This window comes from Streptomyces sp. NPDC014764 (genome assembly GCF_043082785.1).
Lineage (GTDB): Bacteria > Actinomycetota > Actinomycetes > Streptomycetales > Streptomycetaceae > Streptomyces > Streptomyces althioticus.
The window spans coordinates 1-110614 of record NZ_JBIBXY010000005.1; the positions used below are offsets into that span (position 1 = coordinate 1).

The following is a 110614-nucleotide window of genomic DNA, read 5'->3' on the forward strand; positions in this document are numbered from 1 at the left end:
TGCCCTTGGCGTGCTGCGCCCGGGTCGCCTTCTCGCCCGGGCCGGCCAGTGCCCGCGCACGGATCCCGTGCAGTTCGGCCACGCGTCCGCGCGCGCCCGAGGAATCGGTGGACACCAGGGGAACGTCATTGAGGACTGTCACGATGCCTCCCTCCTCATGGACGCGGTCCGGAGACGCACACCCACAATAACAAACCGCCTGTGCGGTTTATAAGGGGGATGTGTGGCCGCGCACATGAATCAGCCATGGAAAAGGTGCCGCCGGCCTGCGGCCGGCGCTCGAGCGGCGGCCCTACCGCCAGCTGTGCGCGGGGCGGTACGTGGCGGCGGCCCGCCGCTGCGGCCGCCACGAGGAGGCGCCGGCCCCCGGGCCGTCCCCCGCGCTCGCGCCCCGTCCGGCCAGCACGGAGCACAGCACGACCGTCACGGCGGCCAGTTCGTCCTCGTCCGCCTGCCCGCGCTCGATGCGCAGCGCGGGCCGCGAGGCGTCCGGTTCGCCCATGTCCGCTCCTCTCGACCCGGCCACCGTGGGGGATCGCGCTACAGGAAGGCCTCAGTTCCGCTCGAGCGGAACCGGGGCAAGCACCGAGCTCCACGGCCGGCGGCGGCCGTGGAGCTCGGAGGGATCGTCGGCGGGAGGCGGGCTGCCGGTCAGAGGGCGGCCGGACGCAGCCACACCGGCAGAGACCGGAATCCGTTCATCAGGAACGAGGGCATGGGCGCCAGTTCGCCGGGGCTGCAGGCGAGCCGCACGTCCGGGAAGCGCCCGAAGAAGGCCGACAGCGCCTCCGCCGCCTCCACCCGGGCCAGCGGAACGCCCATGCACCGGTGCACCCCGTGCCCGAACCCGAGGGTGTCGCGGTCGCTGCGCAGCACGTCGAACTCGGCGGCGTTCTCCCCGTACCGCTGCGGGTCCAGGCCCGGCGCCGCGAAGTTGACCAGGATCGCGTCGCCCTGCCGGATCAGCACCCCGTCCAGGTCGATGTCCTCCACCGCGAACCGCATCGGCGAATAGGCCCCGGGGGTGTGCACCCGCATGGTCTCGGCGGCGGCGTCGGCCCAGTCGGCGCGCCCGGCGCGGATGTGCTCCAGCTGCCCGGGGTGGCTCAGGAGGGCGCCTATCGCGTTGGCGATCAGGGTGGCGGTGGTGTCCTGGCCGCCGGCGATCATCAGGTACAGGGTGCCCAGCAGTTCGTGCTCGCTGAGCCGGTCGCCCCGGTCGCGGGCCTCGATGAGGGAGCTGGTGAGGTCGTCACCGGGGTGCGCCCGCTTCTCGGCCACGATGGCGGCCAGCAGCCCGAAGGCCTTCACCCGCGCCGCCTCCATCTCCCGGGCCCCCACCGACGGGCTGAAGACGGTGTGCAGCGCGGCGCACAGCTCCTGCGTGGCGGCGCCCTGCGGGACACCGAACAGTTCGCAGATGACGCGCATCGGCAGCAGCTCGGCGAACAGGCGCCGCACGTCCACCGGTTCACCGCCCGCCGCCGCGGCGTCCAGGCCGTCCAGCAGTTCCGCGACGATCTCACGCACACGTGGACGCAGCCCCTCCGAACGCCGGGCCGTGAAGGCGCCCGCGACGAGCCGGCGCAGCCGGGTGTGCTCCGCACCGTAGGCGAAGAGCATGTTCTCGTTGGCCACCCACGGATACAGCGGCCAGGCCTCGGTGATCCGGCCCTCGATGAAGTCGGGCCAGTGCTGTCGCGCGTTCTTGGACACCCGAGGGTCGGTCAGCAGCCGTTCCACGTACTCCTGCCGCACCACCGCCCAGGCCCGGACACCGCCGGGCAGTTCGACCTCCACCGCCGGCCCCTGCGGCCGCAGCAGGGCCGCCTCGCCGGCGAGATCACTGCCCGTGACGTCCAGGGCATAGGGACAGGCCGTCAGTTCCATCGTCGTACCCCCTGTGTGATGGTTGCATGTCGCACCACGTACGCGTGCGCGTGAAGAAGGCCGGCAGACCCGGCGCGCACCCGGGAGGGCCCGGCCCCCTCGGCCGGGGGCCGGCGACGGACCGTCCCTGCGGCTCAGTCCACCCCGAGGGGCTCGGCCTGCCGGCCCGCCCCCACGGCCTCCTCGTACACGCGCGCGCTGCGCTGCGGTGAGAAGTCCAGCTGTACCAGCACGGCGGGAACCGCGACGCCCGCCATGAGATGACGCTGCAGATCCGCCACGCGCTCGACGAGATCGGCGCGGCCCGTCATGAGCTTGGACAGGATCTGCACTCCGGTGAAGGCCCCGACGAACATCCGGGCCGCCGCGGCCACGTCCACCCCCGGCAGGAGCTCGCCGTTGTCGCGTGCCGCACCGAGGATCTCGGTGTTGTGCTCGATCCACCCCGCCATCGGCACCTGCCGGTCCAGACCGTCGTGCGGCGAGCCCTGCTCCACGGTCAGCCGCACACTGCCCCTGACCAGCGGGTCACCACAGGCGAGCAGGTGGGCCAGCAGCAACGCCTCGTCCAGCCCCTGCTGCAGCGCCAGCTTCCGCCGCGGCACCTGCGGCAGCCCCGACAGCTGCTGCGCCAGCACCGCCTGGGCCAGCTCCTCCTTGGACGAGAAGTGGAAGTAGAGCGCACCCTTGGTGACCTTCGCTCTCTGCAGAATCGTGGAGATGGTCGCCGCTTCGTATCCGACCTCGTCGAACACTTCGCCCGCCGCCGCCAGGATGGCCTTCCGAGTCCTGACCGCCCGCTCCTGCTGCACCATCGAACACCTCCACCGCTCTGCCGCACCCCGGAAAAAAACCGGCAGGTATGTATCTTACCAGTACGCCTGGCGGAAGATCATGCCGGTCCGCACCCCGACACGCGCCATACGACACCCCCCTGTGCGTGGTTGCAGGCGACCCGAACCGGACGCCCACGAGAATAAAACCTGCCACCCGGTTTTTCAATGCCCCGCCCGCTCCTGGCATATGAAGCGGAACGCCCCTTATCAGCTCCTGTTTCACCCGCAACTATCCCCGCCGAAGTGACCTAGGTCACTCGACGGACTTCCGGAGTGTCTTGAAAAGAAAACCGGTGGGTTCGTATCTTTACGGCCGTGTGCTTCCCACTGTCGTCGAACGACCACGCGGAGAGAGCATGACCCTGCTGACCATCACCCAGGCATCCCCGGCCGACGCCGCCCCGGCAACCCGCCCCCGGCCGGACGGCCCGAACGGCCCCGCCGGCCCCGCCGGCCCCCTCCCGGCACCGGCCGAGCACTCACCCACCGTCACCGACCTGGTCCGGCTGCTCTTCGAGGGCGACGACCAGGACCGCGTGCACACCCCCTGGCGCGAACTGATCACCGACGAATCGTTCCGCCACAAGGAAGGACTCTCACCCGCCGAACAGGCCGCGCTCTCCTACGAACGCCTGCGCGCGGTCAACCGCAGACTCGAGCGCGCCGAGGACCTGGCGCGCGACCCGCGGCTCCTTGCAGCACTCCACGAATGGGCGGCGGTCGTGCACGGCGGCGGGGGCCTGTGCACGCTCGCAAGCATCCACTACAACCTCTTCCTCGGCAGCCTCCTGGACCACCAGGACGGCCCGCCGCGCGACCTGACGGAATTCACCACACTCGCCCGCACCGGCACCTTCCTGTGCACCGAACTCGCCCACGGCAACGACGCCGCCGCCCTGCAGACCACCGCCGAGTTCGACCCCGACACAGGCGGATTCATCCTGCACACCCCCCACACCGGCGCCCAGAAATTCATGCCCAACACCAGCCCCACCGGCGGCCCGAAAAGCGCCGTCGTCGCCGCCCGCCTCCTCGTCAACGGCGAGGACCAGGGAGTCTTCCTCTTCCTCACCCCCCTCAGCGACGCCCACGGCACCCTCCCCGGCATCCGCGTCCGCCGCCTCCCCTACCGCGCAGGCGCCCCCGTCGACCACTGCCTCACCGCCTTCGACCACGTCCCCCTCCCCCGCAGCGCCCTCCTCGAAGCCGCCCACGGACGCCTCACCCACGACAACACCTTCACCAGCAGCCTCGGCAACCGCCGCAAACGGTTCCTGCAGTCCATCGCACGCGTCACCACCGGCAAACTCTGCATGAGCGGCGCCGCCGTCGGCGCCACACGCGCCGCCCTGACCATCGCCGTCCGCTACGCCCACCACCGCCACATCAGCGGCCCCCGCGCAGGACAACAAGTACCCCTGCACGCCCACCGCACCCACCACAGCCGCCTCCTGCACGCACTGGCCACCGCCTACGCCATGACCTTCCTCCACCGCACAGTCACCGCCCGCTGGGCCGACCACACCCCCGACGAACGCCCCGAAATCGAACGCCTCGTCGCCATCACCAAAGGCTGGATCACCTGGCAGGCCCGCACCCTCACCACCGAAGCCCGCGAACGCTGCGGCGCCCACGCCCTCTTCCCCGTCAACGGCCTCGCCGACTTCCCCCAATACACCGAAGGAACCATCACCGCCGAAGGCGACAACCTCGTCATCTGGGCCAAAGCCGCCGCCGAAATGCTCTTCGGCCACAACACCACCCCACCCCCCCACACCACCCCACCCGCACAACAAGACCTCACCGACACAGCCTTCCTGCGCGAACTCCTCCACCACGCCCAGACCCTCTGGCAGACCCGCGCCCGCACCGCACTACGCAACGGCCCCCCCGGCGACCCCCTCGCCCGATGGAACAACGCCTCAACCCCCGCCCTACGCATGATCGAAGCACACGCCCGCCTCCAAGCCGCCGACGCCTTCATCCACGCAACCCAACACACAACAGACCCCACCGCACACACCCTCCTCACCCAACTCTGCCGCCTCTTCCTCCTCAACCAACTCAACGACTACACCGGCGACCTCCTCGCCACCAACCACCTCACCACCCACCACGTACTCAACCTCCCCCACACCACCAACGAAACCCTCCACACCCTCACCCCCCACACCACCACCCTCACCAACGCCTTCCACCTCCCCACCCAATACCTCACAGCCATACCCCTCACCACACCCAACCACCTCCACCAATTCGACCAACTCATCCCCCACACCAACAAAAACAACGAACACACACCCACCCACTAAGACGTCGTTTCTGATGGCGTGATCGCTCGTTGAGCCGTGCATGACGGATCTGGTGGAACGGTTGGTGCCGGACGAGTTGTGGACGCTGTTCCGGCGGGTGGTCCCGCCGACGGAGGTCATACGCCCGCAGGGCGGCGGCAAACGGAGGGCCGGTGACCGCGAGTGCCTGGCGGCGATCATCTTCGTGGCCACCTCGGGCTGCACCTGGCGGCAGTTGCCGCCGGTGTTCGGGCCCGCCTGGCCCACCGTCTACCGGCGCTTCGCCCAGTGGAGCCGAGGGCGGGTGTGGGCACGACTGCACCGGGTCATCCTCGATGAACTCGGCGCTCGGGGTGAGCTGGACTGGTCGCGATGCGCCATCGACTCCGTCAGCGTCCGGGCGGCAAAAGGGGGCCACTGACCGGACCGAATCCGACCGACCGCGGCAAGCCGGGATCGAAAATCCACCTCATCACCGACCGAAACGGCGTGCCGCTGTCGCTGGGCATCTCTGGCGCCAACACGCACGACAGCCTCGGCCTGCAGCCGCTCGTGCGCGGGATCCCGCCCATCCGCTCCCGCCGCGGCCCGCGCCGCCGGCGCCCGGCCAAGCTCCACGCCGACAAGGGATACGGCTACGGCCACCTGCGGAAATGGCTTCGCGAGCGCCGCATCCACCACCGCATCGCCCGCAAAGGCATCGAGTCCTCCAACCGGCTGGGCCGACACCGCTGGGTCGTCGAGAGAACGGTCTCCTGGCTGGCCGGCTGCCGCCGTCTGCACCGCCGCTATGAGCGCAAGGCCGAGCACTTCCTGGCCTTCGTCGGCATAGCCGCAGCCCTCATCAGCTACCGCCGACTCACCAACTGAAACGACGTCTAACCCACCCCACACCCCACCCCGAAACCACCCCGAACCCACGCCGCCCCACCGCCACCCACGACAACACCCCACCAAACCCCCGCCGCAGACACCCCGGGTGCTGACCGGGCATGCCGGGAGGCCTTCGAGCAGGAGCGTCACGGATCGTGCCGCCGGCCGGAGAGCTGAACTCGTCGCCGATCAGCCGGGCCGCGGACCGCTACGGCCTCCCGGTCGCCGGTGTGCTGCGGCTGCGGACGTACCGCAACTCCCCCACCCGCACCGCCAGCACCGCCCGCACCGGGCAGACGGTGCGGGCGGTGCGGTAGGTCCGTGCTGGGAGCGGGGGTGTGCCCGGCACGGGCGGGCGGCTGGCTGGACGCGGACGCCGACCAGCCGCTGGGGCACCCCGCCCTGCGCGGTGTCCCACAAGTGGCGGCCGCGCAGCGGCGGTGGACGGGGTGACGCGCGGTGCAGGGCAGGCCGGAGCCGAGCCCGGCCAGGTTCTCGCCCTGGCGCACGCGGTCGCGGCCCGCAGGTGGGAAGAGGCCCTGCACCGGGCGCGTAAGGAGATCTGGCCGCACAGGCTTGCACCAGGTGGCGGGCGGCGACGCCGGGGCGGTCCGAGCGGTGGCGGATTGCGGGCCGGGATCCGGTCATCCTCCCGGAAGTGGCGGCCGTGGCCAACGCGCTGGTGGATCCGGTCATGGTCGAGCCGCTGTGGAGGGACAGCGGCGCCGGGCGGCCTCGGCCGCTGCCCGCCTACGGGGCGTTCTTCCGCAGGTCGGGCGAGCGGGTAGGACGCGACTGGCTGGTCCCGCTGTCGGCGGCGGACTACGGCGGGCCGCTGTCCGCCCGGATAGGCACGGTCATCCGGGCTGGGGCGACACTTCGGCAACAGGGCCCCTTGCTCCTCACTGGACTCGACATCCGCGAGCTACCAAAAGGGCCAAAAGGGCTCTTACCACCGCGGCCGGGCCGGTCGGTCGTCAGGTGGCGCCGAGGCCGGTGAGGAAAGTGCCGGCGACGAGGTCGGCGGCTTGCGGGGGTTCCATGGCGGGGAACTTGTGGGCGGCCGTGTCGACGAGTCCGTCGAGGACCGCCCGCGCCCAGGCCGCGTCGGTGCCGGCGCGCAAGTAGCCCTCGTCGATGGTGCGGCGGACGAAGGTGTCGAGCCGGGCGCTCTGCTCCTGGCGGCGGATGTCGGCCTCGGGGTCCTTCTGCATCATGCGGCGCGTGTCGACAGGCCATTGACGGCTGACGGGGATGATCCCTTCCAGGTAACGGTGGAGGGCGACCGGAACAGGGGCCTCGGTGAGGCGTGCCTCGTCCAGGACATGTTCGGCGGAGTCGAGCTTGGCCTGGAAGACGGCGCTGAGCAGCGCCTCGCGGCTGGCGAAGCGGCGGTGGACGGTGGTGCGGTCCACTCCCGCGGCGGCGGCGATGGCCGCCATCGAGGCGCCCGGGTCCTCGGCCAGCAACCGGGCCCCGGCCCGGAGCACAGCGGTGAGGTTGCGTGCAGCGTCAGCTCTCATGATGCGGAGAGTGTACGTCCAGTGGTCACTTTTGGCACGATTTCCAACACGTGAATAGCAACACGAACAAGAACTACGACTCTGATGTTGCAGCAATGGGAAATGTCTCTACACTGGAGTGGCAAGCCCCCGCTGGAGCGGGAGAACGACAAAACGATGAGACGACGCACGAGAAGAGGGATGCGCTATGTCACGGACGTGGCTGATCACCGGCGGCTCGCAAGGGCTGGGCAAGGCTCTGACGCTCGCGGCGCTGAGCGCCGGCGACAGGGTCGTGGTGACTTCTCGGAAGCCGGACACGCTGGCCTCCTTGCAGGCCGAGCACCCTGAGCGACTGATGGCGGTGGCCCTGGACGTCACCTCCCCGTCCGACGCCCGGGCCGTGGTGGAAAGGGCGGTGGAGAAGTTCGGCTCGATCGACGTGCTGGTGAACAACGCGGGTTACGCCACCAGCGGCTCGATCGAGGACTTCCCAGAAGACGAGTTCCGCGCGCAGGTCGAGGCTAATCTGTACGGCGTGGTCAACCTGACCCGGGCGGTGCTGCCGGTGATGCGGAGCCGGCGCTCCGGGCACATCGTGCAGATCTCGTCCGTCGGCGGACGCGTGGGCGGCACGCCCGGCCTCAGCGCCTATCAGACCGCGAAATTCGCCGTCGAAGGGTTCTCAGAGGTGCTGGCGAACGAGGTGGCCCCGTTCGGCATCAAGGTCACCATCGTCGAGCCCGGCGGCATCCGCACCGGCTGGGCCGCAGGCGCGGCGGAGCCGTCCGGTCCCGTCACCTCCGACTACGAGGAGACGGTCGGCGCGTGGCTCGCGAGGTTCGCCGAGTACGCCGGCAACGAGCCGGGTGACCCCGACCGTATGGCCCGCGCGGTCGTCACCGCGGTGGAGGCGGCGAAGCCCCCGCGCCGGCTGCTCCTCGGCAGCGATGCCCTGGAGATCGCCATCAGCGCCGAGGAGGCACGCCTCGCCGAGGCCCGCGAGTGGGCCGAGGTCAGCCGCTCCACGGACTACCCCACCGCCTGACCACTTCGTTCCGGTGGTGCCCCCGCACGCTCGGGCACCACCGGAGCACGGCACCCACCGGAGCACGGCACACCCACCGGAACGCCGCTGCCCGACCACCGGAAGGCCGACGCCACCACCGAAGGCCGGCCCAGCCGCCCGGTCGGAGCACCTACCTGCCCTTCCGGCATGACCGCAGAACGGCTTCGCCCAGACCCCCGCACGCAAGGCGGCACCGCACCGCCCGCACCCGTCAGCCTGCCGACGCGCCCCCGCCCTCTCCTCTCCATCGCTCTCTCGTCCCTTTCGCACCCAGGAACCGTGAAGACATGACTGTTCGCGACAAGCTCTACATCGGCGGCGCATGGGTCGCCCCCAGCGACCCGAATCTGCGGATCGACATCCTTTCCCCGCACGACCAGTCCCTGCTGGGCAGCGCCGCGCAGGCCGCGCCCGCCGACGTCGACGCCGCCGTCGCCGCGGCCCGCGCGGCCTTCGACGACGGGCTCTGGCCGCGCACCAGCCCCGAGGAGCGACAGGAGATCGTCCGGCGTTACGACGCCCTGCGCGCTGCCCACGCCGATGAGGTCGCTCGGGCCATCTCCGTCGAGAACGGCTCGGCCGGCTGGTTCACCAAGGCCGGCCAGCCCTTCCTGACCCGTCAGGTGAAGGCGTACCTGAAGGCGGCCGAGGAGTTCGGCTGGGAGGAGATCATCGAGCCGTCCGACCCGTCGGTGTCCTTCGACACCATCGTCCGTCGGGAGGCGATCGGCGTGGTCGCCGCCGTCATCCCGTGGAACTCGCCGTTCTCCGCAGCCACCGCCAAGCTGGTCCCGGCCCTACTGGCCGGAAACACTGTCGTCCTGAAGGTCTCCCCGGAGAACTCTCTCAGCATGATGCTGCTGGCGGATCTGTGGCACGAGGCCGGGCTTCCCGCGGGTGTGCTCAGCGTCCTACCCGCCGACCGCGAGACCAGCGAGTACCTCGTCTCCCACCCCGACGTCGACAAGATCGCCTTCACCGGCTCCACCCGCGCCGGCCGGCGCATCGCCTCCATCGCGGGCGAGCACCTCAAGCGGGTCAGCCTGGAGCTGGGCGGCAAGTCCGCCGCCCTCATCCTCGACGACGCCGACCTGGACGCCGTCGTCCAGGGCCTGCGATTCGGCTCCTTGGCGAACAACGGTGAGGCCTGCATCCTCCAGACCCGCATCCTGGCCCCGCGCGGCCGCTACGCGGAGGTCGTCGCCGCGATCAAGGTCATGGTCGAATCGCTGAAGGTCGGCGACCCGTCCGCTCCGGACACCTTCATCGGCCCGATGATCCGCCCCGACCAGCAGCAGCGCGTCATCGACTACATCCACGTCGGCATAGCGGAGGGCGCCCGGCTGGTAACCGGCGGACCGCAGATCCCCGAAGGCCTGGAGCAGGGCAACTACGTCACCCCGACCGTCTTCGCCGACGTCGACAACTCCATGCGCATCGCGCAGGAGGAGATCTTCGGCCCGGTCCTGTCCGTCATCGCCTACGACGACGAGGACGACGCCGTCCGCATCGCCAACGACTCCGCCTACGGCCTGTCCGGCGGCATCTGGACCATCGACCCTGAGCGTGCCCTCTCCGTCGCCCGCCGACTGCGCACCGGCACGGTCACCCTGAACGGCTCCCCGATGAGCTTCGACGGTCCGTTCGGCGGCTACAAGGCGAGCGGCATCGGCCGTGAATACGGCAAGGTCGGCCTGACCGGCTACGTCGAGCACAAGACGATCACCCGCAACCGCTAGCCGCACACCCCGCGACACATACACAGCGCAGCCACAGCCCCCGCGCGCCGGACGGGCCCACCCGCGGAACGGCCCACCAACGACACAGGCCCACCGGCGGCACGACCACCGCCCGCCCGGCCCTCATCCGGTCGGCTGCGTCGCCCACGGCGGCAGACCTCCGCTCCCGCCCATGAGAATGCCGTCCCGCACGAATACCGGCCGAACCCCTCGGGCCGTGGCCCTCCGCATCACGGCGTGCGCCTGCTCCCGGCGCCCTTCGCCATCCTTCCGTTCCCCGGAGAGTCATTCCATGCCCACCAAGTCACCCCGCCTCACCTTCGCGGTACTCGCCAGTGGTGCGGGCGTCTTCTCGATGCTGCAGTCGCTCATCGCGCCGGCGTTGCCGACGATCCAGCACGCCCTGCACACCTCTCAGTCCACCACCACGTGGGTGATGACGGCCTATCTGCTGTCCGCCTCGGTGTTCACCCCGATTCTCGGCCGCGTCGGCGATCTGCTCGGCAAGACGCGCACACTCGTCGCCGTCCTGGCGGCGGTGCTCGCAGGATGCCTGCTCGCGGCGCTGGCACCCACCATCGGCGTCCTGATCATCGCCCGTGTCGTCCAGGGCATCGGCGGAGCAGTGTTCCCGCTCTCGTTCGGCATCATCCGCGACCAGTTCGAGGCCGGCCAGGTCAGTGGCAGCATCAGCAACCTGTCCGCCGTCATCGCCGCAGGCGGCGGCGTCGGCATCGTCGCCGCCGGGCCCATCGTGGCCGCGCTCGACTACCGCTGGCTGTTCTGGATCCCCGTCGCCATCCTTGCCGTCACCGCCCTCATAGCCGCGCGCCACATCCCCGAATCGCCTCACCGTGCGCAGGGACACATCAACTGGCTCGGCGCGCTGCTACTGTCCGGCTGGCTGGTGGCACTGCTCCTGCCGGTCAGCCGGGGCAGCCGGTGGGGCTGGAACTCCGCCCCCGTGATCTCGCTGTTCGCCGCGGCCGTCGTCCTCTTCGGCCTGTGGCTGCGCGCCGAGTCACGCAGCCCGAGCCCGCTGATCGACCTGCGCGTTCTGCGCACGCGGCCGGTGTGGACCACGAACACGGCCGCTCTGCTGTTCGGCGCCGGCCTCTCCTCTGTCTGGGCCTTCCTGCCGGGCTTCGTGCAGACGCCGAGTTCGGCCGGATACGGCTTCGGTGCGAGCGTCACCGCATCCGGGCTGCTCATGCTGCCCATGCTGATCACCATGTTCGTCGCCGGCATCCTCAGCGGCCGCCTGGAGCCACGGCTCAGCGCCAAGCACCAGCTGACCACCGGTTCAGGCCTCGCCGCGCTCGCATGCGCCATCCTCGCCCTGGCGCACGACCAGCAGTGGCAGATCGCCGTCGCAGCGGGAGTCTTCGGCCTCGGCGTCGGCCTGGCTTTCGCATCCATGGCCAACCTCATCGTCAACAGCGTGCCCGCCGAGCAGGCCGGCGCCGCGACCGGCATGAACGCCAACCTCCGCTCCATCGGCGGTGCCGTCGGAACCGCCATCATGAGCCTGCTCGTCACCGGCAACCTCACGCAAACCGGCCTGCCCTCCGTCACCGGCTACACCCACGGCTTCTCGGTACTGACCCTGTTCCTCGTCGGCGCCGCACTCGCCGCAGCCCTCGTGCCCACCCGACACGCCGCCCACACGCCGGGCCGAACGACCCACAGCCCCGACCCGCAGCCGGACGCGGTCAGCCGGGCCTGAACAACGGAACAACGGGGATCACGGCTGTATCAAAACGCCTGCGGTACGAAGTGCCGCCCCGCGACACCTACACGCACCGGTACTGCAGGGCTGAGGCTCCATGAACCTGACCATTCGAGGTGGTGCGCTCTCTGCCTAGCGGTTGCATCTGCTGGGAGGCGTGCTCGGCCGGCACGCGCTCCTTCCGGGGACATGCCAGGGCCCGATGGCTTCGTCGGCGCAGCCCGGCCCGTCACTCTCCGGGGTACGGCGCCGTGAGGTAGCGCTGCACGGTCGGCGCCAGCCACGCCGTGATCTCCTCCGGGTGCAGGTGTACGGAAGGCGGGAAGCGCAGGACGTAGCGGGTGAGGGCCAGGCCGAGCAACTGCGAGGACACCAGTGCGGCGCGCGCGGGTGCCTGCTCGGGGTCGGGGCAGAGACAGCGGGCCAGCGGGAGCAGTTGGTCGTTGAAGATGCCGCGCATGCGTTCGGCGCCGGCGTCGTTGGTCACGCCCACTCGCAGGAGTGCGGTGAGTACCTCGTTGTCCTCCCACTGATGCAGGAAGTGCATGACCAGTGCACGGCCGGCCTCGTCACGGGGCAGGGAGGACAGGTCCGGCAGTTTCAGGTCGATGGCGACGGCCGCCGCGAACAGGCCCTCCTTGTTGCCGTAGTAGCGCATGACCATGGAGGGGTCGATTCGTGCCTGCTGTGCGATGGCGCGGATGGTGGCGCGGTCGTAGCCGTCGGCGGCGAAGCGCTCGCGGGCTGCCTCGAGGATGGCCCGGCGGGTGGTGTCGGAGCGGCGGGTGGGAGCAGAGGTGCGGGCGGCGGGCGTGCTCTCGTTCATGCCAACGATCGTAGGCCAACAGGCATTGGCCAACAAACGTTGACTCGCACTGCGGCGTTCGCCTACTGTTGCCAACAGACGTTGACCAACAAGTGTTGGCCTACAACCGTTGTCGACCGGGAGGTCACCATGCACGGCACCGGCGCCAGCAAGGACACGCACCCCTCCGCCGCATCCACGCACCCCGTGATCGTCGTCGGCGCCGGCCCCACCGGGCTCCTCGTGGCCGGCGATCTCGCCGAGGCCGGTGTCCCCGTCACCCTGCTCGAGAAGCGGGCCCACCAGGTCAGCAATCTGTCCCGGGCATTCGGCGTCCACGCCCGCACACTGGAGCAGCTCGACGCCCGCGGCCTCGCCGACGACCTGCTCGCCACCGGCAGCACCATCACCCGGCTGCGGCTCTTCGGACGCCTCTCCCTCGACCTGAGCACCCTGCCTTCCCGCTTCCCCTTCCTGCTGATCACTCCCCAGTACGAGGTCGAACGCCTCCTGGAGCAGCGCGCCCGGCGGCTCGGCGTCCGATTCGAGTACGAGACCGAACTCCTCACCCTGCGCCAGGACACGGGCGGCGTCGACCTTGACGTCCGCAACGGCGACGGCACCGCGGCCACCCTCCGTGCCGGCTACGTCGTCGGCGCCGACGGCCACCGCAGCGCCGTGCGCCGCGCCGTCGGCCAGCCCTTCCCGGGCGTCTCCGTCATCACCTCCCTCTTCCTCGCCGACGTCCGCCTCGCCGAGAGGCCCGACAGCGTCCTCACCGTCGACGGCGCCGGCGACGTCTTCGCGATGATCGCCTCCTTCGGCGACGGCTGGTACCGCGTCATGGGCTGGAACCGCCGCAACGAGGTCCCCGACGACCACCCCCTCGACCTCGACGAGGTCAGGGACGTCACCCGCCGCGCCCTGGGCACCGACTTCGGCATGCACGACGCCCGCTGGCTCTCCCGCTTCCACAGCGACGAACGCCAGGCACCCCGGTACCGGGTCGGCCGCGTCTTCCTCGCCGGCGACGCCGCCCACATCCACTCCCCCGCCGGCGGACAGGGCATGAACACCGGCCTCCAGGACGCCGCCAACCTCAGCTGGAAACTCGCCGCCGTCATCAAGGGGCAGGCCCCCGACAGGCTGCTCGACACCTACCAGAGCGAACGGCATCCCGTCGGCAAGGCGGTCCTGCGCAGCAGCGGCGGTCTCGTCCGCCTCGCCCGCGCGCACAATCCCGCCCTGCGTGCCCTCCGCGCCGCGGTCACCACCCTCGTCAACACCGCCGCGCCCGCCCGGACCAAGGCCCTCGCCCAGATCACCGGCATCGGCCACCGCTACCCCGCCCCACGCGGCGCCCACCGGCTCACCGGCACCCGCATCCCCGACGGCACCCTCGCCGGCGGCGGCCGCCTGTACGAAGCCCTCCGCGGGGGACGCTTCGTCCTCATCACCCCGCCCACCGTCCAGTTCCCCCACCCCACCACTCCGGACGACGAGTCCGGCACGCAACCGGCCGTCGAACACTGGGCAGGCGAGCGGCGCACCACGATCCTCGTCCGCCCCGACGGATACGCGGCCTGGGCACAGGACGACGCCGACGCCGCAACCGTCGAGGCCGCGGTCGCCGCACGTTTCACCAGCATCGACCGGCACTGACAGCGGCACACGCCATGGCCCTGCCCGGCCGGCCTCACACAAAGGCCGCCTGTGCAGGGCCTCGCGCACGCGCCTCGGAAGTCGTCGGCGACGAACCTCGTGCCCGGCGGCACCAACGGCACGTCGGACGTCTCAGTCCGTCGCTTCTTCTGACGTACTCCGTTCCGGCGCCGTTCCCCTGATCCGCCGCGGGGCGCCAGGGGCGGGCGCCAGGAGGCTCGTGGGACCGTCGTGGCCGCACGAGCCTCACGCGTGTCACTCCCGCTTCCCTCACAGAGGTGTGCCGTGACGGGTGGTCAGATCGGCGGATTGTAGCGGGCCACGAAGTCGACGCTGCCGCCGGAGGGGTCGCGCCAGTAGTCCGGCCAGCGCATCGCCGCGCGGGTGTCCGGCCCGTAGACGCCGTCGGCGCTGACGTCTGGGCGGTTGGCCTGGAGCCAGCGGACGGCCCACACCGTGCCGTCGCCGTAGACGCCGTCCGCTCCCCCGCTGGAGCGGATGCGGGAGGCAGCCGGTGTGCTGCTTTGACATCCTCGCCGCCCTGAAGGACGGCGGTTCCCGCCTAGCGCGCCGTTGAAGGCTGCGGTGTCGGGTGGGTTCCTGCTTCGCTGCGCGGTGCCGGGACGACTCCCGGTCTTACCTGCGCTCCACAGGCTGATACCGCCAGTCCGGCGGCCTTGGCGACGTTGACCGCCGCGTTGATGTCCCGGTCAAGGACTGCCCCGCACGCCTGACACGTCCACACGCGGACGTTCAGCGGCTTGGGGCCGTCCTTGACGCCGCACTGCGAGCACACCTGACTGGTGGGCTCGAAGCGGCCGATCCGGTGGAAGGCGCGCCCGTACCGGGCGGCCTTGTACTCCAGCATGCTCACGAACGCCGACCATCCGGCGTCGTGGACGGACTTGGCCAGGCGCGTGCGGGCGAGTCCCTTCACCGCCAGGTCCTCCACGGCGACGGCTTGGTTCTCGCGGATCAGCTTCGTGGAGAGATGGTGGTGGAACTCGCGGCGCGCGTCGGTCACCTTCGCGTGTGCGCGGGCGACTTTCAGCCGGGCCTTGTTCCGGTTGCTGGAGCCCTGGCGTCTGCTTGGCCTCGGTGATCAGCTTCTTGGACAGGTCGCCGGTCCTCGGGAACGGCAGCCCCTCGCTGCGGGCGGTCTCCCGAGCGCGAAGCGCGTCGTTGTAGACCACCCGCGCGCACCCGAAGGCCCTCGCCAGCGCCGTGCGCTGACCGGCGCTCGGGTATACCCGGAACGAGTACCTGAGCTGCATACGGATCACGGTACACAATTGGTTTATGGGTATCGATGAGAACGTTCGTACTGGTCGTCACTGTGTCTTCCGGCTGCACGTCCACTTGGTTTTTGTGACGAAGTACCGGCACAAGGTCTTCGCCGACCGACACCTGACGCGGTGCGAGGAGATCATGCGGGCCGTGTGCGAGGACTTCGAGGCCGAGCTGGTCGAGTTCAACGGCGAGAACAACCACGTCCACCTGCTCGTGAACTTCCCGCCGAAGGTCGCCGTGTCCAAGCTGGTCAACAGCCTCAAGGGCGTCTCTTCCCGGCGGCTGCGCCAGGAGTTCCCCGACCTCGTCCGCCACTACTGGCGGGCACAACGCCTGTGGTCCGGCTCGTACTTCGCCGGGTCCGTCGGCGGCGCACCACTCAGCATCGTGAAGCAGTACATCGAGCAGCAGAACCGGCCGCTCCGACCCGAACCGAGGTGAACATTGCAGATCCGTGCCCACAGCTGAGGTCAGAGCAAACCACAGATTCGCTTCGCCACCGGGCTGAAGCCCGGTGCCCTGCGAATACATCCGTAGCAGCTCAGGCCGTTACCGGTGCGGGCAGGCACCCGGTGGTAGTTGTCGACGGCCGGGCCGTCGGTGCGCTTGACGGTCGTGTTGCAGGGGCCGTAGGCGGCGTGGGCCGGTGTGGTCATCACCGGGCTGGCCGTCAGGCCAGGGGCGAAGAGGAGTGCCGCGGCTCCCAGCATGGCGAACCGGGCGCGGCGTGTCGTCAGTGCTCCTTGTACGGTGCAACCCTCTGGTCGGTGACGTCGTGTCAGTGACTGGTCCAGCCATGGACCTTAGGATCGCCTCGGTCGACGAACTGTGTTGTCCGTGCAGGAAGCTTTGTCAGTCGGCACGGATCGGCGCCGCCTGTGCGCCCGTGCGGGCGGGCCGGTGCTGCGAGACGTACGTGTCGGGGGGCGGACGGATGAAATTACGGCCGGGGCCGGAGCCGAGACGGCCGGGAAGTCGCGGCGGGCGGGGGGCGGCGCGGTGAGCCCTGTGCTGGACACGGCCTTCGTGCCGCCCGGGGACCGGGAGGAAGTGGTCCGCAGCGCGGTGTGGGAGTCCGTGGTCGCGGTCGACATCGACCACGGTCCGCCGGCCGAGGAGATGTCCGTACGCATCGGGCTGGGCGCGGTCGGGCCGATGCGTATCTGTTCGGCGCGGGCGACCGCCGTCACCATCCACCGCACGGCCCCACTCGCCCGCAGGGACGACGAGGAACCGGCCGTCTTCCTCGGACTCCAGGTCTCCGGCAGCAGTCTCGTGGCTCAGCGAGGCCGAGAATGCGTGCTGCGGGCGGGCGAGTTCGCCGTCTACGAGTCGATCGCCCCGTACACGCTGCTCTTCGACGAGGGGGTGGATCACCACTTCCTGCGCTTCCCCCGCTCAACGCTCGCGCTTCCCGACCGGCTGCTGCGGGACACCGGCGCGCTCGCCCTCGGGCCGGGCAACCCCGTCGCGCGGATCGCCTTCGACTACTTCTCCCGGCTCGCCACCGACGACACCCTGCACCAAGGCGCACACGCCGAAGCCGTCGTGACGCCCAGCATCGAACTCCTGCGTGCCGCCCTCACCTCCCAGCAAGGGGCGGCAGACCTGGCCAGGGGGCCGATGGAGGCGACACTGAGCCTGCGGATCACGCGGTACATCCGTCAGCATCTCGCGGACCGTGATCTGTCGGCCGCCCGCATCGCCGCCGCGCACGGCATCTCCGTACGACACCTCTACGCCGTGCTCGCCCGCTCCGGCATCAGCCTCGGCGACCACATCCGCGTCCAGCGCCTCGCCGAGTGCCGGCGCGAACTCGCCGGGCCGCACGGCGGATCGCTGACCATCGCCGCGATCGGCCGGCGGTGGGGATTCGTCGACGCGGCCCACTTCAGCAAGGTGTTCAAGCGGGCCTACGGGATGACGCCCCGGGACTGGCGCGGCCTGCACCATCCGCGCTGAGCGCCCGCGCGGTTCCAGTGCACGAGTAGAGCGCGGGTACGGTCGGCGCGGTGACGCAGGAGGCAGCATCCGCGGGTGGTGGAGCCGCAGTGGGTTGCGGACAGGCGGCCCTCGGGGGGAACTGATACGGCCCGTCGTCCTCACCGCGGAATATGACGCAAAACCTGCATGACAGGTACATGACTGATCAAGGTGCTTCGGCGTACCATCACATGGCCCCGGAGGGGTGGTCGACGATGCGTCCGGCCCCACCGGACAGCTCAGCTCAGCCGCTCCTCCGTACACCCGGCCCCGCCGGGGCCGGACTCCCCACGGAACAGGAGCAGCAATGCCCCTCGCCACATGGATCAAGGCAGGCACGTCCGCGACGGCGCTCGTCCTCGCCGCGGCGGGCACCGCGTCCGCCGCCCCCGCCGTCCAACAGCCCGATGCCCGCGCGGCGGTGGTGACCCTCCGCTACGACGACAGCCGTGCAGCGGGCTGGGAAGCCGCCATCGCGGCCGGAGTCGCGTCGTGGAACGCCAGCGTCACCAACGTGAAACTGGTGGAAGCAACTCCTGGCAGCGCCGCCGAAATCGTGATCGTCGCGACATCGGGCTGGCCCCAGGCCACCCTCGGCCCCGTCCGTCCCGGCCGTCAGGTCCGCGTCGAACTGGGCAGCCAGGCCGTGAACGACGGATACAACAAGACCCGGATCGCCGCCCACGAACTGGGACACAGCCTCGGCCTGCCGGACACCAAACCCGGCCCCTGCTCCCAGCTGATGTCCGGCTCCAGCGCCGGGACCTCCTGCACCAGCGCCGTCCCCAACGCGACCGAACGGTCCCGCGTGCAGTCCAATTACGCGGACGTCTTCGCCGCCTCCGTCGTCACCGACGGCAGGACCCTGGTCGACGCACCCTGAACCACCTGCACCAATGGCCGGAGCACGGTCCGGCGGTGAACTCGTGCCAGGTGCTGCCGAAGCCGCAGAGGTTCGGCAGCACCTCTCTGCCGTTCGGCGATGCGGCTGAACGCTCCGTCGGCGAAGGACCGGTACGACCGCAGTGGCGGTGAGCCCGGTGGCGATGGACGCGCCGCCTGGACCGGTGGGCGCAGAACGCTGGGCAGTCCTCAACCGCCCTGTCCGACGGTCCGCATCAGCCACAACGCTCCGCATGAGGACACAGGACACGCGTCTGCCGGATCCGGCGGTGCCACCCGATACGGGCTGCGCCGTGGCGCTTCGGGCACGCACAGCCGCCGATGTCCGCCGCTGCCACCGCTGCCACCGCTGCCACCGCTGCCACGCTACGCGACCGCGCGCCCCGGCCTCGCGGGCGGGGACGCTCCGAAGCCAAGCCACGCCACATCATGGAAGAGATCGCAGCACGTGAACACGTACAGCTGGACCGATCCTGTTGCCCTAGTTGCCCCGGGCAGGGGAAGCACAATGGGGAACAGCTGATGCCGTCGGCTCTCACGCCTGCCCGCCCGGGCCGGCAGCTCCCCGCAGGCCCGGGAGCCGGGCGAGTGCCGGCAGCGTGACACGGAGATGTGATGGCGAACCGCGTGTACACCATCGGGCATTCGACCCGTACCTTCGACGAGGTGCTGTCGATGCTGCAACAACATGAGATCACCCACCTGGTGGATGTCCGTTCCTTTCCCGCGTCGCGCACCAATCCGCAGTGGAATCAGGACGCGATCACCGACGCACTCCCCCCGGCCATCCAGTACCGGTGGATCCGGGAGCTGGGCGGCAGGCGGCACACCCCCAAAGGCGTCGAGAGCGTCAACACGGCCTGGCGGGTGAAAGCGTTCCGCGACTACGCCGATCACATGATGAGCAGCGAGTTCGCGCAGGGGCTCGGCGAACTGCTCGGCCTCGCCACGCACGGGCGGCCGGTGATCATGTGCAGTGAGGCGGTGCCGTGGCGCTGCCACCGCAGACTGATCACCGACGCGCTGATCGTCGCCGGTACGGACGTCGTACACATCATGTCCGCCACCGCGACGAAACCGGCGTCCCTGAACGAGAACGCGGTCGTCCGCGACGGCCGCATCACCTACCCCGCCGCCTGATGTGCGCGGGACAAGTACGGGCGGCGGGCGCGGAGGTCCGTGAAGCAGTGGCGGCCACCCCGTCGGGGAGGCGTCGCTCCTCACGGCGAGATCGCGGAACCGAGTGGACCGGTCCCCTGGGCAGGCGGGGCGTGCCGGAGGCCTGCTCGGCGAAGACAAAGCGCCGGGGCCGGTCGCCCGGCGTAGTGGGGCCGTCGTCAACGTGGCCGTGTTCGCCGGGGGGACGGGAGCGTCGCGTCACCTGCGTCCGGGTGGTCCGCAACGGCCACCGGTCAGGTCCGACGCGAGCCGGCCAACCAGGCCGTGGCCGAGCGGCCGGTCCGGGGGGGTGAGCGGCCGGGTGGCGAGACGCCTCCCGCGCGCCTGCCCGTGGCAGAGGCTTGTGCGGCACGGGGTCAGGCCGTGCCGCACAAGCGGTCAGTGGCCGACGCCCGCCGGTTCGCCGCGCGGCGCGGGGTCGGGCTCCGCCCGCAGGACCCCGGCGCCCACAGCGGTGGTCACACACAGCAGCGTCAGCAGGAGGAAGGTGTGGTTGAGGTCGACGACGTGGGTCAGCCAGCCGATGACGGCGGGGCCGGCGAGCATGCCGACGTAGCCGAGCCCCGCGACTCGGGACACGTTCGCACCCGCGGCCGCCGGGTCGGCGTGCCCGGCCGCGCTGAACAACTGCGGGACAGTACCGGACAGGCCCAGCCCGAACAGCGCCCACCCGGCGAACGCAGCCCACATCCACGGCCCCAGAGCCACCAGCGTGATACCGGCCGCGGCCGCGGCGGCGCCGTGACGCAGCACCGCCATCGACCCGAACCGGGCGACAAGACGGTCCGCCAGCAGTCGGCCGACGGTCATCGCCGCCGCGAACGTGCCGTAGGCGAAAGCGGCGGTACTGGTGGACGCGCCGAGCACGTCCCGCAGGTGCAGAGCGCTCCAGTCGTTGGCCGCGCCCTCGCAGAGCATCACCATCAGCGCCAGAACGGCGAGCAGCCAGACGCGCCTTTGGGTGCCGCGCCGCACGGCCGAGGCGCGTGAAGCGCCCTTGACGTCGCCCGACACGTCGAACTCCCGATCGTCGCCGCTCCCTTCGGCGGCCGGGCCGACGGTGGCAGCGAGGCCGGACGCCTCGATCCCGCCGCCCTCGCCGCCCTCTTCGGCGGCCGGGCTGACAGGAGCTGCCGGCATCAGCGCCCGGACCGAGGCCAGGGCGACCACGATGCTCACGCCTCCGATCGCGGCCATCGTGGCGACCGGGTCCACCCCCGCACGCGTCGCTCCCGCCGCCACCAGCGCCGCAATGACCCCGCCCACGGAGAACGTGGCGTGGAAGCCCGACATGACGGGCCGTCCGTACGCCTTCTCCACGTACACGGCGTGGGCGTTCATGCTCACGTCCAATGCACCGTTGCAGGCTCCGAAGACCAGCAAGGCACCCGCCAGCGACCATGGGCCATCGGCTAGACCCGGCAGTACCAGTGAGGCGCCGCACAGCACAGCGGTCGCCGGAACCACCACCCGCGCGCCCAGACGGTCGGTCAGCGGACCGGCCAACTGCATCCCTGCGAACGCGCCGAGCCCCAGCAGCACCAACAGGCCGCCCAGCGTCGCATGACTGATCCCCACCCGTTCCTCGGCGACCGGGATGTGCACCACCCACGCGCCCATCAACGTGCCGCACAGGACGAAATAGACATACGTCGCCACGCGGGCGCCGAGAAGCGAACGATCCATGCCGCACACCGTAACGAACAGATCGAATGTTCGGAAGCCCATTAAGCGAACAGGTTGAGTGTTCATTGCCGAGTGGTGTTCAATTCCCGCATGAGCAACGCAGACCGGCACGCCCTCATCACGAAGGCCGTCACAGACGCCGGCGAGGCCACGGTCCAGCAGCTCGCCGAGCTGACCGGGGCTTCGGACATGACCATCCGGCGTGACCTCGACACCCTGGCCGCCCAAGGTGTCCTCGAACGCGTCCGGGGCGGAGCACGCAGCCTGCTCCTCAGAGGCGACGAACCTCCCTTCGCCCTGCGCGCCCACGAAGCGGCCGACACCAAACGCCGGATCGCCGCCCAGGTCTGCGCCCTCATCGCCGACGGCGAGAGCGTCGTCCTCGACAGCGGAACCACCTGCCTGGAAGTCGCCCGCCTCCTGCGCGACAGGCCCGTCACCCTGATGCCCCTGTCCCTCCAGGCCATCCAACTGTTCGACGCCACACCCCGCCCCGCCGCCCTCGTCCTGCCCGGCGGCCGGCCCCGCGCCGCCGAAGGAGCCCTCACCGGCCCCCTCACTCTCGCCTCCCTCGCCGCCCTGCGCTTCGACACCGCCGTCATCGGCTGCTGCGGCCTCACCGCCGCCGACGGCCTGACCGCCTACGACCTCGACGACGCCGCGGTCAAGAAGGCGAGCATCGCCTCCGCCCGTCGCACCCTCGTCGCCACCGACGGCAGCAAACTCGGCCGTACCGCCTTCGCCCACGTCGCCCCCGCAGACCGCCTGGACACCCTCGTCACCGACAGCACCGCACCCACCGGCGAGATCACCGCGCTGCAGAGCGCCGGCACCACCGTCACCACCGTCTGACCGCGCCCGGCCACCGGCGGAGGAGCAGCGAACCGTCACTCGCCGCGGCCCGCCGTCTCACCATCGGCGAACCACGCGCCCTCGAAGCAGCCGTCGTCTGACCGACTCGGGCTCGAGGACGGATGTGGAAGCCCACCACCCGGTCACTACCTCTGCCGTAATCGACCACGCTCCCCTGCTACGGCAGCGTGAGACACGTCAAGAAACCGACGAGGGATCCGGCACCCGAAGCGCGAGGAGCAATCATGCCCACCAAGACCCCTGACCTCACCGCGAGTTCCGTCACCGACACCACCCGACACGTCGTCCAGGAGTTCCTCGCCGCCCGGATGGCCGGGGACGTCGAACGGCTTGTCGCGATCTTCGCGGACGACGTCGACTGGCTACTCGCCGAGAACCCCGCCGTCCCGTGGATCCGGCCGCGCTCCACCGGAGCCGAATGCGCCGCCCAGTTCACGGAGCTGGCCGAGCACACGGTGGCCGAGGATGCACGGGCCTCCGTCGACACGTTCCTCGTTGACGGCACCGACGCCGTCCTGACGGGGTACCTCTCGGGGACCGTGCGCGCGACGGGGAAGTCCTTCGAGGGCCCCTTCGCACTGCGCCTCACCGTCGAGGAAGGCCGGATCACCCGTCATCACCTGTACGAGAACAGCGTATCGATCGCCGAGGCGTGCACCCCTTCCTGAGTCCCGCCCCCGAGTTGCAACCTGACCGGAGCCGGGGCAGGCCCTCGCGGAGATGGTCCGCGCGCCGAGCGGGTGGCGTAGCACGCTCTTCGGCGAGACCCACACCCGAGCCCCCTTCGCCTGGGCCGCCCCGCCCCCGTGTGCTGTCGTGATGCTCCGCGACAGCACCTCTGCGAACCCGAAACGCCGCACGCCGCTTGGCGAACGGCACGGAGGCGCCCCCGGCCGTTCGAGGCGCCCCCGGCCCGGCCCCGCGTCGAAGGTGCCGGTCAGCTACTCACGACGACCACGGCTTGAGCATGTCCTTCATGGTGTCCGTCAGGGCGAACTGCAGCAGCGGACCATAGGTGATCCGGCCCACGCCGAGGCGGCGGAAGCGGTCGAGGTCGTGCTTGACGGGGTGGGCCGTGGAGTTGACGGGGACGGTGACCGCGCCGGTCACGGCGGTGAGCAGGTCGTCGTCGTCCTGGATGCCCACCGGGTAGACGCTGTCGGCGCCGGCCTCCACCAAGGCGCGCAGCCGCTCGATCGCCTCGTCCCGGACGGCGGAAGCGTCCTGCGCGCGCATGAAGAGGTCGGTGCGGCCGTTCACCCAGACCGGGACGCCGGCGTCGTCAGCCGCTGTGCGCAGGCCGGCGATGTAGTTCGCGTGTTCCTGCGTGTCGCGAAGGCGGCCGCCCTCCGAGTGGACGGTGTCCTCGACGTTGAGGCCGACGCCCCCGACCTCGATGAGTCCGGCGATGAGGTCGGCGGGCTTCTGCCCGTATCCGGCCTCCAGGTCGACGGACACGGGGACGTCGACCGCCGCGATGATCGGCCTGACGGCGGCCAGCACCTCCTCGAAGGTCTGCCCCTCGTTGTCGCCGGCCCCTCGGGAGTCGGCGAGGGGGTGGCTGCCGATCGTGAGCGCCGGGAACCCCGCGGCGACGGCTGTCCGCGCGGACCATACGTCCCAGACGGTCGGCAGCACGAGCGGCTTGTGCTGGGCGTGCAACTGCTTGAGGCGTCGAGCGTTCTCAACGGTGGTGTCATTGGCCATGCCTGGGACGCTACCCCCGGCTTCGCCGTGGACAACGCCACGACAGGCATTGTTCGGCGGCATCATGCCCTCCGAGGCACACGGGTTGATCAGTTCACCGATGGGCGCGGTCGACGGCACCTTGGTCGACGCGGCTTCGCCATCTCGACCGCGCCACTCGTCGTGTTTGATCACCGCCTCCATGTAGGCGGTGGCGAAGCCCCGGCCTGAGGTGTTCTCGAGCGCCGTCGAGCTTCTTCACCTCGGCCGACCGGGCCTGTTCCCGTGCGAGGTCGGCCATCGCCACTGCCCAACGGCCGCGGAGGATCGTCCCCTTGGCGAAGGTCGCTTCGGCCCCGTTGTCGGTGCGGCCCCTTCGCGCAGTCATCCGCCGGGCGGGGTGGTCCTCGCGGCGGACCGGGTCAGAGCCCGGCGGCCGAGGACTAGGGCGCCCAGTCCCAGCGGGACGGCCACGACGGCGCCGACGAGCCCGTTGCCCGTACCGGGACCGCCGTCGGCGGTGGCCAGGTGCAACACCGCGAGAACCGTCCCGGCCGCTCCCGTCGCCATGGCCGCCATCCCGGCCGTGCGCGGGTTGACGCTGCTGATGCGGCGGCCGGCGCGGCGAGTGGCCAGCCAGGCGAGCGCCACTCCGAACGCGCCGGCCAGCAGCGCCAGGCTGGCCCCTGTCCTCCCGTCGCCGATGATCCCGCCCTCCGCGGCCGCCATCAGTGCTGCCGGAGCGCTCATACCGCTCCCCTCCTTCTTCCTTCGTCGTCGCCGAGACCGACGTCCGGTCTCTGCGTCAGGATGCGCGTCGGACCTCCGGCCGGTCGTCCAGCAGATGCGGGTATTCCCAAGTCCGGCCGGGACCGTACCGGGATACCGCGAGCGGCGGCAGTCGGCGGGCCGCTACCGCACACGCGGTAGCCCCCCGCTCCTCCGCGAGCGGGATTCGGCGACGAGCCCGGACGGTTACGGTGCCCCCATGGACAAAGGACGGTTCGCTGTCCCGGCCGGAGTCACCGCGTGGGCGACCGCCCTGGGCGTGGCGGCGCTGATGCTCGGCACCGGCCTGTCCGCGCCCCACCCGTCCGGAGGGCGCGAGCTGCTCGGCACCGTGCTGCTGGTGACCGGCGGGCTTGCTCTGGCCGCGCACCGGCGGGCGCCGCTCGTGGTCCTGGCCGTCACCGGCGTGTGCGCGGTCGGCTCTCTGGCAACGGGGTTCGACGCTCTCGCCGTTTCCTACCTGGTCGCGGTCTACGGCGCCGTGCGCGCCGGGCACCGCAAGATCACGCTGGGTGTCTCCGTGGCTCTGGTGGCCGTACTTCACCTTACGGCGCTGATCTTCGCCGAGGGCACTGTGGGCGAGACGGTGGCGCAGGCCCGGCACACCCTTGAGCTCGCCTGGCTGATCGCCGCGTTCGCCGCCGGGGAAGCGGTACGGCAGGCCGAACAGCGGGCGAACGAGGCCGAGCGCACCCGTGAGGAAACCGCGCGCCGCCGGGCCGACGAGGAACGGCTGCGCATCGCACGGGAACTGCACGACTCGCTCACCCACCAGATCTCGGTCGTCAAGGTGCAGTCCGAGGTCGCCGTCCACGTGGCCCGGCGCCGGGGCGAGCCGGTGCCGGAGGCCCTGCTCGCGATCCAGGAGGCCGGCCGGGAGGCGAGCCGGGAGCTGCGGGCCACCCTCGAGGCGCTGCGTGACGACGACACCGCCCCGCCGCACGGGCTCGACCACATCCCCGGCCTGGTGGAACGGTTCAGGGGCATGGGGCTGGAGACCAGCCTGACGATCACGGGGCGGCCACACTCCGTACCGGCGGCGGTGAGCCGTACCGCCTACCGGATCGTTCTGGAGTCGCTCACCAACGTCGCCCGGCACGCCGCGGCCACCACCGCCACCGTGCTCATCGACCACCGGCGTGACGCACTCACCGTCCGCGTCGACGACGACGGAAAAGCCACCGTGAAGTCACCGCCGGCACCGGGACACGGGCTGCTCGGCATGCGCGAGCGCGTCGCGGCGCTGGGCGGCAGCCTGCGCACCGAGCCGCGCGGTGCCGGCGGCTTCACCGTCCAGGCCGAACTCCCCACGAACGGAGCCTCGTGATCCGAGTCCTTCTCGTCGACGACCAGCCGCTGATTCGCAGCGGCTTCCGCGCACTGCTCGACCTCGAGGGCGACATCGAGGTGGTGGCGGAGGCCGCCGACGGCGCGGAGTGCCTGGCACTCGTCAAGGAACATCTGCCCGACGTCGCTCTCGTCGACATCCAGATGCCGGTCATGGACGGCATCGAGGCGACCCGGCGGATCGCCGCAGAGACGGACCTGGCGGGCGTGCACGTCGTGATGCTGACCAACTACGGCATGGACGAGTACGTCTTCGACGCACTGCGCGCCGGCGCCGCCGGCTTCCTGGTCAAGGACATCCTGCCGGAGGACTTCCTGCATTCCGTACGCGTCGCCGCCCGAGGTGACGCACTCCTCGCCCCCGCCGTCACCCGCACTCTCATCGACCGGTACGTCTCCCAGCCGCCGCCCGCCTTCACCAGCAGCGGGCTGGAGCAACTCACCGGCCGGGAACGCGAGACGGTCGCCCTGGCCGCACACGGTCTGTCCAACGACGAGATCGCCCGCCGCCTGGTCATCAGCCCGGCCACCGCGAAGACGCACATCAACCGGGCGATGGCCAAGCTTCACGCCCGCGACCGGGCCCAACTCGTGGTGCTCGCCTACGAGTCGGGCTTGGTGACTCCGCGCGGTGCGTAGACCTCGGAACACACCCGTCCTGCGCTAGTGACCTGAGTCAGAGGATTCGTCGGCAGTAGGCGGCGAATCCTCTGACTCAGGTCACTAGCCGTCTACATGGGTCCCGTCCGCCACTCGCGGAGTGCTTGTACCAACGGCGAACTCAAGAGTTGCCACCTGCGCATCGACCCGCCGTTGAGTCGGGAATTGCTCGACAGGGTTCGGCCGCCGACAGCTGCGCCCCTTTCGCCCGGCCTGGACTGGCTCGACCGTGTCCACACGGACCCCGGCCTGGCCTTGGAATCTTTCGTCACCGGCTGGTATCCCGCCCAAGCTGAAACCCGGCCCACCGACATCGCGATTCCGGACTCTGTTCCTTACGCCTTGGCCGACTTCTACCGTCTCACCGAGAAGCGTCCGGCCATCCTCGGAGGCCAGAACTCGGAGGACAACGTTGCCAAAGGCTGAGTCCGCCGAGTGCCGCCTGTCAACCCTCCGGACAGCAACGATACCGCCCGCAGCACAGGTGACCTGCGGTCAGACGCCGACGCATCGCGCACGGGGATCGGTTCATGCGGGTCGGACGCGGCACACCTCGGTCTCACAAGCTCCTGTTACGGTCACTGACGGCGGAAGCGACGGCTACGCGCCGGACATCGACCGGGTCGACGTGCAGAAGCAGCCCCGTGCTCAGCGCAGGAATCCCTCGTAGCGGTGCTGTTCGATCTGGCTGCTGATCTGCTTGACGGTTTCCAGGCCCACGCTCACGATGATCAGGATGCTGGTGCCCGTGAGCTGATTGGCACTGCCGAAATTGCCGAGCGCCACCGTCGGCACCAGAGCGATCAGTCCGAGGTAGAGTGATCCGGGCCAGGTGAGCCGGTTGAGGACATAGCCGAGATATTGCGCCGTGGCCTTTCCCGCACGAATGCCCGGCACGAATCCACCGGCCTGTTTGATGTTCCCGGCCACCTCGTCCGGATTGAACGTGATCGCCACGTAGAAGAAGGCGAAGAAGACGATGAGGACGAAGTAGACCGCCACATAGACAGGGTGGTTGCCCTTGGTGAGATTGTTGTTGATCCAGTCCGCCCACCCGGTACCCGAGCCGGCGAACTGTGCAACCAACGCGGGAAGGTAGAGGAGCGACGACGCGAAGATGACCGGGACGACACCGGCCTGATTCACCTTCAACGGGATGTAGGTGGCCGTACCCCCGTACGACTTCCGGCCGATCATGCGCTTCGCGTACTGCACCGGGACGCGACGCTGGGCCTGCTCCACGAAGACGACCAAGCCGACCATGACGAGCCCGACCAGCACGACGACGCCGAAGGCCAGCCATCCTCCGGCGAGTGTGCTCTCCTCCTTGACGGACCACAGCGCGCTCGGGAGGGTCGAGGCGATCGACAGGAAGATCAGCATGGACATGCCGTTGCCGACCCCACGCTCGGTGATGAGCTCTCCGAACCACATGACGCACGCCGTGCCGGACGTGATGGTCAGGATCATGACCGCGGTACGGAAGACCGAATCGTCCGGCACGATCTGCGCGGCGGCCGGACAGTTAGGGAACAGGGCCCCGCTGCGGGCGGTCGCGACGAGTCCTGTCGCCTGCAGGACGGCCAGCGCCAGGGTGAGGTAGCGGCTGTACTGGGTGATCTTCGCCTGCCCGGACGGCCCTTCCTTCTTCAGCGCGTCGAGGCGCGGGATGACCACCGTCAGCAATTGGAGGATGATGCTCGCCGTGATGTAGGGCAGGATTCCCAGGGCGAAAACCGTGATCTGCAGAAGGGCCCCGCCGCTGAACAGATTGACCAGCCCGAGGATGCCGCTCGAATCGGAGACGGAATCCACGCAACTCTGGACCGCCCTGTAGTCCACCCCCGGGATGGGGACATGCGACCCGATCCGGAAAAGCACGATGATGCCGAGCGTGAAGGCCAGCTTCTTCCGCAAATCGGGCGTTTGGAACACACGCTTGAATGCGTTCAGCACGAGGCTTCCTTCAGTGCGGGCCGGCAGCGGGGCCAGTGGCTCGGGTGAGGCGTGTGGTTCGCCGCGTCCGCCGTCGGCCCGACGCGCGGGACCGGCGGGCGCCGATCACCGGCTCCTCGGACCCATGCTGCACGAACCGGCTCGGACCGGCAGGTCCTGCGGCTCTGGGTGAGTTACGGACCCGTCCGGCGAGGCCGGTCCCGCACGGCTCGTGCGAGGTGGCGGTCACGGTGTCTGCCAGATCGTGTCGAAGGCTCCTTGCTGCGCCGATCTGCGTTGCCGTTCCGCGGCCAGCTGGGTGATGGCCTGATGAATCGCGGCGAGGACGGCGACCTCGTCGTCGGCGAGGCCTGCGAACACGTCCGCTGGCGCCTCCGCCATGCCCGCTGCGGCAGCGAGACCGACGAAGACGGGGTCGCCCGCACACAGGCGGTCGACGCCGTGGCGCACGACGACTGGGCTGACCACGGGGCGGGGACGGCGGAAAGGGCGCCGGTGCGGCCGTGGCGGTCCGTACGGTTCGGCCGCTTCCATCGCGGCGCCGTAGCGTGCGGCCAGCCCGGCACCGCGGCGCCAGAGCCAGCTCTCCACGGTCTCGTACGGGGGCTCCCGGGTGATCTCGGACGCGGCTTCCAGCAGCATCGGGTCCACGTCGTGCGGCGGGACGACCGGCGTGATCCTGTCGGCCCCGAGGACGACCGCCCGTACGTCGGCGAGGTCGAGCAGTTCGGCACCCGCGAGGACCAGGGACAGGTCCCCCTGGTCGGGGGCCGGGTCGGTGCCGGGAGCGGCAGCGAGGGCCGCCAGATCATGGGCGGTGGTCATGGCGACTCCGTGAGGGAGGAGGAACGGCGCCGGCGGTTGCGACAGTCGTCCGTCATGCGGCCGATGGAGCCGGCATCTGCATGCTCCACCGGCTCGCGCCGATCGGCGCCCCGGCCGCGCCGCCGGGCCGGGTGCCGGAGGCCGACGGAGTGAATGCCGCACGGGTGACCGCACGAGTCGTTCGACGACTCCGTACGCCGCCCGACAGCAGGGGATGCCCGGCCGCATCGGATGCCCCGGGGCTGCGGAAGCCCGAGGGCTTCGGACGCCGGACGGCCTCGGATGCCCGACGGCTGGGGCACCTGACGACAGAGGACGCCCGACGGCTGGGGCTGTCCGACGTCTGGGGCGCCGGACGATGAGGGCGCCCGACGGCTGGAGGGCCTGACTGCTGCTGGAGGGCCTGACCGCTGTGGACGCCCGACGGGCCGCGGGTACTTGTGGCGGCGGGCCCTCCCCCCGGCCGTGAAGCCGCGTCACGGGACGGGTGGCGTCAGCACCTCCTGGAGCAGCGCTCCGTACCGCGAGACCAGTTCCGCGCGGTCCATGCGGAGCTGCGCCGTGGCCTCGCCCCGGTCGGCCCAGGCCCGCAGGAGCGGCGCCGACGTCTCGAGGGAGTTCAAGGCCCGGAGGGCGGGTGCGGAGGTCGGCTCGCTCATGCGCCCACCCTAGGTGCGCCGCCCCGCGCGGCAGCCGGCGGCGGCGACGGCCCTGGCTCCTCCCCGTCCGCCGCGTATCCGGATTGCGGAGAGGACTCGCGGGCACGTGCAGTCCCACGACGACCGACGACGGTGAAGGGGTGACAGCCATGGCCCGACGACAGGTGCCGACGGCGGAACCGGAAGTCCGGCGGCCCGCGGACCGTGAGGACGTCCGCACGCCGCCCCTCCGTCCCCACGACTACGCGCCGGCCGACTACGCCGATGCCGTGGTGCGCGGCGCCCGGGAGTCCGGTGTGTCCCCCGTCCTCGTGATGACCGTGCTGCACAACGAGGCGTACAAGCCCCACCACCCCTTGCTGGAGCGGTTGTGGCAGTGGTGGAAGCCCGGAGCGTCCTTCGGCGTGGCCAACATGCACCGGGCGACGTTCGAGCGGGTCCGGCGGTCGCACGGCCTCCCGGGACGGTGGCAGGACCTGCGCGACGACCCCGCCTTCGCCATCCGCGCGGCGGCACTGTACCTGCGGGACCTCGACCGGCTCCTGCCCCGGCGGCACGTACGGCGTTACACCCGCGACGAGCTCCTGGCCCTCGGCTACAACACCGGCGAACGCAACATGCGCGCCTTCGCCCGTGGCGTCCCCCCGGGGCCCATGGCACGCGCGTACCTGCGCCGTTTCCGCGCCAACCGGGAACGGGCCGCCGCGTCACTGCCCGACGGCGGCACGGTGCACCCGGTCTCGGCGCACGCCGACACAGAAGTGTGACCCCGTGAGGGGGCACCGTGCCGGTGGCAGGTGTGAGGGGCGGTTCAGGGGCGGGTGGCGCGGTCCAGTTCGATCAGGATCGAGTGGTACGCGCGGCCCGTCGCGCGGTCCATGCCGATCTCGCACATACGGTTGGCGGACAGGTGGGCGTCGTAGGCACGCGAGGTGACCTCCGCGGCTTCCTTCGCCGTCGCCGACGCCGTCAGCTCCTTGTGCAGCATGCCCCGGTCGCCGGCGAAGGCGCAGCAGCCGGCATCGTCCGGGACGACGACCTCGTCGGCGATCGCGTCCGCGACCGCGCGCAGCTGGTCCACGTCGCCGAGGTGCTGCATCGAGCAGGTCGGGTGCAGCACCGCCGAACCGGTCGTCCGGCGGACAGTGAGCCGTGGCAGGAGTTCCTCGGCGGCCCACACGACGGAGTCGACCACGTTCAGGCGCCCGTGCAGCTCACGGTTGGCGTCGGTGAGGTAGGGGACGACCTCGTGCTGGATGCCGAGCGTGCAGGAGGAGGCGTCGACGACCAGCGGGAGCCGTCCGCCGTCGGTCCAGGCCCAGGCGGCCTCGACGACCCGGTTGGCCATCAGCGTGTTGCCGCCCTCGTAGCCCTTGGAGTGCCAGATGGTCGAGCAGCAGGTCCCGGCGACGCCGTCGGGGATCCACACCGGCCGGCCGGCGCGGGCCGACACGTCGACCACGGCCTGCTGGAGCGAGGGGGTGCCGTCGTCCTCGGGTCCGGCGAAGATGCGGTTGACGCAGGCCGGGTAGTAGACGGCGCTCGCTCCCGTGCGGGAGGTGGGCGGTGCGGTGCGCGCGGCGGCGCCCGGGAGCCCGGGCAGCCACTCGGGCATCAGGTCGGGGCGTACGGCCTTGCGCGCGAGGCCGGTCGCGGCCTCCAGCAGCCGGTCACTGATCTTCTCCGCCGCGCCGACCGCGAGGCGTGCCGACGCCTCCACGCTCTTGAAGTGCTTGGCGGTGAGTGCGGCGATCCGCTCCTCGCGCGGTGAGTGCCGCCGGTGGCGGAAGTCCTTCATCATGGCACCGGTGTCGATGCCGACCGGGCAGGCGATCGCGCAGGTGGAGTCGCCCGCGCAGGTGTCGACCGCGTCGTAGCCGTAGGAGGCGAGGAGTTCTTCCTCCACGGGTGATCCGTCCGGCTGGCGCAGCATCTCCCGTCGCAGCACGATGCGTTGGCGCGGGGTGGTCGTCAGGTCGTGGCTGGGGCAGGTGGGTTCGCAGAAGCCGCACTCGATGCAGGGGTCGGCGACGGGCTCGATGCCGGGGATCGTCTTCAGTCCGCGCAGGTGGGCCCTGGGGTCACGGTCGAGGACGACCCGGGGCGCCAGGACGCCCCCGGGGTCCATCAGTTGCTTGACGCGCCACATCAGCTCGGTGGCCCTGGGCCCCCATTCCATCTCCAGGAAGGGGGCGATGTTGCGTCCGGTGGCGTGCTCGGCCTTCAGCGACCCGTCGAAGCGTTCCACGGTCATCCGGCAGAAATCGTCCATGAACGCGGCGTAGCGGTCGACGTCGGAGGTCTTCGACGCGTCGAAGGCGAGCAGGAAGTGCAGGTTGCCGTGGGCGGCGTGACCGGCGACGGCGGCGTCGAAGCCGTGCTCCGCCTGGAGCCGGAGCAGGTCCTGGCAGGCTTCGGCCAGCCGGGACGGCGGCACCGCGAAGTCCTCCGTGATCAGGATGGTGCCCGCCGGGCGGGAGCCGCCGACGGCGGTGACGAAGGCCTTGCGGGCCTTCCAGTAACCGGAGATCACCTTGGGATCACGGGTGAACGCGTTGGTCACCGAGGCGACCGGCGCGACCAGGTCGAGGCGTTCGACGACCTGGGCCGCCGCCCGCTCGAAGGCCTCCTGGCCCGCCTCGTCGGGTGCGCGGAACTCGACGAGCAGCGCCGCGGTCTCCCGCGGCAGGTCGGCCCAGTCGGCCGGCACACCCCGCACGCTCACGGAGGCCCGCAGCGTGTTGCCGTCCATCAGCTCGACGGCGATGGCCCCGGCCTCGTTGAACAGGGGTACAGCCGCCGCGGCAGCGGTCAGCGACGGGAAGAACAGCAGGCCGCTGGAGGTCCTGCGGTCCAGCGGCAGGGTGTCGAAGACGACGTCGGAGATGAAGCCGAAGGTGCCCTCGGAGCCGACCATGAGCCCGCGCAGGATCTGGACGGGCGTGGCGCCGTCGAGGAAGGCGTCCAGCCGGTAGCCGTTGGTGTTCTTGATCTCGTACTTGGCGCGGATGCGGGCGGTCAGGTCGGCGTCGGCCTCGATCTCCGCCTTGAGTGCCAGCAGTCCTTCGCACAGTTCGGGTTCCGCGCGGGCCAGCGTCTCGTCCGCGTGCGGGTCGGCCGTGTCGACGACCGTGCCGCTCGGCAGGACGAAGGTCAGGGAGGCGAGGGTGCGGTAGGAGTTGCGGGTGGTGCCGGCGGTCATGCCGGAGGCGTTGTTGGCGACGACGCCTCCGACCGTGCACGCGATGGCACTGGCCGGGTCCGGCCCCAGGATCCTGCCGTACCGGGCGAGGGTCGCGTTGGCCCGCATGACCGTGGTGCCGGGCCGGATCCGGGCCCGGGCGCCGTCGTCCAGGATCTCGACGCCGGTGAAGTGCCTGCGCACGTCGACGAGGATGTCCTCGCCCTGCGCCTGTCCGTTGAGACTGGTTCCGGCGGCACGGAAGACGACCTGGCGGTCGTGGTCACGGGCGTACGCCAGCACCGCCGAGACGTCGTCGATGTCCTCCGGGAGGACGACGACCTGCGGGACGAACCGGTAGGGGCTGGCGTCGGAGGCGTACTTCACCAGGTCGGAGATCTTCCACAGGACCTTGCCGGGCCCCAGAAGCGCGGTCAGTCCGGCGCGCAGCGCCTCGGGGGTGCCCGTGGCCCCGTCGTCGGGCACCCGGTCGGCGGCGGCGGCACGGGCCGTGCCGGGTCGAAGGACTTCCGGCTTGGGTTCCAGCAAGGGCATGACGTTCGACTCCCACACGATGTCGGTCGGTGCTGTTCAGCGTACGGCGGCGGATTCCGGCCGGTCCCGCCGGTCCCGCCGGTCCCGCCGGACCGGCGGGCACCGGGCGTCACCCGGCGGGCCGGGGCCTCACCCGGGCGGTTCCCGGTCGGGTATCCGGGCCACCACGTCGATCTCCACGAGGATGTCCATCAGGTCGGACCCGACCGTGGTGCGCACCGGACAGGGTTCCTCGAAGAACTCACGGTAGGCCGTGTCGTACGCGGCGAAGTCCCTCCTGAGGTGCTGCAGGTGCGCCGTGACTTTCACGACGTCCCGCAGTGACAGGCCTTGGGTGGCGAGGACCGCGCCGATGTTGCGCAGCACCTGCGCGGTCTGCGCGCCCACGCCCTCCGGTACGGCGCCGGTGGCGGGGTCCTGGGGGCCGAATCCGGCCGTGAACAGGAAACCGCCGGCCACCACGCCCTGGGAGTAGGCGCCCGCGGGACTGGGAGCGGCGGGCGTGGCCACGGCTCGCCTGCCGGTCGGCTCGCTCATCCGGTGAGGTCTCCGTCCCGCTCGTTGACGCCCGCGTAGTGGCGGAGCTTGTCCTCGTCGACGCTGACGCCCAGGCCCGGTCCCGACGGCACCCGCAGCCGGCCGTTCTCGAGGTGCAGGGGTTCGGTGATGTCGTCGGCGTGCAGGTAGTACATGCTGTCGATGGCCCGCGAGAGGACGGGCGTGCTCGACACGACGGCCAGGTGGGCGGCCGTGGCGATGCCCAGTTCGCCGCCGCTGTGAAGGTTCATGCCCAGGCCGAAGGTCTCGCAGTGCGCGGCGAGGGCCTTGGTGGCGGCGATGCCGCCCCACTTGTAGACGTCGCCGTGGATGACGTCGACCGCGTTCAGCCGCATGGCGGGGGCGAACTCCTCGAAGCGGACGACGCACATGTTGGTGCACAGCGGGATGCGTATCTTGGCCTTCACCTGTGCCATGCCCTCGATGCCGGCGCAGGGGTCCTCCAGGTACTCGAGGTCCAGTTCCTCCAGTGCGATGCCGGCGCGGACGGAGTCGGGGACGGACCAGGCCGCGTTCGGGTCGACGCGCAGGTTCACGTCGGGCAGCGCCTCGCGGACGGCGCGCAGGATCGCGACGTCGCCCGCGCAGTCCTTGGTGCCCTTGAGCTTGACCGCCTCGAATCCGCCCTCGGCGACGACGCGTGCGGCGTGCTCCGCCATGGCCCGCGGCAGGTCGGCGGGTGCCGCGCCTGGGGCGTCTGCGCGGGTGATCAGCGCGGTGATCGGCACCTCGTCGCGAACGGCGCCGCCCAGCAGGTCGGTGACGGACTGGCCGGTGGCCTTGCCCATGGCGTCCCAGCAGGCGACGTCGACGGCGGCGATCGCAGCGTAGCCGAGGTAGCCGTAGAAGAAGGGCACCATGTGCTGCTTGCGGTGGAAGCCCTCCAGCGCGAACGGGCTGGTCCCGATCAGGTCGGGGATCATCTGCCGGACGACGGCGGCGACGGGCGCGCCCCACATCGTCTCGCCCCAGCCCTCGACGCCCGCGTCGGTGCGCACGCGGACGACGGTGCGGGTCTCGCCGGTCTTGGTCTCGAAGGAACTCGTGAAGGGATTGACGAGTGGGAGGTTGACGACCCACACGTCGACGTCGGTGATCTTCATTGCTTCTCCTCGTATCAGGGGGGTCATCGGCTCGCCGCGTCGAAGGCGCGGATCGCCCGGGCCAGTCCCAGCGCCCGTTCGTGCAGCAGCCGGTGGCCGCGGTCGGCGTCGGCGCCGGAGGCGTCGTCGGTGGAGCCGGCGACGCGTTCCCATTCGCCGTGCCGCTCGACGGCCAGGCCGGGGTGGGGCGGGTGGTCGAACAGCGGGGGCGGTTCGACGGGGGCCCGTGCGGGCACGGGGGTGCGCACCAAGGCGGGGTGGGCCGCGAGCATGAGGGACGTCTCGAACCATCCGGCGTGCCCCGGGGTGACGTCCGGCCGTTCGGCCTCGTCGTCACCGGCCGTGACGGTCCAGTACGAGCAGGCCGCGACCGTGACCTGGGCACGCAGCGCGAACCGCTTCACGGCGAGCCGCATGATCTCGTCGTTGCCGCCGTGCCCGTTGACCACCATGATCCGGTGGTAGCCGCTGGTCACGAGCGAGTCGAGGATGTCGTCGAACACGGCGCCCAGGGTCGACGCGGAGAGCGAGACGGCCGCCGCGAACAGGTGGTGCGGGCTGTGTCCGAAGGGCAGCGCGGGCAGCCGCACGATGTCCTCAACAAGGGCCGCCGAGGGTGCGGAGGACACGGAGGCCTCCTGGTCGAGGATGTCCAGCGCCCGGTCCACGACCTTCTCGACCAGGAGGGTGTCGGTCCCCATGGGCAGGTGCCCGGCGTGCTGCTCCTGCGAGCCGACGGGCAGCAGGGCCAGGCCCTTCTCGCCGGCCCGTCGGACCTCCTGCCAGGTGAGTTCACTCAGTTTCGATTGGCTCACAGTGCTACCTCTCCGAAACACGGCCATGGCACAGTCGGCGCATGGTCCACGAACGTTCTCCGTTGCGGCTGGTCCCCGAGGCCGCGCAGCGACCCCCCACTCCCCAGGCGCCGCGGCGCCTCGGTGCCGTCGAACTGGTGCCCGGCCGGATCGGGGCGGCCGTGCTGTCCATGGCGGGGCAGGTGCTCGACCGCACCGAGTCGCGCTACGACGCGGCCTGCGCGACGCCCGCGGACATCGACAGGGCGCTGGCCCAGGTGGCCGGTGTCTTCGCCGGCCACGAGGTGCAGGGGGTCGGTGTGGCCGCCGCGGGGCTGGTGGACCCCCTCACGGGGTTGATCCTGGAGGTCAACGACGTGCCGGCGCTGCACGGCTACCCGGTGACGGAGCGCCTCGCCGCCCTCACCGGGGCCGGGGTGCGGGTGGAACACCGGGCGCGGCTGCAGGTGCTCGGCGACCGCTGGTTCGGCGCGGGCCGCGGGCGGCGCACGTTCGCCTCGGTGTCGACCGGCGAGGTGCTCGGGGTGGGCGTCCTCTACGAAGGCGAGGTGCTGGCTCCGCCCGGAGGGCGCAGCGGCGCGCACATGACCGTGTCGGCCAGCGGCGAGCGGTGCACGTGCGGGAACCGGGGCTGCTGGAAGACCCTGGCCACGACCGGATGGCTGCGGGCCAGGGCGCGTGCCGCGGGGCTCGGGGAGGAGACGTCGCTGGGCGCGCTGGTGCGCCGGGATGACGCGCGCGCCGGACAGGTGGTGGAGGAGTACGCGCACAACCTGGCGCTGGGGCTGGTGAACGTGCAGCAGCTGTTCGCGCCGGGCCTGTTCATCCTGCACGGTGAGGCGCGTGAGGGCGGTGAGCGCTTCCGTACCGTGGTGGAGGAGCGGCTGCGGGACGCGGTCGCCTTCGCGGGTGCCGAGCTGCCCCGGGTGCTGGTCGGTGCCGCCGCGGTCGACGACGTGGCCCTTCTGGGCGGGGCGGGTCTGGTGCTGTCGCACCTCTAGCGGCTGTCGTGCGGGGGGCGGGTGGCAGGTCATCGGCTGGCTTCGCCCGTCGGGGAGGACGCGCGGGCCGCGGCGCGGCGGCCCCGGCGCGGGTCGAGGACCGGTACGGCGTCGAGCAGCTGCCGGGTGTAGGGGTGCTGCGGAGTGCGCAGTACCGCCGCCGTCCCGCCCACCTCGACCAGACGTCCGCGGCTCATCACCGCGACCCGGTCGGCCACCTGCGCCACCACGGCGAGGTTGTGCGAGACGAAGACGTAGGTGAGGCCCAGCTGCCGCTGCAGGTCCGCCAGGAGGTCGAGGACGGTCGCCTGCACGGAGACGTCCAGCGCGCTGGTCGGCTCGTCCAGGACGAGCATCCGGGGGTGCAGTGCCAGGGCCCGTGCGATCGAGATGCGCTGGCGCTGGCCGCCGGAGAACTCGTGCGGGTAACGGTCCTGGATGCCGGCATCGAGGCCGACGGCTTCGAGCAGTTCTCCGACCCGCTGCCTGGTGCGGGCGCGGGCGCGCCGGCCACGTGCCTCGGGGTCGTGGGTGACCAGCGGTTCGGCGACGATGTCGGTGATGCGCATGCGCGGGTTCATGCTCGAGTAGGGGTCCTGGAGGACGACCTGCATCTGCCGCCGTGTGCCGCGCAGTTCGGCCGCGGTGAGAGCGGCGAGGTCCTGCCCGCCGAAGCGCACGCTCCCGGCGGTGGGTTCGAGGAGACCGAGGAGCAGCCGGGTGAGGGTGGTCTTGCCGCAGCCGGACTCACCGACCAGGGCCAGGGTCTCGCCCTCGTGCACGTCGAGCGACACGTCGTCGACGGCGACGTTGGTGCGCCTGCCGCCGAACTCCTTGCGCAGGCCTCGCAGTTCGAGGAGTGGTCGCCCGGCCGTGGATGCGGGCGCGGTGGTGTCGGCCGTGTCGGTGCTCATGCCGCCTCCAGTCGTGGGGTGGCCGCCAGAAGTCCGCGGGTGTACGGGTCGGCCGGACGGTCGAAGACGTCGAGGACGTCGCCCGTCTCGACGACCTTGCCCTGGTTCATGACCACGACGCGGTCGGCGGTCTCGGCGACGACCGCGAGATCGTGGGTGATCAGGACGACGGCCATGTCGTGCTTGTGCTGGAGGGTGACGAGGAGGTCGAGGATCTGACGCTGCACGGTGACGTCCAGCGCGGTGGTGGGCTCGTCGGCGATGAGGACGCGGGGGCGGGCCACCAGCGCCGTCGCGATCATCACGCGCTGGCGCAGTCCGCCGGAGAGTTCGTGCGGGTACTGACGGTAGCGCAGGGCCGGGTCGGGGATGCCGACCTCGTCGAGTGCCGCCAGCGCGGCCTGCCTGGCCTCGGCGCGGGAGACGCCGGTGTGGTGCCGGAGGACCTCGGCCACCTGGGCGCCGACCCGCTGGAGCGGGTCCAGGCAGGTCATCGGGTCCTGGAAGACCATGGCGATGTCGCGGCCGCGGACCTTGCCGAGTTCCTTCTCGGAGAGTCTCAGCAGGTCCCGTCCGTCGAAGCGGATCTCGCCGCTCGGGTAGACGCACGGCGGGCTCGGGTTGAGGCGCAGGACGGACAGCGCGGTGGCGCTCTTGCCACTGCCGGACTCCCCCACGACGGCGAGGGTCTCGCCGGCGTGGACGTGCAGGGATACGTCCTGGACGGCGTGGACGACGGACGTTTCCAGCCGGAAGTCGACGCTGAGGCCGTCGATCTCCAGCAGCGGCTGTTCCTCCGCCGGACGCCGGGACGGGTCGGTCGTGGTGCGGTCGTTGGTCATCGGCGGTAGGCCTTCGGGTCCGCGACGTCCCGCAGGGCGTCGCCGGTGATGTTGATGGCGAGGGAGGTCAGCATCAGCGCGATGCCGGGGAACACGGCGACCCACCAGGAGGTGCCGAGGTAGAGCTGGCCGTCGGCGAGCATGCCGCCCCAGGTGACCGTCTCCTTGGGGACGCCCAGGCCGAGGTAGCTGAGGGAGGCCTCGGCGACGATGGCGGCGGCGACGTGCAGGGTGCCGATGGTGGCCAGCGGCGCCATGACGTTGGGCAGCAGGTGACGCCGCATGATGGTGAAGTCGGTGACGCCGATCGCGCGGGCCTCGGTGACGAAGTCGCGGGTGCGCAGCGACATCACCTCGGAGCGCACGACACGGGCGTAGGAGACCCAGCCGGTGAAGCCGAGGACCAGGATCACCATCCACAGTCCCGAGCCGAGGAAGCCGACGACGGCGAGCGCCAGCAGGAGCGAGGGGAAGGCGAGCTGGACGTCGGCGAGCCGCATGAGGGTGCGGTCGGCCCAGCCGCCGAAGTAGCCGGAGGCGAGGCCCACGGCCGTGCCCACGACGCCGGCGAGCAAGGCCGCTCCGGCACCGACGAGCAGGGAGACACGGGTGCCGTGGACGACGCGCGAGAGCATGTCGCGGCCGAGTTGGTCGGTGCCCAGGAGGTGGGCGCTGCTGCCTCCGTCCTGCCAGGCGGGGGGCCGCAGGCGCAGCAGGAGGTTCTGCGTGCTGGGGTCGTAGGGGGCGATCAGGGGGGCGAACAGGGCGGCGACGATCAGCAGGAGCAGTACGGCGAGGGCCACCACGGCCCGTTTGTCGCGCAGCAGTGCCCGCAGGGCGACGGCCCGGGAGCCGGACCGGCCGGACGGTGTCTTCGCCGTGGCCCGGTCGGGCGCGGCGGGGGTCATGACGGTCATCGTGACGTCCTCACCCTCGGGTCGAGGAAGCTGTAGGAGAGGTCGACGAGCAGGTTCACCACGACGAAGGTGGCGGCGAAGAACAGGACGGTGGCCTGGACGAGCGGGAAGTCTCGGTTGGAGATCGCCTCGACGGTCAGCTGGCCGACTCCGGGCCAGGAGAAGACCCGTTCGGTGAGGATGGCTCCGCCGAGCAGGTTGCCGACCTCCAGGCCGACGACGGTCACCACCGGCAGTGAGGCGTTGCGCACTCCGTGCCTGAGCACCACCTGCAGCGGCCCGAACCCCTTGGCGCGGGCGCTGCGGATGTGGTCGGAGGACAGGACGTCGATCAGCGAGGACCGCAGCAGGCGGGCCACGACGGCGACGGAGTACACGGCGAGGGTGACGGCGGGGAGGATCAGGTGGGCGAACGTGCCGTATCCGGAGGCGGGCAGGGCGCGCAGCCAGACGGCGAAGACCAGGATGAGCAGGATGCCCACCCAGAACGGCGGGGTTGACTGGCCGAGCAGGACGCCGGTCATCACGGTGTGGTCGGTCCCCCGGCCGCGGCGCATGGCGGCGAGGATGCCCGCCGGGACGGCGACGACGAGGGTCAACGCGAGGGCGGCGGCGGCCAGTTCGACGGTGGCCGGCAGCCGGTCGGCGAGTATCTCGCTCACCGGCTGCCCGTACACGAGGGAGTCACCGAAGTCGAGGTGCAGCAGTCCCCATAGGTAGTCGAGGTACTGGGTGAGCAGGGACTGGTCCAGGCCCAGGGAGTGGCGCAGCACCTGTTCCTGTTCGGCCGTGGCGTCGGGTGGCAGCAGGATCTTCACGGGGTCGCCTGACAGGCGGACGAGGAAGAACGCGACGGTCGCCGTGCACAGCAGCACGAACAGGGCGGTGGCCAGGCGTTTGAGCACCGCCCGCAGCATTCCTGCGCGGTCCGGGCGGCGCACGGCGCCGGCCGCCGGGGTGGGTGGTGTGTCGAGGGTGAGGGTGCTCACCGGGTCACCTCCGCGCTTTCCATGGCGAGGACGCCGGCGGCTCCCGGGGTCCAACGGGGCCGGTCGTTCCGGGCGAAGATGTTGTCGGTCTGGTAGAGGAAGACGAAGGGTGCTTCCCTGCGCATGAGCCGTTGCAGGTCCGAGAAGGCCGCTTTCCGCCGCTCCGGGTCCTCGGAGAGCTCCTCGGCGTCGATGAGGCGGTCGGCCTCCGCCGAGTGCCAGCGGCTCTGCCGCCGGTCGCTGCGCACGTTGGACTGGACGATGGACGCGCCGTCCATCGTCCACACGGTGCTGGCCGCGAGGTAGACGGGGCCGAGCGCTCCCCGGTTGTCGGAGGTGAGCCGCGCGGAGTAGGTACCGGGGTCGAGCAGGTTGACGCGGGCGTCCACTCCGGCCCTGGCGAGCAGTCCGGACAGGGCCTCGGCGACGTTGGCGTCCACATTGGAGGCGGTGAGCGTGGTGGAGAAGCCGTGGGGGTGGCCGGCTTCGGCGAGGAGCCTGCGCGCGGTGTCCACCGAGCGGGTGAAGGGCTTGACGGTGGGGTCGAAGCCGAAGGAGCCGCGTGGGACGAGTGCGGGGGTCTCCGTGGCCTTGCCGCCGAGCACGGCCTTGATGAGCAGCGGGACGTCGATCGCGTGATTGAGTGCCTGGCGCACCCGGCGGTCTTGGAGGGGGCCGCGTTCGAGGGTGTTCAGGGACAGGTAGGCGGTGCGGATGCCCGTGTGTCCGTCGATGGTGATGCCTTCGTAGCCGTCGAGTTGCTGGGCGGCGTCCGGGGTGAGTCCGGCCACGAGGTCGACGCCGCCGCTCTGCAGCGCGGCCAGGGAGGACGAGGCGTTGGGGGCCGGGCTGAAGACGAGGCCGTCGACGGCCGGGCGGCCGTTCCAGTGGCCGGGGTGGGCGCGCATCCGCAGTTCGTGGTCGCGCTGCCAGCTCGTGAAGGTGAAGGGGCCGGTGCCGACGGGGTGGTCGGCGAAGGCCGCGTCGCCCACCTCGGCGAGGTGCCGGGGCGGCACCACGACGCCCCCGAACAGGGAGAGTTTGGCGGGCAGGATGGGGTCGTGCACGGTGGTGTGAAGGTCGACGGTGAGCCGGTCGACGACGGTGACGCCCTCGACGAAGCGCAGTTCGACGATCGGTGACTTGGTCGCGGGGTCGAGCAGGCGTTCGATGCTGAACGCCACGGCCCGCGCGTCGCACACCTCACCGTTGTGGAAGGTCACCCCGGGGCGGAGGACGAAGCGCCAGGTCCGGGCGTCGGTGGCCTTCCAGGAGAGGGCGAGCCTCGGGTGCAGCCGGTTGTCGGGGCCGCGGGTGGTGAGGGTGTCGAACATGTTGATCAGGACGTTCATCGAGACCATGTCGCCCTGCTTGTGGGGGTCCAGCGTCTTGGGGTCGCCCGGCTGGGAGACCCGCAGGACGTTGCCGGCCCGGTCCGCGGCGGCCGTCGTGCCGCACGCGCTCAGGAGCGCCGGGGCACTGAGGGCTCCGAGCAGCAGACCACCGGTCCGCAGGACGTGGCGTCGGCTGGGACGGCTGCGGTCCATCGTGCGCCCCTGAAGAATTCGTTCCATTGAACAACACCTCCGTTCCGTCAGATGGAATGCGGTTGGGTTAAGCTAAGCGACATGGTGAAAGCGGTCAACACCCGGTCGGTCGACCAGGAACTCGTGAAGGGCCCCGTCGACAAGGCGATGGAGGTGCTCGAAGCGCTCGTCCAGCCCGGCGGTCCCCACCGGTTGGGGGAGATCGCGCGCCGCACCGGTCTGACGAAGCCCACCGTCCACCGGCATCTGCGGACGATGGCCGAGTACGGCTTCGCGGAGCCCGCCGAGGGCGGCAGTTACCGTCCGGGCCCCCGGCTGCTGGGACTGGCGGCGGCGGCCCTGAGCGACAGCCGGGTCCTGGAACTCACCAGGCCCGTCCTGGCCGATCTGCGCCTGCGCACCGGTCATGTTGCGTTCTACGCGGCACGGCACGCGACCGACGCCGTGTACCTGGAAGTGTCGGAGCCGGCCCGCGAGTACCGGATGAGCACCCGGCCCGGTCACCGGTCGCCCCTGCACGCCTGCGGTGTCGGACTCGCCATGCTCTCCGCGATGCCGGACGGGGAGAGCGCGGCGGTCGTGGACGCACGGGATCTGGAGGCGCGCACCCACAGCACCCTCACCGACCCGGCCGCGCTGCGGGCGGAGCTGACCCGGGCCGCCCTGTGCGGGTACGCGGTCGACGACGAGTACGACGAGCCGGACGTGCGGTCGGTGGCCGCCCCCGTGCTGGACGCCGAGGGCCGGCCCGTGGGCGCGATCGGCATCGCCGGACTGTCCTTCACCCTCGACCCCGGCAGCATGGAGGTGTTCGGGCCCATGGTGCGGGCCGCCGCACGCACGGTCTCCGCCGGGCTCGGCGCCCGCACCCCCGCACTCGGCGTCGTGGACCCGGCGCGGGGAGGTGAGTCGGCATGAGCACGCTGGCCGAACTGCTCACGGAGGGCCGGAAGGAGCGGATCTACTCCGGCGCTGCCTGGTCCGTCGGGGACGCGCACGGCCCGCTGGACCGGGGCTGGACCGGCACCCGCAGATGGGACGGGCCGCCCCTGGACGGCGACGACGTGTGGGACCTCGCCTCGGTGACCAAGCCGATCGCCGGACTCGCGGTCATGGCCCTCGTCGAGCGCGGCGTCCTCGGGCTGGACGACACCGTGGGCACGCACCTTCCGGACCACCGGGGCGGCGACAAGGCCGAACTGACCGTACGTCAACTCCTCATGCACACCTCGGGGATCCCTGGGCAGGTGCCGCTGTACCGGGACCACCCCACCCGTGCCGCGTTGCTGGAGGCGGTGCGTCTGCTGCCCCTGACCGCGGAGCCCGGCACCCGTGTCCAGTACTCCTCGCAGGGGTTCATCGTCCTCGGCCTCATCGCCGAGGCGGCTGCCGGCCAACCGCTGGACGAGCTCGTGGAACGGCTGGTGTGCGCCCCGCTCGGCATGCGTGACACCGTCTTCCGCCCGGACGCCGGCCGTCGGGCCCGGGCGGTGGCCACCGAGGACTGTCCCTGGCGCCGCCGCCTGGTCGTGGGCGAGGTCCACGACGAGAACGCGGTGGTGCTCGGCGGGGTCGGCGCTCACGCGGGGCTGTTCTCCACTCTCGCGGACATGGAGCGCCTCGGCGCCGCCCTCGCCGCCGGCGGCCGGAACCTGCTGCGCCCCGAGACGCTCACCCTGATGACGGCCCCGCACACGGACGGCCTGGCGCTGCGGCGCTCCCTGGCCTGGCAGGGACGCGACCCGGTCGACTCCCCCGCGGGAGAGGTGTTCGGCCCGGACTCGTACGGCCACACGGGCTTCACCGGCACCAGCCTGTGGGTCGATCCGGTCACGCGACGCTACGCCGTACTCCTCACCAACCGTGTACACCCGACCAGGACGGGTGAGGGCATCACCGCCCTGCGCAGGGCCTTTCATGACGTCGCCGCCCGCACGCCCTTGGTCGCCGCCGAGGACCGTCACGGCACCTGACAGGCCGGCGGCCGTGACGGGACCGGCGACGAGGCGAGCACGCCCGCCCGCGTCACCGGACCGGGAACGTCACGCCGGCGAGTTCCCCGGAGACGGCCCACAGGCGACTGCTGGACGTCCCGGTCGTGGGAGGCCGCGCTGGATTCCAGCTTCGGGTGGCCGCGGACTGCGAGACGACCGCCGGGAGCGCACTACTGGCCGCAGCGCCGGGCCGGTGGCGGCCCGCAGGGTCGGCAGGGCTTCCCTCACGGCCTTCCGGGTGAGCAGCGGCGCGAGCCGGGTGACGGGCGCGCGGAAGACGGCGGGCGGGCTGCGGATGAGCCCGATCTCGGAGACACCGACGCTCCGCGGCTTTCCTGCAGGTCGTCCCAGCCGGGTGTGCTGCCGCGCGCCTGGACGGCAGCACACCGGGCCCGCCGGTGGGCGTTCGGCTACGGCCTGAACACCTTCGCCGCACCCCAGAGGGAGCCGGGGTTGGCGCGGTGCGGGTGACGGGCGAGCATCGCCTCGTAGAACTCCAGGGCGCTCGACGTGGCCGCCAGGGCGTCCTCGACGTCGGCGAGGTAGTCGATCGACTGCTGCACGATCACCGGGTCGTCGTCGCGGTCGGGGTGCTTGTGGGCGGCGACGACACGCTGGGCGCCGAGGTCCTGGATGGCCCGCAGTGCGGCGACCCACTCCACACGTGAGGCCGCGTCCGTCTCGGCGAGGTACATGTGGGTGTGGTTGTAGACGACGTCGCCACCGACCAGGAGCCGGGCGTCGGGGACCCACAGGACGGTGCTCCCCTTCGTGTCGGTGTGACCCGCCTCGACCACCCTCAACTCGTGCCCTTCCAGAAGGATGTAGTCGCCTTCCAGCTCGTCCGGAACGACCGGACGGGGGATCTGCCCGGGGAAGAGGCGGCCCCAGAACCCGTCGCGGTAGTCGTCCCCGGCCTGGACGCGCGCACCCGCGACAGTCCCGGCCGTGGCCACGGCCCGCGCCCCGGGGAACGCGTCGAGCAGTTGCCCGATGCCGTAGAAGTGGTCGCCGTGGCCGTGCGTGACGTAGATGTGCGTCAGCGTGCGTCCGTGTCCCTTGATCCACTCGATCAGTTCGTCGTTCTGCTCGATCGTCGTGAAGGTATCGACGAGGACGGCATCCCGTTCGCCGAAGATCAAGGTCGCCGTGTTCATCACCCAGCGCAGATCAGGCCCTTCTTCGACGCTCTGCGGAAGGTCTCGGACGACTCCCTCCCGGCGGACGAGCAGTGTGTCGTACCTCAGGTCTGTCATGGGTTTCTCCTAAGTCGGTGGAGGTGATCACCGATGCGCGCGCCACTCCGCGGGACAAGTTTCCGCCGTCCGCTCACTCGGCGCGCTTCGACGGCCCATTTAGATTACAACCCACATCTAACAAGGGGGCGATCTCGAAGGTAAGAAGAGGGCATGTGTCCGGTGCGTATGGGCCGTGATCTGTTGCCTCGCACGTCAGGAGCATGATTGGCTCTGACGGGAGTGCAGCCGGGCGGTTTGGGTGTCCGGACGGCTCAGCGACCTCTCACGGTCGAGCGCCGGAACCGCGCGCCGTGCGAGCGTGAACCACGGAACGAGTGCGGTGCATCGGCCGCCGTCCGCGAAAGGTCCGCACAGGGACCGGGGCGCACTCCGCCGGCCAACTCCCCCTGAGTGCCTTGTCAGTCCATCAAGTGAGTGGCCACGCGCGGGCTGCGACGGAGGAGTCCGCGCGCGACATCTGTTCCCGCCCCTGCGTCCGCGCCTCCCAGGCCGGGCCCGAGGTCCTCAGCACACCGTCCGTGCCGGTAAGGAAACCTTGTGAACAACCCCCGTACGCTGATCGTCGGAGCCGGAATCTCCGGTCTGGCCCTGGCCAAGTCTCTGCTGGACCGCGGACTTCCGGTGGAGGTGGTCGAGCGGCGCGCCGACGACGGACAGGCCCTCGGCGCCGGCCTCTACCTGCCGGCGAACGCCGTGCGCACCCTCCGCAGCATCGGCGTGGAGGACGAAGTGGCCAAGCGCGCGGAGCCGGTGACCCGGCAGCGACTCCAGGACCATCGCGGGCGCCCGCTGGCCGAGTTCGAGGTGGGCAGCATCTGGGGTGAGGTCGGCCTCTGCCTGGCGATCACCCGGAGCGACCTCCACGAGGTGCTTCGCGGAGCAGTTGACAACGATGTCGTCCGGTACGGCACCGCGGTGACCTCCGTGGCCGACGACGGCACCGTGACCTTCACGGACGGCGCCACAGGGAAGTACGACCTGGTGGTGGGCGCGGACGGCGTCAACTCCGCCGTCCGGCGCTCCCTCTTCGGTGGTCCGGCTCCGCGCTTCCTCGGCCAGCTGTGCTGGCGGTTCATCGCCGACGACACCGGCATACCCGGAATCACCGACTGGACGGCACGCCTGGGCAGCAAGGGCCGGACCTTCCTGACGGTGCAACTCGGCGGCGGCCGCGTCTACTGCTACGCCGACATCAACAGCCCCGTCGCCACGCCCCCGGCCGGCGACTGGCGCACACACTTCGCCGACTTCGGCGGACCGGTCCCCCGCTTGCTCGAGCAGGGCGAGGACGCGCACTTCGCCGCACTGCGGGAGAGTGAGAACACGGTGTGGACGCGTCCCGGTGCCGCTCTCGTCGGCGATGCCGCTCACACCTTCTCCCCGAGCATGGCCCAGGGCGGCGCGATGGCACTCGAGGACGCTCTGGTCCTCGCCGACACACTGGCCGACGCGCCTGATGTCCCCGCAGCCCTCGCCTCCTTCCAGGCCCGGCGCGCCGGCCGGGTCGCCTGGGTGGTGGCGCAGAACCACCGCCGCGACAAGGCGCGCAACCTGCCCACGCCGCTGCGCAACTTCACCCTCCGCCGGGCAGGTGAGCGTCTCTTCAAGGCCAACCACGCTCCGCTGCACACCCAGCCCTGACCTTCTCGCACTTATCTGAACCGTGTCGGCGACCGGGAACAGCCACCGCTCGGAGCACAGCGTCCGCCCCGGCCTGCCGACCGGCAGGCTCGATAGATTACTTATGACATCTATCACGTGGACACGCAGCGCCCGGGCCCACACAATGACAACGCGAGGGCCTCGCAGTGCCCCGACCGGAAATTGCTGCTGGACACGGGCGACACCACCACCGTCATGCACCCGATCCGCGCACATCCGCTGCCGCGGACGTCCCCCGAGGCCCTGACCGCCGCCCGCGGACCCGGAGCACCGCGAGCCCTTGACACCGAACATCTTGATCTCCCTTGAGTGGCCCGCCGCCATCCGGCGCGCTCCTCAAGGGACCGAACAGTCCCCCTGGAGCGATCTGTGAGCAACGAGACAGCCGGTCACCTGACCCCGGGCCCTCACCAAGTGGACGTGGACGGCCTCACCCAGCGCTACCACGTCCACGGATCGGGCCCGGTCTGCCTGGCCGTGCCCGGCGGCCCGGGTGTCGACTGGGCATCCCTGCGGACACCGGAACTCGAGGAGTTCCTGACCATGGTGTACGTGGAACCGCTGGGCACCGGCGACTCGCAGCGCCTCCCCTCTCACCCGCACGGCTACACCCGTGAGCGTTACACCCGCAGCCTGACCGGGCTGCTCGACCGGCTGGCACTCCCCCGGGTCTTCCTGCTCGGCCACTCCCACGGTGCCTTCGTCGCGCAGCACCTCGCGCTGCACCACCCCGACCGGCTGCACGGTCTGGTTCTGTACGAAGGCGCTCCCGTGACGGGTCCCGAGCACATGGCGGAGGCCGCCGCCAGGGTGGACGCGTTCGTCCGGCGCAACCAAGGCCGGCCGGAGCTTCCCTCGGCGCTCGCCGCCCTGCAGGCCGTCGGATCAAGCACCGACGACGCCTCCATCACCGAGGCCCTGCGCGGTCTGCTGCCGGTCTACTTCGCTCGGTACTGGGACCGCGAGGACGAGTTCCGCGCGTTCCGCTCCACGGTCACCTGCACGTACGTCTCGACGGAGCACGAGACGGGAGAACCCGACGTCATCGACGACAGGGACGCCCTGCCCGGACTCACCGTTCCCACTCTGGTCCTGGTCGGCCGACACGACGTGATCTGCGGGCCGCGATGGGCCGAGGAACTCCACACGCTGATACCCGGATCCCGGCTGGCGGTGCTGGAGGACAGCGGGCACCTCGGCCACGTCGAGGAACCCGAGGCGTTCGCGCGGGCCGTGCGCGGCTTCGTGGAGTCCACGCGGACGGAAGCCGAGCCCCGTACCGGGGGCGCCGTACCTGAGGAGCTGCGGGCACTCTCCGGCCCGGTGTTCATGCCCGGCACGGACGAGTACGCCGCCGAATGCGCCACGTTCAATCTCAACCTCTCCTTCCGGCCGGCTCTCGTCGTGGGGGCCGCCTGTGAGGACGACGTCCGGGCGGCGGTGCGGTTCGCCGCCGCCCGGGGCATGCCGATCGCGGTGAAGTCCTCGGGGCACCAGTTCGTGTCGCCGGCGGAGGACGCCGTGCTCGTCACGACGGAACGGATGAAGCGCCTGTCGGTGGACGGGGACCGGCGCACCGTCAGTGCCGAGGCCGGCCTGCGCTGGAGCGAGGTGCTGCCGCGCACGGCGGACGCCGGCCTCACTCCCGTCGCGGGTTCCGCCCCCGAGGTCGGGGTGGTCGGGTACACCCTCGGAGGAGGCCAGAGTCCGCTGCTCGGCCGGACCCACGGATACGCGGCCGATCATGTGCGCCGCATGAACGTGGTGACGGCGGACGGCGAACTGCGCACGGTGGCACCGGACACCGAGCCGGACCTGTTCTGGGCCCTGCTCGGAGGGAAGGGCAACTTCGGTGTCGTGACCGAGATCGAGTTCGACGTCTTCCCCGTGACCCGCTTCTACGGCGGCGGCATCTACTTCGCCGGCGAGGACCTGGCCGCCGTGCTGGACGCCTGGCGGTTGTGGGTGCCGACCGTGCCGGAGGAGATGACGACGTCCCTCGGTGTCCAGCGGCTTCCCGACCTGCCGGCGCTGCCCCCGCCCCTGCGAGGCGCGTTCGTCGTGCACGTGCGGATCGGCTACCTGGGGTCCGCCGACGACGGCGAGAGGCTCGTGGCCCCGCTCCGGGCGGCGGCGCCGGTCCTCCTCGACGCGGTCGGGGAAAAGCCCGTCACCGCCGTCGGGGAGATCCACATGGACCCCGTGGAGCCGATGCCGTACTTCGACCGGAGCCTGTCCCTGCGGGAGTTCCCCGAGAAGGCGGCGCAGACCCTGGTGGAACTCGTGGGGTCCGGCTCCGGCTGCCGGCTGGCGAACTTCGAGATCCGGGCGCTCGGTGGTGCGCTGGACCGGGAGCCGCGCGTCGCCAACGCGGTCTCGATGAGGGGCATTCCGTTCGTCACCTTCGGCCTCGCGGTCGGCGGTGCCGACCGTGCGGACGACCTGAGGAGGGATCTGGCGAAGGTCGTGGACGGCCTCGCGCCTTGGGCGGCGGACCGGGGCATGGTGAACTTCCTCTCGCCGGACGAGGCCGCGGACACCGACGGCGTACGGGCCGTGTACGGGCCGGAGCGCTACGACAGGCTCGCCGAGGTGAAGCGGCGCTACGACCCCGCCAATCTGTTCCGCCACAACCACAACGTCCTTCCAGCCTGAGCGCCCTGCCCCCGTGGTCGAAGACCGCATCGCCTGTTCTTGCACAGGAGCCCGCCGAGGATCCCTTCTTCGGCGTGCTTGGCATGGAACTCGGCCACGGGGAGGCACGTTGAGCGCGAGTAGGGGTGGGGTCCGCCGGGCGAGGTCCGGTGGACGCCGGACACTCCAGGGGAGACGCATGCGCCGACGGGGACACGTGACCCGCCCGGCTCACCCCCTGACGCGAATGGCCGGTCAGTCCCCCGGGCCGGCCAGGAGGTGGGAGCAGGAGGAGCGGGCGACGAACGCGAAGCCGTCGTAGTCCCGGGCCGGAACGAGCGGCGCCGTGTGGAAGCGATGGACGTTCGCGCCGAAACCGCGCTGCGCCTGCGGACTGTCGAGCCACGGTTCCGGCCCGGCCCTCAGGTCGGCGTAGTAGTCACCGCGTACGGCGTCCGCGAGCCGCGCCTCGATGCTGCGGATGCCGGTGCCGACGCGGTGCCGCACGGGAGGACCTTGGAGGTCGTCGCCGCGCCGGGCCAGGAAGGACCCCTTGCCGAAGAGGAGGGCCAGGGCGTAGCAGGCGTCGCCGTACCGTTCGCGGAGCCGGCTGCCCAGGGCCGGAATCCCCTCCCCTTAGGTGCGACACCGGCACCCTCGCGGGCGATCTGACCGCCGTGAACTGCGAGGTCGAGGCCGGGCTCACCGGTGAGCCAGTGACCGCGGCGCTGATCGCCGCTTCGTTCCGTTCGCCACAGGCGGCCGAGGCGTTGCAGCGGTTCCGGGACGAGCGGTATGCGCGGTGCGCCGTCGTGGTGGAGCGGGCCGTGACGCGGGGGAGGTCCCTGCGGGGACGTACGCGCGGAGGGTGGTCGTCGCTGCGACGGCTCCGGTGTATCAGCAGATCCTGTTGCTGAAGGGCGGGGCAGATCCGCTACTCGCCCGACAGACGGCGGCCGGTGTGGCACTGGCAGCATCGCGCGGACTGTTTGTCGCGGACGAGGCGTCCGGAGCGAGGACCGGGCACGGTTCGTTCACTCGGTGACACCGAGGCCATGACTGCGAGGCCCGGCATGAACAAGCGGCCGCCCGAGGAGGATGCCCCCTCGGTACGCGACACTTCCGGAGTTCCGGCAGAGGTGCCGAGCCGGACCAGCTGGGGCGCGGAGCCCCCACCGCCACATGGTCAGGGGCGTGAACGCTCAAGCCGCAGCGTGGCCGCCGGCGTTCGACACCGCGGACGAGGCTGCACGGCTCTGCACCCGCTCGGCGGTCGCCGGGACTCCGAGGCGGCGGAGGGCGACGCTCGCCATGACGAACAGCGCGGCGAACACGGCCAGGAGCACGACGCAGACCATCAGCTGTCGGCTTCCCGCGGCCTGCCAGCGGGTCAACACGGCGGACCCCGCCCACAGCACCGTCGCCGCGGCGTAGAAGGAGCGGATGCGGCGGAGCTGGCGCACAGCCCGCTTCAGCTGACTACGTTCACTCTTCATCGGTGCCATGCGCCCCCGTGTACCCCCGAATCGCGTTGTGCATCAGGGGAAAACGGGGTGCGTCGAGGGCGATGGCGCCGTCGTCCTCGACGCATGTCCGGTCCTCACCTTCCCGCACGGCGGGCCCTACGAGGGCAGGTCCGGGCACATCCCCGAGTTGCAGCGGTTGCATGCCGGTCGTGCCCCGGCGGTGCTCGCCTTCGAGCGGGCGAACCGCGCCTGCTTCGCTGCCTCGGTCCCCGACCGCGGCAACGCCTTCTTCGACCGGTTCGCCGACCGGTTCGACGCGTTGCCGGCCGAGCGGGGCATCGGCGTCTGCGCCTTCCATGTGCTGGTCGCCGACGATCGCATGTCCTCGGACGCCTCCTCGCGCACCTCGTCGCTTACGCGTCGCCTGGGACCGACCTCTCGGGGCGGGCCCACCCCCGCGTAAACCGCTGGTCGGCGTCGGGCGGAACGCGGCAGGATGATCCACATGAGCCTGTCGCCTCCCGAACTCCACACCGCCCGCCTGAGACTTCGGCCGTTCGCCGACGACGACGCGGCGCCGCTCTTCGCCCTGCACAGCGACCCTCGTGTGCTGCGCTACTGGGACTCCGCTCCGTGGACCGAACCGGCACGTGCGCAGCGTTTCCTCGCCACGTGCCGCCGGATGGAGGAAGAGGGCACGGGGGCGCGCCTGGCCGTCGAGCGGGGCTCCGACGGCGCCTTCGTCGGCTGGTGCGGGCTCATCGACTGGAACCCCGACTTCCGTAGCGCGGTGCTGTGTTACGTCTTCGACCGCGAGGTCTGGGGGCACGGCTATGCCACGGAGACGGTGCATGGCCTCCTGCGGTGGGGGTTCGACGCCCTCGGTCTCAACCGGGTCCGGGCCGACGTCGACACCCGGAACGCGGCGTCGGCGCGAGTGCTGGAGAAGCTCGGCTTCATCCGCGAGGGCACTCTCCGCGAGGACTGCATCGTCGACGGCGACGTCTCCGACTCCTGGGTCTACGGCCTCCTCCGGCGTGACTGGCGTCCGGTGGAAGTGCCCTGAGAATGAAGCCGAGCCGGGCCCGGCCGATACGCCCCGCCGACCTCTCGGCCTGAGCACTTTCGGTGCCCCCTCGCGGGCCGACCGGTCGACCGGTCAAGGCGAGGTAGGCCGGGCCGGAGCCAGGCAAGCCCCTCACCGGCAGGGCCGCCGCTCCCCTCGGAGACGAAGCGGGCCACGGCGGCGGTATACCACTGCCACACGTTCCAGCCGTAGTCACGCAGAGCGGGAAGGTGGTCACCAGGTCCGGGAAGACGGCGGGGCGGGCACCATGGTCGGGAGCGACCCACCGGGAGACCAGGGCGTGCGACTGCAGTGGACGACCACCGCCTCGTGGCCGGCGCGGAGGCGCCCACGGGGCGGTCGCGGCGACCACAACGGCACCAGCCCGCGCCACTCATGCGATGGTCGACGGCATATCCTGGCCGGATGAGTGAGCGTCCGATGCAGGAGCCGAGTCTGTTGATTCTCACGGCACTGGCCGACCGGCCTCGGCACGGGTACGCCGTTACGCAGGAGGTCAAGGCGTTGTCCGAAGGGCGCGTCGTGCTGCGGACCGGCACGCTCTACGGGGCCCTGGACCGTCTCCTCAAGGACGGACTCATCCAGGTCCACCGGGAGGAGGTCGTCGACGGGCGGGCCCGGAAGGTGTACGCCCTTGCTCCGGCCGGGCGGGAGACACTGTCCGCGGCGGCCGAGCGGATGGCGGCGACCGCGCGCGAGGCCACCCGTCGGCTCGGGCTTTCCGGACGCCCCGCCACGCAGACGTGATCGAGGCTGTCCTGCGCCTGTATCCGCAGCGGTACCGTCTCGAGGCGGGCGACGAGATCGTCGCCGCTTATCGGGAGTCCGTGGACGGCGTCCGTGCCGTCGACCGGCTCCGGGAAGCCGCCGACATCGCCGGGCACGCCCTGCGCATGCGGCTCGGCGTGACGTCCTCGAGCACGGTCGGACAGCTCCTCGCGGCAGCGGCTCCGCAGGTCGCCGGGGTCGCCGCCGCCTACTGCGGGCTGCATCTGAGCCGCTGGTACGTCGCCGCCTCCCTGTCCCCCGCCTTCCCGCCCCTCGACCCGGACAGCTGGACCGTGCGGTTGTTCGCCTCCGCGGTCGTGGCCGTCGGTGCCGTCACCGCGCTCACCGGCCGGTGGCGTGCCGGGGCGTGGGCGGCCGTCGTCGGGCTGGTGGCCTACGCGGTCGCCACCGTCGCCAGCGGGCCGGCCTTCGGTGATCCCGTCGTCACGCCCGTCATGGCGCTGCTCGCGGCCCTGGTGTTGGCAGCCGCTCCGCCCGATCTGCCGCCGGGAGCGCGCGACCGTGTCACCGCCGGAGTGACGGCCGCCGCCGTGTGGGTGCCCGTCACCGCGTTGTACGCCGGCGTGCTTCCCGTGAGTACGGACTACGGTCTGTGGCCTCTGCTGGTGCTCGCGGCTTGCGGCGTCGCGGGTGCGCTGCGGCAGCGGTCTCTCGCCGTCGTCCGGTCGGCTGCGGTCGTCGTGGCCTGTCCGTTGTTTCTCGCCTACGCCCATACCGTCGGGCCCTGATTCGTCGTCCGGGCAGGCGTGCCGGGGCCTGACCGGCATGTTCAGTCACGACATTCATAGTCAGTTCACCGATATATACTCTCGTTCTCCCTATCGTCACGCTCGACACCCAGGTGGCCCCCGATGCCGTTCACGCTTTCCCACCCGGCCGCCGTTCTGCCGTTGCTGCGCCACCCGTTCTCGCCGGGCGCCCTGGTCTGCGGGGCCGTCGCGCCGGACGTGCCGTACTTTCTCGCCGCGGCCGGCATACCCGTGAGCGCCCAGTCCTGGTACGAGCCGTTCCTCAACGCCACCACGTCCCATCAGATGTCCGGAATCGGCGTACCGGCGGTCTTCTCGGCTGTCTTGTTGGCGGCGTACGCCGTGGTGCGGCGACCGGTCGTCGACCTGTTGCCGGCCAGACTGTCTCCCGACAGCGAGCACGGACTCGGCGACCCCCTGCGTCGGGCGGGTTGGGTACTGCTCTCCCTCGCGATCGGCATCGCCACCCACCTGGTGTGGGACTCGTTCACGCATGCCGACGGATATCTGGTGACGCATCTGGCGATCCTGCGGTCCCATGTCGCCGGGGACCTCACGGTGGCGCGTGCCGTGCAGCACCTCAGCACCGCCGTAGGACTCCTGGCCATCGTCGTCGTCATGTGGCGCAGGCTGCGCGGCGCCCCCGACCGGCGGAGCGCAAGCGCCACGCGGGACACCTTGCCCACCCTCACCCGCCGGGTCGTGGCCGGCGGCCTGGCTGTCGCCGTGCTCGCCGGTGGCGCTGCCAACGCCACACCCCTGACCGACCGTCAAGAAGCGGGGATCGGCGCGCGCGAGGCCGCAGAAGTGGTTCTGTCGGACTGGGTCACCGGGGGTGGCGCCGCCCTGGCCTGTGCGGTTCTGGCGTACGCCGGCGGCTGGTGGGCGCACAAGGCGCTGCTCCGCGCCGCCTCCCGCCGGTCGGCGCTCACGGAGTGAAGCGCTCGCGGATCAGGTCGAGCGTGCAGCGTGCCACGGCGAGCAAGTCCTCGCGCGGCGCACCGAGCCGGGATCGCACCGACAGCCCGTGCCAGACCGACTGGACCAGTCCGGCGACAACCCCCGCGTCGACAGCCGCCGCCAACTCGCCGTGTTCCAGCGCGCGTTCGATGCGCTCGCGCAAGGTCCGTTCGTTCGAGACCTGGAGTTCGGCGAAGTAGGTGCCCGCGTCGAGCGTGTCGGTGCTGTCGGTCATCACGGCGCTGCTGAGCAGGCAGCCCGGGTGGGTGTCGCTCGGCCGGCAGAATTCGTCGACCGAATCGACGAGGATCCGCTCCAGGACGGTGTGGACGTCCTCTTCCGCGACCGCCCGCGCGTAGATCTCGCGGTAGCGCTCGGCGTAGGTGCGCACCGCTCCCTCGAAGAGCCCGGCCTTGCTGCCGAACGCGGCGTAGAGGCTCGACGTCGACAGCCCGGTGGCGGCGGTGAGGTCACGCGTGGACGTGCCCGAGTAGCCGCGGGCCCAGAACAGGCGGGCCGCTTCGAGGATCACGTGATCCCGGTCGAAGGCGCGAGGGCGTCCCCGCTGTCGTCGTTCCACGCTTGCATTGTAGAGCGTCTGATCCAATAATGAGGTTTATGGAGCAGACGTTTCAGAAACAGGTTCCGGTCGGTGGCGGCAGCTGGGTCACGGTCGAGGTCCACGGTGATCCGGGAGCCCCAGGGCTCGTCGTCCTCCCTGGTGTGATGAGTGACGCGCGGGCGTGGCGCCGCGTCGCCTCGGCAGTCCGCGCCTGGCCGTCCGTGGCGGTCGTCAACCGCCGGGGACGTACGCCGTCCGGGCCGCTGACCGACACGTACTCGCTGCGGACCGAGGTCGAGGACCTGTACGCCGTTCTCGACGCGTTCGACGGCACGCGTGCAGTCTTCGGCTGGAGCTACGGCGGGCTCATCGCCCTGCTCGCCGCCGACGGGCGTCCCGTGCGGCAGCTGATCGCCTACGAGCCGGTCATGCGCCCCTTCGGCCTGCACGCTCTGCCCGACCTCGCCTCCGCCGACGAGCGGCGGGACCGGGACGCGACCGTCGACATCGTCAACCGCCGGATCACCGGCCTGGATCCGGCGCGGGTCGCAGCGCTGCGGGCGGATCGCGAGGTGTGGGAGAACCTGCGCCGGCTGAGCGAGCCCTTGTACAGGGAGACGCTGGCGTTGAACGAGCCGGCGCCGGACGTCATGGCCCGGCGCGCGGACCGTGTCGATCTGATCGTCGGCGGCGCGAGCCGGGGCACCGCCCCTTACGGGACGTCGTTCGACGACGTGCGGCGGCGGGTGCCCGCTGCCAGGGTCCACGAACTGGCCGACGAGGGGCACCTCGTCCATCTCGAGGCGCCTCTGCAGCTCGCCGAGATGCTGAACGGGTTGGCCGACTGACGCTGCCGCGTTCGCGTTCACGGACGTCCTACGGGGTTTCGTCTGGCTGGTCAGGCGGCGGTTATGGCGCCCAGCCGGGTCGGACGGGTCCGAGCGGCTCCTGCGGGAGCGCGTTCGGGCCTTGCCGTGCCAGCAGGCGCGGGACCCCGGCCGGCGACAGGCCTTCCGCCGGAGGCGCGGGGGAGAACAGCCCGTGGCTCCGGTCGGCCTGCTGCCCGCTCACGCGCCGGACGTGGTTCGGTGTGCGGGGCTTACGTCCGCTCGTAGGTGAGGCAGTTCACCTGCTCGTGCTCGAGGCCCACGGCGATGGCCGGGGCGTGGCACTCGAGTCCGCTGTTGTGGCGGCAGTCGGCCATCTTGCAGGCGCCGACCCTGCCCGTCGTCGAAGGTTCACCGCCCTCGAGGTCGGCGCCCATGAACGTGTCGCAGACAGGACTGTCGAGGTCCCCCACGGTGATCGCCGCGGCGTGGCACGCGTGGTCATGGTTGTACGCGCAGCCCTCGGCCGCGCATTCGCTGATGACGGGCAGTTGCATGACGGGTGCGGCTGTCATGGCGGATCGCCCTTCTCTTGAGGTCGTGCGGAGCGTCCGGAGCTGCCGGTTCTTCTGAAGCCGTCGGCGCTTTGGACAGTGCCCGGCGGCTCCGGCACGGTATCCGTCCGGGCCCGCCGCTGGCGGAACGCTCCTCTCCTGTCTTCCACTGTCCGTGACGGCACCGGGCTGCGCATGTCCACAGGGGTCGGCGGCCGGGAACCCGCGGGCTACCTGCCGTGCAGGTGCGTGCTCAGGCGTGACAGCAGGGGCAGTGCCGCCTCGAGCGTCCTGCGTTCGTCGGCGTCGAGGACGGCGTTGATCGCGGCGCCGAGCCAGTCGGCGCGCCGCATGCGTTCCTCGGTAAGACGGTCGCGTCCCGCCTGCGTGAGGTGGAGCAGGAGCTTGCGCCCGTCGCCCGGGTGCGCCTCGGCCCGTACGAAATCCTGAGCCAGCAGGTCTTTCACGGTCTTGGCCGCCGACTGGTGGGTGACTCCGCGCTGCTGGGCGATCTCGGCGGTCGTCAGCGGGCCGCCGCGGTCCAGGTAGCCCAGCACGGCGGACTCGCCGGGCGGCATCGTGTCGGCGGCGCGCACCGTGCGGACGAGCCCGCCGATGGTCAGCCGGAGTTCCTCGGCCAGTTGTTTGTCGTCCATGACCGTCACTTTACCTGTTTATATCAATTGAGTTGTACAGTCTAGTTGTAGATATTCGCACGTTCGGAAGGCCCCCTCGTGAAGCTCACCAAGCACGCCCATGCCTGCGTCACGCTCGAGAAGGACGGCACCCGGCTGGTCGTCGACCCCGGCGCGTTCACCCCGGACGCGGCCGGAGCCGTCGCCCGGGCCCACGCCGTACTGATCACCCATGAACACTTCGACCACTTCGACGAACAGGTCGTCGCCGCCGCTCTTCAGGCGCGGCCCGACCTGCAGGTCTACGGCACCTCCGCCGTCGCGGCCGCCCTCGGCAGCCACGGAGGGCGCGTGCATGTCGTCGCCGCGGGTGACACCTTCAGCGTGGGGTCGGTCACTGTCAGTGTCCACGGCCACCGGCATGCGCGGATCCACCCCGACATCCCGTGCCCCGACAATGTCGGGTACCTCCTCGGTGACGGTGCCGTCCACCATCCCGGCGACGCCTACTGCGTGCCCGACGCCCCCGTGCGCACCCTCCTGCTGCCGACCAGCGGCCCCTGGACGAAGCTCGGTGAGGCCGCCGACTACGTCCGCGCCGTCAAGCCCGAGCGTGTCGTGGAGATCCACGAACTCATGCTGAGCGACCTGGGCCGGCAGTCCACCGCGAATCTCCTCGGTGAGAAGGGGCTGACCGGCATTCCGATCGAGCGGCTGGAGCCCGGCGCCTGCGTTCAGGTGTGAGACTCCCCGGCGCCTTCGGTCATTCGCGCACTAGGCGGCCTGCCCTGTTGTCGTGGTGCGGCAGGAGGACGACCCGGCGCTGAAGGTCCCGACGCGGCCGGGAGGGCGCCGGGCGGGCCGCCCGTCCCGGGCCGGGCCCTGCGCCGACCGGCCGTTTCACCGATGCTGGAAGCAGGAGTACGACGACGACCACGCACCACGGCGCGTGACCGGCACCGCCTTCCGTGATCGTCACCGGCTTCCGGAGGGACCGGTCACCATGAGCTCACACGTCACCTCCTCCGCCGCTCCGCCGCCCGGCCCGGCGGGCGCCGCCCCGGCGTATCCGGCCCGGCTGACGGCGCGGCTCGACACGCCGCTGTCGCGCTGGCTGTGGCTGGTCAAGTGGCTGCTCGCGCTCCCCCACCACGTCGTCCTGTTCTTCCTGTGGGTGGGGGTCGCGGTGGTGAGCGTGGTCGCCTTCTTCGCGATCCTTCTCACCGGCCGGTACCCGCGTCCCCTGTTCGACTTCACCGCCGGTGTGCTGCGCTGGAACTGGCGCGTGGCGTACTACGCGTACGGCGCTCTGGGCACCGACCGCTATCCGCCGTTCACCCTCGCCGACGTCCGCGACTACCCGGCGCACTGGGACGTGGCCTACCCGGAGCACCTGTCGCGCGGGCTGGTCCTGGTGAAGTGGTGGCTGCTGGCCCTGCCGCACTACCTGGTCCTGGGGTTCTTCGTCGGCGGCGCGCGCCTTGCCTGGTTCTCGGGCGGCCTCATCGGCCTGCTCGCGTTGTTCGCGGGCGTCGCCCTGGCCTTCACCGGACTGTATCCGCGCGGCCTCCACGACCTGCTGCTCGGCCTCAACCGGTGGGTGCTGCGGGTCGCCGCGTACTCGGCGCTGCTCACGGACGCGTATCCGCCGTTCCGGCTCGACCAGGGCGGGCGGGAGCCGGATGCGGCTTCGTGACGACACAGTAGGTCTCATCGGGAGGAGCACGAGATGGTCCGTTACGTGTACGCGTTCGGCGAGGGCGGCCGGGAGCAGGCCGACCTGCTGGGCGGCAAGGGCGCCAACCTGGCCGAGATGACCCGGCTGGGTCTGCCGGTGCCGCCCGGTTTCGTCGTCACCACCGAGGCCTGCCGCGCGTTCCTCGCGACCGGCGGGGAACCGCCTGGTCTGTCGCGGGAGATCTCGGACCACCTGGCCACGCTGGAGCGGGCCGCCGGGCGGCGGCTGGGTCAGCGGGACGACCCGCTGCTGGTGTCGGTGCGATCGGGCGCGCGCTACTCGATGCCCGGCATGATGGAGACGATCCTCGACGTCGGCCTCAACGACGACTCGGTGACGGGCCTGGCGAAGTCGGCGGGTGACGATCGGTTCGCCTGGGACTCCTACCGTCGCCTTGTCCAGATGTTCGGCTGCACGGTGATGGGTGTCGACGGCACCCTGTTCGAGCAGGCGCTCGAGGAAGCGAAGCGGGACGTGGGCGCGGCGGACGACCTGGGACTGAACGCGGTCGACCTGGCCGGCCTGGTCGAGACGTACAAGGAGCTGATCCGCCGGGAGACGGGCGAGTCGTTCCCGCAGTCCCCGGCCGAGCAGCTGCAGCGGGCGGTGCTGGCGGTGTTCCAGTCGTGGAACGTCGAACGCGCCCGTCTGTACCGCAAGCGCGAACACATTCCGGACGACCTGGGCACGGCCGTCACCGTGCAGACGATGGTGTTCGGCAACCTGGGCCCCGACTCCGGCAGCGGTGTCGCGTTCACCCGCGACCCGGCCACCGGCCGGTCCGGCGTGTACGGCGACTACCTGGCCAACGCGCAGGGCGAGGACGTCGTCTCGGGCATCCGCAACACCGTGCCGCTGGACGAACTCGCCCGCCTCGCCCCCGAGGCGTACGAGCACTTGCGCCGCAACATGGCGACGTTGGAGGCGCACTACCGCGACCTGTGCGACATCGAGTTCACCGTCGAGCGCGGCCGGCTGTGGATGCTGCAGACCCGTGTGGGCAAGCGCACCGCCGAGGCCGCCTTCACCATCGCCTCCGCCTTGGCCGACGAAGGGCTCGTCTCCGCGGACGAGGCGCTCGGCCGGGTGCACGGGGACCAGTTGGCGCGGCTGATGTTCCCCCGGTTCGACGCATCCGCCGTCGGGGAGCCGCTGGCGCACGGTGTGCCCGCCTCCCCCGGGGCGGCCGTCGGCGCGGCGGTGTTCGACTCCGCGGAGGCGGTCCGGCGTGGGGAGGCCGGGGAGAAGGTCGTCCTGGTGCGGGAGGAGACCACGCCGGACGACCTGCCCGGCATGGTGGCGGCGCAGGCGATCCTCACCAGCCGCGGCGGCAAGACCAGTCACGCGGCCGTGGTCGCGCGCGGCATGGGCACGGTGTGCGTGTGCGGGGCCGAGGAGATCACCGTGGACACCCGGCGGCGGCGCTTCACCGTCGGCGGCACGGTCGTGGAGGAAGGAACCGTCATCTCCGTGGACGGCTCGGCGGGAGCGGTGTACTCGGGTGCGGTGCCGCTGGTCGACTCGTCCGTCGTGCGGTACTTCGAGACAGGTGAGCGCCCGGACCCGCTGGTGGACGCCGTGGCACGCGCCATGGAGCACGCCGACGGGGCACGCCGGCTGGGTGTCCGTGCGAACGCGGACACCCCCGAGGACGCGGCCCGGGCGCGGCGTTTCGGGGCAGAGGGCATCGGCCTGTGCCGTACGGAGCACATGTTCCTCGGCGACCGGCGGCGGCTGGTCGAGGCGATGATCCTCGCGGACGACGACGCGGAACGCGACCGGGCGCTGGAGGCGCTGTTGCCGCTCCAGCGGCGGGACTTCCGCGGCATCCTGGACGCGATGGACGGTCTGCCCGTCACCATCCGTCTGCTCGACCCGCCGCTGCACGAATTCCTGCCCGACCGCATGGAGTTGGCCGTGCGGTTGGCGACGGCCGAGGCGCAGGGCGGTGCGCCCGACGCGCACGATGTGCGGCTGTTCGACGCCGTCAACCGGATGCACGAGGAGAACCCGATGCTGGGCCTGCGCGGCGTACGCCTCGGCCTGGTGGCTCCGGGGCTGGTCGCCATGCAGGTGCGGGCCGTCGCCGAGGCGGTCGTGGAGCGCAGGCGTGCGGGCGGGGACCCCCGGGCGGAGATCATGGTGCCGCTGGTCGACACCGTGGAGGAACTGCGCCTGGTGCGCGAGGAGGTCGACCGGGTACTGGCGGACGTCTCCGCGGAGGCCGGGATGCCCGTCGAATGCCCGGTCGGCACGATGATCGAGCTGCCGAGGGCGGCGCTCACCGCCGGGCTGATCGCGGAGGAGGCCGAGTTCTTCTCCTTCGGCACGAACGATCTGACCCAGACCACGTGGGGTTTCTCCCGCGACGACGTCGAGGCGGCCTTCTTCTCCGCGTACCTCGACAAGGGCGTCTTCACCGTTTCCCCCTTCGAGACCATCGACCGCAAGGGCGTGGGGCGCCTGGTGGAGATCGCGGTGCGGGAGGGGCGTGCGGCACGGCCCGGCCTGCACATGGGGGTGTGCGGCGAACACGGCGGGGACCCGGAGTCGGTGCACTTCTTCCATGCCGTGGGCCTGGACTACGTGTCCTGCTCGCCCTACCGGGTGCCGGTCGCGCGGCTGGAGGCGGGGAGGGCGGCGTCGGAAGGGACCGGGTGAGGGGCGCCCGCAGGGGTCAGGTGTCCCTTCGGCGTATGTGCAGGTGCCCTTCGAGCGGGAAGGCGGGCGGTGCGGCGGGGAGGACGCCTTCGAGGCGGTAGCGGGACTTGTCCGCCACGCGGCAGGAGGCCGTGTTGTCAACCTGGTGGAGAAGTTCGAGACGCTGCACTGAGCCCGTTGCGGGGGTGGCGAAGGCCCAGTCGGTGAGGGTTTCCACGGCGCGCGGCGCCACGCCTCGGCCGCGGGCGTGGGCCGCGGTCCAGTAGCCGACCTCTGCCGAGGGTTTGCCGGGGGCGACCTCCTTGAGGACGACGTTGCCCGCCAACTGGACGTGTGGGGAGCCGGGTTGCTGTTCGAGTACGGCGAAGCCGAAGCGGTCGCCTGCTGCCCAGCCGCGCTGTTGGCCTTGCACCCACCGTGATGCGTCTGCCTCGTTCTCGATGGCGGCACCGGTCCCCTGGCGCATGGCGGGGTCGCGGAAGACGTCGACGAGCATGGGGATGTCCTCCGTGGCCCAGGGGCGGAGGACGAGGGCGGGGGCGGACGGGGTCGCCGGCGCGTGCAAGGTGGCTGTGTCGATCACTTGGTGATCGTATGCGGCGGTGGGCGCGAGCGCGCAGGACGCGGGAAGGGTCCGGTCCCGGCCGGGCAAGGCGCGGGAGCGTCCCCTCCGGGCGGGGAACAGCGGGTGAAGAGGCGGCTCCGGGGCGATGGGTTGCCCCAGGGGACGGCTGTGTTGTGCTGGGCGCGTCGCGCGGGGTGCCTCATCGGGCAGTGCATTCTGTCCTCGCGGCCGGTGCCTTGCCGGTCTCGGAGCGCGTAGCGTCCGCGGGGGAACCGGCGTTTCTCGCCGTGTTCGGGGACAGGGAAGGCACGTCGGACCGCTTGCTGCGGGGGCTGCCGCCGAGAGTGAGAGCATGCAGAACGTGCCCAAGGGCGACGACGCGGCACAGGCCGTGTCGCCGGCTTCCACCACTGCCACCGCCGCCGGCACCACTGCTGGTGCCGCCGCACCGCGCCGCCGTCGTGGCCCGGGCGCCTGCCTGCTGGTCGTGCTACCGGGAGTGGTGACGCTCGGCGCTGTCCTCGCCTTCGTCTCGCTCGTCGGTGGCGAGACGGCCGCACCGCAGGACCGGACGCCGGGCCAGGCGGAGTCGGCGGTCAGCAACGTGGACGGTTCCTACGTCCCCTGGCTGCGCAGGGCAACCGCTGACTGTGCGGGGGTCACGCCCGCCCTGCTCGCCGCTCACATCGACCAGCTGTCCGGCTGGCAGAGCGACAGCGCGAGCCTGTCCGAGCTGGGCATCGCCCGTTTCACGGATGCCGGTTGGCAGAAGTGGGGCCGGGACGACGACGGCAACGGCACGTCCACGCCGCTCGACAAGGTGGACGCGATCATGGCGCTGGGGCGGCAGGACTGCTCTCTGGCGAAGCGGATGACCACACTGCGCACCAAGGGTGCCGTGAACGGAGATCTCGCCGACCTCACGCTCGCCGCGTACGCGGTGGGCGTGGACGAGGTGGCGGAGGACGGCCAAGTCCCCCCGTCGGCGCGCCTGTTCGTGACCGAGGTGAAGAAGAGGCTGCCGCAGTACAGCGCGTTGGTCCGGCGCAACCCGGAGCAGGAGGCCGGCGTCCAGGCTGCCGGCGCGCGACTGCAGCACCCGGTCGTCACTCTCTCCGTCACCTCTCCGTTCGGCTCACGCAAGCACCCGCTGACAGGAGTGACCAAGCTGCACACGGGCGTCGACTTCGACGCGCCGCAGGGGGCGCAGGTGTCGGCTGCCTGGGGCGGGGTGGTGGAGTTCGCGGGCATGTCGCCGGCGTACGGGTACCGGGTGGTGATCGACCACGGCACGATCGAGGGGAAGCGGCTGCAGACGACGTACAGCCACTTGTCGGCGCTTCAGGTGAGTGCGGGTCAGAATCTGTCGACGGGGCAGGCCGTGGGGCTGGCCGGCTCGACCGGACTGTCCACGGGGCCTCACCTCCATTTCGAGGTGCTCCTCGACGGCCAGTACACGGATCCGATGGCCTGGCTCACGGACGCCGGGTGAGGCCCTTTTGGAGCCTCGAGCCCCGGCGGAGTCAGCTCGGTTGCTTCCGGGCGGCGTTGCGGAGAAACAGGTGAAGCGCCCCGCAAATACATGTCGACATGACGAGAAGGACCCAGCCGCCGGGGTTGCCGGTGGCGCTCCATCGCGCTGTGCGGAGGCGAGGTGTTGTCACGGGGTGTGCGGTTGCGGCACTGCTTCGGCCGGCGTGGCCGGCGTCGTCGCTTTCCTCGTGGGACCGGACGGCCGGTGGATCACCGGTCGGAACCTGCGGGCGACCGGCGGACTGGGGTGAGCTCGACGCGGGTCGGCGTGACGCCGGCTTCCGGTCGGCGCCTCAGGTGTCGTCCTCCTCGTCGAGGGTCTCCAGCCCCTCTTCCCAGCGGCGGCGCCGCTCCTCCTCCGGCTGTTCCCACCACGGGGTGCCCCGTTCGCCGAGGGCGATCTTGGCCCGGTTCACCCGGGAGCGGGCCGCCCGCTCAGCCTGTTCGTCGTCGGATGTCGTCGCGGAGCGTACCGCTCGGCGTGCCGACATGAGGTGGCGTCGCAGGCGGGCGGCCGTCTCCTCCGGGATCGAGGGATCGGTCGCCCGCCATTTCCTGCCTCGGATGACGACGTGGTGCCCGTCAGGGGTCCGCTCCGGTGGCTGGTCCGCGTTCACAACGACGAGGTGCCCCGTGCGGCTCCTGCCGAACCCGCACGCCCCGCGAGTCAGTCCGTCGCGGTCAGCACCAGCTTGCCGCGCGTGTGCCCGGCCTCGCCGTGGGCGTGGGCGGTGGCGGCCTCCGCGAGGGGGAAGGCCTTCTCCACCTCGACGCTGACCTCACCCGCGTCGATCAGTTCCGCGATCCGGGTCAGCGCCGGGCCGTCCGGCTCCACGAGGAATCCGGTGGTCCTTACGCCCGCCGCGTCGGCGGCCGCCGCCAGGTCCGGGGAGACGCCGCTGGGGACGGCGACCAGCAGGCCGCCCGGGGACAGGGTCTTCAGGGCGCGGGTGCTGGTCCGGTCGTGATCGTCGCCGACCAGGTCGACGACCACGTCGACGTCGGCCGCGGCCTCCTCGAAGGGGGTGGTGGTGTAGTCGATCGTCGTGTCGGCGCCCAGGTCCTTCAGCCAGGGGTGGCGGGCGGCGCTCGCCGTGGCGATCACGTGCGCGCCCAGGTGGCGGGCGAACTGGACGGCGAAGTGGCCCACGCCTCCGGCGGCGGCCGTGATCAGGACGCGCTGCCCCGCCTGCACGTGCGCGGTGTCCACGAGGATCTGCCAGGCGGTCAGCGCCGCCAGCGGTACGGCGGCGGCGTGGACGTGGTCCACGGTGGACGGCTTGCGGGCCCACTGGCGGGCCGGTGCCGTGACGTACTCGGCGTAGGCGCCGCCGGCGCGCGGGAACCACGGCATGCCGTACACCTCGTCGCCCGGCTTGAGCGTGGTGACGCCGAAGCCGACCTCTTCGACGACGCCGGAGACGTCCCAGCCGAGGATCAGCGGGAAGGTCTGCAGCCCCGCCATTCCCTGGCCCGTGCGGGTCTTCCAGTCGACCGGGTTGATTCCGGCGGCGTGGACGCGCACCAGGACCTCGGTCGGGAGGGGTTCGGGACGGGCCACGTCCTCGGGGGTGAGGACCTCCGGGCCGCCGAACTCCTTGATCGTGACGGCGCGCATGGTGTGGCCGCTCATGGTGTCGTGCTCCTGTTCGTCGTGGGGGTGGTGCGCCGGGGAGTGCCCGGCGCGATCCACTCTGCCGTGCGGGTGCGGGCGGGCGTGAGTGGCCTGAGGGACACCTGTCGTACTATTCCGGCCATGACGCATCGGGTCGCCGTTCTCGCCCTCGACGGGGTTCTACCCCTGGACCTGGGCATTCCCTCCCGGGTCTTCAACGAGGCGCGGGCCGCGGACGGGAGTCGCCTGTACTCGGTCGGGACCTGCTCGATCGGGGGACGGCCGGTCCGTACGCGCGAGGACTTCCGGCTCGTCGTGGAGCACGACGAGTCGCTGCTGTTGACCGCCGACACGGTGGTGATCGCCACCCAGGAGCCCACGCCCCAACTGCTGGCGACGGGGACCCTGCCCGAGGACGTCACTGCGGTGCTGAAGGCGGTCCGGCCGGAGACGCGCATCGTGAGTCTTTGCACCTCGGCCTTTCTGCTGGCGGCTGCGGGGCTGCTGGACGGGCTGCGGGCCACCACGCACTGGACGCTGTGCGAGGCCTTCGCGGAACTGTTCCCGGGGATCGAGGTCGATCCGAACGTACTGTTCGTCGACAACGGCCGCATCCTCACGTCCGCCGGCGGCGCCGCGGGCATCGACCTGTGCCTGCACCTCGTACGGCGGGACCACGGGACGAGTGTCGCCGCGGCCGCCGCCCGACGGTGTGTGGCGGCGCCGTGGCGTGAGGGCGGGCAGGCGCAGTTCATCGAGCACGTGGTGCCTCAGGACGCCGACCGCTCCACGTCGGCGACGCGGCAGTGGGCACTGGAGCGGCTTGCCGAGCCGCTCACCCTGGAGGACATGGCGCGACACGCGCACATGAGCGTGCGTACGTTCACGCGCCGTTTCCGCCAGGAGACGGGGCTCAGCCCGCTGAAGTGGCTGGCCCAGCGCCGGCTCGCGCACGCACGGCATCTCCTGGAGTCCACGGCCCTGCCCGTCGCCCGCATCGCCAAGGCCTGCGGTTTCGGCGACCCGGTGGCCCTGCGCCGCCAGTTCCACACGTACGTGGGCCTGTCACCGGCGGCGTACCGCCGTACGCACGGCGTGCCGGGGGTGACGGCGGCGCGGTGACGCCCGATCCCTCACTGACGACCGGGCTCACCGTGCCGATTCCGGTCGGCGGTGGCGAAGTCGATGCGAATGTCAGGCATGTGCGCGAAGCTGTCGATCACAAGCCGCAGGCGCTCGGACGCGGCTGAGACGGGGTACGACGCAAGGGGGCAGGGTGGCCAAGGTCAGCATCAGTCTGGACGCCGAACTCGTGGTGGAGGTGATGGTCCTGGCGGGGATCGGTTCGCCGCAGGACGCGGTCGAGGCGATCGTGCGGGACTACGTAGCCCGCGGGCACCGTACGGAGGCCCGTACCGGGCTCAGGGACCAGGGGTTGCGCGAGGTCGACGTCAAGCCGCGGGATCCGGAGGGCTGAGTCGCCTCCCCGCCGCGCGGCAGCGGCACGACGTGTCGCGCATCCCCGCCCCCGCAGCGGGCACTCGGGCCGGGAACTCACTGGTCAGGGGCTGGAAAGGGCGTACGGGATGGACGAGCGGGAGCGGGGGGCCGAGTTGCGTCGCGTGGCGCGCGAGCGGTTCGGGTGGAGCGATCTGGGCGCGGAGCAGGCCGAGGCGATGCAGGAGCTGCTGGACGGCCGTGACGTGCTGGTCGTGATGCCCACCGGCTCCGGGAAATCGGCGATCTACCAGGTGCCGACCGTGCTGCTGGACGGGCCCACCGTCGTCGTGTCGCCGCTGATCGCGCTGCAGCGTGACCAGGTCACGGGGCTGCGCGACAGTGAGGCCCCGGACGCCGTGGCCGTGAACTCCGCCCAGTCGCAGTCGGTGACCGACGAGGGCTGGCAGGCGGTGGAGGAGGGTGACGCCGAGTACCTGTTCCTCTCCCCGGAGCAGCTGGCGAGGAAGGACGTCCTGGAACGGCTGCGCGGTCTGCGGCCGTCGCTGTTCGTCGTCGACGAGGCCCACTGCGTGTCGGCCTGGGGGCACGACTTCCGGCCGGACTACCTCACCCTCGGCGAGGCCGCCGAGCGGCTGGGCCGCCCGCCCGTGCTCGCGCTCACCGCGACCGCGGCGGCTCCCGTCCGTGAGGACGTCGTCGAGCACCTGCACATGCGTGACCCCCGCCTCGTCACGGCCGGCACGGACCGGCCCGCCATCCAGCTGACCGTGCACACGCACACCGACGACCCCTCCAAGCGTGAGGCCGTCTCCCGCTGGACGGCCTCGGCGCCCACCCCGGGCATCCTCTACACCGCCACCCGCAAGGACGCCGAGGCGTATGCGGAGCGTCTCCGGGAGGACGGGGTCGACGCCGAGGCGTATCACGCCGGGCTCAAGGCGGCCGAGCGGCGGCGGATCCAGGACGGCTTCATGGAGGGCGCACCCGCCGTGGTCGTCGCCACCTCGGCGTTCGGGATGGGCATCGACAAGCCCGACGTGCGGTTCGTCGCGCACGCGTCCGTGCCCGAGTCGCTCGACTCCTACTACCAGGAGGTCGGGCGGGCCGGCCGGGACGGGGAGCCGGCCGACGCCGTGCTGTTCTACCGGCCCGAGGACCTGGGGCTGCAGAAGTTCCTCACGTCGAGGTCGCTGGACACGGAGGCGCTGCGGCGGATCATGAGCACGCTGCTCGGGCAGGAGGCGCCGCAGAGCCGCATTCGTACGGCGGAGCTGTGCGGGTTGTCGCGCCGGAAGGCCGGCGACTTGCTGAACCTGCTGGAGGAGGCCGGTGCGGTGGTCGTCGAGGGGCGGCGCCGTGCGGTGCGGGCGGTGTCCGGGCGGTCGGCGGAGGACGCCGCGGAGGCGGCGGAGGAGGTGTTCGAGCGGCGGCGCCGTATCGACCGCTCGCGCATCGAGATGATGCGCGGCTACGCGGAGACGCCGAGCTGCCGCCGCCAGTACCTGCTCGGCTACTTCGGCGAGCAGCTGGACTCGCCGTGCGGGCGTTGTGACGTGTGCGAGCGTGTGGCCGACGAGCCCGGTGCGGTGGATGCCGGGCGTGCGGACACCTCTCCCCCGGCCGGGGAGGCCGGGCCCTACGAGCCGAACGAGCGTGTGCAGCACGCCGACTGGGGTGCGGGCACCGTGATGCGCATGGAGGAGGACCGCGTCGTCGTGCTGTTCGAGCAGGTCGGCTACAAGACCCTGTCGCTGTCGGCCGTGGAGGAGGCTGATCTGCTGACCGGCGCCTGAGGCGCCGGACTCGCCTCACGGACGCGGGCGGACGCGCACCCAGCGTGGGCGCGCGTCGCTGCCTCGGCGTCCGGCCACCGACGCGCAACGCGGGCACACCCGCTGTACCTTGTCGGCCGCGCCGCCCGACTCGGGGAACGTGTCGGGCCAGTTGACGTGCGAGAAGCGGGCGAGGCGTGAGCGGCTGAGGGACAGGCCGCAGACGGTTCCGTTGCGGCCCGGCTCCCAGGCGTGGACCTCCCCGGCGGGCAGTCTGCGGCGGCCGTCCTCCTCGTCGGTCCACTGCCCGGAGGCGGCGACGGCGTACCGCTTGCCGCGTTTCATGGCCGGCGTACGGGCTCGGCGGGGCTGTTTCCGGTCACGACGGGATCGTCCTCACACTCGGCGGCTGTTCGTACACGGTCGCGGCGCCCCTGTGGCGGCGGGCGCCGCCCGCACCGGACGAGTGCCACGTGGGGCGCCGTCCCATGCCCGCCCGTTACTCGCAGCCGACGCCGTCACCGTCGCGGTCGAGGTGACTGCCATAGCCGGGGTCGCCGATGCGGACGGGCGCCGCACCGGCGGCTCGGGCGGCGGAGCAGTTCTCGTAGTACGCGCTCCCGCCGCCGCCCCCGCCCCCGCCCCCGCTGTAGTCCTCCTCGGCGGGCTCGGCCGTCACGGTCTTGGTGACCTTCACCTTCACCCTGGCCGTCTCCGTTTCCGTCACCGTCACGGTCGGGGCGGGTTCCGCTTCGGCGGAGGGCGTAGCGGTCACCGTCGCGGTGACGGTCGCCGACGGCTGGGCCTTGGCCGCCAGAGGCTTGGTGTCCGCCTTCGCGCTGCCGTCCTCGCCGCCCGCTCCGATGCCTATGAAGAAGGCGAGGGCGAGCGCCGGCAGCACGTACCGCTTGCGGGCCCACTTCGGTACGGTGCGGCCTCCGGCCGTGTACGGGTTGGTCATGATTCCCCCCGGGCGCTAGTTGAAGGACGAACTGTAGCGGCCACGTGAAGAAAATGTGAACTCCGGGGGTGAAGTGCTGTCCTCAGCTTGCCGCGGCCGATGACGCTCCGTCAGCAGGCAGAGGCGGGAAGGCAGTCCGGGTGCGGTTGTCGTGATCGAACCGTGCGCCGTCCGCCGCCAAAGCGGTCAGCGCGGTACGTCGTAGGCGATGTGGGTAGCCGTCGTCGTGCGCGTGACGCTTCGCTGCGTGAGCGTGTGGGGCACCCCGCCGCTGAAGAGGGGTGTGCCACCGCCCAGCACGACGGGGGCCACGTGCAGGGTCAGCACGTCGATCAGTCCGGCGTCGAGGGCCGAGCTGATCGTGATGCCGCCGCCCATGACGTACACGTCGAGGTCCTTCCCGCCGCGCGCCGACGCCGCCTCCGCGCGTTCGCGTGCGGCGGTGACGGCGTCGCGCACACCGGTGGTGACGAACGTCCAGTCGAGGTCGGACGTGCGGACGGACGCGGGCGGCTCGCTCGTCACGACGACGAACGACGGCCTGCCGACCTCGCCGGCGCCGTAGCCGGTCTCGTCGTTCCAGCCCCCAGGGCCGTCGACGATGTCGAAGAGGTTCCGGCCCAGGACCACGGCGCCGGAGCGTTCGGTCGTCTCGCGGACGATACGGCGGTCCTCCGGGTCGTCGGAGAAGGCCCAGGTGTGCAGGCCCTCACCGCCGTCGCCGAGGCCGTTCTCCAGGCCCGGGTGGGGACCGGTCACGTATCCGTCGAGGGAGACCGAGATGTCAGCGATGATGCGGGTCATGTGAATGCAGACCCGGTTCGCCGGCCGGATTCATCGGCGGACCGACGACGACTTCGAGCGGGGCGTCCTACTCGTGGAGCACGACGGCGCCCTCACCAGTCGTGGGAGATACCGAGCGGGTCGTCGTGCCGGGCGAGGATGTCGTCGATGTACGTGGACAGCCGTAAGGGCGGCGGGGTTACGCCGGCCTTCTTGTTCGGGGATCCGGATGCCGGAAACACGTACGTGCTGACGCGCACCGGCCGTCAGGTCGCCCTGTCAGTCCGGTGGGGTCAACTGGGCCTGCACGAGCGGGCCGTAGCGTCCGACCGTTTCCTCGACGGGCGTCGACCTCACATCCGTTCCGCGGGCGATGCCGTAGATCACGCCCAGGCCGAGGAGTGCGCCCAGGGCGAGTTCGGCGCGCAGGCCCGCGTCGGGGCCGGGGAGGCGGGCGGCGAGCCGACTGGTCACCTGGGCACGGAAGTTGGCACGGAGGATGTCGCCGTGGTCGCCCTGGAGCGGTGCGAAGGCGATCCGCAGGAGCGGGTCGGAGCCGTGCTCGCGCTGGCTGACCAGGACGTGCCGGACCATGTGCCGGCCGAGGTCCTCCAGAGAGGCGTCGAGGAGGGCCGCCGCATCCTCCTCGAAGGACATCACGCGGGCGAAGACGGCGTCCTTGTTGCCGAAGTACTTGAGGACGAGCGGCGGGCTGACCCCGGCGCGCTCCGCTACGGCCTTGAGGGTGATGTCGGCGTGGGCCTGGCGGGCGAGGAAGTAGCGGGCGGCGCGCAGGATGGCCGCCTTGGTCGCCTCGGCGTCCCGTCGCACGGGACGGGGCGCCTCGCCGTGGGGCGGGGTGTTCTCGGTGCTCACGCTTCCTCCATGGCGGTGCCGTCGGCGACCGACCGGACGCCTTTCGCACGGGTGGACTCGCTCGTGGGTCCGCCCTCCGGGGCGGGGTCGGCCTCGGGAGCGGGCTCGCGTCCGTGGGCCGGGTCGCCCGGTATGAGCAGGGCCACGGCGCTGGCGGCGAGGGCGATGCCGGCGGCGACGGCGAAGGCGACGAGGTAGCCGTGCAGGGTGGGCAGCGGGAGTCCGTCGACAAGGCCGGTGTGGTGCACGAGGACGGCGGCGACGGCGGCACTGGAGACGGCCTGGCCGACGGTCCGCATGAGGACGTTGACGCCGTTGGCGGAGGCGGTCTGCGAGGCCGGGACGGCGCGGATGATCAGAGCGGGGAGCGCCGAGTAGGCGAGGGTGGTGCCGATGGACACGACCGTGGCGCCGACCATGATCATCACCAGGGAGCGGCTGTCGGCGATGCGCACGCCGTAGCCGGCGGCGATGACGGCGGCGCCGAGCGAGAGGGTGATCCTCGGGCCGCGCGCGGCCGAGATGCGGGCGGAGACCGGGGAGAGCAGCAGCATGACGACGCCGCTCGGCAGCAGGACGAGGCCGGTCTGGACGATGGACAGGCCGAGTCCGTAGCCGCTGGACTCGGGGGCCTGCACGAGTTGCGCGGTGACGAGCGTGTTGGCGTAGAAGGCGAAGCCGGTGAGGAGGGCGGCCACGTGGGAGAGGCCGACGCGGGGCCGGGAGACGAGACGCAGGTCCACCAGCGGGCGGTCGGCGCGGAGCTGGTGGCGCCACCAGAGGGCCAGGACGAGAACGGCGCCGGCGAAGAGGCCGGCGATCGGGGCGCTCCCCCATCCCCAGGTGCCGCCCTGGGACACGGCGAGGAGCAGGCAGACGAGACCGACGGCCAGTCCGAGGGCACCGGTGACGTCGAAGCGGCCGCTCTCCCGCACCGGTGACTCCGGCACCGCCCACCGGATCAGCGCGACGCCGGTGGCACCGAGGGCGGCGGTGACCCAGAACATGACGTGCCAGTTCGCGTACTGGATGATCAGGGCCGCGGCGGGCAGGCCGAGGGCGGCGCCGATGCCGACGGTGGAGCTCATCAGCGCGACGGCGCCGTTCCGGCGCTCCGGGGGCAGTTCGTCGCGGAGGATGCTGATCGACAGGGGCACGACGGAGACGGCGGCGCCCTGGAGCGCGCGGGCGGTGATGAGCAGCGTGATGTCGGCGGTGAGCGCGCAGATCACCGAACCGGCGGTCATCAGGGCGAGGGACAGCAGCAGCACACGGCGTTTGCCGTACATGTCACCGGCGCGGCCCAGGACGGGGGTGAGGACGGCGCCCGCGAGCAGGGACGCGGTCACCATCCAGGAGACGGCGGACGGCGACGCGCCGGTCAGCCGGGGCAGGTCGGGCAGGAGCGGCACGACGACGGTCTGCATGACCGCCATGAGGATGCCGCAGTAGGCCAGGACGGAGATGGTGAGCCGGGCCCGCGGACCAGAGGGGACACGGGACGGGCGGGCTGTCGGGGCGGACGACGCCATGGGCACTCCAGCGGCAGGCCTGGGCGGTGATTCTGTTGGTGAATGGCGATTCACCCTAACAGTGAATTTCCATTCACCTTGGCGTGGGTCGTGAGCGCGGGGCCTCTGTTCCACGGCAGCCGGACCCGGCCGCCGCCGGCCTCCTGCCCGCGGCGCACACCCGCAGCGCCGCCCGTCGGACACCAGTCGGAAACTTCCGGCACGGACTTCTGGGGGAATCCTTCACGCGCCGCCAACCCCGGCATCAGGCGCCCAGCAGCGCCTTTCGGCGCGGCGCCTGCTTGATACCAGCCCTCTGACCTGCGGCGATGCAGGATTCCGTCATTGACTGACCGAATACCGACGGTTAGCTTCGGGGCATGTCCGAAGCAGCCCTCCGGGACACCGTCGACGAGCTGGACCGCCGTGTGATCGCGGCTCTCCAGCTCAACGGGCGTGCCCCGTGGAGCGCGGTGGCCCGCTGGGTCGGCGCCAGTGAGACGACGGCGCAGCGCCGTTACGCGGCGCTGCGTGAGCGAGGGCTGCTGCGGGTGACGGGGACCTTGGAGCTGGACCGGACGGAGGGGGGATCCTCCATGATGGTCCGGGCCCAGGCCCGCCCCGGACGGGGCCTGGAGGCGGCGGCGCGGTTCAGCGAGAGCCATGACGTCCGCTTCGTGGCCGTCGTCACCGGTTCCGCCGATCTGGTCGTCGACTTCGTCGCGCGTGACAACGACGACATGATGCGGATGCTGTTCACCGACCTGCCGGCGACCGACCTCATCACCAGCACCGAGGTCGTTCCGGTCATCCGGCCGTTCACCTCGGCGGCCATGTGGGACACCGGACTGCTGCCTCCCGAGGCGGCGGCGGAGCTCCGGGCGGCCCCGGCCTCACCGGACTCCGCCGGCCGGGACCGTGCGCCACAAGCGCTCACCCCGCTCGAGCAGGAGATCGCCGCGGCGCTGAGGGAGGACGGCCGCACCCAGGTCAGTGTTCTCGCCCGGCGTCTCGACCGCGCCGAGTCCAGCGTGGCCCGCGCGATGGACCGGCTGATCTCGCGCGGTGTCCTCCAGTTCCGCACGCTCGTCGATCCGGCCCTCCTCGGGTTCGACGCCGAGTTCATGGTGTGGCTGTCGATCGAGCCCGGGAAGCTGGAAGCGGCGGGACGGCAGCTCGCCGGACATCCCGGGACGAAGTTCCTCGGCGCCGCCACCGGGCGTTTCAACCTCGTCGGACACATGGTGCTGCCCCGGCGCACCGACCTGTACCCGTACACCAGCGAGGTCATCGGGTCGCTGCCCGGGCTGATCGCCTCCGACGTGACGCTGCACCTCGCCACCGTGAAGTACTCCTGGTACCGGATGAACCGGGCCGCCTGAGTCGCCACGGCTCCGCTCCCCCGGCGCGCCGCACCGGCTCCCAGAACCGTCGCACGCGCCTGTCCCCCCGCACGTCACCGACCTGAGCGTCCCCCCGCTCGTACACCCTCAGGAGCCCACCCATGCCCTCGCAAGAACCCGGCCTGCCCGAAGAGAGCTGGCGCTGGACGGAGCCGACCTGGCGCGGCCACGTCGACGCCGTGCGCGCCGGACGGCGTCTCGTCCCGGACCGCTGGCCCGGCGGCGCCCGTGCGGCCGTCGCCCTGTCCTTCGACTCCGACCACGAGACGATCCCCCTGCGCGACGGCGAGACCAGCCCGGGACGGCTGGCCCAGGGCGAGTACGGCGCCCGCGTCGGTGCGCCCCGCATCCTGCGCCTGCTGGCCCGCTACGGCGTCCCCGCCACCTTCTTCATGCCCGCGGTGTCGGCGCTGCTCCATCCCGAGGAGGCCCGTGCGTACACGGAGGACGGGCACGAACTGGCCGTGCACGGCTGGATCCATGAACGGAACACGCTGCTGGACCGCGAGGACGAGCGGGAGCTGACCGCGCGGGCCCTGGACACCCTCGACGCGCTGACCGGCCGCCGCCCCGTCGGCATCCGCACTCCGTCCTGGGACTTCTCCGGGTCCACGCTCGCGACGATGCTGGACCTGGGCTTCACGTACGACTCCTCGCTGATGGCCGACGACGAGCCGTACGAGATCGTCGCCGAGGGGCGGCCCACCGGGCTGGTGGAGATCCCCGTCGACTGGATCCGGGACGACGCGCCGTACTTCACGATGGACCGCTACGGCGCCGTCCGCCCCTACAGCCGGCCGCGTGACGTGGGTGAGATCTGGCGGGACGAGTTCGACGCCGCCTACCGCGAGGGCGGGGTGTTCCAGCTCACGCTGCACCCGCATGTGATCGGTCACCGCTCGCGCCTGGTCGTGCTGCGGGAACTGCTCGACCACATCAGGGCCCACCACGACGTGTGGTTCGCCACCCACGCCCAGCTCGCCGACACCGCCCGCACCGTGCTCGACGGCACCGCCGGCACCCGTCCCGTCCCCTCGGAGCGCACGCCATGAACCTGAAGTCCGACCTGGCCGCCACGGGCGGCGCGCCTGCCAGGCAGAAGCTGAACGCCAAGCAGCGCAAGGCCATCGTCGCGGGCACCATCGGCAACACCGTCGAGTGGGTGGACTGGGCCCTCTACTCCATCTTCGCGAAGATCATCGCGGACGAGTTCTTCCCCAAGGGCAACGGCGCGGTGGCCCTGCTGTCGACGCTCGCCGTGTTCGCCGTCGGGTTCGTCATGCGTCCGGTCGGCGCCGCCGTGCTCGGCGCGTACGCCGACCGGCACGGGCGCAAGAAGGGCATGACGCTGACCGTGGCGCTGATGGCGGGCGCCGGTTTCGTCATCGCCATCACGCCCAACTACGAGCAGATAGGGGTGCTTTCGCCTCTGCTGCTGCTCGTCGCCCGTCTCGTGCAGGGCTTCTCCGCGGGCGGGGAGTTCGGTTCGTCGTCCGCGTTCCTGGTCGAGTCGGCGGCCCGCGGCCGGCGTGCCTTCGCCGGATCGTGGCAGCAGGTGTCGGTCGCCGGCGGTGTGCTGATCGCCTCCCTGCTGGGCACCCTGACCACGTCCGCACTCAGCGACGAGGCGCTGCACTCGTGGGGCTGGCGCGTCGCGTTCGTCTTCGGCGGGCTCCTCGGCCTGGTCGGCCTGTGGCTGCGGGTATCCGTCGAGGACACCGAGTCGTTCGCCCGGAGCCAGGACAGCGGCCGTACCCGCACCAACCCCGTCAAGGCGATGTTCGTCGAGCACCCCGCGGCCACGCTGCGCGTCGTCGGCATCACGATCGCCGGCACGCTGACGTACTACATCTGGGTCAACTACCTCCCCACGTACGCCAATCTGACCACCGGCATCCCGCTGCAGACGGCGCTGCTGTCGCAGACGCTGTGCCTGGTCGTGTTCGTGATCGCGCTGCCGTTCGCGGGGCTCCTCTCCGACAGGATCGGACGCAAGCCGACGATGGCGGCCTTCGCGGGCGGGTTCGTGGTGCTCGCATGGCCGCTGCTGCACCTGCTGGGCGACAGCTTCTGGACGCTGTTCCCGGTGCAGCTCGTGGGCATGCTGCTGATCCTCGGCTACTCGTCCAACTGCGCCGTCATCATGGCCGAGCAGTTCCCCGCCGAGGTCCGCGCCACCGGCATCGCCCTGCCGTACGCGCTCGCCGTCGCCGTCTTCGGCGGCACCGCACCGTACGTCACGACGTGGATGCACGAGAGCGGCCACAGCGGTCTGCTGTGGATCTACGTGAGCGTCGCCTCGCTGATCTCCCTCGTCGTCTATCTCACGATGCCCGAGACCAAGGACAAGGACTTCAAGTGACCCACGTTCTCGTCACCGGGGCCGCGGGCGGCATCGGCAGTGCGATCGCCGAGGCGTTCGCCGCGCAGGCCGCGTTCCTCACCCTGTCCGACCGGGACGTCGACGCCCTCCGCGCCACGGCCGCCCGTATCGACGGGAGCACCGCGATCCGGGCCGCCGACCTGACCGGCCCCGACGCGGCGTCCGAGCTCGTCGAGGAGTCCTGGGCGGCGCACGGACCGGTGGACGTCCTGGTCAACGCGGCGGGCGTCTACCCCTCCCTCGACATGACCGACGTCGACGCCGCGTCCTGGGACCGGCTGTTCGCCGTCAACCTGCGCGCCCCCGTCCTGACCACCGCCGCGCTGGCCCGCCTAGCCGCGGAGGCGGGCCGGCCCGCCTCCGTCGTCAACATCTCCTCGGGGTCCGCGTTGCGTTCCCGCCCCGGCGGCGGCCCTTACGCCAGTTCCAAGGCGGCCCTGGAGATGGCGACGCGGGCCGCCGCGCTCGAACTGGGCGCGTCGGGCATCCGCGTCAACGCGGTCAGCCCCGGTTTCGTCCTGGTCGACAGCGACGTCAACCCGGTGTCCGCCGACTACGCGAGGAGCATCGACGTCAATCCGCTGGGCCGCCCCGGGACGCCCGAGGACATCGCCCGCGCGGTGTGCTGGCTCGCGGGACCGGAGGCCTCCTGGATCACCGGCGAGACCGTACGCGTCGACGGCGGGTCGAGCACGGGGGCGCTGCACCTGCCGCGGATCTGGCAGGCCGGCGGCACCCGCGCCACGCACGCGCGGGCGGCCACACACGCGGAGGCGCCGGTGTGTGCCTCCACCACGACGGAGGAAGTCACCCGATGAGCGACACCACCCAGGGCGGCGCAGCCGCGTACACCGTCGTCGGCGGCGGGGCGATCGGCGGAACCCTCGCCTTCGCCCTGGCCCGCGCGGGCCACCCGGTCACCGTCGTGGACGCCGACCCGGCGCACGTGGAGGCCATCCGCGCGCACGGTCTCGTACTGGCGCAGGGCGACCGGCGTACGAGCGTCCCGGTGCGCGCCGTGACGCCCGACGCCTTCGACGGCAGCCTCGGCCGGGTACTGCTGGCGGTGAAGGCTCAGGCCACCCGGGGCGCGGTCGAGTGGATCGCCCCTCGCCTGGAGCCGGACGGCTACGTCGTGTCCGTGCAGAACGGCTTCAACGAGGACCTCGTCGCGGAGTACGTCGGCATCGACCGTACGGTCGCGGCGTTCGTCAACATCTTCGCCGACGTCGTGGAGCCGGGGGTGATCATGGACGGCGGCACGGGGGCGCTGGTGATGGGTGAGCCCAACGGCGCGCCGGTCGGCGAACGCGTCCGGTCGCTGGTCGCCGACCTGCAGAGCTGGGGTCCGGCCCGGGCGAGCGACAACGTCGAGGGATATCTGTGGGCCAAGGCGGGCTTCGGCGCGATGCTCGCGGCGACCGCCCTCGCGGACGCCCCCATGGCCGACCTGATCGACCGGCACCGGCCGGCCATGGCTGCCCTCACGGCGGAGGTCTTCGCGGTGGCCGACCGGCGCGGGGTCACGCTCCAGGCGTTCGACGCCTTCGACCCGGAGCCGTTCCGCCAGGGTGTGGATGCCGCGTCACGCGAGGCCGCCTTCGACCGGCTGACCGCGTGGCTGCGCACCCAGAGCAAGGACCGCAGCGGCATCTGGCGCGACCTGGCAGTACGGCACCGCCCCGTGGAGGTCACGACGCACTACCGCGACGTCGTCGCGTACGCCACGGAGCTGGGCCTGCCCACGACGCTGCTGCGCACGGTGATGGACGGGCTGCGTGAGCTGGAGGGAGCGCCGGAGACGATGTCCGAGGGGCGTCTCGACGCGCTGGACCGGCTCGCCGGGCCGGACCTCGACGACGGGGACCCGGGCGTTCAGGTGCAGCGCTGGCTGGAGGAGCACCGCGAGGAGATGGTCGCCGATCTGGCCGCGTACACCGCGCAGGGCAGTGCGAGCGACGATCTCGACGCGTTGGGGGCGTGTCTCACCTGGCTGCGCGGCTGGCTCGACGAGCGACTGGGCGCGGCGGCAAGCGAGGAGGTCCTCAGGCGTGAGGCCGCCGGCGACGTCCTGATCCGCCGTTACCCGGCGCGGGACGCCACGGCGGCGGACGCGCGGCCGGTGCTGCTGCTGGGGCACTACGACACGGTGTGGCCCACCGGCACGCTGGAGTCCTGGCCGTTCCGCCGTGAGGGCGACACCGTCACCGGGCCAGGTGTCTTCGACATGAAGGCGGGTCTGGTCCAGGCGGTGTGGGCCCTGTGCGCCCTCGACGCTCTCGGGCTGCCCCGCCCGGCCGTCACTCTCATGCTCAACGGCGACGAGGAGACGGGGAGCCTCGCCTCCCGTGACGCGATCGTGGAGACGGGGCGGGACTGCCGGCTGGCCATGGTGTTCGAAGCGGCGGTGGACGGGGCGATCAAGACGGCCCGCAAGGGCGTGGGCCTGTTCACGCTGACGGTCACCGGCAGCGAGGCGCACGCGGGGCTCGACCCGACGGCCGGGGCGAGCGCGATCGACGAACTCGCCTGCCAGATAATCCGGTTGGCGGATCTTCGGGATCTGGAGGCGGGCACCTCCCTCAACGTCGGCATGATCGAGGGCGGCACTCGCAGCAACGTCACGGCGGGGCGCGCCTCGGCACACCTGGACGTCCGGGTGGCCAGTGCCGCCGAGCAGGACCGCGTCACGCGGGCGCTCGCGAACCTGCGCCCCGAGCATCCCCTGACGCGGCTGGAGGTCACGGGCGACTGGAACCGTCCCGTCTTCGAACGCAGCGAACAGGTCGCGGAGGCGGCCGAGTTGGCGAAGACCGTCGCGCGCCGGCTCGGACACGACCTCGCGGAGGCGTCTGTCGGCGGGGCGAGCGACGGCAACTTCCTCGCGGCGGCGGGTGTGCCGGTGCTGGACGGCATCGGGGCGGTCGGACGCGGTGCGCACGCTCGGACGGAGTGCGCGTCGGTCGCGGGCATGGTGTTCCGGTCGGCGCTGACGGGCGGGGTGCTGGTGCGGCTCGCCGGGGAATGAGCCGGGCGTAACCGCTGCAGGACGTCGACTCGGTCCGACGACCCCGGGGTCACCTCCCAGGCCTGGCGGCCACCGACTGGTGGACGCCGAGGGGGAACTGGGCCCGTCGGGGCGGCCGGCTGAGCCCTCTTGTGCCTGACCTCGCGGTGGCCGGCTCGCCGAGAGCGGTGCGGCGGCGACCGCACGGCGCGGCAGCCCGAAAGCGCGGCGCCGCCCGGCGCGCTCGCCCTGTCCGCCCGCGCTCCTCGTCGAGTTCGGGCGGCGTAGCCACCTGGCCGGACGGCGCTCGGCTCAGGTTCGGCGTGCGGGCTCGCCTTGCCATGGGGCGTCTCCCCGTAGGGTGTCGTAGCGCGGTGTGGAACGGACGGGGGAGGTAGGCGTGGCGCGGGTGACCGTGAGGGGACACCGGGTCGTCGGTGCCGGGCTGGTGCTGTTGTTCGCGTCGGCCGGTTGCGGCCCGTCGTCCGGCGACAGCGGTGGTGGCGGGGCGACCACCGCTCCACCGGTGAGGGACGAGGGGCCGGTGTGTGTCGGTGAGGCGCCGGCCGACGGGGTGCGGGTGCTGCGAGGCGGTGGCTTCCGGCTGCCGGGCGGGACGGGTGTGCAGTACGCGGGGACGTCGGCCGACGGCGGCAGCCGTACGGCGACGCTGCGCGAGGGCGCCCGGTACGCGAAGGGTCAGCGCGAGTGGAACGTCGTTCCGGGGGCGCGGATCTCGCTCGCCGGTCACGCGTACACGGTTCGGCAGGTGTGCTCCTACCGTGTCGTGCTGGAACCGGCCTCGGCGCGGGACGCGTCGGCGTTGGCCGCGGCGCCCGCGTCGATGAAGTCGGCGGGTGGGGAGGCGGACGCGCGTCTGTGCTTCACCACCAACCATGCTGCGCTCAAGGCGGCGGCCGACGGTTTCCCGCCCGAGGGCGCGACTCTGTCCGTGGTCGGGAACGGCGGGGTCCGGCGCTTCCCCACGGGGCTGTCGCTCACCGTGTCCCGTCTGGACGCGGAGGCGGGTACGGCGGGCGTCGCGGCGAACTGCGCGGCCGTCACGGTGGCGGTGTACGAGGACTTGCGTGTCGGTGATCCGCTTGAACTCGGGGGTGTCCTGTTCGAGGTCGCGCACATCACGGAGGCATCGGTGCGGCTGACCCGCGTGGCCGCGCCTCGCACCTGAACACCCTTGTCATGTTGCCGGGTTGGCGCACTTCCTGTGCTCCAGCAGTTTGCGGCGCCGCACGACGAGCAGGACGGCCGCGCCGAGCAGCAACGGGGCGAGGACGACGGTGACGAGCATCGGGAGCGTCACGGTGGGCGGATCCTCGACCCAGCGGGTCGTCAGGACCCGCGTCGGCTCCTGAGGATCGTAGGTCACCGGGACCACGGCTCCGGCCCGCATGCCCTCGGGGCGCTTGCCTCCCCAGTCGTGCAGCACGGTCTCGACCGTGCCGTCAGGACCGTCAAACCGCACCGCGACGTTGCCCGCCTCGCCGTACTTGTTCTTCGGCGCGGCGGCGACTTCGGCCACCACGGACACGCCCCGGGAGCGTAGGTCGTTCACCAGCGACTGCGAGGGGAGGAGGAACACCAGAAAGGCCACGAAACCACCCGCAGCCATGAGGAACAGGGCGGCGATGAGCCGCTTCTGCGGCAGGGGCGGCCGGCGTATCGCCGCTCGAAGACGACGCGCCTCTTCTTCGGCGGCCCGCCTCTCCGCCGACAGGGGCGGACGCGTCCAGTTCTCACGACGCGGCCTGCGCTTCTGCTTCTTCCCCACGGGCGGCTCCTCCTTCTGCATGAGCGGTACCTGTACACGGGAACAGCAACCCGCCGGCCGCGGCGACCGGGACCACGGCAGCGGAACGCCGCGGGCGGAAAAGGTGGTGCGTCGAGGCGGCCGGAACGTCAGAATCACGTGCATGACCGCCGAGATCACGCGCCTCAATCCGCCTCAGCTCCACGCGACTCCCGGGTATCATCACATCACCGTCGTGGAGGCGGGCCGGACGGCCTATCTGGCGGGGCAGTGCCCGCTCGACGTGTCGGGGGAGCTCGTGGGTGAGGGTGACCTGGACGCCCAGATCGACCAGGTGGCCGCCAACGCCCTCGCCGCCCTGAACGCGGTGGGCGCCGGGCCGGAACACGTCGTCCGCTCCGTGATCTACGTCGTCAGCGACGACGTGCCGGTCCTGGGTTCCGCCTGGCGACGCCTGACCTCATCGGTCGTCGGACCGGCGTTCACCACTGCGAGCACGCTGCTCGGCGTCGCCCGGCTCGGCTTCTCGGGACAACTCGTCGAGGTCGACCTGACTGCCGCCCTGCCCCACTGACCGCGACGCCCGGACGTCGACAGCCTGACCGGAGTGGAGTGAAGTGCGCCCTGCGGGCAAGGACACCGAGAGCGGTCTGCGCGGCCCACCGCACGCGCGGTCAGCGCCCTGGCCGGTCAGGGCGCCACTCGTACCGGACGTCCGGCTCCCGCTCCTCGTTACGCAGACCGTCGGTCCACTCCTTGGCCACGAAACCGTGTCGCTCGTAGAAGCGCCGCGCCGCCTCGTTGACCTGGAACGTCCACAGCGTCAGCCCTGACGGGCTGCGTTCCTTCGCCACGTCCACGAGGCGCCCGCCGATGCCCCTGCCCTGCCATGCCGGGTCGATGTAGAGCTGGTCCAGGTCGTCCCCCTCGCGGACCATCATCGCGACGACCGAGCCGTCCACCGCCGCCACCCACGTCTCCTGACCGGGCACGACCACCTCGCGGATCCACGCCCGCACCTCGTCGTCCGTATGCGCCCGGCGCACGTCCGGAAGCGCCGTCGTGAAGGAACGCAGCCACACCTCGGCCACCTCCGCCGCGTCGGAGCCGGCGGCACGGCGAATGACGATGTCGTTGACCTTCACGGCCCGCATGCTCCCAGATCCGCGACCCCGGCCGCACCGGTTTTCCCTCCCACTCCCCCGGCGGCCCCTAGGTGTACGTCGGCTCGATCGCCGCCCCGTGCAGCCGACCCGGTCGGCCGACCGCGTCTGGGGCAAAGGCGTCAGGTGTGCTGACGGTGGCCGCCCTCGTCGTCTCACTGAGGCCCCACACTTGTGAGGCGGGACTCGCGCGACTCCCCCGGACCGCCGGTCAGGAGGTCCGGGGAGTCAGCACGTCCTGGAGTAGGGTGCCGTACCGCGACACCAGCTCCGCGCGGTCCATGTGGAGCAGGCCCTTGTCCCCGGCCACCCACAGGGCGTAGAGGAGTCCTCCCGCCACGGCGGCCGCCATGCGGGCGCGGACGTCGGCGTCGGGGCCGGTGAGACGGCGGCGCAGGGGCTCGACGAAGAGATGTTCGTGCGTGTCCCTCAACCGGTCGTGGATGTGCGGCTCGTTGCTGCCGTGAACCAGCGCGAGGAAGACGCCGCGCGCGGAGCCGCCGAGGTCGAGAAGAAGTTCGGCGAGGCCTTCACCCAGGCGCTCCAGGGGTACGTCGAGCAGCGGTTCGTCGTCGAGCGTCAGGTGCATCGTCTCCAGGAACAGCAGTTCCTTGCTCTTGAAGTGACGGATCACCAGAGCCGGGTCCGTGCCGGCCTCGGCGGCGATCTGACGGACGGTGGTCCGTGAGTAGCCCCTGCTCCGGAAGAGCCGGGCGGCGGCCGAGTGGATGGACTCGCGGGTCGACACGCTGGAGCCGGTCTGCAGCATGCGGGCCAGGATAGGCGTCCGCGCGCTTCGCAACTGCGTGTTCACGCGTTCACAGGAACCGGAAGCAGATTGCGCACGTGTTTCAAGAAGTTCGGTCAACAATGTTGACTCCCGCTCAGGGCGCCTGCACATTACTTGACGGTAGAACCAACCGGTAACCGCTCGCCCAGGCACTCGCCCGCCCTCGACCGCCCTGTCCGCTCTGCCGGCAGCCCTGCCGCCCGCCGCCTCCCGCAGCCCCGCCCTCCCCTCCGGAAAGGGATCACATGCAGAAGCATGTCTCGCGCCGCAATGTCATGGCCACATCATGCGCACTCGCCGGTGCGCTCGCTCTGAGCCTCACGGCCGGCGGCACGGCCCAGGCGTCCGACCCGCTGCAGTACGTCGCCCTCGGCGACAGCTACAGCGCCGGATCCGGCGTCCTGCCCGTGGACACGAGTAATTTGCTCTGCCTGCGGTCCACCGCGAACTACCCGCACGTGATCGCGGAGCGGACGGGCGCCCGCCTCAAGGACGTGACCTGCGGTGCGGCCCAGACGAAGGACTTCACCTCGTCGCAGTACCTGGGCGTCCCGCCCCAGGTGAACGCGCTCAGCGCCGACACGGATCTGGTGACGCTGACGATCGGCGGCAACGACAACGGCACCTTCATCAACGCCATCACGTCCTGCGGCAGCGCGGGCCTGCTGACCGCGGGCAAGGGCAGTCCGTGCAAGGACAAGTACGGCTCCGAATTCGCCGACGAGATCAAGAACAGCACCTACCCGGCGCTGAAGAACGCCCTCAACGCGGTCCGCGCCAAGGCGCCGAACGCCCGGGTCGCGGTCCTCGGTTATCCCTGGATCACCCCGGAGAAGGCCGACCCGTCCTGCTACCTGAAGCTGCCGATCGCCTCCGGTGACGTGCCGTACCTGCGTGACGTGCAGACCCACCTCAACGCGGCGGTCGAACGCGCCAGCAAGGAGACGGGCGCCACCTTCGTCGACTTCGCCGAGGTCTCCGACGGCCACGACGCGTGCACACCGCTCGGCACCCGCTGGATCGAACCGCTGCTCTTCGGCACGAGCCTGGTCCCCGTCCACCCGAACGCCCTCGGGGAGCGGCGGATGGCCGAGCACACCATGGAGGTCCTCGGACTGAAGTGAGTACGGCTGTGGTGCCCGGCCTTCGCGGACCGGGCACCACCTCTGTCGCGACCGGTCGGTCGCACGGTGCGTCGGCAGGCGTGTCGCCGCTGCCGGACGGACTGCGGATCACCGTCACGTCTCACAACGACGGCGACAGCGGCCGCAGTTCGTCCGGTCCGCCGCCGCACGTCGCGGTGTGCGCTACGCGACCGCCGTGCCTTCGAGTTCCACCATCTGACCGGGGAGCGCCAGGCGGGTCACGCCGAGCATGGTGGTGGCCGGCGCGACGCCGGCGGCGCCGAGACGGCCCGCCAGGACGCCGTAGTGCTGGAAGAGCAGGTCGACGTCGGTCGTGTAGACGTTCAGCCTGACGAGGTTCGCCAGTGACATGCCCGCCTCGGCGAGCACCGCCTCGACGTTGTCGACGCTGAGCGCCAACTGGCCCGCCATGTCGCCGTCGTGCTCGGGTTCGCCCTCCTTGCTCATCGCGGTCTGGCCGGAGATGTAGAGGGTGCGGGAGTGCCCGGAGACGACCTCTCCCTGGTTGAATCCCATTTCGACCGACCACGACACAGGGTTCACCGCGTTACGTTCCATCACCGCATCTGCTCCACCCGTCAACGTGTGGCGTCGTCTCGACGTCGTGCGGTGAACCCTCGCAGGAAAACGTGACATCTCCGGTCATGTATTTCGTAGGCTCCTTCCCATGCGCGCCGACCGTCTGGTGTCCCTCGTGCTCCTGCTGCGTCAACGAGGCCGGATGACCGCGGAGGCACTCGCCCGCGAGCTGGAGGTGTCCACCCGGACCGTGCTGCGGGACATGGAGGCCCTGTCCGCGGCGGGCGTACCGGTGTACGCGGAGCGCGGCCGGCACGGCGGGTTCGCGCTGCTGCCGGGCTTCCGCACGGCGCTCACCGGACTGACCCACGACGAGGCGCTCGCCCTCCTCGTCGCCGGATCGCGGCGCGGGGCGCAGCTGTTCGGCCTGGGGTCGGCGCTCGCCTCCGCCGTGCTGAAGGTGGTCGACGCGCTGCCCGACGGCCTGCGGGAGAACGCCGCGGGCGCGGCGCAACGGCTGCTGGTCGATCCGGAGACGGACCTGCTGGCTCGGCCGGTGGCCCTGGAGGAGGTGCCCGACGCGGTGGCCACGCAGGTGCGGCGGGCGGTCTTCGGCGGGCACCGGCTGCGCATCCACTACGCGGCGGTGAACCAGTCCCCGAAGTGGCGCACCGTGGACCCGATCGGCATCGTCACCGTCAAGGACCGGGGCTATCTATTGGCACGGCGGGGACCGGAGGACCGTACGTACCGGCTGTCCCGCGTGCTGGCGGCCGAGCAGCTCGACGAGCCGGCCCAACGCTCGGACACCGTCGACCTGGACCGCGCCTGGCGGGAGCGCGAGGTGCGGTTCCGTACGGGCGGTGACACGACGGAGGTGCTGGTGCGGGCGGATCCGACGCGTCGGGAGCGGCTCGCCGCCACGGCTCTGACGGTGACCGACGAGGGGACGGACGCGGAGGGACGGCTGCGGATGGCGGTCGTCTTCCAGGACGCCCGGCATGCGGAATGGGCTCTGTGGGAGCACGCTCCGGGGGTGGAGGTGCTGGCTCCGGAGTGGTTGCGGGCGGGGCTGGGTGAGCGGGCGAGGGCTGTGGCGAGGCTCTACGACGACACTTCGCCGGAGCACTGAAACCCGCTGTCCCTCCTGCGGCAGCCGTGCCAAGATCACCCGCATGAGCGTGCGCTTTCCCTCCCCCCTGCGTCCCGGTGACCGTGTCGGCGTGACCTCGCCGTCGAGCGGAGTGCCCGAGGCACTGCGTGCCCGCCTCGAGGTGGCCGTCGGTGACGTGCGCGCAAAGGGCTACGAGGTCGTCGTCGGACGGTGCATGGACGGTTCGGGGCACGTCAGCGACTCGGCCGCCGAGCGTGCGGACGAACTCATGTCGATGCTGACCGACCCCACCATCAAGGCGATCGTGCCGCCCTGGGGCGGAGAGACCGCGATCGACCTGATCCCGCTGCTGGACTGGGACCGGCTGCGTGAGGCGGAACCCACCTGGGTCGTCGGCTACTCCGACATGTCGACCCTGATCACGCCCCTGACGCTGCTCACCGGCACGGCGACGCTGCACGGCAACAACCTGATGGACACGCCGTACCGCGTCGCGGAGGGGCTGCTGTCGTGGTTCGACATCGTGACCGCACCGCCGGGCCACACCTTCACCCAGACACCGCCCGGACGCCACCGCACCGTCGGCTTCGACGACTTCGCCACGTTCCCCGACGTACGGGAGTACACGCTCGACACGGAGGGCGGCTGGACGCGTCTGGACGGCGAAGGGGACGTGGAGGCGGAGGGCAGGCTGATAGGCGGCTGCGTCGAGACGCTGTGCAACCTCGCGGGGACGCCCTACCTCGACGTGTCGGCGTTCACCCGCGACAGGGCGCCCGAAGGGCTGCTCGTGTACGTCGAGGTGTGCGACAGCGACGCGTTCACCGTCTGCCGTCATCTGCACGGCATGAAGCTCGCCGGGTTCTTCGAGGGTGCGAACGCGGTGCTGGTGGGCCGGACCGCCGCGCCGGACAGTCCGTCCCTCACCCAGCACGAGGCCGTCCTCGACGCGCTCGGGTCTCTCGGCGTGCCGATCATCGCCGACGTCGAGTGCGGACACGTCCCGCCGTACATGCCGATCGTCAACGGCGCGTACGGGCGTGTGGTGCATGCGGCGGGGCGCAGCGCGTTGACGCAGACGCTGCGGTGAGAGGGCGGGAGGCGCACGAGGAGCGCGGTGACCTGTCATGCGGTGCGCGTCTCGGCGCCCACAGCGCCGTGTCCACCTCACTGGCCCGGCTCGGTGACCGCACACTGCGTGAACTGGTGGACGCTGCGCGGCCGTTGGGGTCGGGCATCGGCGGCGAGCGGGTGCTGGCGGACGTCGACGGCACTCAGGTCTTCGTCAAACGAGTACGGCTGACCGATCTGGAGCGACGGCCGGAAAATCTGCACTCCACGCGGAACCTCTTCGAGCTGCCGCTCTTCTGTCATTACGGGGTCGGCGCGATCGGCGGCCCGGGCTTCGGCGCGTGGAGGGAGCTGGCCGTACACCGCATGACGACGAACTGGGTGATCGCCGGCCGGTACGAGGGCTTCCCGCTGCTGCACCACTGGCGAGTGCTGCCGGACAACGGCCGGCCACTCCCCGAGGAACTGGCCGATGTGGAAAGGGCCGTGAACCATTGGGGAGGCGGGGCCGAGGTGAGGCACCGCATCGAGGCGCTGCAGCGGTCCTCCGCGAGTCTGCTCCTGTTCCTGGAGTACATCCCGCGGAACCTGCACGACTGGCTCGGTGAGCGGATGACCGCCGGCGGGGAGGCCGCCGAGCGGGCATGCGCCATGGTGGACGACGAACTGAGAGCCGGCCTCGCGTACATGAACGCCAACGGGCTGCTGCACTTCGACGCGCACTTCGAGAACATCCTCACCGACGGCCGGCGGCTCTTCTTCACCGACTTCGGGCTAGCGTTCTCGTCCCGTTTCGACCTGGGGCGGGCCGAGGCGGAGTTCTTCGGGCAACACCGCCTGTACGACCGGTGCTACGCCGTCACGCATCTCGTGAACTGGCTGACCGTCGCTCTGCTCGGACACGAGCCTGAGGAACGCAGAGCGTTCGTGCGGGAGTGCGCGGAAGGGGCCCGGCCAGGGCAGATGCCGGCCGCGATCGCCGATGTCGTCGCCCGGTACGCGCCGGTCGCGGAGGTGATGGGGGACTTCTGCCACCGGTTCCGGACGGTGAGCCGGACGGCTCCTTTCCCGTTCAACGCGATACGGCAGAGACTGGAGAAGTGTGACCAGTGAGCAACCAGGGGGTCCATGGACTCGGTCGTGCACACGTCCGTCGCGGATCAGCTGTTCGGGCAGGTGGAGATCGAACTCGACCATGCGGGCGGCACGCTGTGCGTGAGCGGAGGCGGGCTTCCGACCGTCGAGATCCGGCGCAGCCCGGACACCGAGGTGGCGACGCGCGTGCCGATCGGCACGCGCGACCCCGACCGGCTCACCCTGCTCGTCGACGGTGACGAGGAGACGCTCCGTCCTGCGAAGGGATTCCTGTCCCGGAGGTCGTACCGGGTGGAGGTCGTCTCGGCGACGCGGGACCGCCGGTATGTGCTGGTGCCGAACTCCACCGAGACAAGCCGCCTGCTGCGGGACAAGCGGCGGCTCGGCGTCCTCACCTCGACCGGCGACGGGAAGGTCACGGTCGAGTGGGAGAACGGTGAGCGCCGTTCAACGGCCGCTCCGGAGCCGTACGACGCGGCCGTGGGCTACGCCCTCGCCGCCGCCTACGGGACCGGAGCGGAACCGATGTGGCACGAGGCGTTGGACGCGGTGACGGAACTCTGGCCCTGAGGGATCACCGCCCGGTGAGCGACTGCCACTCCTCTTCCGGCAGGCCGAGCAGGCGTTCCGTCTCCCGCGGGGGTGGCAGCGGGCCGTGGTCCGCCGTCACCTGGAGGGCCGACGCCGCGGTGATGTGCCCCAGACGCACGGCGCGGGTCGGGGTTTCGCCGCGCAGCACGCCCGTCAGGAAGCCCGCCGCGAAGGCGTCCCCCGCTCCCACCGGTTCCACCACCCGCGTCCGCAGCGCGGGGACAGTGGTCGGACCGCCGGGCGTGAAGGCCGTGACCGTCCGGGCCCCGTCCTTGACCACGACGACCCGTGGGCCGGGTAGCAGCCCCTGTACCTCCTCGGCGGTGAGGTCCCTTCCCCACAACCCCTGTGCTTCGTCCAGGCCGACGAGAACGATGTCGGCCTGGTTGGCGAGTCGCCGGAGGACCGGCGCCGCGACGTCCGCGGGCCACAGAGCGGCGCGGTGGTTGACGTCGAAGCTGACGGCGTACGGGCGTCGGGCGGGTGACGGTGCCAGCGCGCGGTCCATGAGGGCGCGGCAGGACGTCGAGAGGGCGGGGGTGATGCCGGAGAAGTGCAGCAGCCGGGCCCTCGTCACCGGCTCCCGGTCGAGCAGTTCCGGGCCCAGGGCGGAGGCGGCCGAGCCGGAGCGGTAGTAGTGGACGCAGGTGCCGTCGGGGCCCGGGTTCTTCACCATCAGTCCCGTGGGGCGGCACGGGTCGGTCCGGACGTACGACACGTCGACGCCCGCCGCGGACACGGCGGTGAGGACGCGGCGGCCCAGGGGGTCGTCGCCGACGGCCGAGAGCCAGACGGCGGGAATGCCGTGGTCGGACAGGTACATCGCGACGTTGGACTCCGCTCCGGCCACGGCGAGCCGCAGACGGTCGGCGTCCTCCAGCGGCTCGGGCGGGTCGGGGGTCAGGGCGGCCATCGTCTCGCCGACACAGACCACATGGCCCTCGGCGGGGATGAGGTCGGTGTTCACAGCGGCTCCGGGAGGGGGAACTCAGGCCGGTACGGGGCGGCGGGAAGTCCGGGTACGGCGACCCGTGTGCTGAAGAGCGCGCCGTCGTCCGGGCCCGGATCCTCGAGGCCCAGGTGTGCAGAAGTGATGTGGAGGGTGCGGCCCTGGAGGCACACCCCGGCCGGCTGGCGGGCCGGCAGGCGCACCGTGTGGTCGAGGCTGCCGTCCGGGAGGTGACGGCGGACGGTGCCGGTGCCCCAGACGGCGACCCACACCGCGCCCTCGGCGTCGACCGTCATGCCGTCCGGGCTGCCGTCCTCGACGCGGACGAACTCCTCCGGGCTGCCGAGCGCGCCCGTCGCGGGGTCGACAGGGTACCGGCGGACGAGGCCCCGGGCGCTGTCGGCCAGGTACATGAGGCGGCCGTCCGGGGTGAAGGCCGGGCCGTTGGGGATCGTGATGCCGTCCAGGACGCGGTGGACCGTGCCGTCCGGGTCGACGCGGTACAGGGAGCCCGCGTTCGTCTCGCCGTCGTAGGACATGCTGCCCGCCCAGAAGCGGCCGGCCGGGTCGGCGGTGGCGTCGTTCATGCGCATGCCCTCCCCCTCCGGTCGTGCCAGCCAGTGCGGTGTGCCGTCCGGGGTGAGCAGGCACACGCCGGTGTCCGCCGCGGCGATCCAGTGGTCGGGGTGGCCTGCCACCGGGGCCACCGCACCCAGCGCGCACGGCAGGCGGGTCAGCGTGCGGAGGGGCGCCGCCGGGTCGTCGGGAGCGGTCAGCAAACGGCCTGCGAGGAGGTCGACCAGCACGAGACGGCCGTCGGCGTGGCGGATGCCTTCGCCGAGTTCGAGTCGGTCGGGGCGCGTGGGCCGTGGTACGCCGGTCACCGGCCCGCCTCCCCCACGGCTGCCGTGAACGCCCTGGTACGGGCTCGCAGAGCGGGGAGGCTTCCGCCGTCGGCCGCGTCCCCGACCAGCGGGGAGCCGACGCCTACCGCCGTCGCACCGGCGGCCAGATGAGCGCGGGCCGCTTCCTCGTCGACGCCTCCGACGGGGACGAACAGCTCGTGCGGGAAGGGGCCGCGCAGCGCCTTGACGTACGCCGGTCCCCCGGCCTGCTCCGCGGGGAAGATCTTCAGCGCCGTCGCGCCCAGCGCGCGGGCGGTGACCATTTCCGTCGGCGTGAACACGCCCGCGAGCACCGGAAGTTCGAGTGCGCGGGCCGTGCTCACCGCCTCGCCGAGAGCGGGCGTGACGAGGAAGTCGGCGCCGGCGTCACGCGCCGCGCGGGCGTCGTCGGCGGTGAGGACGGTGCCCGCGCCCAGCGGGCGGGCGTCGCCCAGGGCGGCTCGGGCCCGCGCGATCACCGTCAAGGCGTCGGCCCCGGTGAGCGACACCTCGATCAGCTCGACGCCCTCCTCGGCCAGCGTCAGCACGGTGCTCAGCGACGCGTCGGCGTCGCCGCCGCGCACGATGGCGAGCAGGCGGTGGGTGGCCAGCGCGGCCTTGAGATCCACCACGGTTTCCCTTCAGTACGTCATCAGTACGTCAGTACGGCTTCGAGTACGGAGAACAGTCGGTCGGGGCGGGGCTCAGACCCGGGTGTCCCTCATGGGCAGCCGCAGTCCGCGGTCACGGTGAGACGCCACCCGACCTCGCCTGAGGGCGGTACGCGCGCCGCGTCCCCGTCACCCGCCTCCGCCAGATCGAACACCCTCCCCAGCATCGGTTCCACGCCCGTGCTGCGATACGGATGGTCTTCGGGCCAGCCGCCGAGGTTCCGCCACAGGGCGACCGACAACGGCTGTCCCTCGGCCTGGAGGGACAGGCTCAGCCGGTCCTCCGGGCCGTCGTGGACGCAGGCGCGGCCGGTGGCCACGACCGCGCCGACCGCCGTCCCGTCGTCCGGACCGATCCGGTCCAGGCGCAGTCCGTGCGGGGCGGGCCACTCCCCCTCCAGCCAGGGCGCTCCGGCGGGCCACGGCTCCTTCAACAGGGGTGCAGCCTCCGGGTACAGGCGGGTCGACGCCCCCGGTGCCGCGTGCAGCACCGCCCTGTCTGACAGGGCGAGCAGCGCGTGGGCCGCCCAGACGAAGCGGAACCCGGGGTCGGCCGTGAGCGTGTAGTCGATCTCCGCACGGTCGCCCAGGACGCGGATGCGGCGGGTCAGGCCGAAGCGCTCGCAGTCGACCCGGTCGGTGTCTCCGTCCCGGTACCAGTGGCGCGCCCACGCGTCCCCGTGGTCGGGGGTGCCCCGCACGGTGGGAACGCACTCCTCCAGGCCGCCCGCGTCGACGAAGGCGTCCCCCGGTGCGACGGCCGTCCGTCCCGACGCCTCTCGTCGCCACAGCCATTCGCGGTCGCCCGCCCTGAGGGAGGTCCAGCGTCCGCCGTTGACCAGGTCGGTGGTGATCCGCGGTGGCACCGTGCTCACCACTCCGCGAAGGAGCCGTCGGCATGGCGCCACACGGGGTTGCGCCAGGCGTGTCCGGCGCGGTCGGCGGCGCGTACGGCGGTCTCGTCGACGGTGATGCCGAGGCCGGGGCGGTCTCCGCGTACGGCCTGGCCGGCGACGAAACGGAACGGCTCGGGGTCGACGACGTAGGAGAGGAGGTCGGCGTCCTTGTTGTAGTGGATGCCGCGGCTCTGCTCCTGGATGAGGAAGTTCGGTGTGGCGAACGCTACTTGGAGGCTGGCGGCGAGGGCGATCGGGCCGAGCGGGCAGTGCGGGGCGAGCAGGGCGCCGTAGGTCTCGGCGAGGGAGGCGATGCGGTGCACCTCGGAGATGCCGCCCGCGTGGGAGAGGTCGGGCTGGGCGACGGCGACGCCGGCGTTCAGGACGGGGAGGAACTCCGCGCGCGAGTAGAGGCGCTCGCCGGTGGCGAGGGGTACGGGGCCGGCGGCGACCAGGCCGGGCAGCAGGTGGCCCTGCTCGGGGACGACGGGCTCCTCGACGAACAGCGGGTGCAGGGGGGCGAGCTCGGTGAGGATGCGGCGTGCGGTGGCGGCGGTGAAGCGGCCGTGGAAGTCGACTGCGACGTCACGCTCGGGGCCGAGCACCTCACGGGCCGCGGCCACCCGGGCGACGACGGCGGCGGTCTCGGCGGGAGTGGAGAGCGGGGAGGTGGCGCCGGCGGCGTTCATCTTCACCGCGGTGAAGCCTGCCTCGACCTGGGCGGTGATCTGCTCGCGCAGTCCGGCCGGTTCGTCGCCGCCGACCCAGGCGTAGACGCGGACGGTGTCGCGGACGGGGCCGCCGAGCAGGGCGTGCACGGGGGCGCCGTAGGCCTGTCCCGCGATGTCCCACAGGGCCTGGTCGAGTCCGGCGACGGCGCTGGAGAGGACGGGGCCGCCACGGTAGAAGCCGCCCTTGGTGAGCACCTGCCAGTGGTCCTGGATGCGCAGCGGGTCCTGGCCGAGGAGGTGCTCGGACAGCACGTCGACGGCGCTGCGCACCACTTCGGCGCGGCCCTCGACGACGGGCTCGCCCCAGCCGACGATCCCGTCGTCGGTCTCCACGCGGCAGAACAGCCAGCGCGGCGGGACCAGGAACGTTTCTATGCGGGCGATCTTCACTGCGTGCCGGGGCCTTCCGTCTCGTCGTCGCCGTCGATCCGTTCCAGGTCGCGGCCGGCCTGGTCGAGCAGGGCCCGCATGGCGGCCTCGGCGGCGTCCGGGTCCTGCTCGCGCACGGCGTCGAGGACAGCCTGGTGGGCGGGTACGGGGTTCTCGCTGTGCGGGGAGCTGTGCACGATGCGGTCGCGGTGGGCCAGGCCCGACTCGATGACCATCTCCATGCGTTCGAGGAGTTCGTTGTGGGTGGCCTGCAGCAGGGCCCGGTGGAAGGCGAGGTCGGCCGCGACGGCGTGGCCTGCGTCGCTGTCGTCCTCCCCCATCGCCCGGATGGCGTCGTCGAGGGCGGCGAGATCGTCGGGGGTGCGCCGCTCGGCGGCGAGCCGGACCGCGGCCGGTTCGATGATGGCGCGCACCTCGGCGAGGTTGTGCAGCAGGGCGCGGTCGGCCTCCGTGGTGCGTCCGCCCTCGAACTGCCAGCGCAGCACGTCGGCGTCGAGCAGGTTCCAGTCGCCGCGCGCCCGGACGAAGGTGCCGCGTTTCTGGCGTGCGTCGACCATGCCCTTGGCGGCGAGGACCTTCAGCGATTCGCGCAGGGCGGTGAGGCTCACGTCGAGTTCGCTCTGCAGGGCCACCAGGTCGAGAGTGGCGCCTTCGGGGATCTCCCCACCCAGGATGCGGCGGGCCAGGGCTTCCACGGTCTGGCCGTGCACACCACGACGGGCGTAGGGCGTCATGTCGGAGAGCCTTTCTGCTGCGGGATACGGTCGGTGATCGTCATGCGGAGGCCTTGACGACGCTCCAGCCGCCGTCCACCACGAGGTGCGAGCCGGTGACGAAGGACGCGTCGTCGCTGCCCAGGAAGGCTATGGCGGCGGCCACCTCGGCGGGGGTTCCGAAGCGCCGGGCGGCGGTCTGGGCGACGCTGCGGGCGCGTTCGTCGGCGGGCACCCTGTCCCAGGCCGCGGTGAGGATGGGCCCGGGCAGGACGGCGTTGACGCGGATCTCGGGTCCGTATTCCACGGCGAGCTGCCCGCACAGGGAGAGCAAGGCGCCCTTGGATGCGGCGTAGGCGGGGTGTCCGGGGATGCCGGCGTGGGCGTGGACGGAGGAGGTGAGCACGACCGCGCCGTGACGTTCCCGCAGGTCGTCGAGGAGGGCGCGGAAGCCGAGGAAGCTGCCGGTGACGTTGACGGAGAGCTGTCGCCGCCAGGAGTCGAGGGACAGTTCGTGGGCGGGGGCGACCTCCACGGTGTAGGCGTTGCCGACGAGCAGGTCCACGGGGCCGAAGGTGTGCGCGGCGTCCACGACGCGGTCCCAGTCGGCCTCGGCGGACACGTCGGCGCGGACGAACAGCGCGCGCCCGCCGGCGCCGGTGATGCGGGCGGCGACGGTCTCGCCGGCCGCCCCGGCGACGTCGGCGAGGACGACGGCCGCTCCTTCCTGCGCCAGGCGCTCGGCCGTGGCGGCTCCGATGCCGGAGGCGGCTCCGGTGACCACGGCGGTGCGGCCGTGGTAGCGGTCGCCGTGGCGTCGTGCTGGCTGGTCCATCGTGGGATCCGGCTCCTTCGGTGTGACGGTGAGGTTCGGGCAACCTTGCCGGGGAGGGCTATCGCCTTACCAGCTCGACCAGTTCGGCGTCGTGGCGGGCGGTCCATGCGAACGGCAGGCCGTAGTGGAGCAAATGGGCGCCGGAGTACGCGGCGCCGGTGTGCGGGTCGTGGTAGCGGGCGGCGGGGTCGAGGCCGCGCGGCCGCAGCCGGGCCGGGCGGCCGGGGACGAGCGGGGCGCCGTCGAGCCGTCCGGTGCTGAAGGCGGCCACGACGGTGCGGGTCCCGTCGGGGGCGTCGTACTGGACGCCGCAGGTCGGTTCGTCCGGGGTGCCCAGGAGGCGTGCCTCCCCGTGGTGGATCACGTCCCGCACCTGCTTGTAGCGGGCGATCCACCGGGCCGCCTCGGTGCGCTGTTCCGGGGTCCAGGCGCGCAGGTCGGCGCCGACGCCGAGGACGCCGCACATCGCGGTGACGAAGCGGAAGGCGAGGCTGCGCGGGCGCGGGTCGAAGACGCCGGCCGCGTCGGTGACCCAGGAGCTCATCACGTGCGGGGCGTGGGCGTGCAGGAAGCCGTACTGGATGCGCAGCCGGTCGAGGGGGGCGGTGTTGTCGCTGGGCCAGACGACGTCGGTGCGGGCGAGGGTGGCGTGGTCGACGCGTCCGCCGCCGCCCGCGCAGCCCTCGACGGTGACGTGCGGGTGGGCGGTGCGGAGGTGGTCGAGGACGCGGAGGTAGCCGGTGACGTGGGAGGCGTCCAGGTCGAGGAGGTCGGCTGGTCCCGCGCCGGGGCGGCCGCGTTCGGTGGGCGGGCGGTTCATGTCCCACTTGAGGTAGCTGATGTCGTAGCTGGTGAGCAGCCGGTCGAGAGTGGCGACGACGAAGTCCTGGACGTCGTCGCGGCCGAGGTCGAGGAGGAGCTGGTTGCGGACCAGGCGGGCGGGGCGGTCGTCGATCCGGTAGACCCAGTCGGGGTGTTCGGCGTGCAGGCGGCTGCCGGGGCTGACCGCCTCGGGCTCCACCCACAGGCCGAAGTCGAGACCCAGCGCGCGGACTTCGGCGACGAACGTGTCGAAGCCTTCGGGGAAGGCCTTCGGGTCCGGGTACCAGTCGCCGAGTCCCCCGGTGTCGTCGGTGCGGCCGGTGAACCAGCCGTCGTCGACGACGAACAGCTCCGCGCCGATGTCGGCGGCCGCCTTCGCCAGGTTCAGCTGGCCGGCGGCGTCGACGTCGAAGCCGGTGGCCTCCCAGGAGTTGTAGAGCACCTTGCGGGTGCGGTGGAGACGCTCGCCGGAGAGCAGGCGTTCGTAGCGGTGCTGGACGCGGGCCAGTCCGTCGAGCCCTTCAGGGCTGAACGCGCAGGCCAGCCGGGGTGTGGTGAGGGTGTCGCCGGGGGTGAGGAGCACCGCGCCCTCGTGCGGGACGCGTCCGGCGCGGACGCGTACGGCTCCGCCCGGTTCGGCCTCCGCGGTGATGTGCCAGTTGCCGGGCCACTCCAGGGCCACGCCGTAGGCGGGCGCGGGGCCGTCCTGTGGCGCGGAGCGGTCCTGCAGGGCCAGCCAGGGCGCGTAGGCGTGTCCGGGGACGCCTTGGACGCTGCCCATGGTGAAGGTGCCGCGTGTCAGGTCGAGTTGGGTGCGCTGGAACTCCTGGGACCACTGACCGGTGAGGTACGTCAGCCGTACGCCGTCGGGTGCGGGGACGTTGACGGCGGCGGAGTCGAACCGCTCCAGTCGCAGCGGCTCGTCACCTGTGCAGGTGTGCTCGGTCCAGCGCAGGACGACGTCGGCGCCGGGGACGGTGGCGTAGCACAGGACCGTCCGCAGGCCGAGGACGTCGTCGGTGAAGGCCAGTCGCAGCGAGCCCTCCCCCGTCTCGGCGCCGTCGAACTCCCACCACACCCCACGCTCACGGCCCGGGCGGGATGCCACGAGGTCGGAACCGGTGAACGGACGCATACCGTACGGCAGATACTCCGCGGGGGCGGCGTCGGCGGGGGTGAGGAAGTGGGTGCGCCGGGACCGGTCGAGGGCGGAGGGGCCGTCCTCGCAGCCGTGCGGTCCCCAGGCGTCGAGTTCGGCCCAGCGTCCGTCCGGGGAGAGGCGGACGGTGTAGCTGGTGGTGTCGGTACGCAAGGTCCAGCGGTCGTGGGTCACTTGACGGCTCCCAGGTTGAGGCCCGCCACGAAGTGCCGCTGGAATCGGAGGAACACGGCGACGGTGGGCGCGGCGGCGATGACGGATCCGGCGGCGATGACGTTCCACATGGACACGTACTGACCCTGGAGTCCGATGAGGGCAGCGGTGATGGGCATCTTGGTGTCGCTGCGCAGCACGGTGATGGCCCACAGCAGGTCGTTGAAGATCCAGGTGAACGACAGGGCGCTTAGGGCGGCCAGGGCGGGGCGGGTGAGGGGCAGGATGATCCGCCAGAAGATCTGCCAGGGGCCGGCTCCGTCGACCACGGCGGCCTGCTGGATCTCGGCGGGGATGGCGCGCATGAAGCCGTGCAGGACGAAGACGTAGAAGCCGACACCGAAGCCGATCTGCACGCCGATCAGGGCGGTCAGGGTGTCGTACACACCCATGAGTTCGCTGAGCTTGGACACGGGGATGAGCAGGATCTGCGGCGGCAGCAGGTTGCCTCCGAGCATCAGCAGCAACAGCGTGCGCCGGAGAGGCAGTTCGTACCGGCTGAGGGCGAAGGCGGCCATGGAGGCGAGGCCGAGGGTGACCAGCACGGCCGGGACCGTCACCAGCAGGCTGTTGATCAGGGCGCGCTGCTGGCCGCCGTCGACCCAGGCCTGGCGGAAGTTGTCGAGGGTGAACGAGTGCGGCCAGCTGCCGAGGCCGTTGGCGGCGATGTCGTCGAAGGAGCGCAGGCTGGTCACCAGGACCAGGGCGATGGGCAGCAGCCAGAGCAGCGCGAGGGTCCCGGCGCCGAGGTGGAAGCCGGCGGTGGCGGCGCGGCGGCGGCGTACGGCCGCGGAGGTGGTCGTCATCAGTCGGCCTCCCGGAAGGCACGGACGAGGTAGGAGCAGATGACGCCGAAGGCGAGGACGAAGATGACGACGGCGAGGGCGGAGCCGTAGCCGAGGCGCAGGGACTGGAAGGCGGTCGAGTACATGTAGGTGCTCAGCAGCTCGGACGAGTGGTAGGGGCCGCCTCGGGTCAGGGACCACACCACGTCGAAGGAGCGCAGGGAGTCGATGACGATGACGGAGAGGACGACGGCGTTGACGCTGCGCAGCTGGGGCAGGGTGACGTGCCGGAAGCGTTGCCAGGTCGAGGCGCCGTCGACCCTGGCCGCCTCGTGGAGGGCGGGGTCGATGCCCTTGAGCCCGGCCAGGTAGAGCACCATGACATAGCCGATCTGCCGCCAGAGCGCGGGCACGATGACGGCGTAGAGGGCGGTGTCCTGGTCGGCGAGCCAGGCGTGCCGGAGGCTCTCCAGGCCCACCGATTCGAGGACCTGGTTGAGGACGCCGTCGGGCTGGTAGATCGCCTGCCAGACGAGGGCGGTGGCGACCAGGGAGAAGACCACCGGCAGGAACAGGGCGGCCCGGTAGAAGCCGATGCCGCGGCGTTCCTGCTGGAGCAGCAGCGCGGTGGCGAGGCCCAGGAGCGCGGACAGGCCGCCGAAGAGGACCAGCCAGAGCACGGTGTGCCAGGTGGCGCTGCGGAAGGTGTCGTCGCCGGCCATCTCCCGGAAGTTGTCCAGGCCGACGAAGGTGGGCGCGGACACGCCGTCCCAGTCGGTGAGGGCCAGGTAGAAGCCCTGGAGCGCGGGCCAGAACACCCAGAGGGCCTCGGCGAGCAGCGGGACCATGACGAAGGCGAGCACCAGCGGGGGTGTGCGGCGGGCGGCTCCCCGGCGCCGCCCGCCGCGGGACGGTACGGGGGCCGGGGAGGTGCTCTTGGCCGCGGTCAGGACGGCCACGTCAGGCGTTCCAGATCTTCTCGGCGTCGCGCTGCCAGGTGGTGAGGACCGAGCCGACGGACTTGGGTTCGGCGAGGAAGCGGGTGAGCGCGTTGTCCGCGGTGGGCTGGAGGGCGTCGCTGGAGTCGCGGTTGAAGAACTGGGTGATCTCGGCGGCGTCCTCGACGTGCCTGCGTCCCTTGACGACGAGGGGGGTGCCGGCGTCCTCGGCGTCGGGGTGGCAGGGAAGGACGGTGCCGGAGGAGCCCTTGATGTAGATCTCCTGGGCCTCGGCGGTGCCGAGGAAGCGCATCAGGTCGATCACCTCTTCGCGGCGGCCGGTGCGGGCGCCGGCGAAGTAGCCGTCGGTGGGCGCCTCTTCGGCGAGGGGGACCTTCGGGTCGATGACAGGGAAGCGGAAGAAGTCGATGTCGTCCAGGGCGTCCTTCGGGGCGGCGTCGGCGAAGAAGGTGCCGATGAGCATCATGGCGCTGCGGCCGTTCAGCATCGAGGTGGACGCGTCCTGGAAGGCGACGGCGGTGCCGTCCGGGTCGAAGTACGGCAGCACCTCCTGCCAGCGGTCGAAGACCTTGCGCACCTCCGGGTCGTCGAAGCGGCGCCGCCCGGCGAGGAGGTCCCGGTGGTACGCGGCGCCGTTGACGCGGATGTTCAGGTAGTCGAACCAGGCGGAGGCGACCCAGGCGGTGTTGCCGCCGGCGCCGAGGCCGATGGGGGTGATGCCCTTGCTCTTGAGCCGGTCGCACAGGTCGAGGAACTCGTCCCAGCTCTTGGGTTCGCTGACGCCCCACTTCGCGAAGTTCGACTTCCGGTAGAACATGCCCCACCAGTAGTAGGTGGTGGGCACGAACACCTTCTTGCCAGAGCTCGCGGTGCACAGGGTGTTCAGTGCGTCGGAGTAGCCGCGCAGTTCGGGGGACGCCCAGACCTCGCCGAGGTCGAGCAGCAGGTCTTTGCGGGCGTAGGCGTCGGCGACCGAACCGGGGTACCAGGTGTAGACGTCCGGCGGGTTGGCGGAGGTGAGGTACGTCGGCAGCTGGGTGCGGAAGGTCTCTGCGGCGACCGTGTTGAGCCGGACCTCGCCCTTCTTTCCGTAGGCGGCGACGAGGTCCTCCATCGCGGCCTTGGCCTGGGGGGCGGACAGGTTGGACTGGAGGGTCACCGCGCCGCCGGAGGAGCTCTTGCCGGAGGAGCCGGAGGTGACGCAGCCGCTGAGCAGGGCCGCCGTGCCGGCGGCGCCGAGCCCGGCGAGGAACCGTCGTCGGCTGGGCTGGTGGTGGGTCATGAGCACTCCCTGGGGATCCGCGCGGCGGGGACCGGCTCCGGTGGGTGCGGGCGCTGGTCGCGGCGCGTACAGGTTCGCGTGGCGGGGGCGCCACGTCAAGGATAATTACTAATTAATGAGCGGGTCGCCTGGCGGGCGAGACGCGAGGACAGGGGCGGGGCCGCCGGGGGGGCGGGCGGGGCGCCGGTGTCACGGCGAAGACTGTGGCTGCGGAACGAGTCGCTGTCAAGGATTATTACTAATTAATCTGCGACGGGTGAGGTCCCTCGCGGCAGCAACTCTTAATTTAGGAATTATTGTTGACGCGGGTGGGAGGTGGTTGCAGGATCCCTGGCAACATCCCGCAGGCGCACGTCCGTTGACGGACCATGACGCGACCCCCTGAGCCGGGCGCACGCCTGATCGGACAGCGAAGGATCCGAAGTGAAACGACAACTCACCGTCCTGCTCGCCCTCCTGACGGCGCTGCTGGTCGTGCAGGCACCCGCCCAGGCCGCTCCCCCGGCCGCCGGCGGAGGGAGCGCACCGCCGGTGCTGAGCCCGACGCCGTACATGGGCTGGAACACCTACTACGCGCTCGGCGGCGACCCGACCGACGCGGAGATCAGATCGATCGCCGACTTCCTGGTCAGCAGCGGTCTGCGCGACGCCGGTTACGAGTACGTGTGGATCGACGGCAACTGGGCGGCGCCGACACCGCGCAGCGAGGCCGGCGACCTGGTCCCCAACCCCGACCAGTTCCCCCACGGGCTCGAGCCGCTCGTCGACTACATCCACGCGAAGGGCCTCAAGGCCGGCATCTACACCGACGCGGGGCCCTACATCCCGGGCAAGTGCGGACTCGGCAGCGGCGGTCACTACCAGCGGGACGCGGACCGGTTCGCCGCCTGGGAGTTCGACGCGGTGAAGGTGGACTACCTCTGCGGGATCGCCGCGGACCTCGACCCCAGGACGGTGTTCACCGAGTTCGCTCGGGCGTTGCGGAACAACGCCAGCGACAGGCCCATGCTCTTCAACCTCTGCAACCCGGTGACCTCCCCCGACTGGGGCGACTACCCGGAGGAGCAGCAGTCGACGTACTCCTGGACCTACGCGCCGGGCATCGCGCAGTCCTGGCGGACGTACACGGACGTCGGGTTCGTGGGCGAGATCAAGTTCAAGGACGTGCTGCGCAACTACGACGCGAACGCGCGGCATCCCGAGGTGGCCGGGCCGGGCCGCTTCAACGACCCCGACTACCTCGGTCCCGAACTTGGCATGTCCGACGAGGAGTTCCGTACGCAGATGACGCTCTGGTCGGTGGCGGCGGCGCCGCTGGTGATCGGCAGCGACGTACGGAAGCTGAGCGGGACGTCGCTCGGCATCCTGACCGACCGCGACGTCCTCGCGATCAACCAGGACGAGGCCGCCGTCCAGGCGGTGCGGGTCGGGCCCGCCGGGACGACGGAGACGTGGGTGAAGCCCCTCGCCGACGGTGACCGTGCGGTGGTCCTGCTGAACCGGGGCGACAGTCCCGCGACGCTGACGACGACGGCCAGCAAGGTCGGGCTGACCGGTGGTCGCTTCACGCTGAAGGACGTGTGGACGGACCGGATCACGGAGAGCGCGGGGACCATCAGCGCGGCTGTGCCGGCCCACGGTGCCGCTCTGTTCCGGATCGGACGGGCGTCCGGGAAGCCGGGCGCGCCGCATGTCGTCGCCGGGCTGCCGCAGGTGACGGCGGTCGGCGGGGACGCGGTGCCGGCGGGGGTCGCTCCGGTGGCGGCCGGCGGTGACGACGCCCAGGTCGAGGCCACGGTACGGAACGACGGCGCGCGGCCGGTCGTCGCACCGAGGGTGCGGCTGTCGGCCCCGGAGGGGTGGACGGTGCGGACTGTCGGTACGGCACCGAAGCTGCTGCTTCCGGGGCGCGCGGCGACCTTCGAATTCCGGCTGACGTTGCCCGACGGTGCGGCGCCGGGGGACGCCGCGTTGACCGCGAGGGCGTCGTACGAGGTGCCGGGCAAAGGGCGCCAGGCGCTGACGACGACAGCGGCGCTGAGGGTGGCGCCGACGGCGCCGGAAGGTGACGACGTCGCGCTGTCGCATCACGACTGGATCAGTGCCACCAGTGGCTGGATGAGCCCGACGGTCGACCGGAGCGTGGGCGGCGGGTCGCCGATCAGCATGCTGGGCCAGGTCCACCCGACCGGCCTCGGGGTCGCCTCACCCTCCACCGTCCGCTACTACCTCGGCGACCGGTGCACCCGGCTGCGGACGACCGTCGGCATCGACGACGCCGTCCGCAACGTCGGCCCCGAGGGCGGCACATCGACGTTCCAGGTTCTCGGAGACGGGCGTGTGCTGTTCGACAGCGGCGTGGTGACCCGGGACGCGGTCCGCGAGGCGGATGTGGACGTGACGGGGGTCCGGGTGCTCGACCTGGTGGTCGGGGACGCGGGCGACGGGGGGTACAACGACCGGGCCGACTGGGCGGGGCTGAACGTGAGCTGCTGAACGGAGGTGTCGTCGCGGCCGCATCTCGATCCGCCCGGTGGGCGGCCGGGGTGCGGCTGTGCGACGCCCTGCGGGCCTGGCGGACCCGGGAGGGGCGCCCCGCCGTGCGCGCAGGAGATCAAGGACGGCGCCCTACTCAGGTCAGAAGCCGTGCTTGATCGACGACACGCTCGCCTGCAGACTGCTCCCCCATGAGACAGATCGAGACCGGCGATGAGTGACGGCCTGCCCTGCTTCCGCTATCACCCGGACCCCGTAGCCACCGGCTCCATCCGCGCGTCCGCCGACAGGTGCGTGTGCTGCGGGCGCAGCAGGGGCTGGATCTACACGGCCACCTTCTACGCGGAGCACGACGTCGACGGGCCCTTCTGCCCGTGGTGCATCGCTGACGGCAGCGCGGCCGAACGCTTCGAGGGCGACTTCACCGACTGCTACGGGCTCGACGACGTCAGCATGGACGTCGTCCACGAGGTCACCCGACGTACGCCCGGCTTCCACGGCTGGCAGCAGCCGCACTGGCTGACCCACTGCGGGGACGCCGCCGCCCTGGTCGGCGAGGTCGGACACGCGGAGCTGGCGCGACACCCGGAGGCCCTCGAGCAGCTCGGCGACTTCGTGACTCATCTGGGCGGGGATGCCGCGGCCGTGCTGTTCCGCTGCACGGTGTGCGGCAGGCATCTCGCCTACGCGGACGCCGGCTGAGAGTCAATGAGACGTCCCCCGGATACATCGTCGTCCACGCACGCACGGCGGTGCCTGCGGCGCAGGGGCAGTCGGGTTCGTCAGCGTCGCCTGGGACGGCGGAGTGCATGTCTTCGTGCTGGCCACCGTCGTGACCGGGAGGTGTCGCGGCGGCGGCGTGGGGACCTCGCTCGTTCGTCTCGCCGCCGAAGGGAGCCGTGCCGCCGGATGTCGGTGGCTGCACGTCGACTTCGAGGAGCACCTGCCGGCGTTCTACGTCGACGCCTGCGGGTTCCGGACAACGGCTGCCGGGCTGATCGCCCTCTGGTGGCTCCCGGCAGCCGTCCTTCCTCGCGGACTACGGGCGCGTACCGTCCGTCGGCGGGTGCTCCGTGCGGTTCGGGATCGTCTCGCCCTGGATGACCCGGGGAGGCGTGTCCGTCGCCTGCTGCTCCTCCGCCTCCTTCATGGCGCGCGCCTCGGCCTTGAGGATGCGGGCGGACTTGCCCGCGTTGCGGGCCAGTTCGGGGCCCTTCTTGGCCAGCACGATCGCGATGACGACGATGAGGATGATGGCCAGTTCGCTCAGTCCGAACATGGTCTCCCGCTCTCCCTGTCTCTCCGGGTCAGACGTTCACGCCGAAATCGGCGGCGATCCCGGCCAGGCCGGAAGCGTAACCCTGGCCGACGGCGCGGAACTTCCATTCGGCGCCGTTGCGGTACAGCTCGCCGAAGACCATCGCGGTCTCGGTGGACGCGTCCTCGGAGAGGTCGTAGCGGGCGATCTCCGCGCCGCCGCTCTGGTTGACGATCCGGATGAACGCGTTGCGGACCTGCCCGAAGCTCTGGCCGCGGTTCTCGGCGTCGTGGATGGAGACGGGGAACACGATCCGGTCGACCTCGGCGGGCACGGCCGCGAGGTTCACCTTGACGCTCTCGTCGTCGCCCTCGCCCTCGCCGGTGAGGTTGTCACCGGTGTGCTCCACCGAACCGTCGGGGCTGCGCAGGTTGTTGTAGAAGATGAAGTGCTGGTCCGACAGCACCTTGCCGGAGGCGTCAAGGAGCAGGGCGGACGCGTCGAGGTCGTAGTCGGTGCCGGTGGTCGTACGGACGTCCCAGCCGAGGCCGACCAGGACGGCCGTCAGGCCCGGCGCCTCTTTGCTGAGCGAGACGTTGCCGCCCTTGGACAGGGAAACTCCCACGGTGTGCTCCTTCTCGGCGGGTGCGGTCGGGCCCGCGGCTCGGGTCCGGAGCTACGAATCTACATCACTGTAGAGATCGCGCGGCAGGGCGTGGGACCGTACGTTCGGGGCCGTGGCGCCCGAGTGCCCGTGCGGGGCGCACGGCCGGACGGACCGCGGGCGTCTATACGATGTCCGCGCGGCGAACGCACGGCGGCAGGAGGGAGACAGGACGTGGGCGAGCAGCGGCAGCGTCCCCGGCGGCGGGGGCAGGGTGAGCTGGAGGCTCTGGTCCTGTCGGCACTGCGGAAGGCCGACGGCCCGGCCACCGCCGGCTGGGTGCAGGAGCGCCTGGGCGGCGACCTCGCGTACACCACGGTGATCACCATCCTGACCAGGCTGCTGGCCAAGGGCGCCGTCACGCGGGAGCGGGCCGGGCGTTCGTTCGCCTGGACGTGCGCGCTGGACCAGGCGGGGCTGGCCGCCCGGCGGATGCGCAAGGTGCTGGACTCCGAGAGCGACCGTGAGGCCGTGCTGGCCAGCTTCGTGACCGGCCTAGGGCCGGACGACGAGCGGCTGCTGCGGGAGCTGCTGCGTCCGACGGGGCACGACGGGGAAGACTGAAGCCTCATGGGGGTTTTCGTCTTTCTGCCGCTGGTGCTGCCGCTGACGGCGTGGCCGATCGCGCGCCTGGCCGAGCAGCATCTGCATCCGCGCACCGGGACGCGGCTGCTGACCGGGGTGGCCGCGGTGATGGCGGCCTGCAGCACGCTCTGTCTCGCCCTGGTGATGGTGGTCGGCACGGCCCAGCTGCCCGGGAATCCACTGCCCGACGGCTGGTCGGACCCGGAGGTGCGGGCGGCGGTGCCGTACGACGAAGTGGCGGGCAAGGCGGCGATCCCGGCGCTGTTCGCCCTGCTGGTGGTGTGCGGCCGGACGTGGTGGCGGCATACGCGTATGCGCCGTCGGGCCCATCGGGCGCTGGCGGGGCTGCGGGACACGGAGGTGGCCGTCCTGCCGGACGGAGAGCCGTACGCGTACGCGCTGCCGGGCGGTGGCCGGCGGGACCGCGTGGTGGTCACGACGGGTCTGCTGGAGTGTCTGGAACCGGCCGAGCGGCGGGCGCTGTTCGCGCATGAGCGTGCGCATCTGTCCGCCCGGCACCACCGCTTCCTGCTCACGGTGCGGCTGGCCGCGCAGGCCAATCCGTTCCTGTGCCCGCTGCGTACGGCGGTGTCGTACACGACGGAGCGGTGGGCGGACGAGGACGCGGCGCAGACGGTCGGCAGCCGCCGGACGGTGGCGCGTGCGATCGGCAAGGCGGCACTGGTGTCGCGGGGCGCCCCGGCCGCCACGCCGGGCGGTCTGGCCGGTCTGGCCGCGGCGGGCCCGGTGCCGCGCCGGGTGGCCGCGCTGCTCGGGCCCGCGCCGACGGTGCGTACGTGGCCGTCGCTGTTCACGGCGGTGGGCGTCGCGGCGTGGGGTGCGGCCACGGGAGCCGTCGTGTCGGCCATGTCGTCCGCGAACTCCGCGGTGACGATGGTGCTCATCCTGCACGCGGCGACGCCGCTGTAGAGAGGCCGGAACGCACGGGGGGCCGGCACCGTGACGGTGCCGGCCCCCCGTGGGTCGCGGTCGGTCAGAGGTCGAACTCGTGCGGCGGCAGGTCCAGCGCATAGCACGCCTCGCGGACCACGGCCCTCTCGTCCTTGTCGAAGTCGCCGTCGGCCCCGCCGATGACGATGCCGATCTGGATCACGGCCCGTGCCTCGGCGGGCTTCTTCTTCGCCTTGGCGATCTCCTGCATGACGCTCACCTTGCCGAAGGCGAAGTCGGTGGTGAGCTTGTTCAGGTTGTCCTCGAAGCGGCGGCGCAGGTCGTCGGCCGGGAAATTCTGCAGCACCTCGTTGGTGGCGATGAGCTGCGCGACGCGCTGGCGCTCGGCCGGGTCGACGGTGCCGTCGGCAGCGGCGACGAGCGCGCACATCGCCATGCTGGCGTCCCGGAAGGCGCCGCTCTTCAGGTCGTTCTTCTTCGCCATGAGCTGGGTCTGCATCGACGATGCGGACTCCTTGAGGCGGTCCCACAGGGCCATGGAAGCTCCGTACGTGTCGGGAGGAGGCCCGGACGGAAGGGGGTCGTCCGGGCTCCGGTTGTTTCTACACCACTGTAGAAGTTATCAGCAGGGGGTGGCGGATGCCTCGATCGCGAAGGCGTCGGTCAGCCTTCGTCCTCCTCGTCCCCTTCGAAGAAGTCGCCGACCTCGTCGACGACTTCGGCCGCGACCATCCCGCCGGCGACACCGACGGCGAGGCCCGCGGCTCCCGCCGCGACGGCGGTACCCATACCGGGGCCGCTCCTGTGGTGGCCACCGTGGCCGTGGTCGGCGTGGTGACCGTGCTGGTCGTGCACGGCGTACGGGTCGGCGTGACCGTGGGCGCCACCGTGGCGTTCGGTCAGCTGACGCACCCAGGCGTCCACTTCGGCGTTCCAGTCGCGGGAGTCGTGGTGACCGACGGTGAAGCGCGTCAGCGCGTCGTGTCCGCCGGAGAAGAGGCCGCCGCGCTTGTCGGCCTCCAGGACCACCTCGACGCCGCCCGGATCGGCCAGGAAGGTCACCTCGATCTCGTTGACCTGGTGGGCGTACTGCGGCGCAGGGGTGAGCTCGATCTCCTGGTAGAACGGCAGCTGCTGGCCGGTGCCGGCGATGTGGCCGTACTCCAGGTCCGCCGACCTGAAGCCGAAGCCGAGCTGCCCGAACGCCTCGAGGATCGCCTCCTGTACGGGCAGCGGGGCGATGCTCAGCTGGTCCAGGTCGCCCTTGTCCCGGGCGCCGGCCACCGCGAGTTCGGTGCGCACGCCGAGGACGATGCCGAGGTGCTGGCCGTGCAGTTCGGTGACCGGCGTCTCCCACGGCAGCGTGACCGTGAAGGGGACGCTGTGCCGCTGCCCCGCGGCGAGCCGGAACCCCCCGCCGACGGTGAACCGTTCGAAGGTGACCACACCCTCGCTCTCCCCCTCGGCGTGCTCGGCCTCGACGCGGGCCACCAGCTCCAGGGCGATGTGCTCGATGTCGAAGTCGGCCTGCCCGCCCTCGAGACGGACCTGGCCGGTGAGCGCGCCACCGGGCCGGGGCGCGCCCGGGTCGAGGACCGTGTCGACCGTGGGGCCGCCCACACCGAGGGATCCGAGCAGTCGTTTGAACACCATGGCGGCGTCCACTCCTTTGTGCGTACGTGCGTGTGTCAGGGCCGTCGTCCGACGGCCCTTTCTACAGACGCGTAGAAGCATAGGACGCCGTCGGCCCATGAACGGGGTGATCAGGGGTGGGCTCGCCGGGAACGGCCGAAAACGGGCTCTCCGCAGCTCGGGGCGGCGGCGGGTCGGCCATGTGCCACCGGCCGCCGGCGCGTCTCAGAGGTCGAGGACGACGTCCCCGTCGGGCCGCGAACAGCAGATGAGGGCCGAGCTCGGCGGGGGCTGCTCCACGGGTTCCGTGGTGTAGTCGACCGCGCCGGACATCAGCGCCGTCTCGCAGGTACGGCACACTCCCGTGCGGCAGGACCACCTGACCGGCACGTCGCAGGCCTCGGCCAGCTCGAGAAGGCTGTCGTGGTCGCCGTTCCACGCCGCAGTCACCTGGCTGCGCGCGAACTCCACGTGTGGTCCCGGGCCCGAGGACGGCAGGGAGTGCGGGCTCGGGCGCTTCCTGGCCGCGATGCCCGGTGTGGAGCCGGGGGCGGCCCCGAAGATCTCCGTGTGGATGTGGGGCGGGTCGATGCCGTTGAGCTGCAGGGCTTCGGTGACGCCCCGCATGAAGAGGTCCGGTCCGCACAGGTACGCCTGGGCGTCGTGCGGAAGACCGAGTTCCGCGACGGCGTCGGTGGTCAGCCGGCCGGGCGTGGTCCCGGCGTCGAGGTGGTCGTCGGGTCCGGGCCTGCTGTAGAACACACGGAGCCGGGCGTCGGGGAGCCGGGACAGCAGCCCGCGCACCTCGCCGGCGAAGGCGTGGGTGCGCGCGTTCCGCGTCGCGTGCAGCCACCAGACCTGGCGCCGCGAGGCGTCGTCGGCGAGGGCGTACAGCATGGCGAGGAGCGGGGTGACGCCGACCCCGGCGGAGACGAGCACCACCGGGCGGGGGTCCTCCCGCAAGTCCTGGAGGACGAAGGCGCCCCGGGGGGCCGCCGCCTGGAGGTCGTCGCCGGCCCGCACGCCGGTGTGCAGCCAGGTGCTGGCCCGTCCGTTCTCCTCCCGCTTCACGCTGACCCGGTAGCCGTGGGCGCCCGGCGGCCCGGACAGGGAGTAGGAGCGCACCGTCCCCGGGGCCCCGTCCGTCCGCGGCGTCCGCACGGTGAGGTACTGGCCCGGGCGCGCGGCGGGCAGCGGTGTCCCGTCGGGAGCGGCGAGCCAGAGGGAGCGGACGTCCGGCGTCTCGTCGACGACACGTTCGACGCGCAGGGGCCGGAAGCCGTCCCACGCCGGACGGGCGACCGACACCGGGCTGAGTCCCGCGTTGCCGGCAGTCCCGTCACCGTCGCCGCGCGCCTGGTCTAGCAGGGCGCGGAACGACGCCTGCCAGCCCGGACTGAGGGCGTCCACCCGAAGCGCCCGTTCGAGGCGGTCGGCGGGGTGGGGCGGCCGGTAGAGCAGGGCGTCGGTCTCCGCGACGGTCATGCGTTCCGGCCCGTCGGCGACCTTGACGATCTCCTGACCCGCTTCCACCTCGCCCTCGTCGATCACCCGCAGATAGAAGCCGGGGCGGCCGTGCGAGACCAGCAGGGCGGGCAGGCGGGGTTCGCCGAGGCGCATGCCCACGCGGTAGCAGGTCACCCGCGGCTGGGTGACCTCGAAGACCGCCGTGCCGATCCGGTAGCGGTCCCCCACGCACACCTCGTCGTCGGCGAGCCCGTCGACGGTGAAGTTCTCGCCGAAGTTGCCATGGACAAGGTCGTCCCGGCCGAGGTGTGCGGCCCAGTGGCGATAGGAGTCGGCCTGGTAGACGAGCACGGCCCGCATCTCGCCGCCGTGTCCGCGCAGGTCCCCCTGTCCGTCGCCCTCGATGTTGAGGCGCCGGACGCGGCGCGGACCGGACACCGGGCTCTTGAAGACCCCGGTGTGCACCGTCTCGCCCCGCCAGGGCACGTCCCGGGGCAGACCGACGTTCACCGACAGCAGCCGCGCCATCACCGCACCTCTCCGCAGCGGTCGCTACGGAAAAGGCTAGGCCGTCGCGCCGGGATCGACGAGGCGAGCGCCGTCCGCCCGCCAGGGCCGGAGGTCCGGGCGTACGCCGTGCGGCGGCATACTCGTACGTCCGTCGACGAGAAGGAGATCATCGCCGTGACGAGCGACAGCCGGGTCGGACCGCCTCTGTCCGGCAGTGAGCGCGAGACGCTGCGCGCCTTCCTCGACTACCACCGGGCGACGCTCGCCATGAAGTGCGAAGGGCTGAGCGACGAGGAACTGCGGCAGCGGTCGATGCCGCCGTCCACGCTGTCGCTGCTCGGGCTGGTGCGGCACATGGCCGAGGTGGAACGCGCCTGGTTCCGCCGGGTGTTCCAGGACAACGACGCGCCGATGGTCTGGTCGGACACGGTCGACTTCCAGGCC

The 110614-nt window shown here is 71.6% G+C and carries 110 protein-coding genes and 4 pseudogenes (1 of these 114 cut by a window edge); 57 read left to right on the top strand and 57 right to left on the bottom strand.

Annotation, left to right across the window (positions count from 1 at the left end):
• Positions 1–292: 292 nt before the first annotated feature.
• From ACF1AG_RS14215 to ACF1AG_RS14225, 3 genes are all read right to left on the bottom strand, one after another.
• The gene (locus ACF1AG_RS14215; RefSeq protein WP_387799135.1) at positions 293–502 is read right to left on the bottom strand and encodes an acyl-CoA carboxylase subunit epsilon; all 210 of its coding nucleotides are present in this window, start codon (positions 500–502) and stop codon (positions 293–295) included.
• A 149-nt stretch (positions 503–651) separates the two neighbouring features.
• Positions 652–1890, bottom strand: a complete 1239-nt coding sequence (locus ACF1AG_RS14220; protein WP_359603860.1) for a cytochrome P450 — start codon at positions 1888–1890, stop codon at positions 652–654.
• 134 nt (positions 1891–2024) lie between these two features.
• Positions 2025–2705 carry a ScbR family autoregulator-binding transcription factor gene (locus ACF1AG_RS14225; RefSeq protein WP_359603862.1) on the bottom strand — a complete coding sequence of 227 codons (681 nt, stop codon included), beginning with the start codon at positions 2703–2705 and terminating at the stop codon, positions 2025–2027.
• A 377-nt stretch (positions 2706–3082) separates the two neighbouring features.
• On the opposite strand from ACF1AG_RS14225, the gene ACF1AG_RS14230 reads away from it, so the two are divergent.
• The 4 genes from ACF1AG_RS14230 (at position 3083) to ACF1AG_RS14245 (ending at position 6343) form a co-directional block, all read left to right on the top strand.
• Positions 3083–5038, top strand: a complete 1956-nt coding sequence (locus tag ACF1AG_RS14230; RefSeq protein WP_391809798.1) for an acyl-CoA dehydrogenase — start codon at positions 3083–3085, stop codon at positions 5036–5038.
• Positions 5039–5078: 40 nt separating this feature from the next.
• A protein-coding gene (locus ACF1AG_RS14235; protein ID WP_391809799.1) for an IS5 family transposase occupies positions 5079–5887 on the top strand; the annotation gives its coding sequence in 2 pieces (ribosomal slippage) (positions 5079–5426 and positions 5429–5887; 807 coding nt in all).
• A gap of 158 nt (positions 5888–6045) precedes the next feature.
• Positions 6046–6207, top strand: coding sequence for a hypothetical protein (locus ACF1AG_RS14240; protein ID WP_391809800.1), 162 nt, complete (start codon positions 6046–6048; stop codon positions 6205–6207).
• A 4-nt stretch (positions 6208–6211) separates the two neighbouring features.
• Positions 6212–6343 carry a hypothetical protein gene (locus tag ACF1AG_RS14245; protein ID WP_391809801.1) on the top strand — a complete coding sequence of 44 codons (132 nt, stop codon included), beginning with the start codon at positions 6212–6214 and terminating at the stop codon, positions 6341–6343.
• Between the two features lie 524 nt (positions 6344–6867).
• On the opposite strand, the gene ACF1AG_RS14250 is transcribed toward ACF1AG_RS14245, so the two are convergent.
• On the bottom strand, positions 6868–7413 hold the full coding sequence (locus ACF1AG_RS14250; protein WP_359603868.1) for a TetR family transcriptional regulator: 546 nt from the start codon (positions 7411–7413) through the stop codon (positions 6868–6870).
• A 187-nt stretch (positions 7414–7600) separates the two neighbouring features.
• On the opposite strand from ACF1AG_RS14250, the gene ACF1AG_RS14255 reads away from it, so the two are divergent.
• The 3 genes from ACF1AG_RS14255 (at position 7601) to ACF1AG_RS14265 (ending at position 11926) form a co-directional block, all read left to right on the top strand.
• Positions 7601–8440 carry an oxidoreductase gene (locus tag ACF1AG_RS14255; protein WP_359603870.1) on the top strand — a complete coding sequence of 280 codons (840 nt, stop codon included), beginning with the start codon at positions 7601–7603 and terminating at the stop codon, positions 8438–8440.
• 308 nt (positions 8441–8748) lie between these two features.
• Positions 8749–10200 carry an aldehyde dehydrogenase gene (locus tag ACF1AG_RS14260; protein WP_359603872.1) on the top strand — a complete coding sequence of 484 codons (1452 nt, stop codon included), beginning with the start codon at positions 8749–8751 and terminating at the stop codon, positions 10198–10200.
• Positions 10201–10492: 292 nt separating this feature from the next.
• Positions 10493–11926 (top strand): MFS transporter, encoded by a 1434-nt coding sequence (locus tag ACF1AG_RS14265; protein WP_359603874.1) that lies wholly within the window; start codon positions 10493–10495, stop codon positions 11924–11926.
• A 232-nt stretch (positions 11927–12158) separates the two neighbouring features.
• Here ACF1AG_RS14265 and ACF1AG_RS14270 read toward each other — a convergent pair whose 3' ends face one another.
• Positions 12159–12755, bottom strand: a complete 597-nt coding sequence (locus ACF1AG_RS14270) for a TetR family transcriptional regulator (RefSeq protein WP_359603876.1) — start codon at positions 12753–12755, stop codon at positions 12159–12161.
• Positions 12756–12884: 129 nt separating this feature from the next.
• Here ACF1AG_RS14270 and ACF1AG_RS14275 point away from each other — a divergent pair, with 129 nt between their 5' ends.
• Positions 12885–14396, top strand: coding sequence for an FAD-dependent monooxygenase (locus ACF1AG_RS14275; protein WP_391809802.1), 1512 nt, complete (start codon positions 12885–12887; stop codon positions 14394–14396).
• 296 nt (positions 14397–14692) lie between these two features.
• On the opposite strand, the gene ACF1AG_RS14280 is transcribed toward ACF1AG_RS14275, so the two are convergent.
• Together ACF1AG_RS14280 and ACF1AG_RS14285 are read right to left on the bottom strand one after the other, a co-directional pair.
• Entirely contained in the window at positions 14693–15055 is a 363-nt protein-coding gene (locus ACF1AG_RS14280; RefSeq protein ID WP_359603899.1) for a peptidoglycan-binding domain-containing protein, read from the bottom strand.
• Positions 14959–15670 (bottom strand): annotated as a pseudogene (locus tag ACF1AG_RS14285) (RNA-guided endonuclease TnpB family protein). Before ACF1AG_RS14285 ends, ACF1AG_RS14280 begins: the two are co-directional and overlap by 97 nt.
• 25 nt (positions 15671–15695) lie before the next feature.
• Here ACF1AG_RS14285 and tnpA point away from each other — a divergent pair.
• The 4 genes from tnpA to ACF1AG_RS14305 all read left to right on the top strand — a co-directional run bounded on the left by tnpA (position 15696) and on the right by ACF1AG_RS14305 (position 19712).
• Positions 15696–16127: an IS200/IS605 family transposase gene (gene tnpA / locus ACF1AG_RS14290; protein ID WP_359603880.1), complete on the top strand. Its 432-nt coding sequence runs from the start codon at positions 15696–15698 to the stop codon at positions 16125–16127.
• Positions 16128–16685: 558 nt separating this feature from the next.
• Positions 16686–17648: a helix-turn-helix domain-containing protein gene (locus ACF1AG_RS14295; RefSeq protein ID WP_359603882.1), complete on the top strand. Its 963-nt coding sequence runs from the start codon at positions 16686–16688 to the stop codon at positions 17646–17648.
• A 328-nt stretch (positions 17649–17976) separates the two neighbouring features.
• Complete coding sequence (locus ACF1AG_RS14300) at positions 17977–18552, top strand: snapalysin family zinc-dependent metalloprotease (protein WP_391809803.1); 576 nt, start codon at positions 17977–17979, stop codon at positions 18550–18552.
• Between the two features lie 635 nt (positions 18553–19187).
• Positions 19188–19712, top strand: a complete 525-nt coding sequence (locus ACF1AG_RS14305) for a DUF488 domain-containing protein (RefSeq protein ID WP_359603886.1) — start codon at positions 19188–19190, stop codon at positions 19710–19712.
• A gap of 417 nt (positions 19713–20129) precedes the next feature.
• On the opposite strand, the gene ACF1AG_RS14310 is transcribed toward ACF1AG_RS14305, so the two are convergent.
• A complete protein-coding gene (locus ACF1AG_RS14310; RefSeq protein WP_391809804.1) occupies positions 20130–21437 on the bottom strand; it encodes an MFS transporter in 1308 nt (435 codons plus the stop codon).
• 90 nt (positions 21438–21527) lie between these two features.
• Between ACF1AG_RS14310 and ACF1AG_RS14315 the strand changes: the two genes are divergently transcribed.
• A complete protein-coding gene (locus ACF1AG_RS14315) occupies positions 21528–22289 on the top strand; it encodes a DeoR/GlpR family DNA-binding transcription regulator (protein ID WP_359603888.1) in 762 nt (253 codons plus the stop codon).
• A gap of 245 nt (positions 22290–22534) precedes the next feature.
• Positions 22535–22978, top strand: a complete 444-nt coding sequence (locus tag ACF1AG_RS14320) for a nuclear transport factor 2 family protein (RefSeq protein ID WP_359603890.1) — start codon at positions 22535–22537, stop codon at positions 22976–22978.
• A gap of 277 nt (positions 22979–23255) precedes the next feature.
• Here ACF1AG_RS14320 and ACF1AG_RS14325 read toward each other — a convergent pair whose 3' ends face one another.
• Positions 23256–24017, bottom strand: coding sequence for an isocitrate lyase/phosphoenolpyruvate mutase family protein (locus ACF1AG_RS14325; protein WP_359603892.1), 762 nt, complete (start codon positions 24015–24017; stop codon positions 23256–23258).
• Between the two features lie 363 nt (positions 24018–24380).
• The gene (locus tag ACF1AG_RS14330; protein WP_391809805.1) at positions 24381–24746 is read right to left on the bottom strand and encodes a DUF6223 family protein; all 366 of its coding nucleotides are present in this window, start codon (positions 24744–24746) and stop codon (positions 24381–24383) included.
• A gap of 238 nt (positions 24747–24984) precedes the next feature.
• Between ACF1AG_RS14330 and ACF1AG_RS14335 the strand changes: the two genes are divergently transcribed.
• From ACF1AG_RS14335 to ACF1AG_RS14345, 3 genes are all read left to right on the top strand, one after another.
• Positions 24985–26112, top strand: coding sequence for a sensor histidine kinase (locus tag ACF1AG_RS14335; RefSeq protein WP_391809806.1), 1128 nt, complete (start codon positions 24985–24987; stop codon positions 26110–26112).
• The gene (locus tag ACF1AG_RS14340) at positions 26109–26771 is read left to right on the top strand and encodes a response regulator transcription factor (RefSeq protein WP_359603897.1); all 663 of its coding nucleotides are present in this window, start codon (positions 26109–26111) and stop codon (positions 26769–26771) included. Before ACF1AG_RS14335 ends, ACF1AG_RS14340 begins: the two co-directional genes overlap by 4 nt.
• Positions 26772–26957: 186 nt before the next feature.
• On the top strand, positions 26958–27218 hold the full coding sequence (locus ACF1AG_RS14345) for a hypothetical protein (RefSeq protein WP_391809807.1): 261 nt from the start codon (positions 26958–26960) through the stop codon (positions 27216–27218).
• A gap of 222 nt (positions 27219–27440) precedes the next feature.
• On the opposite strand, the gene secY is transcribed toward ACF1AG_RS14345, so the two are convergent.
• The 3 genes from secY to ACF1AG_RS14360 form a co-directional block, all read right to left on the bottom strand.
• Positions 27441–28748, bottom strand: a complete 1308-nt coding sequence (gene secY, locus ACF1AG_RS14350) for a preprotein translocase subunit SecY (RefSeq protein WP_359600163.1) — start codon at positions 28746–28748, stop codon at positions 27441–27443.
• A 225-nt stretch (positions 28749–28973) separates the two neighbouring features.
• A complete protein-coding gene (locus ACF1AG_RS14355) occupies positions 28974–29573 on the bottom strand; it encodes a GPP34 family phosphoprotein (protein WP_391809808.1) in 600 nt (199 codons plus the stop codon).
• A gap of 476 nt (positions 29574–30049) precedes the next feature.
• Positions 30050–30232: a hypothetical protein gene (locus tag ACF1AG_RS14360; protein ID WP_387796155.1), complete on the bottom strand. Its 183-nt coding sequence runs from the start codon at positions 30230–30232 to the stop codon at positions 30050–30052.
• A 149-nt stretch (positions 30233–30381) separates the two neighbouring features.
• Here ACF1AG_RS14360 and ACF1AG_RS14365 point away from each other — a divergent pair, with 149 nt between their 5' ends.
• On the top strand, positions 30382–30999 hold the full coding sequence (locus ACF1AG_RS14365) for a lytic transglycosylase domain-containing protein (RefSeq protein ID WP_151782085.1): 618 nt from the start codon (positions 30382–30384) through the stop codon (positions 30997–30999).
• A 44-nt stretch (positions 31000–31043) separates the two neighbouring features.
• On the opposite strand, the gene ACF1AG_RS14370 is transcribed toward ACF1AG_RS14365, so the two are convergent.
• The 4 genes from ACF1AG_RS14370 to ACF1AG_RS14385 all read right to left on the bottom strand — a co-directional run bounded on the left by ACF1AG_RS14370 (position 31044) and on the right by ACF1AG_RS14385 (position 36444).
• A complete protein-coding gene (locus ACF1AG_RS14370; protein ID WP_391809809.1) occupies positions 31044–33968 on the bottom strand; it encodes an FAD-binding and (Fe-S)-binding domain-containing protein in 2925 nt (974 codons plus the stop codon).
• Between the two features lie 129 nt (positions 33969–34097).
• The gene (locus ACF1AG_RS14375; protein WP_391809810.1) at positions 34098–34505 is read right to left on the bottom strand and encodes a RidA family protein; all 408 of its coding nucleotides are present in this window, start codon (positions 34503–34505) and stop codon (positions 34098–34100) included.
• Positions 34502–35629 (bottom strand): mandelate racemase/muconate lactonizing enzyme family protein, encoded by a 1128-nt coding sequence (locus tag ACF1AG_RS14380; RefSeq protein ID WP_150155470.1) that lies wholly within the window; start codon positions 35627–35629, stop codon positions 34502–34504. Before ACF1AG_RS14380 ends, ACF1AG_RS14375 begins: the two co-directional genes overlap by 4 nt.
• 23 nt (positions 35630–35652) lie before the next feature.
• Positions 35653–36444 carry a creatininase family protein gene (locus ACF1AG_RS14385; RefSeq protein WP_391809811.1) on the bottom strand — a complete coding sequence of 264 codons (792 nt, stop codon included), beginning with the start codon at positions 36442–36444 and terminating at the stop codon, positions 35653–35655.
• Positions 36445–36506: 62 nt separating this feature from the next.
• Between ACF1AG_RS14385 and ACF1AG_RS14390 the strand changes: the two genes are divergently transcribed.
• Positions 36507–37445, top strand: coding sequence for an ROK family protein (locus tag ACF1AG_RS14390; RefSeq protein WP_391809921.1), 939 nt, complete (start codon positions 36507–36509; stop codon positions 37443–37445).
• Between the two features lie 29 nt (positions 37446–37474).
• On the opposite strand, the gene ACF1AG_RS14395 is transcribed toward ACF1AG_RS14390, so the two are convergent.
• From ACF1AG_RS14395 to ACF1AG_RS14415, 5 genes are read right to left on the bottom strand one after another with little or no spacing between them, the layout of a single operon-like run.
• On the bottom strand, positions 37475–38359 hold the full coding sequence (locus ACF1AG_RS14395) for an ATP-binding cassette domain-containing protein (protein WP_391809812.1): 885 nt from the start codon (positions 38357–38359) through the stop codon (positions 37475–37477).
• Positions 38356–39201: an ABC transporter ATP-binding protein gene (locus ACF1AG_RS14400; protein ID WP_359600151.1), complete on the bottom strand. Its 846-nt coding sequence runs from the start codon at positions 39199–39201 to the stop codon at positions 38356–38358. The genes ACF1AG_RS14395 and ACF1AG_RS14400 overlap by 4 nt, the downstream gene beginning before the upstream one ends.
• Complete coding sequence (locus ACF1AG_RS14405) at positions 39198–40118, bottom strand: ABC transporter permease (RefSeq protein ID WP_359600149.1); 921 nt, start codon at positions 40116–40118, stop codon at positions 39198–39200. The genes ACF1AG_RS14400 and ACF1AG_RS14405 overlap by 4 nt, the downstream gene beginning before the upstream one ends.
• Positions 40115–41107, bottom strand: a complete 993-nt coding sequence (locus ACF1AG_RS14410; protein ID WP_359600148.1) for an ABC transporter permease — start codon at positions 41105–41107, stop codon at positions 40115–40117. The genes ACF1AG_RS14405 and ACF1AG_RS14410 overlap by 4 nt, the downstream gene beginning before the upstream one ends.
• A complete protein-coding gene (locus ACF1AG_RS14415; RefSeq protein ID WP_359600147.1) occupies positions 41104–42681 on the bottom strand; it encodes an ABC transporter substrate-binding protein in 1578 nt (525 codons plus the stop codon). Before ACF1AG_RS14415 ends, ACF1AG_RS14410 begins: the two co-directional genes overlap by 4 nt.
• Positions 42682–42735: 54 nt before the next feature.
• Between ACF1AG_RS14415 and ACF1AG_RS14420 the strand changes: the two genes are divergently transcribed.
• Positions 42736–43572 (top strand): IclR family transcriptional regulator, encoded by an 837-nt coding sequence (locus ACF1AG_RS14420; RefSeq protein WP_359600146.1) that lies wholly within the window; start codon positions 42736–42738, stop codon positions 43570–43572.
• Positions 43569–44627 carry a serine hydrolase domain-containing protein gene (locus ACF1AG_RS14425; RefSeq protein WP_359600144.1) on the top strand — a complete coding sequence of 353 codons (1059 nt, stop codon included), beginning with the start codon at positions 43569–43571 and terminating at the stop codon, positions 44625–44627. The genes ACF1AG_RS14420 and ACF1AG_RS14425 overlap by 4 nt, the downstream gene beginning before the upstream one ends.
• Positions 44628–45058: 431 nt before the next feature.
• Here ACF1AG_RS14425 and ACF1AG_RS14430 read toward each other — a convergent pair whose 3' ends face one another.
• Positions 45059–45904 carry an MBL fold metallo-hydrolase gene (locus ACF1AG_RS14430; protein WP_391809813.1) on the bottom strand — a complete coding sequence of 282 codons (846 nt, stop codon included), beginning with the start codon at positions 45902–45904 and terminating at the stop codon, positions 45059–45061.
• 540 nt (positions 45905–46444) lie between these two features.
• Between ACF1AG_RS14430 and ACF1AG_RS14435 the strand changes: the two genes are divergently transcribed.
• Positions 46445–47548, top strand: coding sequence for an FAD-dependent monooxygenase (locus tag ACF1AG_RS14435; protein ID WP_391809814.1), 1104 nt, complete (start codon positions 46445–46447; stop codon positions 47546–47548).
• A gap of 390 nt (positions 47549–47938) precedes the next feature.
• Positions 47939–50224 (top strand): alpha/beta fold hydrolase, encoded by a 2286-nt coding sequence (locus ACF1AG_RS14440; RefSeq protein WP_391809815.1) that lies wholly within the window; start codon positions 47939–47941, stop codon positions 50222–50224.
• A 234-nt stretch (positions 50225–50458) separates the two neighbouring features.
• On the opposite strand, the gene ACF1AG_RS14445 is transcribed toward ACF1AG_RS14440, so the two are convergent.
• A complete protein-coding gene (locus ACF1AG_RS14445; protein ID WP_391809922.1) occupies positions 50459–50830 on the bottom strand; it encodes an erythromycin esterase family protein in 372 nt (123 codons plus the stop codon).
• Between the two features lie 50 nt (positions 50831–50880).
• On the opposite strand from ACF1AG_RS14445, the gene ACF1AG_RS14450 reads away from it, so the two are divergent.
• Positions 50881–51120: a hypothetical protein gene (locus tag ACF1AG_RS14450; RefSeq protein WP_359600138.1), complete on the top strand. Its 240-nt coding sequence runs from the start codon at positions 50881–50883 to the stop codon at positions 51118–51120.
• Between the two features lie 285 nt (positions 51121–51405).
• On the opposite strand, the gene ACF1AG_RS14455 is transcribed toward ACF1AG_RS14450, so the two are convergent.
• Complete coding sequence (locus ACF1AG_RS14455) at positions 51406–51708, bottom strand: hypothetical protein (protein ID WP_359600137.1); 303 nt, start codon at positions 51706–51708, stop codon at positions 51406–51408.
• A 139-nt stretch (positions 51709–51847) separates the two neighbouring features.
• On the opposite strand from ACF1AG_RS14455, the pseudogene ACF1AG_RS14460 reads away from it, so the two are divergent.
• The 5 genes and pseudogenes from ACF1AG_RS14460 to ACF1AG_RS14480 form a co-directional block, all read left to right on the top strand.
• A pseudogene (locus ACF1AG_RS14460) lies at positions 51848–52045 on the top strand (GNAT family N-acetyltransferase); the annotation flags it as partial.
• 129 nt (positions 52046–52174) lie between these two features.
• Positions 52175–52735 (top strand): GNAT family N-acetyltransferase, encoded by a 561-nt coding sequence (locus ACF1AG_RS14465; protein WP_359600135.1) that lies wholly within the window; start codon positions 52175–52177, stop codon positions 52733–52735.
• Positions 52736–53161: 426 nt separating this feature from the next.
• The gene (locus ACF1AG_RS14470) at positions 53162–53503 is read left to right on the top strand and encodes a PadR family transcriptional regulator (RefSeq protein ID WP_359600134.1); all 342 of its coding nucleotides are present in this window, start codon (positions 53162–53164) and stop codon (positions 53501–53503) included.
• Entirely contained in the window at positions 53500–54273 is a 774-nt protein-coding gene (locus tag ACF1AG_RS14475; protein WP_391809816.1) for a hypothetical protein, read from the top strand. Before ACF1AG_RS14470 ends, ACF1AG_RS14475 begins: the two co-directional genes overlap by 4 nt.
• A 123-nt stretch (positions 54274–54396) precedes the next feature.
• Positions 54397–55233 carry a DUF4184 family protein gene (locus ACF1AG_RS14480; protein WP_359600131.1) on the top strand — a complete coding sequence of 279 codons (837 nt, stop codon included), beginning with the start codon at positions 54397–54399 and terminating at the stop codon, positions 55231–55233.
• On the opposite strand, the gene ACF1AG_RS14485 is transcribed toward ACF1AG_RS14480, so the two are convergent.
• Positions 55223–55834, bottom strand: coding sequence for a TetR/AcrR family transcriptional regulator (locus ACF1AG_RS14485; protein WP_391809817.1), 612 nt, complete (start codon positions 55832–55834; stop codon positions 55223–55225). The two genes, ACF1AG_RS14480 and ACF1AG_RS14485, sit on opposite strands and share 11 nt — an antisense overlap.
• A gap of 38 nt (positions 55835–55872) precedes the next feature.
• Between ACF1AG_RS14485 and ACF1AG_RS14490 the strand changes: the two genes are divergently transcribed.
• Entirely contained in the window at positions 55873–56664 is a 792-nt protein-coding gene (locus ACF1AG_RS14490; protein ID WP_391809818.1) for an alpha/beta fold hydrolase, read from the top strand.
• A gap of 251 nt (positions 56665–56915) precedes the next feature.
• On the opposite strand, the gene ACF1AG_RS14495 is transcribed toward ACF1AG_RS14490, so the two are convergent.
• Both ACF1AG_RS14495 and ACF1AG_RS14500 read right to left on the bottom strand, forming a co-directional pair.
• On the bottom strand, positions 56916–57218 hold the full coding sequence (locus ACF1AG_RS14495) for a DUF1540 domain-containing protein (RefSeq protein WP_359600127.1): 303 nt from the start codon (positions 57216–57218) through the stop codon (positions 56916–56918).
• Between the two features lie 209 nt (positions 57219–57427).
• The gene (locus ACF1AG_RS14500; protein ID WP_359600126.1) at positions 57428–57853 is read right to left on the bottom strand and encodes a helix-turn-helix domain-containing protein; all 426 of its coding nucleotides are present in this window, start codon (positions 57851–57853) and stop codon (positions 57428–57430) included.
• Positions 57854–57931: 78 nt separating this feature from the next.
• Between ACF1AG_RS14500 and ACF1AG_RS14505 the strand changes: the two genes are divergently transcribed.
• From ACF1AG_RS14505 to ppdK, 3 genes are all read left to right on the top strand, one after another.
• Positions 57932–58576, top strand: coding sequence for an MBL fold metallo-hydrolase (locus ACF1AG_RS14505; protein WP_359600125.1), 645 nt, complete (start codon positions 57932–57934; stop codon positions 58574–58576).
• Between the two features lie 259 nt (positions 58577–58835).
• Entirely contained in the window at positions 58836–59528 is a 693-nt protein-coding gene (locus ACF1AG_RS14510) for a DUF4389 domain-containing protein (RefSeq protein ID WP_359600124.1), read from the top strand.
• Between the two features lie 33 nt (positions 59529–59561).
• The gene (ppdK, locus tag ACF1AG_RS14515) at positions 59562–62231 is read left to right on the top strand and encodes a pyruvate, phosphate dikinase (protein ID WP_359600122.1); all 2670 of its coding nucleotides are present in this window, start codon (positions 59562–59564) and stop codon (positions 62229–62231) included.
• A 16-nt stretch (positions 62232–62247) separates the two neighbouring features.
• Here the strand turns inward: ppdK and ACF1AG_RS14520 are convergent, their stop codons facing one another.
• Positions 62248–62814 (bottom strand): GNAT family N-acetyltransferase, encoded by a 567-nt coding sequence (locus tag ACF1AG_RS14520; RefSeq protein WP_391809819.1) that lies wholly within the window; start codon positions 62812–62814, stop codon positions 62248–62250.
• Between the two features lie 334 nt (positions 62815–63148).
• Here ACF1AG_RS14520 and ACF1AG_RS14525 point away from each other — a divergent pair, with 334 nt between their 5' ends.
• Together ACF1AG_RS14525 and ACF1AG_RS14530 are read left to right on the top strand one after the other, a co-directional pair.
• The gene (locus ACF1AG_RS14525; protein WP_359600119.1) at positions 63149–64288 is read left to right on the top strand and encodes a M23 family metallopeptidase; all 1140 of its coding nucleotides are present in this window, start codon (positions 63149–63151) and stop codon (positions 64286–64288) included.
• Between the two features lie 205 nt (positions 64289–64493).
• Positions 64494–64580, top strand: a pseudogene (locus tag ACF1AG_RS14530) (3-ketoacyl-ACP reductase); the annotation flags it as partial.
• A gap of 42 nt (positions 64581–64622) precedes the next feature.
• Here ACF1AG_RS14530 and ACF1AG_RS14535 read toward each other — a convergent pair.
• Together ACF1AG_RS14535 and ACF1AG_RS14540 are read right to left on the bottom strand one after the other, a co-directional pair.
• On the bottom strand, positions 64623–64946 hold the full coding sequence (locus ACF1AG_RS14535; protein WP_359600117.1) for a hypothetical protein: 324 nt from the start codon (positions 64944–64946) through the stop codon (positions 64623–64625).
• Between the two features lie 50 nt (positions 64947–64996).
• Complete coding sequence (locus tag ACF1AG_RS14540; RefSeq protein ID WP_359600116.1) at positions 64997–65962, bottom strand: NADP-dependent oxidoreductase; 966 nt, start codon at positions 65960–65962, stop codon at positions 64997–64999.
• Between the two features lie 123 nt (positions 65963–66085).
• On the opposite strand from ACF1AG_RS14540, the gene ACF1AG_RS14545 reads away from it, so the two are divergent.
• The 4 genes from ACF1AG_RS14545 to ACF1AG_RS14560 all read left to right on the top strand — a co-directional run bounded on the left by ACF1AG_RS14545 (position 66086) and on the right by ACF1AG_RS14560 (position 69198).
• Complete coding sequence (locus ACF1AG_RS14545) at positions 66086–67066, top strand: helix-turn-helix domain-containing protein (protein ID WP_359600115.1); 981 nt, start codon at positions 66086–66088, stop codon at positions 67064–67066.
• Positions 67063–67194: a hypothetical protein gene (locus ACF1AG_RS14550; protein ID WP_359600114.1), complete on the top strand. Its 132-nt coding sequence runs from the start codon at positions 67063–67065 to the stop codon at positions 67192–67194. The genes ACF1AG_RS14545 and ACF1AG_RS14550 overlap by 4 nt, the downstream gene beginning before the upstream one ends.
• Before the next feature lie 26 nt (positions 67195–67220).
• Positions 67221–67421 carry a DUF2191 domain-containing protein gene (locus ACF1AG_RS14555; RefSeq protein WP_359600113.1) on the top strand — a complete coding sequence of 67 codons (201 nt, stop codon included), beginning with the start codon at positions 67221–67223 and terminating at the stop codon, positions 67419–67421.
• Between the two features lie 109 nt (positions 67422–67530).
• Positions 67531–69198, top strand: coding sequence for a RecQ family ATP-dependent DNA helicase (locus tag ACF1AG_RS14560; protein WP_391809820.1), 1668 nt, complete (start codon positions 67531–67533; stop codon positions 69196–69198).
• Between the two features lie 15 nt (positions 69199–69213).
• Here the strand turns inward: ACF1AG_RS14560 and ACF1AG_RS14565 are convergent, their stop codons facing one another.
• The 6 genes from ACF1AG_RS14565 to ACF1AG_RS14590 form a co-directional block, all read right to left on the bottom strand.
• On the bottom strand, positions 69214–69522 hold the full coding sequence (locus ACF1AG_RS14565; RefSeq protein WP_359600110.1) for a hypothetical protein: 309 nt from the start codon (positions 69520–69522) through the stop codon (positions 69214–69216).
• 154 nt (positions 69523–69676) lie between these two features.
• Complete coding sequence (locus ACF1AG_RS14570) at positions 69677–70138, bottom strand: excalibur calcium-binding domain-containing protein (protein ID WP_387796193.1); 462 nt, start codon at positions 70136–70138, stop codon at positions 69677–69679.
• Positions 70139–70324: 186 nt separating this feature from the next.
• On the bottom strand, positions 70325–70942 hold the full coding sequence (locus tag ACF1AG_RS14575; protein WP_391809821.1) for a dihydrofolate reductase family protein: 618 nt from the start codon (positions 70940–70942) through the stop codon (positions 70325–70327).
• 92 nt (positions 70943–71034) lie between these two features.
• Positions 71035–71181 carry a hypothetical protein gene (locus tag ACF1AG_RS14580; RefSeq protein ID WP_391809822.1) on the bottom strand — a complete coding sequence of 49 codons (147 nt, stop codon included), beginning with the start codon at positions 71179–71181 and terminating at the stop codon, positions 71035–71037.
• Between the two features lie 19 nt (positions 71182–71200).
• The gene (locus tag ACF1AG_RS14585) at positions 71201–71797 is read right to left on the bottom strand and encodes a TetR/AcrR family transcriptional regulator (RefSeq protein ID WP_359600104.1); all 597 of its coding nucleotides are present in this window, start codon (positions 71795–71797) and stop codon (positions 71201–71203) included.
• Positions 71794–73329 (bottom strand): MFS transporter, encoded by a 1536-nt coding sequence (locus ACF1AG_RS14590; RefSeq protein ID WP_359600103.1) that lies wholly within the window; start codon positions 73327–73329, stop codon positions 71794–71796. Before ACF1AG_RS14590 ends, ACF1AG_RS14585 begins: the two co-directional genes overlap by 4 nt.
• A gap of 359 nt (positions 73330–73688) precedes the next feature.
• On the opposite strand from ACF1AG_RS14590, the gene ACF1AG_RS14595 reads away from it, so the two are divergent.
• The 6 genes from ACF1AG_RS14595 (at position 73689) to ACF1AG_RS14620 (ending at position 81290) form a co-directional block, all read left to right on the top strand.
• A complete protein-coding gene (locus ACF1AG_RS14595) occupies positions 73689–74690 on the top strand; it encodes an Lrp/AsnC family transcriptional regulator (RefSeq protein ID WP_359600102.1) in 1002 nt (333 codons plus the stop codon).
• Between the two features lie 122 nt (positions 74691–74812).
• A complete protein-coding gene (locus tag ACF1AG_RS14600) occupies positions 74813–75763 on the top strand; it encodes a polysaccharide deacetylase (RefSeq protein WP_359600101.1) in 951 nt (316 codons plus the stop codon).
• Complete coding sequence (locus ACF1AG_RS14605) at positions 75760–77073, top strand: MFS transporter (protein WP_359600100.1); 1314 nt, start codon at positions 75760–75762, stop codon at positions 77071–77073. Before ACF1AG_RS14600 ends, ACF1AG_RS14605 begins: the two co-directional genes overlap by 4 nt.
• Complete coding sequence (locus ACF1AG_RS14610) at positions 77070–77912, top strand: SDR family oxidoreductase (protein WP_359600099.1); 843 nt, start codon at positions 77070–77072, stop codon at positions 77910–77912. Before ACF1AG_RS14605 ends, ACF1AG_RS14610 begins: the two co-directional genes overlap by 4 nt.
• On the top strand, positions 77909–80122 hold the full coding sequence (locus tag ACF1AG_RS14615; protein ID WP_391809823.1) for a 2-dehydropantoate 2-reductase: 2214 nt from the start codon (positions 77909–77911) through the stop codon (positions 80120–80122). The genes ACF1AG_RS14610 and ACF1AG_RS14615 overlap by 4 nt, the downstream gene beginning before the upstream one ends.
• Before the next feature lie 379 nt (positions 80123–80501).
• Entirely contained in the window at positions 80502–81290 is a 789-nt protein-coding gene (locus tag ACF1AG_RS14620; RefSeq protein ID WP_359600097.1) for a hypothetical protein, read from the top strand.
• A gap of 9 nt (positions 81291–81299) precedes the next feature.
• On the opposite strand, the gene ACF1AG_RS14625 is transcribed toward ACF1AG_RS14620, so the two are convergent.
• Entirely contained in the window at positions 81300–81911 is a 612-nt protein-coding gene (locus ACF1AG_RS14625; RefSeq protein ID WP_391809824.1) for a DUF3592 domain-containing protein, read from the bottom strand.
• Between the two features lie 121 nt (positions 81912–82032).
• On the opposite strand from ACF1AG_RS14625, the gene ACF1AG_RS14630 reads away from it, so the two are divergent.
• Positions 82033–82443 (top strand): RidA family protein, encoded by a 411-nt coding sequence (locus tag ACF1AG_RS14630; protein WP_359600095.1) that lies wholly within the window; start codon positions 82033–82035, stop codon positions 82441–82443.
• A 100-nt stretch (positions 82444–82543) separates the two neighbouring features.
• On the opposite strand, the gene ACF1AG_RS14635 is transcribed toward ACF1AG_RS14630, so the two are convergent.
• Both ACF1AG_RS14635 and ACF1AG_RS14640 read right to left on the bottom strand, forming a co-directional pair.
• Positions 82544–83023: a GNAT family N-acetyltransferase gene (locus ACF1AG_RS14635; RefSeq protein WP_391809825.1), complete on the bottom strand. Its 480-nt coding sequence runs from the start codon at positions 83021–83023 to the stop codon at positions 82544–82546.
• Between the two features lie 220 nt (positions 83024–83243).
• Complete coding sequence (locus ACF1AG_RS14640) at positions 83244–83801, bottom strand: TetR family transcriptional regulator (protein WP_359600091.1); 558 nt, start codon at positions 83799–83801, stop codon at positions 83244–83246.
• Between the two features lie 266 nt (positions 83802–84067).
• Between ACF1AG_RS14640 and ACF1AG_RS14645 the strand changes: the two genes are divergently transcribed.
• On the top strand, positions 84068–84946 hold the full coding sequence (locus ACF1AG_RS14645) for an SGNH/GDSL hydrolase family protein (RefSeq protein WP_359751878.1): 879 nt from the start codon (positions 84068–84070) through the stop codon (positions 84944–84946).
• A 183-nt stretch (positions 84947–85129) separates the two neighbouring features.
• On the opposite strand, the gene ACF1AG_RS14650 is transcribed toward ACF1AG_RS14645, so the two are convergent.
• Positions 85130–85525, bottom strand: coding sequence for a RidA family protein (locus ACF1AG_RS14650; RefSeq protein ID WP_359600087.1), 396 nt, complete (start codon positions 85523–85525; stop codon positions 85130–85132).
• Positions 85526–85634: 109 nt separating this feature from the next.
• Between ACF1AG_RS14650 and ACF1AG_RS14655 the strand changes: the two genes are divergently transcribed.
• Genes ACF1AG_RS14655 through ACF1AG_RS14670 form a run of 4 tightly spaced genes read left to right on the top strand, consistent with a single transcriptional unit; the run spans position 85635 to position 89336 of the window.
• Positions 85635–86618, top strand: coding sequence for a helix-turn-helix transcriptional regulator (locus ACF1AG_RS14655; protein ID WP_391809826.1), 984 nt, complete (start codon positions 85635–85637; stop codon positions 86616–86618).
• 43 nt (positions 86619–86661) lie between these two features.
• Complete coding sequence (locus tag ACF1AG_RS14660) at positions 86662–87690, top strand: S66 peptidase family protein (protein ID WP_359600083.1); 1029 nt, start codon at positions 86662–86664, stop codon at positions 87688–87690.
• Between the two features lie 32 nt (positions 87691–87722).
• Positions 87723–88784 (top strand): protein kinase family protein, encoded by a 1062-nt coding sequence (locus ACF1AG_RS14665; protein ID WP_391809923.1) that lies wholly within the window; start codon positions 87723–87725, stop codon positions 88782–88784.
• A gap of 15 nt (positions 88785–88799) precedes the next feature.
• A complete protein-coding gene (locus tag ACF1AG_RS14670) occupies positions 88800–89336 on the top strand; it encodes a hypothetical protein (RefSeq protein WP_391809827.1) in 537 nt (178 codons plus the stop codon).
• Positions 89337–89340: 4 nt separating this feature from the next.
• On the opposite strand, the gene ACF1AG_RS14675 is transcribed toward ACF1AG_RS14670, so the two are convergent.
• The 11 genes from ACF1AG_RS14675 to ACF1AG_RS14725 form a co-directional block, all read right to left on the bottom strand.
• Positions 89341–90324, bottom strand: coding sequence for a sugar kinase (locus tag ACF1AG_RS14675; RefSeq protein ID WP_391809828.1), 984 nt, complete (start codon positions 90322–90324; stop codon positions 89341–89343).
• Positions 90321–91190 (bottom strand): SMP-30/gluconolactonase/LRE family protein, encoded by an 870-nt coding sequence (locus ACF1AG_RS14680; RefSeq protein WP_359605614.1) that lies wholly within the window; start codon positions 91188–91190, stop codon positions 90321–90323. Before ACF1AG_RS14680 ends, ACF1AG_RS14675 begins: the two co-directional genes overlap by 4 nt.
• Positions 91187–91819 (bottom strand): bifunctional 4-hydroxy-2-oxoglutarate aldolase/2-dehydro-3-deoxy-phosphogluconate aldolase, encoded by a 633-nt coding sequence (locus ACF1AG_RS14685; protein ID WP_391809829.1) that lies wholly within the window; start codon positions 91817–91819, stop codon positions 91187–91189. The genes ACF1AG_RS14680 and ACF1AG_RS14685 overlap by 4 nt, the downstream gene beginning before the upstream one ends.
• Positions 91820–91911: 92 nt before the next feature.
• Positions 91912–92736 (bottom strand): hypothetical protein, encoded by an 825-nt coding sequence (locus ACF1AG_RS14690; protein ID WP_359605616.1) that lies wholly within the window; start codon positions 92734–92736, stop codon positions 91912–91914.
• Positions 92733–93878, bottom strand: coding sequence for a galactonate dehydratase (gene dgoD, locus ACF1AG_RS14695; RefSeq protein WP_359605618.1), 1146 nt, complete (start codon positions 93876–93878; stop codon positions 92733–92735). Before dgoD ends, ACF1AG_RS14690 begins: the two co-directional genes overlap by 4 nt.
• Positions 93875–94612 (bottom strand): FadR/GntR family transcriptional regulator, encoded by a 738-nt coding sequence (locus ACF1AG_RS14700; protein WP_359605619.1) that lies wholly within the window; start codon positions 94610–94612, stop codon positions 93875–93877. Before ACF1AG_RS14700 ends, dgoD begins: the two co-directional genes overlap by 4 nt.
• A 40-nt stretch (positions 94613–94652) precedes the next feature.
• Positions 94653–95426 (bottom strand): SDR family NAD(P)-dependent oxidoreductase, encoded by a 774-nt coding sequence (locus ACF1AG_RS14705; RefSeq protein ID WP_391809830.1) that lies wholly within the window; start codon positions 95424–95426, stop codon positions 94653–94655.
• 58 nt (positions 95427–95484) lie between these two features.
• A complete protein-coding gene (locus ACF1AG_RS14710; protein ID WP_359605623.1) occupies positions 95485–97581 on the bottom strand; it encodes an alpha-galactosidase in 2097 nt (698 codons plus the stop codon).
• Entirely contained in the window at positions 97578–98426 is an 849-nt protein-coding gene (locus ACF1AG_RS14715; protein WP_359605625.1) for a carbohydrate ABC transporter permease, read from the bottom strand. Before ACF1AG_RS14715 ends, ACF1AG_RS14710 begins: the two co-directional genes overlap by 4 nt.
• Positions 98426–99364, bottom strand: a complete 939-nt coding sequence (locus ACF1AG_RS14720; protein ID WP_359605627.1) for a sugar ABC transporter permease — start codon at positions 99362–99364, stop codon at positions 98426–98428. Before ACF1AG_RS14720 ends, ACF1AG_RS14715 begins: the two co-directional genes overlap by 1 nt.
• Position 99365: 1 nt before the next feature.
• Positions 99366–100646: an ABC transporter substrate-binding protein gene (locus ACF1AG_RS14725; RefSeq protein ID WP_359605628.1), complete on the bottom strand. Its 1281-nt coding sequence runs from the start codon at positions 100644–100646 to the stop codon at positions 99366–99368.
• Between the two features lie 423 nt (positions 100647–101069).
• On the opposite strand from ACF1AG_RS14725, the gene ACF1AG_RS14730 reads away from it, so the two are divergent.
• The 3 genes and pseudogenes from ACF1AG_RS14730 to ACF1AG_RS14740 form a co-directional block, all read left to right on the top strand.
• A complete protein-coding gene (locus ACF1AG_RS14730; protein WP_359605630.1) occupies positions 101070–103142 on the top strand; it encodes an NPCBM/NEW2 domain-containing protein in 2073 nt (690 codons plus the stop codon).
• 213 nt (positions 103143–103355) lie between these two features.
• Entirely contained in the window at positions 103356–103844 is a 489-nt protein-coding gene (locus tag ACF1AG_RS14735) for a CbrC family protein (RefSeq protein ID WP_387796220.1), read from the top strand.
• Between the two features lie 64 nt (positions 103845–103908).
• Positions 103909–104148 (top strand): annotated as a pseudogene (locus ACF1AG_RS14740) (GNAT family N-acetyltransferase); the annotation flags it as partial.
• Positions 104149–104181: 33 nt separating this feature from the next.
• Here ACF1AG_RS14740 and ACF1AG_RS14745 read toward each other — a convergent pair.
• Together ACF1AG_RS14745 and ACF1AG_RS14750 are read right to left on the bottom strand one after the other, a co-directional pair.
• Positions 104182–104421, bottom strand: a complete 240-nt coding sequence (locus tag ACF1AG_RS14745) for a twin-arginine translocase TatA/TatE family subunit (protein WP_359605634.1) — start codon at positions 104419–104421, stop codon at positions 104182–104184.
• A 28-nt stretch (positions 104422–104449) separates the two neighbouring features.
• A complete protein-coding gene (locus ACF1AG_RS14750; protein WP_359605636.1) occupies positions 104450–105025 on the bottom strand; it encodes a TerD family protein in 576 nt (191 codons plus the stop codon).
• Between the two features lie 213 nt (positions 105026–105238).
• Between ACF1AG_RS14750 and ACF1AG_RS14755 the strand changes: the two genes are divergently transcribed.
• Both ACF1AG_RS14755 and ACF1AG_RS14760 read left to right on the top strand, forming a co-directional pair.
• Positions 105239–105628: a BlaI/MecI/CopY family transcriptional regulator gene (locus tag ACF1AG_RS14755; protein ID WP_019523046.1), complete on the top strand. Its 390-nt coding sequence runs from the start codon at positions 105239–105241 to the stop codon at positions 105626–105628.
• A gap of 6 nt (positions 105629–105634) precedes the next feature.
• Positions 105635–106579 carry a M56 family metallopeptidase gene (locus ACF1AG_RS14760; RefSeq protein ID WP_387796224.1) on the top strand — a complete coding sequence of 315 codons (945 nt, stop codon included), beginning with the start codon at positions 105635–105637 and terminating at the stop codon, positions 106577–106579.
• A 64-nt stretch (positions 106580–106643) separates the two neighbouring features.
• Here ACF1AG_RS14760 and ACF1AG_RS14765 read toward each other — a convergent pair whose 3' ends face one another.
• The 3 genes from ACF1AG_RS14765 to ACF1AG_RS14775 form a co-directional block, all read right to left on the bottom strand.
• Positions 106644–107099: a TerB family tellurite resistance protein gene (locus tag ACF1AG_RS14765; protein ID WP_359606361.1), complete on the bottom strand. Its 456-nt coding sequence runs from the start codon at positions 107097–107099 to the stop codon at positions 106644–106646.
• Between the two features lie 125 nt (positions 107100–107224).
• The gene (locus tag ACF1AG_RS14770) at positions 107225–108214 is read right to left on the bottom strand and encodes a sporulation protein (RefSeq protein ID WP_387796226.1); all 990 of its coding nucleotides are present in this window, start codon (positions 108212–108214) and stop codon (positions 107225–107227) included.
• Positions 108215–108418: 204 nt separating this feature from the next.
• On the bottom strand, positions 108419–110188 hold the full coding sequence (locus ACF1AG_RS14775) for an MOSC domain-containing protein (protein WP_387796229.1): 1770 nt from the start codon (positions 110186–110188) through the stop codon (positions 108419–108421).
• 156 nt (positions 110189–110344) lie between these two features.
• Between ACF1AG_RS14775 and ACF1AG_RS14780 the strand changes: the two genes are divergently transcribed.
• Positions 110345–110614, top strand: the 5' portion of a protein-coding gene (locus tag ACF1AG_RS14780; protein WP_359606367.1) for a DinB family protein. It continues 240 nt past the right edge of the window; only the first 270 of its 510 coding nucleotides appear in the window; its start codon is at positions 110345–110347; its stop codon lies off the right edge, out of view.

Bases quoted from the DNA above. Each gene is read 5' to 3' on its own strand.
- ACF1AG_RS14215 (WP_387799135.1), bottom strand. From the start codon at position 502: ATGGGCGAACCGGACGCCTCGCGGCCCGCGCTGCGCATCGAGCGCGGG.
- ACF1AG_RS14220 (WP_359603860.1), bottom strand. From the start codon at position 1,890: ATGGAACTGACGGCCTGTCCCTATGCCCTGGACGTCACGGGCAGTGAT.
- ACF1AG_RS14225 (WP_359603862.1), bottom strand. From the start codon at position 2,705: ATGGTGCAGCAGGAGCGGGCGGTCAGGACTCGGAAGGCCATCCTGGCG.
- ACF1AG_RS14230 (WP_391809798.1), top strand. From the start codon at position 3,083: ATGACCCTGCTGACCATCACCCAGGCATCCCCGGCCGACGCCGCCCCG.
- ACF1AG_RS14250 (WP_359603868.1), bottom strand. From the start codon at position 7,413: ATGAGAGCTGACGCTGCACGCAACCTCACCGCTGTGCTCCGGGCCGGG.
- ACF1AG_RS14255 (WP_359603870.1), top strand. From the start codon at position 7,601: ATGTCACGGACGTGGCTGATCACCGGCGGCTCGCAAGGGCTGGGCAAG.
- ACF1AG_RS14260 (WP_359603872.1), top strand. From the start codon at position 8,749: ATGACTGTTCGCGACAAGCTCTACATCGGCGGCGCATGGGTCGCCCCC.
- ACF1AG_RS14265 (WP_359603874.1), top strand. From the start codon at position 10,493: ATGCCCACCAAGTCACCCCGCCTCACCTTCGCGGTACTCGCCAGTGGT.
- ACF1AG_RS14270 (WP_359603876.1), bottom strand. From the start codon at position 12,755: ATGAACGAGAGCACGCCCGCCGCCCGCACCTCTGCTCCCACCCGCCGC.
- ACF1AG_RS14275 (WP_391809802.1), top strand. From the start codon at position 12,885: ATGCACGGCACCGGCGCCAGCAAGGACACGCACCCCTCCGCCGCATCC.
- tnpA (WP_359603880.1), top strand. From the start codon at position 15,696: ATGGGTATCGATGAGAACGTTCGTACTGGTCGTCACTGTGTCTTCCGG.
- ACF1AG_RS14300 (WP_391809803.1), top strand. From the start codon at position 17,977: ATGCCCCTCGCCACATGGATCAAGGCAGGCACGTCCGCGACGGCGCTC.
- ACF1AG_RS14305 (WP_359603886.1), top strand. From the start codon at position 19,188: ATGGCGAACCGCGTGTACACCATCGGGCATTCGACCCGTACCTTCGAC.
- ACF1AG_RS14310 (WP_391809804.1), bottom strand. From the start codon at position 21,437: ATGGATCGTTCGCTTCTCGGCGCCCGCGTGGCGACGTATGTCTATTTC.
- ACF1AG_RS14315 (WP_359603888.1), top strand. From the start codon at position 21,528: ATGAGCAACGCAGACCGGCACGCCCTCATCACGAAGGCCGTCACAGAC.
- ACF1AG_RS14320 (WP_359603890.1), top strand. From the start codon at position 22,535: ATGCCCACCAAGACCCCTGACCTCACCGCGAGTTCCGTCACCGACACC.
- ACF1AG_RS14325 (WP_359603892.1), bottom strand. From the start codon at position 24,017: ATGGCCAATGACACCACCGTTGAGAACGCTCGACGCCTCAAGCAGTTG.
- ACF1AG_RS14330 (WP_391809805.1), bottom strand. From the start codon at position 24,746: ATGAGCGCTCCGGCAGCACTGATGGCGGCCGCGGAGGGCGGGATCATC.
- ACF1AG_RS14335 (WP_391809806.1), top strand. From the start codon at position 24,985: ATGGACAAAGGACGGTTCGCTGTCCCGGCCGGAGTCACCGCGTGGGCG.
- ACF1AG_RS14355 (WP_391809808.1), bottom strand. From the start codon at position 29,573: ATGACCACCGCCCATGATCTGGCGGCCCTCGCTGCCGCTCCCGGCACC.
- ACF1AG_RS14360 (WP_387796155.1), bottom strand. From the start codon at position 30,232: ATGAGCGAGCCGACCTCCGCACCCGCCCTCCGGGCCTTGAACTCCCTC.
- ACF1AG_RS14365 (WP_151782085.1), top strand. From the start codon at position 30,382: ATGGCCCGACGACAGGTGCCGACGGCGGAACCGGAAGTCCGGCGGCCC.
- ACF1AG_RS14370 (WP_391809809.1), bottom strand. From the start codon at position 33,968: ATGCCCTTGCTGGAACCCAAGCCGGAAGTCCTTCGACCCGGCACGGCC.
- ACF1AG_RS14375 (WP_391809810.1), bottom strand. From the start codon at position 34,505: ATGAGCGAGCCGACCGGCAGGCGAGCCGTGGCCACGCCCGCCGCTCCC.
- ACF1AG_RS14380 (WP_150155470.1), bottom strand. From the start codon at position 35,629: ATGAAGATCACCGACGTCGACGTGTGGGTCGTCAACCTCCCACTCGTC.
- ACF1AG_RS14395 (WP_391809812.1), bottom strand. From the start codon at position 38,359: ATGAGCACCGACACGGCCGACACCACCGCGCCCGCATCCACGGCCGGG.
- ACF1AG_RS14400 (WP_359600151.1), bottom strand. From the start codon at position 39,201: ATGACCAACGACCGCACCACGACCGACCCGTCCCGGCGTCCGGCGGAG.
- ACF1AG_RS14405 (WP_359600149.1), bottom strand. From the start codon at position 40,118: ATGACCGTCATGACCCCCGCCGCGCCCGACCGGGCCACGGCGAAGACA.
- ACF1AG_RS14415 (WP_359600147.1), bottom strand. From the start codon at position 42,681: ATGGAACGAATTCTTCAGGGGCGCACGATGGACCGCAGCCGTCCCAGC.
- ACF1AG_RS14420 (WP_359600146.1), top strand. From the start codon at position 42,736: ATGGTGAAAGCGGTCAACACCCGGTCGGTCGACCAGGAACTCGTGAAG.
- ACF1AG_RS14425 (WP_359600144.1), top strand. From the start codon at position 43,569: ATGAGCACGCTGGCCGAACTGCTCACGGAGGGCCGGAAGGAGCGGATC.
- ACF1AG_RS14430 (WP_391809813.1), bottom strand. From the start codon at position 45,904: ATGACAGACCTGAGGTACGACACACTGCTCGTCCGCCGGGAGGGAGTC.
- ACF1AG_RS14455 (WP_359600137.1), bottom strand. From the start codon at position 51,708: ATGGCACCGATGAAGAGTGAACGTAGTCAGCTGAAGCGGGCTGTGCGC.
- ACF1AG_RS14465 (WP_359600135.1), top strand. From the start codon at position 52,175: ATGAGCCTGTCGCCTCCCGAACTCCACACCGCCCGCCTGAGACTTCGG.
- ACF1AG_RS14470 (WP_359600134.1), top strand. From the start codon at position 53,162: ATGAGTGAGCGTCCGATGCAGGAGCCGAGTCTGTTGATTCTCACGGCA.
- ACF1AG_RS14480 (WP_359600131.1), top strand. From the start codon at position 54,397: ATGCCGTTCACGCTTTCCCACCCGGCCGCCGTTCTGCCGTTGCTGCGC.
- ACF1AG_RS14490 (WP_391809818.1), top strand. From the start codon at position 55,873: ATGGAGCAGACGTTTCAGAAACAGGTTCCGGTCGGTGGCGGCAGCTGG.
- ACF1AG_RS14495 (WP_359600127.1), bottom strand. From the start codon at position 57,218: ATGACAGCCGCACCCGTCATGCAACTGCCCGTCATCAGCGAATGCGCG.
- ACF1AG_RS14500 (WP_359600126.1), bottom strand. From the start codon at position 57,853: ATGGACGACAAACAACTGGCCGAGGAACTCCGGCTGACCATCGGCGGG.
- ACF1AG_RS14510 (WP_359600124.1), top strand. From the start codon at position 58,836: ATGAGCTCACACGTCACCTCCTCCGCCGCTCCGCCGCCCGGCCCGGCG.
- ppdK (WP_359600122.1), top strand. From the start codon at position 59,562: ATGGTCCGTTACGTGTACGCGTTCGGCGAGGGCGGCCGGGAGCAGGCC.
- ACF1AG_RS14525 (WP_359600119.1), top strand. From the start codon at position 63,149: ATGCAGAACGTGCCCAAGGGCGACGACGCGGCACAGGCCGTGTCGCCG.
- ACF1AG_RS14540 (WP_359600116.1), bottom strand. From the start codon at position 65,962: ATGAGCGGCCACACCATGCGCGCCGTCACGATCAAGGAGTTCGGCGGC.
- ACF1AG_RS14545 (WP_359600115.1), top strand. From the start codon at position 66,086: ATGACGCATCGGGTCGCCGTTCTCGCCCTCGACGGGGTTCTACCCCTG.
- ACF1AG_RS14560 (WP_391809820.1), top strand. From the start codon at position 67,531: ATGGACGAGCGGGAGCGGGGGGCCGAGTTGCGTCGCGTGGCGCGCGAG.
- ACF1AG_RS14565 (WP_359600110.1), bottom strand. From the start codon at position 69,522: ATGAAACGCGGCAAGCGGTACGCCGTCGCCGCCTCCGGGCAGTGGACC.
- ACF1AG_RS14570 (WP_387796193.1), bottom strand. From the start codon at position 70,138: ATGACCAACCCGTACACGGCCGGAGGCCGCACCGTACCGAAGTGGGCC.
- ACF1AG_RS14575 (WP_391809821.1), bottom strand. From the start codon at position 70,942: ATGACCCGCATCATCGCTGACATCTCGGTCTCCCTCGACGGATACGTG.
- ACF1AG_RS14590 (WP_359600103.1), bottom strand. From the start codon at position 73,329: ATGGCGTCGTCCGCCCCGACAGCCCGCCCGTCCCGTGTCCCCTCTGGT.
- ACF1AG_RS14595 (WP_359600102.1), top strand. From the start codon at position 73,689: ATGTCCGAAGCAGCCCTCCGGGACACCGTCGACGAGCTGGACCGCCGT.
- ACF1AG_RS14600 (WP_359600101.1), top strand. From the start codon at position 74,813: ATGCCCTCGCAAGAACCCGGCCTGCCCGAAGAGAGCTGGCGCTGGACG.
- ACF1AG_RS14605 (WP_359600100.1), top strand. From the start codon at position 75,760: ATGAACCTGAAGTCCGACCTGGCCGCCACGGGCGGCGCGCCTGCCAGG.
- ACF1AG_RS14615 (WP_391809823.1), top strand. From the start codon at position 77,909: ATGAGCGACACCACCCAGGGCGGCGCAGCCGCGTACACCGTCGTCGGC.
- ACF1AG_RS14625 (WP_391809824.1), bottom strand. From the start codon at position 81,911: ATGCAGAAGGAGGAGCCGCCCGTGGGGAAGAAGCAGAAGCGCAGGCCG.
- ACF1AG_RS14630 (WP_359600095.1), top strand. From the start codon at position 82,033: ATGACCGCCGAGATCACGCGCCTCAATCCGCCTCAGCTCCACGCGACT.
- ACF1AG_RS14635 (WP_391809825.1), bottom strand. From the start codon at position 83,023: ATGCGGGCCGTGAAGGTCAACGACATCGTCATTCGCCGTGCCGCCGGC.
- ACF1AG_RS14640 (WP_359600091.1), bottom strand. From the start codon at position 83,801: ATGCTGCAGACCGGCTCCAGCGTGTCGACCCGCGAGTCCATCCACTCG.
- ACF1AG_RS14645 (WP_359751878.1), top strand. From the start codon at position 84,068: ATGCAGAAGCATGTCTCGCGCCGCAATGTCATGGCCACATCATGCGCA.
- ACF1AG_RS14650 (WP_359600087.1), bottom strand. From the start codon at position 85,525: ATGGAACGTAACGCGGTGAACCCTGTGTCGTGGTCGGTCGAAATGGGA.
- ACF1AG_RS14655 (WP_391809826.1), top strand. From the start codon at position 85,635: ATGCGCGCCGACCGTCTGGTGTCCCTCGTGCTCCTGCTGCGTCAACGA.
- ACF1AG_RS14660 (WP_359600083.1), top strand. From the start codon at position 86,662: ATGAGCGTGCGCTTTCCCTCCCCCCTGCGTCCCGGTGACCGTGTCGGC.
- ACF1AG_RS14670 (WP_391809827.1), top strand. From the start codon at position 88,800: ATGGACTCGGTCGTGCACACGTCCGTCGCGGATCAGCTGTTCGGGCAG.
- ACF1AG_RS14700 (WP_359605619.1), bottom strand. From the start codon at position 94,612: ATGACGCCCTACGCCCGTCGTGGTGTGCACGGCCAGACCGTGGAAGCC.
- ACF1AG_RS14705 (WP_391809830.1), bottom strand. From the start codon at position 95,426: ATGGACCAGCCAGCACGACGCCACGGCGACCGCTACCACGGCCGCACC.
- ACF1AG_RS14715 (WP_359605625.1), bottom strand. From the start codon at position 98,426: ATGACGACCACCTCCGCGGCCGTACGCCGCCGCCGCGCCGCCACCGCC.
- ACF1AG_RS14725 (WP_359605628.1), bottom strand. From the start codon at position 100,646: ATGACCCACCACCAGCCCAGCCGACGACGGTTCCTCGCCGGGCTCGGC.
- ACF1AG_RS14735 (WP_387796220.1), top strand. From the start codon at position 103,356: ATGAGTGACGGCCTGCCCTGCTTCCGCTATCACCCGGACCCCGTAGCC.
- ACF1AG_RS14745 (WP_359605634.1), bottom strand. From the start codon at position 104,421: ATGTTCGGACTGAGCGAACTGGCCATCATCCTCATCGTCGTCATCGCG.
- ACF1AG_RS14760 (WP_387796224.1), top strand. From the start codon at position 105,635: ATGGGGGTTTTCGTCTTTCTGCCGCTGGTGCTGCCGCTGACGGCGTGG.
- ACF1AG_RS14765 (WP_359606361.1), bottom strand. From the start codon at position 107,099: ATGGCCCTGTGGGACCGCCTCAAGGAGTCCGCATCGTCGATGCAGACC.
- ACF1AG_RS14770 (WP_387796226.1), bottom strand. From the start codon at position 108,214: ATGGTGTTCAAACGACTGCTCGGATCCCTCGGTGTGGGCGGCCCCACG.
- ACF1AG_RS14775 (WP_387796229.1), bottom strand. From the start codon at position 110,188: ATGGCGCGGCTGCTGTCGGTGAACGTCGGTCTGCCCCGGGACGTGCCC.